The organism is Streptomyces sp. CB02923 (assembly GCF_001905005.1).
Lineage (GTDB): Bacteria > Actinomycetota > Actinomycetes > Streptomycetales > Streptomycetaceae > Streptomyces.
Genome location: NZ_LWKZ01000029.1, coordinates 1 through 112,362, shown reverse-complemented (window position 1 = coordinate 112,362; position 112,362 = coordinate 1). Strand labels below are relative to the sequence as shown.

Genomic DNA, 112,362 nt, shown 5'->3' with positions numbered 1-112,362 from the left:
AGGGCTTCGATGTCGCGGGCTGAGGCTATGGGGGGCGCGGAGCCCGGGACGGCGGGGACCGGACGCACGGGGACCGGACGCACGGAGCCCGGGAGTGCGGGGACCGGCGGCGCAGAGGTCGGGAGCGCGGAAGCCGGGAGGACGGGGATCGGGAGTACGGGGCGTGGAGGCGCGGGGGCCGGTGGTGCGGCCGTGTGCCGTGCGCCGCGGCCCCTGTGGACGCTCGGCCTGCTGCGCAACGAGATCGGTACGACCTTCCGGCGCTGGCGCACCCTCGCACTGCTCGCCGTCCTCGCGGCCGTACCGGTACTGATCGGGGTCGCCGTCAAGATCGAGACGGACGGCGGCGACGGCGGTGGCGGTGGCGGACCGGGCAGCGCGTTCGTCTCCCAGATCAGCAACAACGGCCTCTTCCTGGTCTTCTCCTCGCTGGCCGTCACCCTGCCGGTCTTCCTGCCGCTGGCGGTCGGCGTGATCGCGGGGGACGCGGTCGCCGGTGAGGCGCACGCCGGGACGCTGCGCTACCTGCTCGTCGCGCCGGCCGGGCGGACCCGAACGCTGCTGGTCAAGTACGCGACGACGGTGACGTTCTGCCTGACGGCCACGCTGGTCGTGGCCGTCTCGGCGCTGGTGACCGGCGCGCTGCTCTTCCCGGTCGGCGAGGTGACGCTGCTGTCCGGGACGACCGTGCCGTTCGGCGAGGGCCTGCTGCGGGCGCTGGCCGTCGCGCTCGTCGTGGCCCTGTCCCTCCTCGGTGTCGCGGCGATCGGCCTGTTCGTCTCGACGCTCACCAACAGCGGCATCGCGGCCATGGCCACCACCGTCGGCCTGCTGGTCATGATCCAGATCCTGGACGCCGTCCCGCAGCTGCACGCGATCCAGCCGTACCTCTTCTCGCACCACTGGCTGTCCTTCGCCGACGTGCTGCGCGACCCCGTCTACTGGGACCGGCTTCAGCAGAACTTCGGCCTCCAGGCGCTGTACGTGGCGGTCTTCGGCTCCGCCGCCTGGGCGCGCTTCACGACGCGGGACGTCACGGTCTGATGCCGTGACGTCCCGCGCCGTACGGTCCGGGGCCGCCGGTGCGGCCGGTGGTCAGAAGGTGAGCTTCCAGCTTCAGAAGGTGAGCTTCCAGCTGTCGATGTAGCCGGTGTCCTGCGGTCCGCTGTCCTGCACCCGCAGCTGCCAGGTGCCGTTGGCCGTCTCGCCGGACGCGTCGACCGTGTAGGTGGTGTTCACGTTCGCCGCCGAGTCCGAACCGCTGGAGTTCTTCAGCCGGTACGCCCGTCCGCTCGGCCCCACGAGGTCGATGATCAGGTCGCCGCGGTAGCTGTGCTTGATGTCCACCCCGGCCTTCAGGGTGGCCGGCGCGTTGCCCGTACGCCCGGAGACGGTCACCGAGGAGGTCACCGCGGCGCCCGCGTCCGGGATCTGCACGTCGTCGGTGTTCTCGAAGACGGCGCCGTCGGGCGGTGACGTCGTGCCGACGCCCAGCTCCCACACCGCGTGCGCGATGGCGTCGCTGTTGCGGTCCAGGGCGGTGTCGTTGATGTTCGACGACGTGTCGCAGGAGCGGTGGTAGCAGCGGTCGAAGGGCTGGCCGGACGTACCGCCCCACTTCTGCGCCTGGGCGGCCGTCTTGGTGTAGTCGGCGCCGGAGAACAGGCCGCCCACGGGGATGCCGACGTTCTTGAACGGCGCGTGGTCGCTGCGGCCGTCACCCTCGGTCTCGATCTCCGTGGGGATGTTCAGCGAGGCGTAGTACGCCTTGAAGACGGCCTCGATGGTGCGGTCGTCGTCGTAGACGAAATAGCCGGGGTTGGGCGAGCCGACCATGTCGAAGTTCAGATAGCCGCTGAACTTCGAGCGGTCCGCGGCGGCCAGCCGGCCCACGTAGTACTGCGAGCCGCGCATCCCCAGCTCCTCGGCGCCCCACCAGCCGAACCGCAGGTGCTTGGCGGGCTTGGCGCCGGAGCGGGCGACGGCCAGCGCGGTTTCGAGGATCGCGGCCGAGCCGGAGCCGTTGTCGTTGATGCCGGGGCCCGCGCTGACGGAGTCCAGGTGCGCGCCGGCCATCAGGATCTGGTTCGGGTCGCCGCCGGGCCAGTCGGCGATGAGGTTGTAGCCGGTGGCGCCGCTGGTGGTGAACTGCTGCAGGGCGGTGGTGAAGCCCGCGGCGTCCAGCTTGCCCTTGATGTAGTCGATCGAGGCCCGGTAGCCGGGCCGGCCGTGGGCCCGGTTGCCGCCGTTGGCGGTGGCGATCGACTGGAGCTGGCTCAGGTGCGCTTTGACGTTGGCCACCGGTATGTCGGGGGCGGCGACCGTGGGGGCGGGGGCGGTGGAGCGGGCGGCGGGTGCGGCGGTGGCCGCGCCGGCCGCCCCGGGTATCGCAACGATCAGGCCGAGTACGGCGCCGGCAGCGGTCAGGCGGAGGCCGCCGGGGCCGCTGCCGCCGCTCCTGCCCGATCTTCGAAAACGGCTGGTCGCACTGCGTCTTGCGGTATTCCATGACATGAGGGGTCTCCGGATTCCGAACGTGAAGTGAACGGACCGTGCATGGCGCGAAGCTGATGGTGCGTGCGCCACGCCCCGGTGACAAGGCGGAATCCGGACACCCCGACCCGCATATCGCTCGCGGCGGGTCAGGACGTGGCGGAACCCAGTTCCCTGGCGGCTTCCGGAGCCGCCGCGGGGCACTCCGTCGCTGCCGCGGCGCATTCCGGAGCCGCTCCGGGACCTTCCGGAACTGCCGCAGCGCTATGCGGATCTGCCGGAATGCTCTGCGGATCTGCCGGGATGTTTTCCGGGGCTGCCGAGGTCAGTGCCGCGGCGGTCTCCCCGGCCGCTTCCCGCGCCGCCTTCCGCGCCGTGGCCAGGGCCGTACGCGCGGAGCGGGCGGTGCGGATCGCGTCGTACGTCAGCACCACCAGCGCCAGCCAGACGAGGCCGAAGCCCGCCCAGCGCTCCACCGGCATCTCCTCGTGGAAGACCAGCAGGCCGAGGGCGAACTGGAAGGTCGGCGCCAGGTACTGGAGCATGCCGAGCACGGTCAGCGGCAGGCGCATCGCCGACGCCCCGAAGGCGATCAGCGGCAGCGCGGTGGCCACGCCGCAGCCCATGAGCAGCAGCATCTGCCCCGCCCCGCCGGTCAGGAACCCGGCCTCGCCGCGCACGCCGAGGTAGATCAGGATGCCGAGGGCGGGCAGGAACTGCATCACCGTCTCGGCGCTGAAGCCTTCGATGCCGTCCAGCTTCACGCCCTTCTTGACCAGGCCGTACGTGGCGAACGAGAACGCCAGCACCAGCGAGATCCAGGGCACCTGGCCGTACGCCACGGCCATCACGACCACTGCCGCCGTACCGACACCCACCGCCGTCCACTGCAGCGGCCGCAGCCGTTCGCGCAGCACCAGGACGCCGAAGGCGATGCTGACCAGCGGGTTGATGAAGTAGCCCAGGGACGCTTCGAGGACGTGCCCGCTGTTGACGGCCCAGATGTACAGGAACCAGTTGACGGAGATGACCGTGGCGCAGAGCAGGACCAGGGCGAGCCGCTTGGGCTGCCGCACCAGCCGCAGCGTCCAGGACCAGCGGCGCAGCACGGCCAGGATGATCACGGCCACCGGCAGTGACCACACCATCCGGTGGGCGAGGATCTCGGCGGGTGCCAGATCGCCCAGCAGGTGCCAGTACAGCGGGAGCAGCCCCCATATCACGTACGCGGCGGTGCCGTAGACGAGTCCTGTGCGCTGATCGGACTGGGGTGGCAAGGGGCCCTCCGGGGAATGCTGCTCCATCTGCGCCGGCGGTGGTGCGGGTCGCGCTCTGAAGGTAACGCCGGACGGCCCGGCTGTCATGCCCGTTTCGACATACGGTCATGACAGTCGGGCGGAGCCCGGCCGCGGTGGGGAGGGGAGGTCCGGGGGAAAGGCCCGGGGCGCACGGCCGGAAAACAGCGGTGCCCGTACGGGGCGTCGGAAGACACCTCGTACGGGCACGGAGGTCCGGTGGCCGGATGGCCGCCTCACGGGCGGGCGGCGCCCCGGGGCGGGGGCGCCGGGCGGTCGCTAGCCGACCACCGTCCAGGTGTCGTTGCCGGCGAGCAGGGAGGAGAGGTCGCCCTTGCCCTGGTGCTCGATGGCGGTGTCCAGCTGGTCGCTCATGAGGGTGTCGTACACCGGGCGGTCCACGTTGCGCAGTACGCCGATGGGGGTGTGGTGCAGTGTGTCCGGGTCGGCGAGGCGGGACAGGGCGAAGGCGGTGGTGGGTGAGGGGCTGTGCGCGTCGTGGACGAGTACCGCGTCCGCGCCCTCCGCCGTCACGTCGACGACCTTGAGGTCGCCGGTGGCCGGATCCCGTACCACGCCCTTGGAGCCGAGGCCGTCCTCGGCGAGCGCGCCGAAGCGGATGGGCCGGCCGTGCTCCAGGCGGATCACGGCCTCCTCGGCCTGCTGTTTGTCCTTGAGGACCTCGAACGCGCCGTCGTTGAAGATGTTGCAGTTCTGGTAGATCTCCACCAGTGCCGTGCCCGGGTGGGCGGCGGCCTCGCGCAGCACGCCGGTCAGGTGCTTGCGGTCGGAGTCGACCGTACGGGCGACGAAGGACGCCTCCGCGCCGATGGCCAGCGACACCGGGTTGAAGGGCGCGTCCAGCGAGCCCATCGGCGTCGACTTCGTGATCTTGCCGACCTCGGAGGTGGGGCTGTACTGGCCCTTGGTCAGGCCGTAGATCCGGTTGTTGAACAGCAGGATCTTGAGGTTGACGTTGCGGCGCAGCGCGTGGATGAGGTGGTTGCCGCCGATGGACAGCGCGTCGCCGTCGCCGGTGACGACCCATACCGACAGGTCGCGGCGCGAGGAGGCCAGACCGGAGGCGATGGCCGGGGCACGGCCGTGGATGGAGTGCATCCCGTAGGTGTTCATGTAGTACGGGAACCGGGACGAGCAGCCGATGCCCGAGACGAAGACGATGTTCTCCTTCGCCAGTCCGAGCTCGGGCATGAAGCCCTGCACGGCGGCGAGAACCGCGTAATCACCGCAGCCGGGGCACCAGCGCACTTCCTGATCGGACTTGAAGTCCTTCATGGACTGCTTGGCCTCGGCCTTGGGCACCAGGGAAAGCGCCTCGATCGTCGAGGTCCCCTCCGCGATCGTCTCAGTCATTGATGGCCTCCTTAAAGACCTCCGCAAGCTGCTCCGCCTTGAACGGCATCCCGCTGACCTGGGTGTACGAGCGGGCGTCGACGAGGTACTTCGCCCGCAGCAGGGTCGCGAGCTGGCCGAGGTTCATCTCCGGTACGACCACCTTGTCGTAACGTGCCAGCACCGCGCCGAGGTTCCGCGGGAAGGGGTTGAGGTGGCGCAGATGGGCCTGGGCCACGCGCCCCCCGTCGCGCCGTACGCGCCGTACGGCCGCGGTGATCGGCCCGTAGGTCGAGCCCCAGCCCAGGACGAGGGTGTCGGCGCCCTGCGCGGCGGCGGCACCCTGGCCGTCGCGGACGGCCGCGTCCACCGTCGGGTCGTCGACCTCCAGGTCCGGGACCTCGATGCCGTCGATCTTCGCCTGGCGGGTACGGACCATGAAGTCGTGGTTGGCCGGGTCGTAGGAGATGTTGCCCGTGCCGTCCTGCTTCTCGATGCCGCCGATCCGGTGCTCCAGACCGGGCGTGCCGGGCACCGCCCACGGCCGCGCGAGCGTCTGCTCGTCACGCTTGTACGGCCAGAACACCTCCGTGCCGTCCGCCAGCGTGTGGTTCGTGCCGGACGCGAACTGCACGCGCAGGTCGGGCAGCTGGTCGACCTCCGGGATGCGCCACGGCTCGGAGCCGTTGGCGAGGTAGCCGTCGGAGAGCAGGAAGACCGGCGTACGGTACGTCAGCGCGATGCGCGCCGCGTCCAGCGTCGCATCGAAGCAGTCGGCGGGCGTCTTGGGCGCCACGATCGGCACCGGCGCCTCGCCGTTGCGCCCGTACATCGCCTGCAGCAGGTCGGCCTGCTCGGTCTTGGTCGGCAGGCCGGTGGACGGGCCGCCGCGCTGGATGTCGACGATCAGCAGCGGCAGTTCCAGGGAGACCGCGAGCCCGATGGTCTCCGACTTCAGCGCCACGCCGGGGCCCGAGGTGGTGGTCACCGCGAGCGCCCCGCCGAAGGCCGCGCCCAGCGCCGCGCCGATTCCGGCGATCTCGTCCTCGGCCTGGAAGGTCCGTACGCCGAAGTTCTTGTGCCTGCTCAGCTCGTGCAGGATGTCCGAGGCCGGCGTGATCGGGTACGAGCCCAGGTACAGCGGCAGGTCGGCCTGCTGGCCGGCGGCGATCAGGCCGTACGACAGCGCCAGGTTGCCGGAGATGTTGCGGTACGTCCCCGTCGGGAACGCCGTGGTGGCCGGCGCGACCTCGTAGGAGACCGCGAAGTCCTCGGTGGTCTCGCCGAAGTTCCAGCCCGCGCGGAACGCGGCGACGTTCGCCTCGGCGATGTCCGGCTTCTTGGCGAACTTCTGCCGCAGGAACGCCTCGGTGCCCTCGGTCGGCCGGTGGTACATCCACGACAGCAGGCCCAGCGCGAACATGTTCTTGGAGCGCTCGGCCTCCTTGCGGGAGAGCCCGTACTCCTTGAGCGCCTCGATCGTCAGCGTCGTCAGCGGCACCGGATGGACGCTGTAGGCCTCCAGCGTCCCGTCCTCCAGCGGGCTCGCCTCGTAGCCCACCTTCGCCATCGGGCGCTTGGTGAACTCGTCCGTGTTGACGATGATCTCCGCGCCGCGCGGCACATCGGCCAGGTTCGCCTTCAGGGCGGCCGGGTTCATCGCCACCAGGACGTTGGGCGCGTCGCCGGGGGTGAGGATGTCGTGGTCCGCGAAGTGCAGCTGGAAGCTGGAGACACCCGGCAGGGTGCCGGCGGGGGCCCGGATCTCGGCGGGGAAGTTCGGCAGTGTGGAGAGGTCGTTGCCGAACGTCGCCGTCTCGGAGGTGAACCGGTCACCCGTGAGCTGCATACCGTCACCGGAGTCGCCCGCGAACCGGATGATCACCCGGTCCAGGCGACGTACCTCTTTACCGCCGTCGTTCCCGCCGTCGGCGCCGGTCCCGGGAGCCTGCGGCTCCCGGGTGAGCGCTCCGTCGGCCTGCTCGGCTTGGCTGCTGACCTGGCTGGTCACTGCTTCGGACCTCCCTCGGGGCGGTGGCTCGGGACTCGTCGTGCCGACCGGTCGTCCCACGAACATCGTACGTGGGTAAGGGTCGCCTTCCCTGGGCCGATCAGATGATGGACCTGGACATGAGACAACGTTCTGTCAGAATTTGTCATAAAACTAGCGCCCCCCGGCCCCCTTCTCCGAGACGCTCGCGCCTCGGCCTTTGGTTCTACTCCTCAAGTCCCGGTCGGCCCCCCGAGCCGCCCGCAACCTGCGTAACTGACAGCGTGTCGGTTTCTCAGGAGTTGAGATACGTGAGTACGGCCAGCACCCGGCGGTGATCCCCGTCACTCGGCGACAGGCCCAGCTTGAGGAAGATGTTGCTGACGTGCTTCTCCACCGCACCGTCGCTCACCACCAGCTGCCGTGCGATTGCGGAGTTCGTCCGCCCCTCGGCCATCAGCCCCAGGACCTCCCGCTCCCGTGGCGTGAGGTTCGCCAGCACGTCCTGCTTACGGCTGCGGCCGAGGAGCTGCGCGACCACTTCGGGGTCCAGCGCGGTGCCCCCCTCGGCGACCCGGACCACCGCGTCCACGAACTCCCGCACTTCGGCTACCCGGTCCTTGAGGAGATAGCCGACGCCGTGACTGGATCCCGCCAGCAATTCCGTCGCGTACTGCTCCTCCACGTACTGCGACAGCACCAGCACCCCCAGCCCCGGGTGATCCCGCCGTAGCCGCACCGCGGCCCGCACCCCTTCGTCCGTGTGCGTCGGCGGCATCCGTACGTCCGCCACGACCACGTCCGGCAGCTCGCCCTCGGCGGCCAGCTCCCCGATGACCTTGATCAACGCTTCGGCGTCGCCCACCCCGGCCACGACGTCGTGTCCACGGTCGGTCAGCAACCGGGTCAGGCCCTCCCGAAGCAGCACCGAGTCCTCGGCGATGACCACCCGCACCCTGTCCTCCACGACTCTTCCAGCCCCCACGTTCCGTTTCTTCCCCACCCCTGCGCCCCCAGCATCCCAGCATCCGATCCCGACCGCCCCCACCTGCCGATAATCGGCGGTCACCACTCCGGACACAGAGGGAGGGCGGGGTGGGGAGGGGGCGAGAGGTGGGGGGAGGTGGGGGGCGAGAGGCGGGGCGGTGAGGTGGGGGGATAGGTGGGGCGGTGAGGTGGGGTGGGGGTGAGAGCAGCGGGTGAGTGGGGGGAGGGAGCGCCCGGGGCGGAGGGGCGTTGGGCAGGGCGGGGTGGGGTGGGGTGGTGATCGGGGGGCATAGGGCCGCGGCCAGGCCGACCTCACCTGGTCGGTCCCGCCGCTGGGTCGGTCCCGCCGCCGGGTCGGTCCCGCCGCTGGGGCGGGCCTGCCGGGGTGGTCCGGCCTGGGCGGTTTCCGTCAGGTCGGTTCCCGTCAGGTCGGTCTCCGCCTGGGCGGCGTCGGTCCTGTCGGGTCGGCTCCGCCCGGGTGCGTCGGCCTTGCCTGGGCGGCGTCGGTCCTGTCGGGTCGGTCCCGCCCGGGTGCGTCGGCCCCGCCAGGCCAGCCCTGTTAGTCCAGCCTCGCCAGATCATCCCCGCCGACCCGACCCGACCCGACCCGACTCGGCCCGACCCGACCCGACCCGACCCGACTCGGCCCGCCCCGTCGGGTCAGCCCCGCCAGGGCAGGTCTGCCGTGATGGTGGTCGGGCCGCCCGGAGGGGAGTCGACGACGAGTAGACCGTCGACCGCGCTGAGGCGTTCGGCCAGGCCCGCCAGGCCGGTGCCCGCTTCCGTACTCGCGCCGCCCTGCCCGTTGTCCGCGACGAGCACCATGATCCGGTCGGCTATTCGCCACACGTCGACGGTGGCGCCGGTCGCCTGAGCGTGCTTGGAGACATTCTGCAGGAGTTCGGAGACGGTGAAGTAGGCGATGCCTTCGATGGCCGCGGCCGGGCGGTGGTCCAGGTCCACGGAGACCTTGACCGGGACCGTGCAGCGGGCGGCCAGCGCCGACAGGGCCGGGCCCAGCCCGCGGTCCGTGAGGATCGCCGGGTGGATGCCGCGCGCGAGGTCGCGCAGCTCCTGCAGGGCTATCTTCACCTCGCCGTGCGCCTCGTCCACCATCTTCGCGGCGGCTTCCGGGTCCTCCGCCAGCTTCTCCTTCGCCAGGCCCAGGTCCATCGCGAGCGACACGAGCCGAGCCTGCGCGCCGTCGTGCAGATCGCGCTCGATGCGCCGCAGGTCGGCGGCGGCGGTGTCCACGACCACCCCGCGGTCCGTCTCCAGCTCCGAGACGCGCGAGGCGAGCAGGGAGGGGCCCAGCAGTCCGTACACCAGGACCCGGTCCACGTGTGTCAGCCCGCGTATCACCCAGGGTCCGGCCAGGACCAGCAGCAGGCCGATCGCGCTGGACGCCGCGATGCCGAGAGAGGAGTCCAGGTAGAAGCCGTCGCCCCGGCCGCTGCCCCACAGCTGGATGCCCGGCTGGTCGAGGTAGGCGGGGAACGTCCACTGCCACAGCGGGTAGAGGAACAGGGTCCAGCCCACCGACCAGAACGTCACCGCGACGGTGAAGGCGGTCATCGCCCAAGGGAATTGCAGTATCGAGTACAGGAGGTGGCGCCAGGAGACACCGCTCTTGAGGACCGCGCCGACCCAGCTCATCATCCCCGGCTTGGGGGCGCGCACCGGCTCCGGGTCGGCCACGTCCAGGTCCAGCAGAGCGCGTGCGCGCACGCGCTCCAGGGTCCCGAACCCGCGGCAGCCGAGCAGCCCGCCCGCGAGCACCGGTATGCCGAGGAACGTGATCAGCAGACCCGCGCCGAGCGAGACCATGGTGACGGCGTAGCTGAACATCACGCAGGCCACCGGGAGGCTCAGGAAGAGGTAGAGGAACTCCCGCCAGGTGCGGCCCGAGAAGGGGGCGCGCAGCACGGTGGGTACCCGCGAGGCCGGTGGGTGGGTTCCGTAGGCGGTGTCCATGATCTCGTCGTCCGTTCTGCCAGGTCCGGGTCGGCTTGCCGACGGCGCCTTCGCACGCGCCTTCGGCAACGTCTAACTGCTGCTGCCGTCAGACCCGCTGCCTCCGGCTCTGCCGACTACCTCCAGACTCCGCTCCCGGCGCCGTCCGCACCATGAGGTAAAGCGCAGTCTTCACCCTGGGGTTTTCCCCACCCCCCCCGAGTGCTGCCTCTGCGCCGGACCTCTCGTGCCGCCCCCGTGCCGGCCCCCCCCCGTGCCGCGGCCGCGGCTGCGGGCGCGCTCAGCCGCCCGCGCCCGCACCCTTCCGCCGCGGCGTCCGCTCGTCCTTGTCCCGCCACGGCAGCTCGGCCGTCACCCGCGTCGGCCCGCCGGCCGGTGAATCGAGGACGAACACCCCGTCCACCGACCCCAGTCGCTCCGCGAGCCCGGCCATCCCGCTGCCGCCGTCCAGCCGCGCACCGCCCCGCCCGTCGTCCTGGACCTGGATCAGCAGCCGGTCCTGGGCGCGCCAGAGCTCCACCTGCGCCGCCCGCGCGCCACTGTGCTTGGAGACGTTCTGCAGCAGCTCCGAGACGGTGAAGTACGCGATGCCCTCGATCGCCGGGGCGGGCCGCTGCGCCATGTCCACCTCCACCGTGACCGGGACCGTGCAGCGGCCCGCCAGCGAGGTGAGGGCCGGGCCCAGCCCGCGGTCCGTGAGGATCGCCGGGTGGATGCCGCGCGCGAGGTCGCGCAGCTCCTGCAGGGCGAGTTTCACCTCGCCGTGCGCCTCGTCGACCATCTGCGCCGCCGCGTCCGGGTCCTCCAGCAGTTTCTCCTTCGCCAGGCCGAGGCCCATCGCCAGGGCGACGAGCCGGGCCTGTGCCCCGTCGTGCAGGTCCCGCTCGATACGGCGCAGGTCGGCGGTGGCCGTGTCGGAGAGCGTCGCACGGTCCGTCTTCAGCTCGGCGATCCGCCGCTCCAGCTCGTCGGAGGGCGACAGCAGGCCGCGCACCATCATCCGGTCGACGTTGGACAGCCCGCGCGCGATCCACGGCAGCGCCGGCCAGAGCAGGAGGAACGAGACGAGGGTCAGCGGGAAGGTGAGGATCGACCACGGCAGCCGGATGAAGGCGTACAGCGCGTGCCGCCATCCGACCGGGTCCTTGAGCCGCAGCCACAGCCAGGCGAAGAAACCGTTCCCCGCCGTGTGCAGCGGGCTGGGCTCGTCCACCCGTACGCCCAGCAGGCGCCGTGCGCGGGCGCGCTCCAGCTTCCCGTACTGACGGCACACCAGGAGCCCCACCGCGAGCAGCGGCAGCCCGATCACGATGACGGACAGCCCGATACCCGCCACCAGCCAGACCGTCAGCACGGCGAAGGCCAGGACGCCCAGCGGGAGATTGGTCAGGAGGTGGACGACCTCCCGCCAGGTGGCGGGGGCGAGCGCGGCCCGCGGCGACGGCAGGGGGGCACCGGCGCCGTGCCGGTCACCGTCGTGGTCGCCGAAGCCGTCGTGGTCACCGGGGCCGCTGCGGTCGCCGGGGCCGCTGCGGTCGCCGGGGCCGCCGCGGTCGCCGGGGCCGCCGCCGGTGGCGTACGGCGGCTGCGCGGCCGGTCCGGAGCGGCGGTCACGGCGTCGGTCGTGAGCGGAACGTGCGGTCATACGTACCAGCTTGCCGGTGACCGCCCGTAGTGACCATGGGGAGCGTCGGTGACCGGGGGGTGGGGTTTTCCTCACCCTGTCGCTTAGCACGGACCCGTGACTGTCGCGGGAGCGGCCCCCGCGGCGGGCGTGGCTTGTGCGGAGGCGGACCGGCCAGCTTGGATCTTCGGCATGAGTGAGTACCAGCAGGGTCCGTACGGCCAGCAGAACCCGTACGGACAGCAGCCGCCTTACGGGCAGCAAGCACCGTACGGGCAGCAACCGCCCTATGGACAGCAGCCGCCGCACGAGGCGTACGGAAACGGACAGTCGTCGGGATACGGGGCGCCGGGATACGGGGCGCCGGGACAGCAGGGGTATTACCCGTACGGAGCGCCGCAGATGGGCGGGCCGCCCACGGACATGCTGGCAAGTCAGGGAGCGCGGCTCGGGGCGCGTCTGCTGGACGGGCTCTTCCAGGTCGTCGCGGTCTTCGTGGTGATCTCGTTGATCGCCCTCGTCCAGGCCGTGCTGCCGCGCGGCGCCGGGGTGGGCATTGCGAGCGCCCTGATCGGGATCGTCCTGGTCATCGGGGTGTTTTTCTACGAGCCGTTCATGAACTGGAAGTACGGCGCCACGTTCGGCAAGCGGATCTGCGGGCTGCGGGTCGCCCGGCTGCGGGACGGGGCAAACCTGTCCTTCGGGCAGGCACTGGGGCGTTGGGCCGTGGTGATCCCGATGGGGTTCGTCCCGTTCCTGGGGCTGCTCAACGTGCTGTGGTGCTGCTGGGACGAACCGTTCCGCCAGTGCCTGCACGACAAGGTGGCCAGCACGGTGGTGGTCAAGCGCGTATAGATCCAGGTCGAAAACCTCCGTCTATTGGTCAGAAACGGTCGCCAGCCGGTCATGAGGCGACGGGGCGGCTGAGGGCGGGGGGTTCGAGGGCGGGGAGAGGCGGGCCGTATCGTGACGCGGTGCGGTGCGGTGCGGTGGGGTGGGTTCCGGTTCTAGTACGGGGGAAGAGTCGGCATGGTGAATGCTGAAGCCGGGCGGCGGGTGACGTTGCGACGGGTGGTGCTGGCGGGCGAACGGCGTCGGATCGACCTGGTGTTGCCCGCGCACGAGCCGGTCGGCGCGCTGCTGCCCGAGGTGCTGCGGGCGATCGGTGACCGGCCGGCGCACGAGCCGCTGTCGTGCCGACTGGTGACGGCGGGCGGCGCCGTACTCGCGCAAGGCGAGACGCTTGCTTCCGCAAACGTCGAAGACGGGTCCGTGCTCCGGCTGGTCCGCGAACACGGCGCGCCACAAGCCCCCGCCGCGCAGGGCTCGTCAGGAACCCCCACCGGGCACGGCGTGCCTGGAGCCCCCGCCGCGCACTACATGCCCGGAATCCCCGCCGGGCCCGGCGACACGGCCGGTGACCTGGACATCCACGCCTGGCGCTGGGACGAGCGGAGCCGGACAGGGACGGCGATCGTGGCCGGAGTGCTGCTGGCAGCCGTCACCGGACTCTTCGCCGGCAGCCGGTACGGGCTCGACCGCGCCGGACCGTGGCTCGGCCTGGCCGCCGCGGTCGCGGCCGGAGCCGGGGCGGCGGCCGGTTCGCTGCTCGCCAGGAGGACGCTCGGTACGGCGCTGCTCCTGGTGGGCGGGACGTTCGGCGTGCTCGCCTCCTGGGGCGTGGCGCCGGGCGGTGCCCCGCGCCTGGCCGCTGTCGGGCTGACGGTCGCGGCCGTGCTCGCGCTGCTCGGGCTCTGTACGGGCCTGGGGCGGGGCGGGCTCGTCGGGGCGGCGGCCGTCGCCGCCGCGGTCGGCGTATGGGAAGCGGGGCTGGCGGTCGCCGGTCCGGCGCGTACCGGCGTCGCGGTGGGCGTGATCTCGGTGCTGGTGCTGGGATACCTGCCGCGGCTCGCCCTGGCCTCGGCCGGGCTGACGCGGCTGGACGACCGCCACTCCGGCGGTACGCCGGTCAGCAGGCACCGGGCCGCGGCGGCGCTGGGCGCCACGCACCGCGGTCTCACCCTCGCCGCCGTCACGGCGGCCGTGTCGGCCGGTGCTGCCGCTGTGCTGGCCGTCGGCGGTACGCCGGACGCGTCCGGCGCGGTGGACGGCTGGGCGGTGGCGGCCGCGGTGCTGCTGTGCGTCGTGCTGTTCTCGCGGGCGCGGGCCTATCCGCTGGTCCTGGAGGTCGTGGCGCTGCTGGTGGCCGGTACGGCGGTCTGCGTACGGCTCGTCCTGTTGTGGGCCGCATACGGCAGCGATCCTGCGGGTGCGCTGACCGTGCTGTGCCTGCTGGTGGTGCTGCCGCTCGCGGTGCTCGCGGTGCGGCCGCCGGAGCGCGTACGGCCGGGGCTGCGGCACCTGATGAATCTGGCCGAGTCGGTGAGTGTGGTGGCGCTGGTTCCGGTCGCCGTCGGGGCGTTCGGGGTGTACGGCGCTCTGCTGGACATGTTCTGACCGGTGCATGCTCTGACCAGTGCATGTACTGAACGGTGCAGGTGCTGATCAGTCGGCCGACCGGAAGGGGCGGCCGAGTCGACGAAAATGATCGACCGTGACGGTCCGGCCGGAGCGATCAGACTGACCAGAAGGGGCGGCGGAGGGTTCATGTCGGTACAGCCGGGAGAGCCGGGAGAGCCGGGACAGTCAGGGCGGTCTGGGGATGTGGGGCGAGAGGTGGATACGGGACGTCAGGCGGGTTTGGTGCGGGCGGTGCCGCTGGTGCCGCCGATGCCCGGGTACGCGCCGGGAGGGGCGGCCGTGAGCGGGGTGGTGCCGGTGGTGCCTACGCCTACGCCTACGCCTACGCCTGCGCTGACGCCTACGCCGGTAGAGCCTCCGACGGCTCCGTCGGCTCCGTCGGCTTCGGTGACTCCGGCGGCTCCCGCCAACCAGGCCCCAACTGTGCACCCGCAAACGCAATCGTCATACCGTTCGGCAACGCAACAGCCGTACCCTTCGACCCCCGGAACCAGCCTCGCCCTCACCCCCACCCCCGTCTCCGTCCCCCTCCTCCCGCCCGAGCTCGACGGGGTGCAGGCCAAGCCCCGGCACGGAGAATCCGTCGCCCGGCGGGCGGGACGGGCGCTGCGGCGCGTGTTCGCCTCCTCCGCGGCGGCCGAGACCGAGGCCGTCACGCGCGCCGCGCAGGCCATCCAGCAGCCCGTGACCACCGGCCGCCAGCTGGCCGTTTCCAGCATCCGCGGGGGCGCGGGCAAGTCCACGGTCGCCGCGCTGCTGGCCCTCACGTACGCGCACTACCGCTCGGACCCGGTGCTGGCGGTGGAGGCCGACCCGGCGCTGGGCACGCTGCCGCACCGGTTGGGCGTGCGGGAGGTGCGCTGGTCGAGCACCGACCTGGCGCAGATCGTCGACCCGTCCATGCTGATCACCGACCTGACCGGCTATCTCCTGCCGTTCACGGGCGGCGGCTGGCTGCTGCCCGGCAGTCAGGGCTCGATCGGTACGCGTCTCGACATCGACACGTACCGCATCGTCATGACCTCCCTGCGCCGCCACTTCGCGACCACGGTCGTGGACTGCGAGACGCTGCCGGCCGAGGTGGCGCGTACCGCGCTGGTCACCACGCAGGCGCGGGTCCTGGTGACGCCGGCGACCGTGGAGGGCGTGCTGGCGACCAAGTCCGTACTGGAGTGGATGGGCGGCGTGCACCGCGGGCTGCTGCGGACCGCTGTCGTCGTGCTCAACCACACTTCGCCCGACGGCGGCATCGACGTACGGAAGGCCGCCGAGCACCTCGGGTCCGGCGGTGCCGCGGTGCTCGCGCTGCCGTACGACCGGCACCTGGCCGGCGGCGGTGCCGTCCGCGCGGAGCTGCTGGGCGAACGGACGCGGGAGGCGGCGGCGCGGCTCGCCGCCGAGGTGATGGACCGCGCGGTGTCGCGCGGACCGGGCACGCAGCGCGGAGGCGGAGACTGACGTCGCCGCACGCGGGCCCGTGGGGGCCGGTGGGGGACCCGTGGGAAGGGGGCCAGGTGGGGCGAAGTCGGGCCATAGCCGACCGTCCTGCGACGCGACTGCTCACCTGGGGCGGACCAGGGCCTAGACTCCCGTGCGTACAGATCGTCGAAGTCGTTGAACGAGAGCAGCCAGGGAGCGAGGGCGGACGTGCCGGACGCGACCGTACGCACCAGCATTGCCGCGGACTATTTCCAGGGGTACTCGGTCGTCGGCCTCATCGCCGTGGTCGGCGTGCTCTTCGTGGCCGTGGCCTTCGGTGCCGGGCGCCTGCTGCGGCCCGTGGTGCCCACCCCGGAGAAACTGCTCACCTACGAATGCGGCGTGGATCCGGTGGGCGAGGGCTGGGCACACACCCAGGTCCGCTACTACGTCTACGCCTTCCTGTACGTGATCTTCGCCGTCGACTCGATCTTCTTGTTCCCCTGGGCGACGGTCTTCGCCGCCCCCGGTTTCGGCGGCGCCACGCTCGTGGAGATGTTCATCTTCCTCGGCTTCCTCGCCGTCGGCCTGCTCTACGCATGGAAGAAGGGCGTCCTGGAATGGACGTGACGAACGCGAATCCGGCCACGGCGACGGGCACCGAGCTGCCCGTCGTGTCAGCAGGCGGTGCCGTCGAACGACGCCGGCTGGGCCCGCTCGCCCGCCTGGCTCCCGAACCCATGAAGGTGGTCCTCAACTGGGGCCGCCGCTACAGCCTGTGGGTCTTCAACTTCGGGCTCGCCTGCTGCGCGATCGAATTCATCGCCGCGTCGATGGCGCGGCACGACTTCATCCGGCTGGGCGTGATCCCGTTCGCGCCGGGCCCCCGGCAGGCGGACCTCATGATCGTCTCCGGCACGGTGACGGACAAGATGGCGCCCGCGGTCAAGCGTCTGTACGAGCAGATGCCGGAACCGAAGTACGTCATCTCCTTTGGCGCCTGCTCGAACTGCGGGGGCCCGTACTGGGACTCGTACGCGGTCACCAAGGGCGTCGACCAGATCATCCCCGTCGATGTGTACGTACCGGGCTGCCCGCCCCGGCCCGAGGCGCTGCTGCAGGGCATCCTCAAGCTCCAGGAGAAGATCGCCCGCGAGTCGTTGCGGGAGCGGTACGTGGACGGCGGCAACGGTGCGGCGCCTTCCGGCCCGTCGGCTGCCGCGCTGCGCAGTGGGCTGGTGACACCGCCGGTGCCGGGGGCGCCGGCTGAGCCCGCGCCCACGCCCGAGTCCGAGTCCAAGGCCGAGTCCGCCCCCGAGTCCAAGGCCGAATCCGAGTCGGCCGGTGGCGGGAAGCCGAAGGGAGCGGGGGAGCAGTGAGCGACGAACAGCCTCCCAATCCGGCCGGGACCGGCGATCCTGCCGGGGCCGCTGACACTGCCGGGACTGCTGACCCTGCCGGGACCGCCGCCGGGACCGCGGACCCCGCCGCTGCCGAGTCGGCCGATCCGGTCGAGGAGGTCGCGGCGCCGCCCGTCGGATGGCTGCCCGGTTCCGCCGCCGAGATCTTCGGTCCCGGCGCGACCGCCGAAGAGGCGTACGAACTTCTGACCGTCGACGTGCCCGCCGGCGCCTGGATCCCGGCGCTGACCGCCGCCCGCGACGACCTCGGGTGCAGCTACTTCGACTGGCTGAGCGCGGTCGACGAGCCCGGTACCGGCTTCCGTGTCTGCGCACACCTCGCCGACATCGCCCGGCCCGGCCCCGTACGACGCCTGGTGCTGCGCACCACCGTCCCGCACGAGGCGGCCGTCCTCCCCACCGCCATCGACGTGTACGCCGGGGCGGGCTGGCACGAGCGCGAGACGCACGAGATGTTCGGCGTGGACTTCACCGGCCACCCCTACCTTGAGCCCCTGCTGCTCCCCGAGAACTTCGAGGGCCATCCGCTGCGCAAGGACTTCGTGCTCGCCGCGCGGGTCGCCAAGGCGTGGCCGGGCGCGAAGGAGCCGGGCGAGTCCGAGCACGGCGGGCCCAAGCGCCGCCAGATGCTGCCGCCCGGTGTGCCCGACCCGAACGAGTGGGGCCCGCTGAAGGGCCAGCTGCCGCCTGCTCCGGCCCGGCCTGCCCGTGGCGCACGCGCCGCGGGCGGGGCCCGTGCGGCCGGTGGTGCCCGTGCGGCCGGTGGGGCGGCGGGGGAGCGGCCTGCCCGCCGTACGCGTACGGCGGATGCGGGTTCGGCGAGCCAGCAGAGCGCTGCGGACGGTACGCAGTCACCGGCCACGGAGGCGACGGGTTCCGCGACAGCTTCAGCGACGGGTCCAGCGACGGGCCCGGCCGAGGCGTCGGCACCCGCAGCCCGGCCGGAACGTCCCGCCCGCCGGACGCGCAGCGCGAGCCAGGGCTCGGCCAGCCAGGCCGCTGCCGATCAGAGCGCCGCCGATCAGAACGCCGCCGACCGCAGCGCCGCCGAACAGAGCACCGCCGAGCAGGCCACCGCTGAGCAGGCCACCGCCGGTTCTTCGGACGCGCCGTGGCATCACGCCCGCCCCGCGTTCGAGGACGTGCCGAAGGCCGGGAAGAAGACCGACGCCTCCGCCGCCCCGGCCCCGGGGGCCGCCGAAGACGCCCCAGCCGCCGAGGACAAACCCGAAGGCGAAGCCGATAACAACGGCAACTCCAGCGGCACGGGCAACGGCACTGGCAACACCACCGGCACTGGCAACGGCACCGGCAACACCAGCGGCACTGGCACGGGCACCGGCAACGCCAACGCAGCGGAAGAAGGCGGGACCAGACCATGAGCGACGCCCTCGACATCGCCCTGCGCCTGATCGCCGTCTTCGTCGCCTTCCTGGTCTTCCCCCTGGTCATCGGCCAGACCGAGCACAAGGTCATGGCTCATATGCAGGGCCGTCTCGGCCCCATGTACGCGGGTGGGTTCCACGGCTGGGCGCAGCTCGTCGCCGACGGTGTGAAGTTCGCGCAGAAGGAGGACGTCGTACCGGCCGGTGCCGACCGGCGCATCTTCCAGCTCGCGCCCGCCGTCGCGCTCCTGCCGTACCTGCTGGTGCTGGTCGCCATCCCGCTCGGCCCGGACAACGCGGTCGGGCAGTCGCTGGACGCGGGCATCTTCTTCGTCCTCGCCGTCATGGGCGTGGGCGTCCTGGGCTCGCTGATGGCGGGCTGGGCCTCGGCCAACAAGTTCTCGCTGCTCGGCGGGTTGCGTACCGCCGCCCAGCTCCTCGCGTACGAGCTGCCGATGCTGCTCGCCGCCGCTTCCGTCGCGATGGCCGCCGGAACGCTGTCGCTGCCCGGCATCCTGGACGCCTTCCACTGGTGGTGGGTGCCGTGGCAGATCGTCGGCGGCCTGGTCTTCTTCACGGCGGGGCTGGCCGAACTGCAGCGTCCGCCGTTCGACATGCCGGTCGCCGACTCCGAGATCATCTTCGGCGCGTACACCGAGTACACCGGGCTGCGCTTCGCGCTGTTCCTGCTCGCCGAGTACGCGGGCATCCTCGTCCTGTGCGCCCTGACCTCCGTACTCTTCCTCGGCGGCTGGCACGGACCGTTCGGCGCCGACGGCCTCGGCTGGCTGTGGACGCTCCTGAAGACCGCCGTCCTCGCCTTCGGCGTGATCTGGCTGCGCGTCAGCTACCCGCGGCTGCGTGAGGACCAGCTGCAGAAGCTGGCCTGGACGGTGCTGATCCCGCTGGCCCTCGCCCAGATCGCCCTCACCGGCGTCGTCAAGGTGGTGATCTCGTAATGGCCCCGGAGAAGAAGTCCGGATGGCCCGGCAGCGGCCTCGCCAAGGGCCTGGCCGTGACGCTTCGTACGATGACGAAGCGTTCCGTCACCGAGCAGTACCCGGAGGTCCAGCCCGAACTGGCATCGCGCACCCGCGGCGTGATCGGGCTGTTCGAGGAGAACTGCACGGTCTGCATGCTCTGTGCACGCGAATGCCCGGACTGGTGCATCTACATCGACTCCCACAAGGAGACGGTGCCGCCCGCCGCGCCCGGCGGCCGCGAGCGCAGCCGCAACGTCCTGGACCGCTTCGCCATCGACTTCTCCCTCTGCATGTACTGCGGTATCTGCATCGAGGTGTGTCCTTTTGACGCGCTGTTCTGGTCGCCGCAGTTCGAGTACGCCGAGACCGACATCCACAACCTGACCCACGAGCGGGACAAACTCCGCGAATGGATGTGGACGGTTCCGGAGCCGCCCGCCCTCGACCCCGCGGCCGAGGAGCCCAAGGAGATCGCCGCCGCCCGCAAGGCAGCCGACAAACTCGCCGCGCAGGAAGCAGCCCAGCAGCAAGCGGCTCAGGAAGCAGCCGAGCAGGCAGCCCGGGAAGCCGCCCGGGAACAGGAGGGGGAAGCGTGACGCTCGCCGCCGCAGGCCACGGTTTCCTCTCCCCGACCGGGGTCGAGATCGCCTTCCTCCTGGTCGGCCTCGTCACCCTCGGCGCGGCCGTGGTCACCGTCACCACCAAGCAGCTGGTGCACGCCGCCCTGTGGCTGGTGGTCACCCTCGGCGGCATCGCCGTCGAGTACCTCCTGCTGACCGCCGAATTCATCGCCTGGGTGCAGGTTCTGATCTATGTCGGGTCCGTCGTCGTCCTCCTCCTGTTCGGGCTGATGCTCACCAGGGCGCCCATCGGCCGCTCCCCGGACGCCGACTCGGGCAACCGCTGGGCCGCGCTCACCGTGGCCGTCGCCTCCGCCGCCGCGCTCGTCTGGGTCGTCACGGACGCGTTCCGTACGACCTGGATCGATCTGGACGGTGCGGTCCAGGGCTCCACCGAAGCCTCCGGGCGCAGCCTGTTCCAGTACTGGGTGCTGCCGTTCGAAGCGCTCTCCGTCCTCCTCCTCGCCGCCCTCGTCGGCGCGATCGTGCTCTCCCGCAAACACGGCGACCAGGAGCGCACCGGCGACCGCCCGCAGAGCGCCGACCGCGCACCGGCCGCGGACCGCGCACCGGCCGCCGGCCGCACGCAACCCGGCGACCGCGCACGTCTCAGAGAGGACCAAGGCTGATGCATCTCGCCTATCCCGCCGTCCTCGCCGTCCTCCTGTTCTGCGTCGGCCTGTACGGCGTGCTCGCCCGCCGCAACGCGATCCTCGTCCTGATGTCCGTCGAGCTGATGCTCAACGCCGTCAACCTCAACCTGGTGGCGTTCGACGTCTGGCTGCGCGACAAGCTGCACGCCGGCCAGGCGCTCACCCTCTTCACGATCGCCGTGGCCGCCGCCGAGATCGGCATCGGCCTGGCGATCGTCCTGCTCGTCTACCGCAACCGCGGCAGCTCCGACGTCGACCGGCTCCGCGACCTCGCCGAGCGCCCGGACGGCAGCGACCCGAACGATGACCTCACCGGCGGCACGGACGCCGCCGCCGGCCGGCCGCAGCCGGACCACCGGGCGGAGGCCGCCGCGTGACGACCACGACCACCGCCGTACTCGTACCTCTCCTCCCCTTCCTCGGCGCCCTCGCGGGCATCTTCCTCGGCCGCCGGGCGCCCGGCTTCGTGCGCCCGCTGGCCATCCTGCCGACCCTCGCCGCGGCCGCCCTGGCCGTCGTCGTGGCCGTCGGCCAGGGCGGTGGCGCCGGTGCGGGGAAGGCGCCGGTGGACGCCGCGACCCGGCTCACCCCCACCGGCTCGGTCCCCGTCGACCTCGCCCTGCACATCGACGGCTTCGCCGCCCTCGTCGCCGTACTCGTCGCGGTCGTCGCCTGCTGCGTGCAGATCTACTCGACCGGCTACCTGCGCGACGACCCGCGCTACCCCTCCTACGCCGCCCTCGTCTCCCTCTTCACCGCCGCGATGCTGCTGGTCGTCTACTCCGGCGACCTGATGGTGCTGCTGGTGGGCTGGGAGATCATGGGCATCTGCTCGTACTTCCTGGTCGGCCACTACTGGGAGACCGAAGCCGCCCGCTCCGCCTCCCTCAAGGCGTTCCTCGTCACCAAGCTGGGCGACGTCCCCTTCCTGTTCGGCATCTTCGCGCTCGCCGCGGACGCCGGTACGTTCCGCATCACCGGCATCCTCAAGACCGTGGCCGACGGCGGCCTGGACCACCCCACCCTCGTCGCGCTGCTCCTCCTGGCCGGTGTCGCGGGCAAGTCCGCCCAGTTCCCGCTGCACACCTGGCTGCCCGACGCGATGGCAGGACCGACCCCGGTCTCGGCCCTCATCCACGCGGCCACCATGGTCGCCGCCGGTGTCTACTTCGTCGCCCGTCTCCTCCCCGTCTTCGCGGCCTCCGCGACCGCGATGGTCGTACTCGCCGTCATGGCCGCGGTCACCATGGTCGGTTCCGGCCTCGCCGCCCTGGCGCAGGACGACATCAAACGCGTCCTGGCCTATTCGACGGTCGGCCAGCTCGGCTACATGACCGGCGCCCTGGCCGTCGGCGACCGCGGCGCCGCCGTCTTCCACCTCCTGTCGCACGGCGCGTTCAAGGCCCTGCTCTTCCTCACCGCCGGTGTGGTCATCCACGCCGCCGGCACCAACTCGCTGGCCGCCATGTCACGGATGCGCGGCCTGTCCCGGCGCATCCCCGACGCCTACTGGACGATGACGGTCGCGCTGCTCGCCCTCGCCGCCATCCCCCCGTTCGCCGGCTTCTTCTCCAAGGAAGCCGTCCTGGGCGCCGCCGAACACGCCGCCACCAGCCACGCGACGGCCGCCGGCAGCCTCGCCGCCGTCCCCGCCGCGGCCGGCTGGACCGTCCTGGTCGCCGGTCTGCTCACCGCCCTCCTCACCGCCGGGTACGCGACCCGGCTGTGGCTGCTGGCCTTCCACGGCAAGGGCCCGGAGACCGCCCCCGACCACGGCAAGCAGCCGCTCGTGATGAACACCGTGCTGTGGGTGCTGTTTATCCCCACCCTCGCGCTGGGCCTGGCCACCCCCGTCCTTCCCGACTGGTTCGACGGCCGTTCGCTGACCCCGACCCTGACCACCTCCGTCCTGGGCACCGGCGTCGCCCTCGTCGGCGCCCTGGTCATGTACGGGGCCTGGCGGCACACCACCGCTCTCGCGGCCCGCGTCCCGCTCGGCGCGGTCGCCGTGGCACCTGACGCCGCCCCCGCGGACTCCGAGGAGAGCGCCATCGCCACCCACGCCGCGGCCTACGGCGACAACGCCGGCGCCCCGGACCCCGCCGACCCCGGCCGGCTCCTCCTGGGACCGCTGCACCGCCCCGCCGCCGTCGGCTTCCACCTCGACGCCGTCTACACCGCCCTGTTCGTCCGGCCGGTGCGGGCCGGCGCCCGGGTCGTGCGCTTCCTCGACCGCGAGGTCGTCGACACGTACGTCCACGGCGCGGGCACCGCCTCCCGCTGGCTGGGAGCCGCCGTCCGCCGCGCACAGACCGGCAACGTGCAGACCTACCTGGGCGCGCTGCTGGCGGGCTCGTTCGTCCTGGCCGTCGCCGTCGTCCTCGTCGCTACGGGCACGGGAGCCTGACCGTGAATCACACCGCTATGCAGCTTCTCCTCGCGGGCGTCGTCGTCCTCCCCCTCCTGGGCGCGGTCGCCGCTCTGCTCCCGGCCCCGCCCGGTCTCCGGGGCCGCGGCCCCGACCAGGCCGTACTGCGCCACGGCGTGACCGTCACCGGCGTCGTCCTGGCCGCGGCCGTCGCGCTGGCCGTCGGCTTCGACCACGACCACCCGGCCCGGATGCAGGCCACCACCGACATCAGCTGGATCCAGGCGCTCGGCATCCGGATCCATCTCGGCATCGACGGCATCTCGCTCCCCCTCCTCGTCCTGACCGCGCTGCTGACCTTCCTGTGCGCGCTCTACAGCTACTTCCACATGCCCGCGGGCCCGTCACCCAAGGCATTCGTGGCCCTGCTCCTGGTCCTGGAGGCCGGCACCCTCGCCACCTTCGCCGTCCTGGACCTCGTGCTGTTCTTCCTCGCCTTCGAGATGGTCCTCATCCCGATGTACTTCCTCATCGCCCGCTGGGGCGGTGCCCGAAGGACGTACGCGGCGTGGAAGTTCATCCTCTACACCCTCCTCGGCTCGGTCGTGATGCTGCTGGGCCTCCTCCTCATCGGCCTGAAGTCCGGCACGTTCGACATGGTGGCACTCGCCACTGACAACGGCCCGAACTCCCAGCTCAGCCACACCGTTCAGCTCCTGGCGGTCCTCGCGATCGGCATCGGACTGGCCGTCAAGGCGCCGATGTGGCCCCTGCACAGCTGGCTTCCCGACGCGCACACCGCGGCCCCCACCGTCGGCTCCGTGCTGCTGGCCGGAGTGCTGCTGAAGATGGGTACGTACGGCTTCGTGCGCATCGCGCTGCCCATCGCCCCCGACGGCATGCACACCTTCGCGCCGTACCTCGCCGCCTTCGCCGCCGTCGGCATCGTCTACGGCTCGCTCGCCTGCCTGGCACTCGCCCAGCGCGGCGCCAAGGGCGACCTCAAGCGCCTGATCGCGTACAGCTCGGTCGGCCACATGGGCTTCGTCCTGCTCGGCATCGCGACCATGACACCGACCGGCGTCAACGGCGCGCTGTTCGCCAACATCGCGCACGGCCTGATCACCGGCCTCCTCTTCTTCCTGGTCGGCGCCCTCAAGGACCGGTACGGCACCACCGACCTCGACCGGCTCGCCGGCCGCACCGGCGCCGCCCTGTACGGGCGCGCCCCGCGCTTCGGCGGCCTGCTGGCGTTCGGCGCCGTCGCCTCCCTCGGCCTGCCCGGACTCGCCGGGTTCTGGGGCGAGATGCTCGCGATGTTCGGCGCGTTCGAGCCCGCCGCGGGCCTCAGCCGCCCCGCGTTCCTCACCTTCATGGCGCTGGCCGGCCTCGGCACGCTCCTCACCGCCGCGTACCTGCTGATCGTCGTACGGCGGGTGTGCATGGGCGGCAAGGAGGCCGGGACGGCCGCCTCCGAGAGCACCGACGGCTCCGAGGGAACCCCCGGAGCCCCCGGATCCACCGCAGCCCCCGGAAGCGGCGCCACACGAACCGCCCCCGCCATCCCCGACCTGGCCCGCTACGAGTACGCGGCCTGGTCACCCCTCGCCGTCCTCACCGTCCTCGCCGGCCTGTGGCCCGCGGCCCTCCTCGGCCTCACCGACCCGGCCGTCCAGCAGCTCCTCGGAGGCGGTAAGTGATGAGTTCCGTGACCTCCCTGGTCCAGTCCGTCGACTGGCTCGCCGTCGCACCGCCCACCATCACCGCCGTCGTCGCCTTGGCCGTCCTGGTCGCCGACCTCTTCGTCCCCCAGGAGCGCAAGCCACTCCTCGGCTGGTGCGCGATCGGCGGCCTCGCCCTGGCCGCGCTCTCCCTCGTCCCCCTCGTGGCGGGGGACCGCCGGACCTTCTGCCTGACCACGGACCCCGGCGTCTGCAGCTACGCCGCCGACCACTTCGCCCTCGTCATCCAGTTCCTGGTGCTCGGCGGGGCCCTGCTCACCGCCCTGCTGTCGGTCTCCGCCGTCGAGGACGACCGCCTGCCCGCCGGTGAGTTCTGGTTCCTGCTGCTGTCCTCCGCGGCGGGCGCGGCCCTGCTGCCCGCGTCCCGGGACCTGGCGACCCTCGTCATCGCTCTCGAAGTGGCCTCGCTGCCCGCCTTCGCCCTCGTAGGGCTCACGCGCGGAAACCGTCTCTCCTCCGAGGCGGCCCTGAAGTTCTTCCTGTCCTCGGTGGCGGCCACCGCGGTCATGCTCCTGGGCGTCAGCTTCGTCTACGCGGCGACCGGCAGCCTGCACCTGAACCGCGTCGCCACCGCCCTGATGGACCTGCCCGACCCCCAACTGGCCACCCTGGCCACCGCGGGCGTCGCCCTGACCCTCGTCGGCTTCGCCTTCAAGACCGCCGCCGTACCGTTCCACTTCTGGGTGCCCGACACCTACGTGGGCGCGCCGCTGCCGATCGCCGCGTACCTCTCCGTCATCGGCAAGGCCGTCGGCTTCTCGGGCCTCATCCTGGTCACCGTCGAGGGCTTCCCCTCGTACGCGGACGTCTGGGGCCCGGCCATCGCCGTGCTGGCCGCGCTGACCATGACCGTCGGCAACGTCGCCGCCCTGCGCCAGGCCCCGGAGCGCGCGCACAGCGCGGTCCGCCTGCTCGCCTGGTCCTCGGTGGGCCAGGCCGGCTACCTCCTGGTGCCGATCGCCGCCGCCGGGTACGTCGACGACGCGGCGCACGCCATCGGCTCGACCGTCGCGTACGCCCTGATGTACGCGGCCGTGAACCTCGGCGCCTTCGGGGTCGCCGCTCTCGTGGCCCGTACGAGCCCCGCCAACCGCATCAGCGACTACCGGGGCCTCGTCACGCGCCGCCCGCTGGCGGCACTCGCCCTCGGTTTCTTCCTGCTCTGTCTCGCGGGCCTGCCGCCCGGCATCATCGGCCTGTTCGCCAAGGTCACGGTCTTCTCGGCGGCCGTGGACGCGGGCCTGGCCTGGCTCGCGGTGGTCATGGCCGTCAATGTGGTGATCGCGCTCTACTACTACCTCCAGTGGACGGCGGTGCTCTTCCGGCCTGCGGGGGAGACGGCCGGAGCCGAGGCCGTGGCTGAGGCCGCCGCCGAGGTGAAGGCCGGAGCCCGGGTCGGTGCGGGGGCCGGGGCGGGGGACACGGGCGCCGAGGAGCCCCGTACGCGGGCTCCTGAGGGGGCCGGAGCCCCCGGGCTCCCCAAGGCGAAGATCCCGGCGCCGATCGCCGTCGCCATCGCCCTCGCCGCCGTCCTCGGCATCATCCTTTCCGGAGCGCCGCAGTTGGTCCTCCGGTTCGCCTCCGGCGCGCTCCTCTGAGCGTGCCGCACCGGTACACCCCGACCGCTGCCTGACCGCGCGTCGGCCCCTTCCCGTACCCGCGGCCGCGATCTCCGGCCGTTCCGTGACGGCCCGCCGTCCGCTCTTCTGGCCGGAATGCGCTCCCCCTTATCCGCCCCCGCGGGAGCGCCCGGGAAGCACCCGCGCGCGGGCTCACTCGCACGGCCGTACGCCGCCTCCGCATGCACAAGGGAACTAGCGCCCCTCATCTGGCGTTGACCAGACAGAAAGGGTCCACTGAAAAGTGGAGGAAACGTCAGCAAAGGGTTCCCCTGCCGCACCACCTGGAGGGCGTACCGTGCACCGCAGGCACAACGGGCTCAGGACCGCCGTACTCCTCGGGGGACTGTCCGCACTCATCATCGTCATCGGCAGTCTCTTCGGCCGTACTGGCCTGATCATCGCGGTCCTCGTGGCCCTGGGAACCAACGCCTACGCGTACTGGAACAGCGACAAGCTGGCCCTGCGCGCGATGCGCGCCCGCCCGGTCAGCGAGTTCGAGGCCCCGCAGCTCTACCGCATGGTCCGCGAGCTCTCCACGGCCGCGCGCCAGCCCATGCCCCGTCTGTACATCTCACCGACCCAGGCACCCAACGCCTTCGCCACCGGCCGCAACCCGCGCAACGCCGCCGTCTGCTGCACGGAAGGCATCCTGCACCTCCTGGACGAACGAGAGCTGCGCGGCGTCATCGGCCACGAGCTCAGCCACGTCTACAACCGCGACATCCTCATCTCCTCCGTGGCCGGAGCCCTGGCCTCGGTCGTGATGTTCCTGGTCAACTTCGCCTGGCTGATTCCCATAGGCCGCTCCGACGACGAAGAGGGCCCCGGCATCCTGGGCATGCTGCTGATCATGATCCTCGGGCCGGTGGCCGCCTCCCTCATCCAACTGGCCGTCAGCCGCTCCCGCGAGTACCAGGCCGACGCCTCCGGCGCCCAGCTCACCGGCGATCCGCTCGCCCTGGCCTCCGCGCTCCGCAAGCTGGAGTCGGGCACCCAGCAGCTCCCGCTGCCGGCCGAACCACGGCTGGAGACGGCGAGCCACATGATGATCGCCAACCCGTTCCGGGCCGGTGACGGCCTGACCAAGCTCTTCTCGACCCACCCGCCGATGCGCGAGCGCATCACCCGTCTGGAACAGATGGCGGGCCGCCACTCCTGAACCCCCGGCTCAAGCGCCGGTCTGACCGCAGCCCCGGGCCCGCTCCGGCCCGCCGTCCCAGCCCGCTACCCGAGCCGGCCCCGGCCCGCCGCCCGAGCCCGCCGCGCTTGCAACGATTCCGACCGCCACTGCGTCTACCTGGAGGTAAGACACAACCACCGCACGCTTAGGTGCATGGAAGGCTGCCTCGCATGAAGCTCATCCTCAACGTCATCTGGCTGATCCTGAGCGGCTTGTGGATGGCCATCGGCTATGTCGTCGCGGGCATCATCTGCTGCGTCCTGATCGTCACGATCCCCTTCGGCATAGCCTCGTTCCGTATCGCGGGGTACGCGCTGTGGCCCTTCGGCCGTACGACGGTGGAGCGGCGCGACGCGGGCGCCGGTTCGGTCATCGGCAACGTCATCTGGGTCATCTTCGCGGGCTGGTGGCTGGCGCTGGGCCACATCGTCACAGGGCTCCTCCAGTGCGTGACGATCATCGGCATCCCGTTCGGCATCGCGAACTTCAAGATGGTGCCGCTCTCCCTGCTCCCGCTCGGCCGCGAGATCGTCCCGACGGACCAGCCTTTCGCCGGGCGCTACTGAGCGGCTCCGGCGCGCGTACGCGTCCCCGCACCGGCACCGGCACTCGTACCCGCACCCGCACCCGCACCCACGTACGGCTTCGACCTCACCGCCGTACCAGTCCCCGAGGCGTCACGTACCGCTTGAAGCCGAGCGACGTGACGCCCGGGATGCTCGCGACGAGGCTCAGCACCGCACCGCCCTGCTGCAAGGAGGACTCGACCATGCGCTGGTGCGCGGCCTCGTCCGTCCACTCGCTGTAGTTGAAGACCCGGGTGCCGTCCTCGCTGATGTGGAAGTTCGAGGAGATCCCGCCGGACCCGGTCCGCGCGGTCTCGTCGGAGCCCGGCTGTACGCCGCCCATCATGTCCAGCAGGCCGTCGACGAGTTGCCGGGCGGCCTCGTGCCCCGTCGTCTCGAAGGAGACGGCCACGACGCACCCCGGCTCCGGCTGCTCGCCCTGCGGCAGCAGGCTGCGGTAGTAGCGGTAGCGCCGGGCGCCGCCCGCCTCGACGGCTGCCGGTGACGGTCCGGCCGGTCCGTCCTCCCACTGCCCGAAGCCGAGTACGGTGCGGCCGTCCGTACCGGTGAGGTAGACCTGCGAGACCAGGCCGTCCGGCAGCGGCGCCGCCCGCAACGCCCGCGCGGCGCCCTCGGCCATGGCCTGCTGCCGCGCGGGGCCGTCCGCGTCCCACTCGCTGATCAGCACGGTGCCGACGCCGGTCCGCCGTATGTCGGGCAGGGTGTCCGCCAGGAGCCGCACCGGTCCCTGGCCGCCACCCGAAGCGGTGGCAGTGACGCCGGCAGTGACAGCGGCAGCGGCAGTGGCCGAGGCCGACCCGAGGGGCTGTTCCGGTGCCGTGGCCCGGACGGTGTGTGCGGCCTGCGTGTTTTCCGTCTCCGAGGTCATGTGAACACCTTCGGACCTGAACCAAAGTTGAGGTCAAGCCTCCACCGGCGCACCCGTCTCCCGGGGCCGCGCGCCCGCCGGGCCGCGCCCCGCCGAGCCGTGCTCCCCCTCAGGCCGCGCCCCCGCCGAGCCGTACCCCCTCCGGTCGTGAACACACCGGCCGCGCCCCCTCCGGCCGTGAACGCACCGGTGGGGCGCTACGCACCCGCGTACCGCCCCACCAACAGCCCCCGGTCGGAGCCCGGAAACCGCTCCTACCGGTAGTTCACGAACTGCAGCGCGAAGTCCAGGTCCTTGCCCTTCAGCAGCTGCTGCACGGCCTGGAGGTCGTCCCGGCTCTTCGAGGTGACACGCAGCTCGTCGCCCTGCACCTGTGGCTTGACGCCCTTCGGGCCCTCATCGCGGATGATCTTGGCGACCTTCTTCGCGTTCTCCTGGGTGATGCCTTCCTGGAGGGTGGCGAAGATCTTGTGCTCCTTGCCGGAGGCCTGCGGCTCGCCCGCGTCCAGCGCCTTCAGCGAGATCCCGCGCTTGATCAGCTTGGACTGGAAGATGTCGAGGACGGCCTTCACCCGCTCCTCGGCGTTGGCCCGCATCTCGATCTTCTCGCCCGACCACTCGATCGACGCGCCCACGCCCTTGAAGTCGTAGCGCTGCGAGATCTCCTTGGCGGCCTGGTTGAGGGCGTTGTCGACCTCCTGCCGCTCGACCTTCGAGACGATGTCGAAACTGGAGTCGGCCATCTTGAGTTGGCTCCTCGTACGTAGATCCGTCAGGGGTACGGCCCATTCAAGGCCGCTCCGCAAGCCTAGTCACCCGGTGCATGATCGAGCCGGGAAGAACCGAGTGGCGGACCACCCCTGGCTATCGGGTAAGGTTTACGACGTTGCCACGGAGCGACGCCACACCGGCGGATCTCCCGGCAGCAAGCCCTGGCGGTGTGCCCGAGCGGCCAAAGGGAGCAGACTGTAAATCTGCCGGTTTTACCTTCCCAGGTTCGAATCCTGGCGCCGCCACAGGTCCGAAGAGGCCCTGATCCGTGAGAACGGATCAGGGCCTCTTTGCTGTGGTCGAACACCCGCTCCGGTCCCGCTCCGGTCCCGCTCCGGGGAGGAGCGGGACCGGACCGGCACGGTCAGCCGGCGGCCGAGCGGACGGCGTCCTCGACCGGAGTGTCGCCGCCGATCAGCTCCAGCGTGCGGCCGGCTGTGCGCGGCTCGTCCAGGAGGGCGGCGAGCACGGCTGCCACGTCGTCCCGGGTGATCTCGTCGCGGCCGGTCGACTCGGCCAGGCGGACCCGGCCGGTGCCCGGGTCGTCCGTCAGGCGGCCCGGCCGCAGAATCGTCCAGTCCAGGCCGGACCGGGCGCGTACGTCGGCGTCCGCGGCGCCCTTGGCGCGCAGATACGCGGCGAACACCTCGTCCGTGCCCTCCGGTGGCTCCTTGTCGGCGCCCATCGACGACACGACGAGGAAGCGCCGTACGCCGGCCGCCTCCGCCGCGTCCGCGAAGAGGGCCGCGGCACCGCGGTCCACCGACTCCTTGCGTCCGATGCCGCTGCCCGGCCCGGCGCCCGCCGCGAAGACCGCCGCGTCCGCCCCTTCGAGGTGCCGGGCGACGTCGCCGACGGCAGCCGTCTCCAGGTCGCAGACGACCGGCTCGGCGCCGGCGGACAGCAAGTCCCCGGCCTGTTCGGGCCGGCGGATGATGCCCGCGACCTCGTCCCCGCGCTCGTGGAGCAGCCGTTCCAGCCGCAGCGCGATCTGACCATGTCCACCTGCGATGACAATGCGCATGATCCCGACCGTACGCCTGTCACGCCGTCACGTCCCGGCACCCCGGCGCGCCACCCCTCGGCTCACCGCCCCCCACCGCTGCGACCGCCGCACTCACCGCTGCGACTGCCGCGGCAGCTCCAGCGCCACCGCGGCCGCCGAGTCGCAGTACTCGCGCACCGCGCTCGTCCGCGCCACCACGCGCCCCCGGTGCACCACGATCCGGCTGTACGCGAGCGACAGCACCCCGGCGAGGCTTTCGCCGCGTACGGCCAGCAGTTCCGCGGGGAAGCCCGCTTCGACGCGGACCTCCGGCAGGCCCAGCGTCGCGCGGGCGGCCGTACTGACCGTCCCGTAGGCGGCCGCGGGACCGGCCTCCCCCAAGGAGGCCAGCAGGTACGCGGCCTCCAGGGGGTCACCGCGGCCCACCGGGTTCGCCGCGTCGCGCAGCGCGCCGCTGCCGGCCGCCACACGCACCCCGGCCGCGCGCAGCAGCCGTACGGGCGCGGTACGGGCCGCCCGGCCGCCGGTGGCCCCGCAGCCCGGCAGCCGGGCGCCGTGCCGCTCCAGGGCCGCGCAGCCGCCCTGCGGCAGGCAGACGACCGTCACGCCGGCCGCCGCGAGCTGTTCGGCGGTACGGGCCGCGACCGCGGGCGGCAGCGCCGACAGGCCCGCGCACGGCCCGATGGCCACGCCGGGCCGCAGTCCGCCCGCCATCGCCGCGAGGCGGGCGAGGCGCGCGGGGTCGTCGCCGTCCGTGTGCAGGTCCACCGCGCAGCCGTGCTCGCCCGCGAGCTCCAGGACGGCTTCGGCGTACCCGGCCGGGTCGGGGTCGAGGTCCGGGCAGCCGCCGACGACCGCGGCGCCCATCTTGACGGCGTCGCGCAGCATCGCGAGCCCGTCCGCGCCGGCCGCCCCGGTGAGCATCCGGGGCACCGCGACCGCGGTCAGCTCGGCCAGCCCGCGCAGGGACCGGCCCGCCTGGAGGACGGCCTCCAGCGACCGCAGGCCCTGGACGTCGCCGATGCGTACGTGGGTGCGCAGCGCCGTGGCGCCGTGCCCGAGTTGCAGGAGGGCGGCTTCGGTGGTGCGGCGCTGGACGTCTTCGAGCGTGTCGGTGGCGGGTCCGGCGGCGTCCGCGGTCAGCGCGGTGTCGCAGTGCGCGTGCGGTTCGGCGGGGGCCGGGAGCAGCAGGTAGCCGCCGAGGTCGACGCGGGTGCCCTGGGGGGCGAGGCTGCCTGCCGTGCCGACCGCCTCGATGCGCCCGCCGCTGAGCCGTACGTCCACCACGCGGCCGTCGGCGAGCCGGGCGTCGCAGAGCACCAGGGTGCCCGCCGCGGCGCCCGCGCCGTCGCTGCCCGTCGCCTTGTCGGGTCCCGGCTGCGGCTGACTGCTGTCGGACATCGCGCTCCTCGAAGGACCGGGCGTGCAAGATCACGCAGCGTGGTCCGAGCCTAGGGGGCGCTCAGGGGAGCTTCACGGAGGCACGAAATAGTCGTACCGGTGTGGTGCGAGGGGCGGCCGAGGCGGTCCGCGGATACGGATTTCACCTTTGGCGGCAGGCCGTGTAATGTCTTCATCGCTCGCCCCAATAGCTCAGTCGGCAGAGCGTCTCCATGGTAAGGAGAAGGTCTACGGTTCGATTCCGTATTGGGGCTCTGATGTGTGAGGTATCCCGTCTTCGGGCGGGATCCACTCGCATCACAGCGGTGTAGCTCAGTCGGTAGAGCAAGCGGCTCATAATCGCTGTGTCACCGGTTCAAGTCCGGTCACCGCTACTGACAGTAGCCGATTGTGGGGTCGGTCTCCCGATCGGCTACTCTTGTATGCGTTCATCCGTCCGTCTGTCCGTCCAAGGAGCACTCACGTGGCTGCCACCGACGTCCGCCCGAAGATCACGCTGGCCTGCGTGGAGTGCAAGGAGCGGAACTACATCACCAAGAAGAACCGGCGTAACGACCCGGACCGTCTTGAGATGAAGAAGCACTGCCCGCGCTGCAACTCGCACACCGCGCACCGCGAGACGCGATAACACCAGGCTCGATCGCGAGGCCGTCCCCAGTTGATGGGGGCGGCCTCGCGGCGTTGTGGTGCGACCGGTGGCGGGTGGCGTGAATGTCCGTGCTGCGCGCCGACGTGCCCGTATGTCAAGGTCAGGTTCCCTTGCAGGGACCAGTTCAGGGAGGTTGCGAGCCCATGGCGCTCGACCAGTCCTTTGTCGGGCGGAGCTACCCGGCCACCGCTCCTTACGAGGTCGGCCGGGAGAAGATCCGCGAATTCGCCGAGGCGATCGGGGACCCCGCCCCGGCATACACCGACGCCGATGCCGCCAGGGCGCTCGGTCACCCCGATGTGATCGCCCCGCCGACCTTTGTGTTCTCCATCACCTTCCGGGCCGCCGGACAGGTCGTCGAAGACCCGCAGCTGGGACTCGATTACAGCCGGGTGGTGCACGGCGACCAGAAATTCGCCTACACCCGGCCGGTGCGCGCCGGTGACCGGCTGACGGTCACCTCGACCATCGAGGCGATCAAATCCATGGCGGGAAACGACATTCTCGATATCCGCGGTGAGGTGCACGACGAAGCGGGCGACCACGTGGTGACCGCTATCACCAAGCTGGTGGCGCGCGCCGCCGGGCAGGAGGGCTGACGCGATGGCGGCGAAGATCTCTTACGACGACGTCGAGGCCGGCACCGAACTCCCGGCGCAGACTTTTCCTGTGACACGTGCCACGCTCGTGCGCTATGCGGGCGCCTCCGGTGACTTCAACCCGATCCACTGGAACGAGAAGTTCGCCAAAGAGGTTGGCCTGCCCGACGTGATCGCGCACGGCATGTTCACCATGGCCGAGGCGGTCCGCGTGGTCACCGACTGGACCGGTGACCCGGGCGCCGTCGTCGAGTACGGCGTGCGCTTCACCAAGCCCGTCGTGGTGCCGAACGACGACGAGGGCGCGGTCATCGAGGTCAGCGCCAAGGTCGCGGCCAAGCTGGACGACCAGGCCCGTACGGTGCGCGTCGACCTGACCGCGAAGAGCGCCGGGCAGAAGGTGCTGGGGATGTCGCGCGCGGTGGTGCGGCTCGCCTGAGCCGAATGATCGTCACTTCACGGGGGCGGCCCGGCCCGCGCGGCCGGGCCGCCCCCGTACCCTTGGGCCCGTGCAGGAACTCACCGATGCCCCCCTCGCCCCGCTGACCACCTTCCGCCTCGGCGGACCGGCCACCCGGCTGCTCACCGCCACCACGGACGACGAGGTGGTCGCGGCCGTCCGCGAGGCCGACGCGTCGGGGACGCCGCTGCTCGTCATCGGCGGCGGCAGCAACCTGGTCATCGGCGACAAGGGCTTCGAGGGCACCGCGCTGCACATCGCCACCCGCGGTTTCGCGCTCGACGGCACGGACCTGACGCTGGCCGCGGGCGAGAACTGGTCGGACGCGGTGGCCCGCACCGTCGAGGCCGGGCTCGCGGGCATCGAGTGCCTGGCCGGCATCCCCGGCTCGGCGGGTGCCACGCCCATTCAGAACGTGGGGGCGTACGGGCAGGAAGTGTCCGCCACCATCACCGAAGTGGTCGCGTACGACCGCATAGCGGGCGAGACCGTGACCCTTTCGAACGCCGAGTGCGCGTTCTCGTACCGCCACAGCCGCTTCAAGGAGCACCCCGGCCGGTTCGTCGTGCTGCGCGTGCGCTTCGCCCTGGAGGACGCGGACGGGCTGTCCGCGCCGATCAAGTACCCGGAGACCGCACGCACCCTCGGCGTCGGCGCGGGCGACCGGGTACCGGCCGCCACCGCCCGCGAGACCGTACTGAAGCTGCGGGCCGGCAAGGGCATGGTCCTGGACCCGGAGGACCACGACACCTGGTCGGCGGGCTCCTTCTTCACCAACCCGGTCCTCACCGAGGCCCAGCACGCCGACTTCCTCGCCCGCGTCCGCGAACGCCTCGGCGCGGACGTCACCCCGCCCGCCTTCCCGGCGGAGGACGGCCGCGTGAAGACCTCGGCCGCCTGGCTCATCGACCGCGCGGGCTTCACCAAGGGCTACGGCGACGGCCCGGCCCGCATCTCCACCAAGCACACCCTCGCCCTCACCAACCGCGGCGAAGCCACCACCGAGGACCTGCTCGCGCTGGCCCGCGAGGTCCGCGAGGGCGTCCGCGCGGCCTTCGGCGTCACGCTGGTCAACGAGCCGGTGACGGTCGGCGTCACCCTTTAGGGAGCGGTACGGCCGGGCAGTTGTACGGCCGGGAGACGGACCGGCGCGAAACCGGCCGCCCGCTCCCCGCTCACTCCTCCCGCAGCCACGCGTCCACCCCCGCCAGCAGCTCGCGCCGCACGTTCTCCGGGGCCCGCGAGCCGCGCACCGACTGGCGTGCCAGTTCGGCCAGCTCGGCGTCCGTGAAGCCGTGCGCCGCGCGGGCGATCTCGTACTGCTCCGCCAGCCGGGAGCCGAACAGCAGCGGGTCGTCGGCGCCCAGCGCCATCGGGACGCCCGCGTCGTACAGGGTCCGCAGCGGTACGTCCTCCGGCTTCTCGTAGACGCCCAGGGCCACGTTCGACGCCGGGCAGACCTCGCAGGTCACCCCCCGCTCGGCCAGCCGCCGCAGCAGCGCCGGGTCCTCGGCCGCCCGCACCCCGTGCCCGACACGGGACGCGTGCAGGTCGTCCAGGCAGTCCCGCACGCTCGACGGCCCCGACAGCTCGCCGCCGTGCGGCGCCGCCAGCAGCCCGCCCTCGCGCGCGATGGCGAAGGCCCGGTCGAAATCGCGTGCGAAACCCCGCCGCTCGTCGTTGGAGAGCCCGAAACCGATCACGCCCTGGTCGGCGTAGCGGACCGCGAGCCGGGCGAGCGTACGGGCGTCCAGGGGGTGCTTCATGCGGTTCGCCGCCACCAGGACGCGTATCCCGAGCCCGGTGTCGCGGGAAGCGGCGCGCACCGCGTCCAGGATGATCTCCAGCGCCGGGATCAGCCCGCCCAGCCGGGGCGCGTACGAGGTCGGGTCGACCTGGATCTCCAGCCACCCCGAACCGTCCCGGACGTCCTCCTCGGCGGCCTCGCGGACCAGCCGCCGGATGTCGTCGGGAGAGCGCAGACAGGAGCGCGCGATGTCGTACAGGCGCTGGAAGCGGAACCAGCCGCGCTCGTCCGTGGCCCGCAGCCTGGGCGGCTCGCCGCCCTTCAGGGCCTCCGGCAGGTGCACGCCGTACTTGTCGGCGAGCTCCAGCAGGGTCGAGGGCCGCATCGACCCCGTGAAGTGCAGGTGGAGGTGGGCCTTCGGCAGCCCTCGGACATCGCGTACACGTTCCATCCCAGGATCTTGCCGTACGGGGCCGACGCGCCGGTAGGCCCTTTCCCGAACGAGCTCCCGCCCGAAAGCAGATGCGGGCCCCGGGAAAGCCCCGGGGCCCGTACATCGTGCCGGTGCGCGCTACTTCGCCTCGGCCAGCAGCTTCTGGACCCGCGAGATGCCCTCGACCAGGTCCTCGTCGCCGAGCGCGTACGACAGACGCAGGTAGCCCGGCGTACCGAAGGCCTCGCCCGGCACCACCGCGACCTCGGCCTCCTCCAGGATCAGTCCGGCCAGCTCCACGCTGGTCTGCGGGCGCTTGCCCCGGATCTCCTTGCCGAGCAGGCCCTTGACCGACGGGTACGCGTAGAACGCGCCCTCCGGCTCGGGGCACAGCACGCCCTCGATCTCGTTGAGCATCCGCACCATCGTCTTGCGGCGCCGGTCGAAGGCGACCTTCATCTCCTCGACGGCGTCCAGGTTGCCGGAGACCGCGGCGATGGCCGCCGCCTGCGCGACGTTGGAGACGTTGGAGGTGGCGTGCGACTGGAGGTTCGCCGCGGCCTTGATCACGTCCTTCGGGCCGATGGCCCAGCCCACCCGCCAGCCGGTCATCGCGTACGTCTTCGCCACACCGTTGACGATGATGCACTTCTCGCGCAGCTCCGGCACCACCACCGGCAGCGAGGAGAACTCGGCGTCGCCGTAGACCAGGTGCTCGTAGATCTCGTCCGTCAGGACCCACAGGCCGTGCTCGGCGGCCCACCGGCCCACCGCCTCGACCTGCTCGCGGGTGTAGACCGCGCCCGTCGGGTTGGACGGCGAGACGAACAGCAGCACCTTCGTACGGTCCGTACGGGCCGCCTCCAGCTGCTCCACGGACACCCGGTAACCGGTGGTCTCGTCGGCCACCACGTCCACCGGAACGCCGCCCGCCAGCCGGATCGACTCCGGGTAGGTGGTCCAGTACGGGGCCGGCACGATGACCTCGTCGCCCGGGTCCAGGATCGCCGCGAACGCCTCGTAGATCGCCTGCTTGCCACCGTTGGTGACCAGCACGTTCGCCGCCTCGACCTCGTATCCCGAGTCGCGCAGCGTCTTCGCGGCGATGGCTGCCTTCAGCTCGGGCAGGCCGCCGGCCGGGGTGTAGCGGTGGTACTTCGGGTTGCGGCAGGCCTCGACGGCGGCCTCGACGATGTAGCCGGGCGTGGGGAAGTCGGGCTCACCGGCGCCGAAGCCGATCACCGGGCGCCCGGCGGCCTTGAGGGCCTTGGCCTTGGCGTCCACGGCGAGGGTCGCGGACTCGGAGATCGCCCCGACGCGGGCCGACACCCGACGGTCGGTGGGGGACTGTGCGGGAGGAGTAGCGCTCATGTACTGCATGTTCCCAGACCGCCGACGGGGCGGGCACACGGGTTTGAAGGCACCACCGCGGGGCTTTCTGTTCGACGCCCGGCCGCGAAGCACGTACACTCGCTGACCGTTGGCCCCCAACAGGGCGCAAGCGTCCACGCACCTGGTGCAGTGGTCGGGATGCGGTAGGTTGGGGAAACCACAAAGGGTCGTAGCTCAATTGGTAGAGCACTGGTCTCCAAAACCAGCGGTTGGGGGTTCAAGTCCCTCCGGCCCTGCTACACGCACTTCTTCACCGAGGCGCGTGCACGCGTACGTACTGAAATGCACCGCCGTGCGGCTCTACCGGGCGCGGCACGGCCAACGACCCGGATTCAGGTGAGGACGAGTGACGGACGCCCTGGGCTCCATCGACATGCCTGAGCGCGGTCGTTCCGAGGACGAGACCACGGACTCCAAGAAGCCCCGCCGCGGCGGCAAGCGCGGAAAGAAGGGCCCGTTCGCCCGTCTCGCGCTCTTCTACCGGCAGATCATCGCCGAGCTCCGCAAGGTCGTGTGGCCCACACGAGGCCAGCTTTCGACGTACACCACCGTGGTGATCGTCTTCGTCGTCATCGTCATCGGTCTCGTAACCGTGATTGACTTGGGATTCAACGAGGTCGTCAAGTACGTCTTCGGCTGATCCCGCGAAGGGCGCCTTTGCGGGCGCCCCTTTGCATGTTCAACCCCTTGAAGCCAGGAAGAAGCAGCCACCGTGTCTGACCCGAACCTGAACGACGCCGCCGACTCCGTCGAGACGGCAGCGGCCGACGTTGACGCGGCTGCCTCGGCCGAGGTCGAGGGCGACGCTGCGGCGATTGCCGACGAAGAGGGCGCTCGCGAGATCGTCGAGGCCGCCGACGAGAAGGACGAGCTCGACGCCGAGGACGCCGAGGCGGGCGAGCCCGCCGAAGAGGCCGCGGTGACCGTCGAGGCCGAGGACGAGCCCGCCGCCGTGGCCGAGACCGCCGAGGACGCCGAGGCGCAGGACGAGGCCGAGGCGCAGGACGAAGCCGAGGACGCGGAGCCGGTCGAGGACGCCGAGCCGGTCGACCCGATCGCCGCGCTCCGCGAGGAGCTGCGCACCCTGCCGGGCGAGTGGTACGTCATCCACACCTACGCGGGCTACGAGAAGCGCGTGAAGGCCAACCTGGAGCAGCGCGCCGTCTCGCTCAACGTCGAGGACTTCATCTACCAGGCCGAGGTCCCCGAAGAAGAGATCGTCCAGATCAAGAACGGCGAGCGCAAGAACGTCCGCCAGAACAAGCTCCCGGGCTACGTGCTCGTGCGCATGGACCTGACGAACGAGTCCTGGGGCGTCGTGCGCAACACGCCCGGTGTGACCGGCTTCGTGGGCAACGCCTACGACCCGTACCCGCTCACGCTGGACGAGATCGTCAAGATGCTCGCCCCGGAGGCCGAGGAGAAGGCCGCCAAGGAGGCCGCCGAGGCCGAGGGCAAGCCGGCGCCGTCCCGCAAGGTCGAGGTCCAGGTGCTGGACTTCGAGGTGGGCGACGCGGTCACCGTCACCGACGGCCCGTTCGCGACGCTGCAGGCCACGATCAACGAGATCAACGCCGACTCGAAGAAGGTCAAGGGCCTCGTCGAGATCTTCGGCCGCGAGACCCCGGTCGAGCTGAGCTTCGACCAGATCCAGAAGAACTGACACCTTCTGGAACCACTGCTTCCGAACAGGTCAGGCGAGCCCCGCGGGGACCGTCTGACCTGCTCGGTTTTTGGCCGCACCTCTATACCCGTTATCGTTGTGCGGTATGCCTCCATCCGGATGACCGGATGGTCAGGCGAAAAACCTCTCACTAGGACCCGGAGAGAGCATGCCTCCCAAGAAGAAGAAGGTCACGGGGCTCATCAAGCTCCAGATCCAGGCCGGTGCCGCGAACCCGGCTCCGCCGGTCGGCCCCGCGCTGGGCCAGCACGGCGTCAACATCATGGAGTTCTGCAAGGCCTACAACGCGGCGACCGAGTCGCAGCGTGGCTGGGTGATCCCGGTGGAGATCACGGTCTACGAAGACCGTTCCTTCACCTTCATCACCAAGACTCCGCCGGCCTCCAAGATGATCCTGAAGGCCGCGGGCGTGGAGAAGGGCTCCGGCGAGCCGCACAAGACCAAGGTCGCCAAGATCACGGCCGACCAGGTCCGCGAGATCGCCACCACCAAGATGCCCGACCTGAACGCCAACGACCTGGACGCCGCGTCGAAGATCATCGCCGGCACCGCCCGTTCCATGGGCATCACGGTCGAGGGCTGACAGCCACCCCGCATCCGCCCCGCGGCACCCGCCGCATCCCGGGGCACGTGGCAGGGCCAGGCGCTGGCCCGCACCACGACTCCACCGCCACCATTCAGGAGCAGCAGTGAAGCGCAGCAAGAATCTTCGCAACGCGGACGCGAAGATCGACCGGGAGCGTCTGTACGCCCCGCTCGAGGCCGTCCGCCTGGCCAAGGAGACCTCTCCGGCCAAGTTCGACGCGACCGTCGAGATCGCCATGCGCCTGGGTGTCGACCCGCGCAAGGCCGACCAGATGGTCCGCGGCACCGTGAACCTCCCGCACGGCACCGGTAAGACCGCCCGGGTCCTGGTCTTCGCGACCGGCGACCGTGCTGCGGCCGCGGAAGCCGCCGGCGCCGACATCGTCGGCTCCGACGAACTGATCGACGAGGTCTCCAAGGGCCGTCTGGACTTCGACGCCGTCGTCGCCACGCCGGACCTCATGGGCAAGGTCGGCCGCCTCGGCCGCGTGCTCGGTCCCCGTGGTCTGATGCCGAACCCGAAGACCGGCACCGTCACCCCCGATGTCGCCAAGGCTGTCACCGACATCAAGGGCGGCAAGATCGAGTTCCGCGTGGACAAGCACGCGAACCTCCACTTCATCATCGGCAAGGTGTCCTTCGACGACGCCAAGCTGGTGGAGAACTACGCCGCGGCGCTCGAGGAGATCAACCGCCTCAAGCCGTCCGCCGCCAAGGGCCGCTACATCAAGAAGGCCACCATCAGCACCACGATGGGCCCCGGCGTCCCGGTCGACTCCAACCGCACCCGCAACCTCCTCGTCGAGGAGGACGTGCTCGCCGTCTGAGTCTGACGGCAGGCGCGCGCGTACGCGTACGTCGGGCCCCGCACCTCGCCGAGGTGCGGGGCCCGACGCGTTGTCCGGCACAGGGCCGTACGGGGCGGCCCGAGGCCCGGCGCGGGCGCTGTCACCCCTCTGCACTACGCTCACCCGCAGTCGAAAAGCTGATCTACAACGGGGAGAGACACGTGCGTACTGCTCGGATCACCGCGGTCGCGGCCGGAGTCGTCATGATGGCCGGACTGACCGCGTGCGGCGGCAAGGACGGCGGGAACAAGGCGGCCGGCGGCGACGCGGGCGGCAACGGCTCGCCCGCCCAGGCCGCCATGGCCGCCCTGCGGACCGCCTCCGAGAAGACCGGCGCGGAGAAGTCGGCCAAGGTCGAGTCCACGACCAGGTCCGGCGCGGCGGCGCGGACCATGAAGGGCGAGATGGACTGGGCCCAGGGCGTGCGGATGAACGCCGAGATGGCCGCGCAGGGCGGCCTGGGCGGGGGCAAGCCCATGAAGGTGATCACCACGCCGGAGGCGATGTTCCTCAACCTCAACCTCGGCGGCAAGCCCTGGATGAAGTACGACTTCGACGCGCTGGCGAAGCAGAACCCGACCTTCGCGCTGGTCAAGGACCAGATGCAGAACAACAACCCGTCGCGGTCGGTGGGACTGGTCATCGCGTCGGGCAAGGCCAAGAAGGTCGGTACGGAGGACGTGCGCGGCGTCCAGGCGACCCACTACACCGCCACCTTCGACGTGGCCGAGCTGACCCGTATGCAGGCGTCCAAGGACTTCAGCGAGAAGGACATGAAGGCGCTGGAGGAGTCGCTCAAGAAGAGCGGCACCAAGAACGAGACCATCGACCTGTGGATCGGCCCCGACGACCTGCTCGTCAAGAAGACCGAGAAGGCCCAGAACAACATGGGCGGCGCGGAGAGCACGGTCTACTACTCCGACTACGGCACCAAGGTCACCGTTCAGGAGCCCCCGGCCTCGCAGGTCACCGACACCGGCAAGCTCGGCGCCGGCGCCGGTGCCGCAGGCGGCGGGCTGACGGCCTGACGCCGTCCGGCCGCACCGCTCCGGGCCCGGCGCGCCGCCGGGTCCGGAACGGATTTGCCTGCGCCGTGGCCGGTCGCGTACCGTAGCGAAGAAGCCAAAGACCGCTGGTTGTCTCTGTGCGCCTGAATGGCGTACGGGGCCGAAGGATCCGCTAGCTGCGGACGGCCTGCGCAGGTATCGAGGAAGAACTCCCGGAAGAACTCCGTTTCGTCCGGTTGAGCCATGCCCCGTGCGCCTGCGCCGGGGCGTTTGTTTTGCCCAGCCCCTTCTGCGCGGTCCTCATCACCCGGAAGGAGGCCGAGGCTCATGGCGAGGCCCGACAAGGTCGCAGCCGTCGAGGAGATCACGGAGAAGCTCCGTAACTCCAACGCAGCTGTTGTGACCGCGTACACCGGACTGTCCGTCGCGCAGCTCAAGCAGCTGCGCCGTTCGCTCGGTGACAACGCTCAGTACCGTGTGGTGAAGAACACGCTGACCAAGATTGCGGCCAATGAGGCCGGGATCACGCTGGACGAGCACCTCAAGGGCTCGACGGCCGTCGCCTTCGTGACCGGTGACCCGGTCGAGGCGGCAAAGGGTCTTCGTGACTTCGCCAAGGAGAACCCCTCTCTCGTCATCAAGGGCGGTGTCCTTGACGGTAGGGCGCTGTCCGCCGACGAGATCAAGAAGCTTGCGGACCTCGAGTCCCGCGAGGTTCTGCTCGCCAAGCTGGCGGGTGGCATGAAGGCGTCCATGGCCAAGGCCGCGGCGACCTTCCAGGCCCCGCTCACGAAGATGGTCCGCACCGCGGACGCTCTTCGCAGCAAGGTCGAGCAGGGCGGTGCCGGTGAGCCGGCTCCCGCCGAGGCTGCGGAGTAACCACTCCTCAGTCCAGCGGGCATCTGCTCAGCACGCCCGCCGCAATGTACATCCGGCACCAGCCGAATTAGTGGAAGGACCGCCACCATGGCGAAGCTCACCCAGGACGAACTGCTCGCCCAGTTCGAGGAGATGACCCTGCTCGAGCTCTCCGACTTCGTGAAGAAGTTCGAGGAGAAGTTCGACGTCGAGGCTGCCGCCCCGGCCGCCGTCGTTGCCGCTGCCCCGGGTGCCCCGGCCGCCGAGGCCGCCGAGGAGCAGGACGAGTTCGACGTCATCCTCACCGGCGCCGGCGACAAGAAGATCCAGGTCATCAAGGTCGTGCGTGAGCTGACCTCGCTGGGTCTGAAGGAGGCCAAGGACCTCGTCGACGGCACCCCGAAGCCGGTCCTCGAGAAGGTCGCCAAGGACGCCGCCGAGAAGGCCGCCGAGTCCCTCAAGGGCGCCGGCGCCTCCGTCGAGGTCAAGTGACCTTGCGAGTCTGCTGACTCTTCGCAAACCTGAAGGCGATCACCCATGCGGGTGGTCGCCTTCGGGCGTTCGGGCCGCGGCTGCGTCGCCCCGCCCTTCCGTGCGAGTATGGTGATCTTCGTTGCCCGGCCCGTGCACCCCGTGACGATCTTCCAGTGGGTGGGGGGCCTTGACGAACCGCACGCAGCGCGCAATTCTCAGGACGCGACGACAGAAGCGATCCGGGTTCGAGGCATGGATCGCCGGCGAAGAGGGAAGCATCGAGGTGCGCCTGTTGGCGCACGGCTTGCGGCAGGCATAAGACGTTGGGCGTTGAGAAGGACAAAGAGGGGTACCTCCGTCACGGAGGGTGCCGCCTCCCGGAGGGAGAAGATCGGTATCACGGTGCTGAACCGGTCTCCGGAAACTCGCTCTGGACATCAGTGTGCCGAGTGGCTACACTGACCCTTTGCGCTGCCTGTTAGCTGCTCCCTGCCCGTCACCAGGGGCATACCCGAGCCCGAGCAATGCCGACTGATCCGCCCTGACCTGGGCCTTTCCTCCGGCTGTGTTCGGTCCGGGACCGGTACGCGCGTAGTGAGTCCGAGCCCTCGGAAGGACCCCCTCTTGGCCGCCTCGCGCAACGCCTCGACTGCCAATACGAACAACGGCGACAGCACCGCCCCGCTGCGCATCTCTTTTGCGAAGATCAAGGAGCCCCTCGGGGTTCCGAACCTCCTTGCGCTGCAGACCGAAAGCTTCGACTGGCTGCTCGGCAATGCCGCATGGAAGGGTCGCGTCGAGGCTGCGCTGGACAGTGGTCAGGACGTCCCCACCAAGTCCGGTCTGGAGGAGATCTTCGAAGAGATCTCCCCGATCGAGGACTTCTCCGGGTCGATGTCGCTGACGTTCCGCGACCACCGATTCGAGCCCCCGAAGAACTCCATCGACGAGTGCAAGGAGCGCGACTTCACGTACGCGGCTCCGCTCTTCGTCACCGCCGAGTTCACCAACAACGAGACCGGCGAGATCAAGTCCCAGACGGTCTTCATGGGCGACTTCCCGCTCATGACCAACAAGGGCACCTTCTGCATCAACGGCACCGAGCGTGTCGTCGTCTCGCAGCTGGTCCGCTCGCCGGGCGTCTACTTCGACAGCCAGATCGACAAGACGTCCGACAAGGACATCTTCACGGCCAAGATCATCCCGTCCCGGGGTGCCTGGCTCGAGATGGAGATCGACAAGCGCGACATGGTCGGTGTGCGCATCGACCGCAAGCGCAAGCAGTCCGTGACCGTCCTCCTCAAGGCCCTCGGTTGGACGACCGAGCAGATCCTGGAGGAGTTCGGCGAGTACGAGTCGATGCGCGCCACCCTGGAGAAGGACCACACCCAGGGCCAGGACGACGCACTGCTCGACATCTACCGCAAGCTGCGTCCGGGCGAGCCGCCGACGCGCGAGGCCGCGCAGACGCTGCTGGAGAACCTCTACTTCAACCCGAAGCGCTACGACCTCGCGAAGGTCGGCCGCTACAAGGTCAACAAGAAGCTGGGCGGCGACGAGCCGCTGGACGCCGGTGTGCTGACCACCGATGACGTCATCGCCACCATCAAGTACCTGGTCAAGCTGCACGCCGGCGAGACCGAGACGCTGGGCGAGAACGGCACGGAGATCGTCGTCGAGACCGACGACATCGACCACTTCGGCAACCGCCGCCTGCGCAACGTCGGCGAGCTGATCCAGAACCAGGTCCGTACGGGTCTCGCCCGTATGGAGCGCGTCGTGCGCGAGCGCATGACCACCCAGGACGTCGAGGCGATCACGCCGCAGACCCTGATCAACATCCGGCCGGTCGTCGCCTCCATCAAGGAGTTCTTCGGCACCAGCCAGCTGTCCCAGTTCATGGACCAGACGAACCCGCTGTCGGGCCTGACCCACAAGCGCCGTCTGTCCGCGCTGGGCCCCGGTGGTCTGTCCCGTGAGCGGGCCGGCCTGGACGTCCGTGACGTGCACCCCTCGCACTACGGCCGCATGTGCCCGATCGAGACCCCCGAAGGCCCGAACATCGGCCTGATCGGTTCGCTCGCCTCGTACGGCCGCGTCAACGTCTTCGGCTTCATCGAGACGCCGTACCGCAAGGTCGTCGAGGGCCGGGTCACCGAGCAGGTCGACTACCTGACCGCCGACGAGGAGGACCGCTTCCTCATCGCGCAGGCCAACGCGCCGCTCACCGAGGAAATGCTGTTCGCAGAAGCGCGCGTCATGTGCCGTCGCCGCGGTGGTGAGGTCGACCTCGCCGCCAGCGAGGACGTGGACTACATGGACGTCTCGCCGCGCCAGATGGTGTCGGCCGCGACCGCCATGATCCCCTTCCTGGAGCACGACGACGCCAACCGCGCGCTCATGGGATCGAACATGATGCGCCAGGCCGTGCCGCTGATCAAGGCGGAGTCGCCGCTGGTCGGCACCGGCATGGAGTACCGCTGCGCGGTCGACGCCGGTGACGTCATCAAGGCCGAGAAGGACGGTGTGGTCCAGGAGGTCTCCGCGGACTACATCACCGTCGCCAACGACGACGGCACGTACACCACGTACCGCGTCGCCAAGTTCACCCGCTCCAACCAGGGCACCTCCTTCAACCAGAAGGTCGTCGTGGACGAGGGCGCGCGCGTCGTCGTGGGCCAGGTGCTCGCCGACGGTCCCTCCACGGAGGAGGGCGAGATGGCGCTGGGCAAGAACCTGCTCGTCGCCTTCATGCCCTGGGAGGGCCACAACTACGAGGACGCGATCATCCTGTCGCAGCGCCTCGTGCAGGACGACGTCCTGTCCTCGATCCACATCGAGGAGCACGAGGTCGACGCCCGGGACACCAAGCTGGGCCCGGAGGAGATCACCCGGGACATCCCGAACGTCTCCGAGGAGGTCCTCTCGGACCTCGACGAGCGCGGCATCATCCGGATCGGTGCCGAGGTCGTCGCCGGCGACATCCTCGTCGGCAAGGTCACGCCCAAGGGCGAGACCGAGCTGACCCCCGAGGAGCGCCTGCTGCGCGCCATCTTCGGTGAGAAGGCCCGTGAGGTCCGTGACACCTCGCTGAAGGTCCCGCACGGCGAGATCGGCAAGGTCATCGGCGTCCGCGTCTTCGACCGTGAAGAGGGCGACGAGCTGCCCCCGGGCGTGAACCAGCTGGTCCGCGTCTACGTGGCGCAGAAGCGCAAGATCACCGACGGTGACAAGCTCGCCGGCCGACACGGCAACAAGGGCGTCATCTCGAAGATCCTGCCGGTCGAGGACATGCCGTTCCTGGAGGACGGCACCCCGGTCGACATCATCCTCAACCCGCTGGGTGTCCCGTCCCGAATGAACCCGGGTCAGGTCCTGGAGATCCACCTCGGCTGGCTCGCCAGCCAGGGCTGGAAGGTCGAGGGCGACGCCGACTGGCAGAAGCGCCTCCAGGCGATCGGCGCCGACGAGGTCGCGCCCCGCACCAACGTCGCGACCCCGGTCTTCGACGGTGCGCGCGAGGACGAGCTCGCTGGTCTGTTCGACTCCACGCTGCCGAACCGCGACGGCGAGCGGATGGTCAAGGACACCGGCAAGGCCCGGATGTTCGACGGCCGTTCCGGTGAGCCGTTCCCGGACCCGATCTCGGTCGGGTACATGTACATCCTGAAGCTCCACCACCTGGTCGACGACAAGCTGCACGCCCGTTCGACCGGTCCGTACTCGATGATCACCCAGCAGCCGCTCGGTGGTAAGGCCCAGTTCGGTGGCCAGCGCTTCGGTGAGATGGAGGTGTGGGCGCTGGAGGCTTACGGCGCCGCGTACGCCCTCCAGGAACTGCTGACCATCAAGTCCGACGACGTGACCGGCCGCGTGAAGGTCTACGAGGCGATCGTCAAGGGCGAGAACATCCCCGAGCCCGGCATTCCCGAGTCCTTCAAGGTGCTCATCAAGGAAATGCAGTCGCTCTGCCTGAACGTGGAGGTGCTGTCCTCGGACGGCATGTCCATCGAGATGCGCGACACGGACGAGGATGTCTTCCGCGCCGCGGAGGAGCTCGGTATCGACCTGTCCCGGCGCGAGCCGAGCAGCGTCGAAGAGGTCTGACGGGCCTGGCCGGGGCTCCTTACCCCCCAAGGAGCCCCGGTCGCCCCGGACCCGTACAGACCATGATGTAGAGCCCATTTTTTCGCTTACGCGAAGGGCACGACCCTGAAAGAGGGATTGACGACAGTGCTCGACGTCAACTTCTTCGACGAGCTGCGGATCGGCCTGGCGACCGCGGACGACATCCGACAGTGGTCCCACGGTGAGGTCAAGAAGCCGGAGACCATCAACTACCGCACCCTCAAGCCGGAAAAGGACGGGCTCTTCTGCGAGAAGATCTTCGGCCCCACCCGGGACTGGGAGTGCTACTGCGGTAAGTACAAGCGTGTCCGCTTCAAGGGCATCATCTGCGAGCGCTGCGGCGTCGAGGTCACTCGCGCCAAGGTGCGCCGTGAGCGGATGGGCCACATCGAGCTGGCCGCCCCTGTCACGCACATCTGGTACTTCAAGGGCGTTCCGTCGCGGCTGGGCTACCTGCTCGACCTCGCCCCGAAGGACCTGGAAAAGGTCATCTACTTCGCCGCCTACATGATCACGTGGGTGGACGAGGAGCGCCGTACGCGCGACCTGCCCTCGCTGGAGGCCCACGTCTCCGTCGAGCGCCAGCAGATCGAGCAGCGCCGCGACGCCGACCTGGAAGCCCGCGCCAAGAAGCTCGAGACCGACCTGGCCGAGCTGGAGGCCGAGGGCGCCAAGGCGGACGTGCGCCGCAAGGTGCGCGAAGGTGCCGAGCGCGAGATGAAGCAGCTGCGCGACCGCGCGCAGCGCGAGATCGACCGCCTCGACGAGGTGTGGAGCCGCTTCAAGAACCTCAAGGTCCAGGACCTGGAGGGCGACGAGCTGCTCTACCGCGAGCTGCGTGACCGCTTCGGCACGTACTTCATGGGCGGCATGGGCGCGGCCGCGCTGCAGAAGCGCCTGGAGTCCTTCGACCTCGACGAAGAGGCCGAGAAGCTCCGCGAGATCATCCGCACCGGCAAGGGCCAGAAGAAGACCCGTGCGCTCAAGCGCCTGAAGGTCGTCTCCGCGTTCCTTCAGACCCGCAACAGCCCCAACGGCATGGTGCTGGACTGCATCCCGGTCATCCCGCCGGACCTGCGTCCGATGGTGCAGCTGGACGGTGGCCGTTTCGCGACCTCCGACCTGAACGACCTGTACCGCCGCGTGATCAACCGCAACAACCGCCTGAAGCGGCTTCTCGACCTCGGCGCGCCCGAGATCATCGTGAACAACGAGAAGCGGATGCTCCAGGAGGCCGTGGACGCCCTCTTCGACAACGGTCGTCGCGGTCGCCCGGTCACCGGTCCCGGCAACCGCCCGCTGAAGTCCCTGAGCGACATGCTCAAGGGCAAGCAGGGCCGTTTCCGTCAGAACCTGCTCGGCAAGCGTGTGGACTACTCCGCGCGTTCCGTGATCGTCGTCGGTCCGCAGCTGAAGCTGCACCAGTGCGGTCTGCCGAAGGCCATGGCGCTGGAGCTCTTCAAGCCGTTCGTGATGAAGCGCCTGGTCGACCTGAACCACGCGCAGAACATCAAGAGCGCCAAGCGGATGGTCGAGCGCGGCCGCACGGTCGTCTACGACGTCCTCGAAGAGGTCATCGCGGAGCACCCGGTTCTGCTGAACCGTGCGCCCACCCTGCACCGCCTCGGCATCCAGGCCTTCGAGCCGCAGCTGGTCGAGGGCAAGGCCATTCAGATTCACCCGCTCGTGTGCACCGCGTTCAACGCGGACTTCGACGGTGACCAGATGGCCGTGCACCTGCCGCTGTCCGCGGAGGCGCAGGCCGAGGCCCGCATCCTGATGCTGTCCTCGAACAACATCCTCAAGCCGGCCGACGGCCGTCCGGTCACCATGCCGACCCAGGACATGGTGCTGGGCCTGTTCTTCCTCACCACCGACGAGGCGGAGCGCAAGGTCATCGGCGAGGGCCGGTCCTTCGGCTCGGTCGCCGAGGCGATCATGGCCTTCGACAACCGGGAGCTCTCGCTCCAGGCGAAGGTCGACATCCGCTTCCCGATCGGCACCGTCCCGCCGCGTGGCTGGACCCCGCCGGTGCAGGAAGAGGGCGAGCCGGAGTGGCAGCAGGGTGACAGCTTCCGGCTGCGTACGACCCTGGGCCGCGCGCTCTTCAACGAGCTGCTGCCCGAGGACTACCCGTTCGTCGACTACTCGGTGGGCAAGAAGCAGCTCTCCGCGATCGTCAACGACCTGGCCGAGCGCTACCCGAAGGTCATCGTGGCGGCGACGCTCGACAACCTGAAGGCGGCCGGTTTCCACTGGGCGACCCGCTCGGGTGTCACCGTCGCGGTCTCGGACATCGTCGTGCCGGAGGCCAAGAAGGCCATCGTCGCGGGCTACGAGGCCCAGGACGAGAAGGTCCAGAAGCAGTACGAGCGCGGTCTGATCACCAAGGACGAGCGCACTCAGGAACTGATCAACATCTGGACCAAGGCGACCAATGAGGTCTCCGAGGCGATGAACGCGAACTTCCCCAAGACGAACCCCATCTTCATGATGGTTGACTCGGGTGCCCGAGGAAACATGATGCAGATGCGGCAGATCGCCGGTATGCGTGGTCTGGTGTCGAACGCGAAGAACGAGACCATCCCGCGACCCATCAAGGCGTCGTTCCGCGAGGGTCTGTCCGTGCTGGAGTACTTCATCTCCACCCACGGTGCCCGTAAGGGTCTCGCGGACACCGCCCTGCGTACCGCCGACTCGGGTTACCTGACCCGTCGTCTCGTGGACGTCTCGCAGGACGTCATCATCCGCGAGGAGGACTGCGGCACCGAGCGCGGTCTGAAGCTGCGGATCGCCAGCAAGGGCGCCGACGGTGTCCTGCGCAAGGCGGACGACGTCGAGTCCTCCGTGTACGCGCGGATGCTGGCCGAGGACGTCGTCGTCGACGGCAAGGTCATCGGCCCCGCCAACGTCGACCTGGGCGATGTCCTCATCGACCAGCTCGTCGCGCACGGCGTCGAGGAGGTCAAGACCCGCTCGGTCCTGACCTGCGAGTCCGCCGTCGGCACCTGCGCCTTCTGCTACGGCCGCTCGCTGGCCACCGGCAAGCTGGTCGACATCGGTGAGGCGGTCGGCATCATCGCCGCCCAGTCCATCGGTGAGCCCGGCACCCAGCTGACGATGCGTACCTTCCACACCGGTGGTGTGGCCGGTGACGACATCACCCTGGGTCTGCCGCGTGTCGTCGAGCTCTTCGAGGCCCGTACGCCCAAGGGTGTCGCCCCGATCTCGGAGGCGGCCGGCCGCGTCCGCATCGAGGAGACCGAGAAGACCAAGAAGGTCGTCGTCACGCCGGACGACGGCAGTGACGAGACGGCCTACGGCGTCTCGAAGCGTGCCCGTCTGCTGGTGGGCGAGGGTGACCACGTCGAGGTCGGCCAGGCGCTGACCGTGGGTGCCGTCAACCCGCACGACGTGCTGCGCATTCTGGGCCAACGTGCCGTCCAGGTTCACCTGGTCGGCGAGGTCCAGAAGGTCTACAACAACCAGGGCGTGGCGATCCACGACAAGCACATCGAGATCATCATCCGGCAGATGCTGCGCCGTGTGACGATCATCGAGTCCGGCGACGCGGAGCTGCTGCCGGGCGAGCTGGTGGAGCGTACGAAGTTCGAGGGCGAGAACCGTCGCGTGGTCCAGGAGGGCGGTCACCCCGCCTCCGGCCGTCCGCAGCTGATGGGTATCACCAAGGCTTCGCTGGCCACCGAGTCCTGGCTGTCGGCGGCGTCCTTCCAGGAGACGACCCGGGTGCTGACCGACGCGGCGATCAACGCCAAGTCGGACTCCCTGATCGGCCTCAAGGAGAACGTCATCATCGGTAAGCTCATCCCGGCCGGTACGGGCCTGTCCCGCTACCGCAACATCCGGGTGGAGCCCACCGAGGAGGCCAAGGCCGCGATGTACTCGGCCGTCGGTTACGACGACATCGACTACTCGCCCTTCGGCACCGGCTCCGGCCAGGCGGTCCCGCTGGAGGACTACGACTACGGTCCGTACAACCAGTAAGGGCCCGGACGGCCTGACGGGCCGTACTGGACACGCACTGTGAGCCGCAGGGCGGCCACCCCCCGGGGTGGCCGCCCTGCGGCGTTTCCGGCCGGGCCGCACCATGGGCCGGTCGCCGGTCCCGCTTGCGGTGGCCGGGACGGTGTGGTGGCGCGCCGCGGATTCGTTGCGGGGGGAACCGTGCGATCTCCTGGCGCGTACTGAATGATGGGGTGTACTGCCTAATGTGGGGGAGGTGCTGAGAGTGGCGTACCAGCCGTGGCAGGGTGGTCAGCCGGCGCCGTGGCAAGGCGGACAGCCGACGCAGGGGTCGTCCGGTCAGGTCCCGGCGATGCGTGCCTCGCACGCCGATCGCGAGCGTGCGGTGGACGTGCTGAAGGCCGGCTTCGCCGAGGGACGGCTTCCGCAGCAGGAGTACGAGCAGCGCATCGGCCATGCCTACCAGGCGCAGACCCATGCCGAGCTGCAGTTGCTGGTGGCGGACCTGCCGCAGGGCCCGGTGCCGCAGTCGCAGTTCGGGCCTCCGCCCGCGGTGCCCCCGGCGTTCATGCCGGTGCGGCCGATGCCGGTGCCCACCAACGGGTCGGCGACCGGCGCGCTGATCTGCGGCGTCCTCACCCCGGTGACGTGGGGGCTGACGTCCATACCGGCGGTCATCCTGGGGCACAAGGCGCGGGCCGAGATCCGCCGCACCGGGGAGCGCGGGGACGGGCAGGCGGTCGCCGGGATGATCCTGGGCTGGCTGGGGATCAGCGGCTGGGTGCTGTTCTTCATCTTCCTGCTGTTGGTGGGGGTAGCGCACGCCTGAGGGCCGTCCGGAGGTACGTCTGAGGTACGCCTGAGAGCCGTCTGGAGCTCCGCAGGCCCGGTCGGTGCCGTACGGTCCGGGGGAGCCCGGGGAGGGGCCAGGGGTCCCGCGCAGCCGCTGTCACAGCCCGCCCGGCGATGGTGGAGCCTTCTTCCGTACGGCCCCTGATCGCACTACGGTGGCCGCAGCGCCGGGGGAGTCCGGCGTGTCCTTCGCGTGTGCATTTGTTTTGACCGCAGCCCATGCGGTAGGTACGCTCTGACCTTGTGCCTGGGGTGTCCTCGGCCTGCCGTGCGTGCACTCGTCCGTACGGAAGCCCGGGTCTCGACACCGCAATCTGCAGCCGTCCTCGTTCCAGCGAGGGGCTCGCAGTATTCGACACACCCGACCGCGTGGGTCGGGAGCTGTTCCAGGTTAGCTTTACCGAGACTGGCACACAGAAACCGGAGAAACGGTGCCTACGATCCAGCAGCTGGTCCGCAAGGGCCGGCAGGACAAGGTCGAGAAGAACAAGACGCCCGCACTGGAGGGTTCGCCCCAGCGCCGCGGCGTCTGCACGCGTGTTTTCACGACCACCCCGAAGAAGCCGAACTCGGCCCTGCGTAAGGTCGCGCGTGTGCGTCTGACCAGCGGGATCGAGGTCACCGCTTACATTCCGGGTGAGGGCCACAACCTGCAGGAGCACTCGATCGTGCTCGTGCGTGGCGGCCGTGTGAAGGACCTGCCGGGTGTTCGGTACAAGATCATCCGCGGCTCCCTCGACACGCAGGGCGTCAAGAACCGCAAGCAGGCTCGCAGCCGCTACGGCGCCAAGAAGGAGAAGTAAGAATGCCTCGTAAGGGCCCCGCCCCGAAGCGCCCGGTCATCATTGACCCGGTCTACAGCTCTCCTCTGGTGACCTCCCTCATCAACAAGGTCCTGCTGAACGGAAAGCGCTCCACCGCCGAGCGCATCGTTTACGGCGCCATGGAGGGTCTGCGTGAGAAGACCGGCAACGACCCGGTCATCACGCTGAAGCGCGCGCTGGAGAACATCAAGCCGACCCTCGAGGTCAAGTCCCGCCGTGTCGGTGGCGCGACCTACCAGGTCCCGGTCGAGGTCAAGCCCGGCCGTGCCGCCACGCTCTCGCTGCGCTGGCTCGTGGGCTACTCCCGCGCCCGTCGCGAGAAGACCATGACCGAGCGCCTCATGAACGAGCTGCTGGACGCCTCCAACGGCCTCGGCGCTTCGGTCAAGAAGCGTGAGGACACCCACAAGATGGCCGAGTCCAACAAGGCCTTCGCGCACTACCGCTGGTAGTCGCTACCCACATCGAGACCGAGAGAAGATTGAGCCACTATGGCCACCACTTCGCTTGACCTGGCCAAGGTCCGCAACATTGGGATCATGGCCCACATCGACGCGGGCAAGACGACCACCACCGAGCGGATCCTGTTCTACACCGGTGTTTCGTACAAGATCGGTGAGGTCCACGACGGCGCTGCCACGATGGACTGGATGGAGCAGGAGCAGGAGCGCGGCATCACGATCACGTCTGCCGCGACGACCTGCCACTGGCCGCTGAACAACGTCGACCACACCATCAACATCATCGACACCCCGGGCCACGTCGACTTCACCGTCGAGGTGGAGCGTTCGCTGCGCGTGCTCGACGGTGCGGTGACGGTGTTCGACGGCGTTGCCGGTGTTGAGCCGCAGTCCGAGACCGTCTGGCGCCAGGCGGACCGCTACGGCGTGCCGCGTATCTGCTTCGTCAACAAGCTCGACCGCACCGGTGCGGAGTTCCACCGCTGCGTCGACATGATCGTGGACCGCCTGGGCGCGACCCCGATCGTGATGCAGCTGCCGATCGGCACCGAGGCGGACTTCAAGGGCGTCATCGACCTCGTCTCCATGAAGGCGCTGGTCTGGTCCGCCGAGGCCGCCAAGGGCGAGATGTACGACACCGTCGACATCCCGGCCACGCACACCGAGGCCGCCGACGAGTGGCGCGGCAAGCTGCTCGAGGCCGTCGCGGAGAACGACGAAGAGATGATGGAGCTGTACCTGGAGGGCCAGGAGCCCACCGTGGACCAGCTGCACGAGGCGATCCGTCGCATCACCATCAACTCGGGCAAGGGCGGCGACACCACCGTCACCCCCGTTTTCTGCGGTACCGCGTTCAAGAACAAGGGCGTGCAGCCCCTGCTCGACGCGGTCGTGCGCTACCTGCCGTCGCCGCTGGACGTCGAGGGCATCGACGGCCACGCCGTGAACGACGCCGAGCAGGTCATCACGCGTCGCCCCTCCGAGGAGGAGCCGCTGGCCGCTCTTGCGTTCAAGATTGCGAGCGACCCCCACCTGGGCAAGCTCACCTTCATCCGGGTGTACTCGGGCCGCCTCGTGGCGGGTACCCAGGTCACCAACTCGGTGAAGGGCAAGAAGGAGCGCATCGGCAAGATCTACCGGATGCACGCGAACAAGCGTGAGGAGATCGAGTCGGTGGGTGCCGGTGACATCGTCGCCGTCATGGGTCTGAAGCAGACCACCACCGGTGAGACCCTCTGCGACCCGTCGAACCAGGTCATCCTGGAGTCGATGGAGTTCCCGGCCCCGGTCATCCAGGTCGCGATCGAGCCCAAGTCCAAGGGCGACCAGGAGAAGCTGGGTGTCGCCATCCAGCGTCTCGCCGAGGAGGACCCGTCCTTCCAGGTCCACACGGACGAGGAGACCGGTCAGACCATCATCGCGGGTATGGGCGAGCTGCACCTCGACGTGCTGGTCGACCGTATGAAGCGCGAGTTCCGGGTCGAGGCCAACGTCGGCAAGCCGCAGGTCGCGTACCGCGAGACGCTGCGTAAGGCCGTCGAGCGCCTGGACTACACGCACAAGAAGCAGACTGGTGGTTCCGGCCAGTTCGCGAAGGTGCAGATCGCGCTTGAGCCGCTTGAGGGCGACGGGTACGAGTTCGAGAACAAGGTCACCGGTGGCCGTATCCCGCGGGAGTACATCCCGTCCGTGGACGCGGGCTGCCAGGAGGCCATGGAGTTCGGCGTGCTCGCCGGCTACCCGCTGACCGGCGTGAAGATCACGCTCCTCGACGGTGCGTTCCACGAGGTCGACTCCTCGGAGATGGCCTTCAAGATCGCCGGCTCGATGGCCTTCAAGGAGGCCGCCCGCAAGGCCAGCCCGGCCCTGCTGGAGCCGATGATGAAGGTCGAGGTGACGACGCCCGAGGACTACATGGGTGACGTCATCGGCGACATCAACTCGCGTCGCGGTCAGATCCAGTCCATGGAGGACCGCCACGGCGCCAAGCTCGTCACGGGCCTGGTTCCGCTCTCGGAGATGTTCGGCTACGTCGGAGACCTCCGCAGCAAGACCTCGGGTCGCGCAAGCTACTCGATGCAGTTCGACTCCTACGCCGAGGTTCCCCGGAACGTCGCCGAGGAGATCATCGCGAAGGCCAAGGGCGAGTAGTACCGGCTCGCACGAGTCGCAAGACGCTTTAGGCTTGACACCGTCTGCCGGGGCCCGTCCCCGCCACCCGCGAGGGGGCCCCGGCGGCCGGCATCCCAGCAAAGATCACCTGGCGCCGATGAGTAAGGCGTACAGAACCACTTCAGGAGGACCCAGTGGCGAAGGCGAAGTTCGAGCGGACTAAGCCGCACGTCAACATCGGCACCATCGGTCACATCGACCACGGTAAGACGACCCTCACGGCCGCCATTACCAAGGTGCTGCACGACGCGTTCCCGGACCTGAACGAGGCCTCGGCCTTCGACATGATCGACAAGGCGCCCGAGGAGCGCCAGCGCGGTATCACCATCTCGATCGCGCACGTCGAGTACCAGACGGAGAACCGTCACTACGCCCACGTTGACTGCCCCGGTCACGCGGACTACATCAAGAACATGATCACCGGTGCCGCCCAGATGGACGGCGCGATCCTCGTGGTCGCGGCGACCGACGGCCCGATGCCGCAGACCAAGGAGCACGTGCTCCTGGCCCGCCAGGTCGGCGTGCCCTACATCGTTGTCGCCCTGAACAAGGCCGACATGGTGGACGACGAGGAGATCCTGGAGCTCGTCGAGCTCGAGGTCCGTGAGCTCCTCTCGGAGTACGAGTTCCCGGGCGACGACGTTCCGGTCGTCAAGGTCTCGGCGCTCAAGGCGCTCGAGGGCGACAAGGAGTGGGGCGACTCCGTCCTCAAGCTCATGGCCGCCGTCGACGAGTCGATCCCGCAGCCCGAGCGTGACGTCGACAAGCCGTTCCTGATGCCGATCGAGGACGTCTTCACGATCACCGGCCGTGGCACCGTTGTCACCGGTCGTATCGAGCGTGGTGTCCTCAAGGTCAACGAGACCGTCGACATCATCGGCATCAAGCAGGACAAGACCACGACCACGGTCACCGGCATCGAGATGTTCCGGAAGCTGCTGGACGAGGGTCAGGCCGGTGAGAACGTCGGTCTGCTGCTCCGCGGCATCAAGCGCGAGGACGTCGAGCGCGGCCAGGTCATCATCAAGCCGGGCTCGGTCACCCCGCACACCGAGTTCGAGGCGCAGGCGTACATCCTGTCGAAGGACGAGGGTGGCCGCCACACCCCGTTCTTCAACAACTACCGCCCGCAGTTCTACTTCCGTACCACCGACGTGACCGGCGTCGTGACCCTCCCCGAGGGCACCGAGATGGTCATGCCGGGTGACAACACCGAGATGTCGGTGTCGCTCATCCAGCCCGTCGCCATGGAAGAGGGCCTGAAGTTCGCCATCCGTGAGGGTGGCCGGACCGTCGGCGCCGGCCAGGTCACCAAGATCGTCAAGTAAGTCCTTGACGGTCGGGGAGACCCGGCAGCTCTTGTGAGCGCTCTGAGGAGCCCCGCACACCTTCGGGTGGGCGGGGCTTCTCGCTGTTCGGGGCCGGTCGCGCTTCCGGTGGCGGGCCCTTCTGCTTCTTCCGCCGGCTGCCTAGCATGTGCGGGTCGGCGCGTACCCCGTCGGGACGCGACCCTTCTGCCGGAAGTCACACCATGCTGCGCACCCTGTTCAAGTCCAAGATCCACCGAGCCACCGTCACCCAGGCGGACCTGCACTACGTCGGCTCGGTGACGGTCGACGCCGACCTCCTGGACGCCGCCGACCTGCTGCCCGGCGAGCTGGTCCACATCGTCGACATCACCAACGGCGCCCGCCTGGAGACGTACATCATCGAGGGCGAACGCGGCTCCGGCGTCCTCGGCATCAACGGCGCCGCCGCGCATCTCGTCCACCCCGGTGACCTGGTCATCCTCATCAGCTACGCCCAGGTGGACGACGCCGAGGCCCGCACGCTGCGCCCCCGCGTCGTCCACGTGGACGCGGCCAACCGCATCGTCGCCGTCGGCGCGGACGCCTCGGAGCCGGTCCCGGGCAGCTCCACCGAACGGAGCCCGCAGGCGGTTGTGCGGGGGGTGTGAGGGGCGGCGGACGGCGCCTGCCCGGGGGCTCTAGTTGAGGGCGTGTGTGTCTCGTGAGCACGGGTTGCAGAGGGTGAGGTGTTCGGAGCGGAAGGCCCGGTCGCAACCCGGGCAGTTCTGAAGGGGCAGTACGCGGGATGGTGCGGGGGGTTCGGGGAGCGGGGGTGGCAGTAGCTCCCTAAGTCGGTGGGCGAGGAAGGCCGCAGGGTTGTGGAGGTCGCTCGGCAGGTCGTCGCTCAGGCAGCGGCGTACGGATTCGGGGGAGACCCCGCGTTCCAGCCAGCGGGCTGCGTCCGGGGCGAGACGGCGTACGTCGCGCTGGGAGAGCAGCAGGCGGGGATCGTCCCTGCGGAGGTATGCGAGGAGGTCGAGGGCGGCCTGAGGGGGCTTGGGCGGCTGGGCGGGAGCAGCGGGGGGCGTGGCCGGGGGAGGGCCTGGCGTGGGGGCGGGCACGGGGCCGGGGGCGCTTTGCGGCTCCCGGGTGAAGGCTGGGGGCAGAGGCGGAGCGGTCGCGGGGGCCGGAGCCGGAGCAGGAGCCGGGGACGGGGCTGTACGGGGTTCCGGGGCCGGGGCTGAAGCCGGTTCCGAAGCCGGGGCTGTACGGGATTCCGGGACGGGTTCCGGGGCCGGAGCTGGGGCGGGTTCCGGGGCCGGTGTGGCGGTGCGGCGTGGGGCCGGGCGGCGGGGCGGGCGCTTTGGAGTGGAGGCGGTGGCGCAGGTCGGCGGGGAGCCTGCGGGGGCCTCTCCGGCGGGCTCCGGATTCGCGTACGAGTACGTGACGGTGATGAACGTGCCCCTCGCGGTGCGCTCCTTGACGCGCGCGATGTAGCCGTAGTGCTCCAGCTCGCGCAGGGCGCCGGAGATCCGGGTGCGCCCGTCCTTCTTGAAGTGGTCGGTCAGGGACTTGATGTCGACCCGGGCGCCTTCCGGCAGCGACTGGATGTACGTCGCGACGCCGAGTGCCGCCGCGGAGAGGTCGTGGTGCTGGGCGAGTTTGTTGCAGATGATCACGTACCGCTCGGGGCGGCGGCCGCAGATCTTGCGCAATCCGGTGGTGTATCGGCGAACTACGCCACGGAGGCGGTCGCGGCCACTAACCTGGGTGTTGTCCATCGGGGAGGTAAGTCCTTGGTGGTCGGGTCCATCGGGAAGTTGGTGCTTCCCAGGTGGGCAGGCCCTCGCTCGGGTGTCAGGTCGAGTCGGGGGCCATTTGCATATGTCAGCGGGCCTTGCGGCGGTGGTGCTGTGGCTGAGAGTGCACCCTGCCGCGCAGCGGAAGCCACCATTCCGCCTCCGGATCACCCAAGCGGGTGACAACGCGGACGCCAGGGGACGGTAGGGGAGGGTTGGGTAATTTCCCCCCGGTTCTTTGGTCTTTTGGGGGCGGGCTCACCGGCGGCCGGTTTCCTGTACATCGGTTACCGCGGTGCCGGCCGGCCACCGGAGGGGCCCGGCAGCCGGGTGTTTTCGGCCGTATGCCGTGTCGTGGCCGGGGCGGCCGCACCCGTCGCACCGGCCGGTCGGCGGGCGTCACGGCCGGGCCGGGGCCGCGGGGAAGCCGAAGGCCATACGGGCGCAGGTCGGTCCGGTGGCGTCGAAGTTGAGGCGGCGCATCACGCGGGGGACCCCGGCGGGGATGGGCGTCCTGCCGTGGACGACGGCCGAGTTGTCGGCGATCAGCACGTCCCCCTTGGCGAGCTTGAAGCGCAGCCGGTTGGCGGGGGCGGCGAAGAAACGGCACAGCTCGGCGTACTGGTCGCGGACGTCCGGGCGCGGTACGACCCGGGACACCCCGTCCGCCATCCGGAACCGCAGCGTGAGCACGCCGCCGCGCCGCCGGAAGAGCGGCTGGGTGCTGGACTGGTCCGTACGCGTGATCGTCAGCGCGTCGGGCTCGGCCAGCGCGTCCCGGCGGCCGGGGAAGTGCCGCGCCAGGTGCAGGTAGGCGGCCTGGGCGCTGGCCAGGACGGACAGGCCGCCGCGGACGGCCGGACGTACGCACTGGAGCGTGATCAGGGCCTCGGGGCGGTCGCGGAACGCGCCGTCCGTGTGCAGCAGGTGCTCCGCGCGGCTGGAGCCGAGGAAGCCGGTCACCGGCTCGGCGGGGCTGATCGGCACGATCCCGTCGCCGTCCGCCCGCGGGTGCGGCGCCGGGACTCCGAAGCGCCGCCGCAGGCCGAGCAGGTCCTGCCGGCTCCCGCCGTGTTCCGCGCAGCGCAGGATCGCGAAGCCGTACCGGTTGAACGCGGTGAGCATCTCGTGCTCCTGCGCCACCGACATGTAGCTCAGCGAGGGGACCCGGACGGTCTGCGCCGCCACGGACAGGCCGGCGCCGAACGGGCGGCGGAGGTCAGGCGCCGCCATGGCCGGTGGCTTCCGGGGTGGTGGGCCGGGGGACGGGGATCTCCGGCGCGCCGGGCTCCGGTACGCCGGTCTCCGCGTTACGGATCTCCGCCGCACCGGTCTCCGCCGCACCGGTCTTCAGGAAACCGGCGCCCGGTGCGGGCGCCTGCGCGGCGTCGAGCGTGGCCAGCCAGCCGCGCAGCACGGCACCGGCCATCCGTTCGGCCCCGGCGCGGTCGTGGCGTACGTCGCCGGGCGCGTCGCCGAGGCCGTCCGGCTGCCGCCGGTGGAAGGCCGCGATGGCCTGGTCGTCGGCCGGGTACTCGGCCCCGCTCTCCATCCGCAGCATGATCTTCGCGAGCAGGGCGGTGGCCTTGAAGAGCACCCGCAGGTCCGGTTCGCCGAGCAGGAGCTGTTTGCGGAGCGTGACGGCCGCCTGGACGCCGTCCCGCACACTGACGTCCGCGTACGTCACGGCATCCGGTACGGGCAGCGCGAGGCCGGGGGCGCACCACAGAGGCGCGATGGCGCCCGCTCCGCTCAAGGTGAGGACGTGCAGCAGCCGCGGGGGCAGGGCGCCCGCGCGGAACTCGTCCTCGGTCAGGACGGTCATGGTCATCCGGACCCCGCCCAGCACCGGTTCCAGCTCCGCGCGGACACGCCGGAGCCGGGGGATGTCGTCCTGCGGCGCCAGCACGAGTACGTCCAGGTCGCTCCAGCCGTGCCGGTACGTCCCCCGGGCCGCGCTGCCGGTGACGGCGAGCAGGTCCACGGCCGGCCAGGTCCCGGTGAGCCGCTCGCGCAGGCCGCGCAGGTAGGACCCGAGGCTCGGCGGGAGCCCCAGGCTGCGGACGGAGACGGGCTTGAGCGGGCGGAACGTCCAGGCCGCGTCGAAGGCCAGGCGGTCCAGCCGCCGCTGGAGACTCAGCCGGGCCCAGGGGGCGGCGGGACCCTGGCCGGCCGCTTCGGGGCCGGTGCCGGGCACGGAATCGGGCCGTGCGGCATCGTGGCGTACGGGATCGGGCCGTACCGCGCGCAGCCGGTCGCCGAAGAGCTTGCGCAGTTCCCCGACTGTGGCGCGGTCGCGTACGGGCTCGATGCTCACGCGGTCCAGGAAGGGGTGCGCGGCGCAGTAGCGGTCGAGGCCGTCGGCGATGCGTTCGGCCCGGACGGTGGCGTCTTCGTCGGCGTCCGTACCGGCCGGGCCGTGCGCCGTGGCGCCGACGAGGTGTGCGGTGTCCAGCCGGGCGTAGCCACGGCGGGTGCGCAGGTATTCACCGGCGGCGTCGCGTGCGTGATCGCAGTCGCCGCCCAGGGCCACCACGCGGACGCGGGAGAGCGCACACTCCGGCACCGCGGGGTACAGCCGGTGCAGGCTCTGGCGCAGCTCGTGCTGGATGTCGACCGCCGGCCGGTCGCCGACGACGACGGCCATGTCGAACCGTCCCTCGTCGACGAGACGGTGGATCTGCTCGTGGAGCCGTCGCTGGTAGTTCCCCACAAGCGTGTCGAGGGCCGGGAGCCGGGCCAGGCCGCGTGCGGCGCCGCACGCGGGGTCCTCGTCGTGCAGCAGGACGACGCCGTATTCGGTCTCCTCGGCGGCCTGCAAGGCGGTGCTGTACGGCGCCAGCGCCGCGCGCGCGTCGTGGGCGGCGCGCCCCGTACCGCACCGCTCGCGCAACGCGACGACCGCGGCGAGCATCGCCTCCACCATGGGCAGGCCCTGCCGTACGCAGCGCAGGTCGTTTGCCCGGGGCCGGCGGGCGCGGGCCAGGAAGGAAGCGGCGAGTACGTCCGCCAGCTGCTGGTAGGAAGCGTCTTCGAGCCACCATCCGGTCCGCTCCGTGCCGGTGAGGGCGGGCCACCGGGGGGCGTGCTGCTCCGCGCGGGCGGAGATCCGGATCTGCGGGGTGCGGCGGGTCAGCATCCGGAGCTGGGTGTCCTTCCCCGCGTGAGCCGGTCCGCTCAGGGCGATGACCCGGTGTGACACCGGCGGGCGCTCTTCGATGGGTGGGTACAGGAGCATGGTGTTTTTTCCTCCGGTGGTGCACGGCCGTTTCCGGTGCGGAATTTCGGCACGGGTGGTGCGATGAATTGCCATGCGGAGTGGGTGGCGCCATGTTTTCGGGTGCTGCTTTTCGGGTGCTGCTTTTCGGGTCGTGCCGGTGAAACGGGGGCCGGTGGCCGGTCGTCGGTAATTCATGGGGCGCCGGCCGGGCCCGGCCGCTACGCGGGAGAACAGCCGCCGCGAGGAAATCCGCCTGCGCTGCCGGGGCTCACGTCCGTACGGCTGTGCCCGTGTCCCCGTCCGTATCCGGTTCCGGGGCCGTATCCGGTTCCGGCGCCGTACGGGACAGTGCGAAGCCGACGGCGGCGGCCGCCGCGAGGGAGGTCAGACCGCCGGTGAGGAATCCGGCGCGGGGTCCGCAGACCTCGGTGACCCAGCCGACGGCCGGTGCGGCCACCGGTGTGCCGCCCATGAACGCGATCTTGAAGAGGCTCATCACCCTGCCCCGCGCCGCGGCGTCGGCCGTCAGCTGGACGTGCGCGTTGGCGGTGACGGTGACGACCAGGCCGGACATGCCGGTCAGGACCAGCAGGGCCGCGAAGGCCCACAGGGAGGGGGTGAGGGCGGCGGCCGTCTCCAGGGCCCCGAACAGCAGCGCCGCGGTGGTCAGCACCCGCCGCGGCGGCGCGGGACTGCGCGCCGCCCACAGCGCGCCCGCCACCGCGCCCGCCGCCAGCAGGGAGTTGAGCAGCCCGTACACGCCGGAGCCCGTATGGAAGACCTGCACGGTGAACGCGGTCAGCCAGACGGGGAAGTTGAAGCCGAACGTGCCGATGAAGGCGACCAGCACGATCGGCCACAGCAGGTCGGGATCGCGGCGGACCTGGCGCAGCGCCGCCCTGACCTGGCCGCCGCCGCGCGGGGCGCGCTCGGCCGGGTGCATCTCGCCGGGGCGTATGAGCAGCAGGGCAGTGAGGGGCGCGAGGTAGGAGAGGCCGTTGAGGAGGAAGGCCCAGCCGCTGCCCACCACCGTGATCACGACGCCGGCGGCGGCCGGCCCGGCCAGGCGGGCGGCCTGGAAGGTGGCCGAGTTCAGGCTCACCGCGTTGCGCAGCTGCTCCGGCCCGACCAGCTCGGCGACGAACGCCTGCCGGGCGGGGGCGTCCGCGACGGAGACCAGGCCCAGCACGGCCGCCATGACGTACACGTGCCAGGGCCGGACCTCACCGGACAGCACCAGCGCGGCCAGGGCCAGGCCCGTCGCGCCCAGTGCGGTCTGGGTCCGCAGCAGCAGCCCGCGCATGGGCAGCCGGTCGGCGATCAGGCCGCCGTGCAGGCCGAGGAGCAGCATGGGCGCGTACTGGAGCCCGACGGTGATCCCGACGGCGGCGGGGGAGCCGGTCAGCTCGACGACCAGCCAGTCCTGGGCGATGCGCTGCATCCACGTACCGGTGTGGGACACGGCCTGCCCGGCGGCGAACAGCCGGTAGTTGCGGACGCGGAGCGAGCCGAACGTCGCCGCGGCCCGGGAGGCCGGGCCGCGCTCGCGGCGGGGCGGCGGCAGGGGCGCGGAGGCGGGGCCCGGTGTGCCGGTCACTCCCTTCGCCCTTTCGCGGCGCGCGGGACCGGATTCCGTCCGTGCGCAGGGGCGGGAATTCCTTTTCCATACCGGAAACACTGCACGGAAACCCCTTTCCCGCTCGCCCGGTCGATACGGTTCAGGATTCCCCCGGAGGCGGTGCGTAGTCGCCCGGCTCCCAGCTTCATTCGGAAGGCTTCCATTTATTGTGAGCTGTAGGATTTTGGCAGCAGTGCAATACGGCGCGTATCGCGCGGGCCGGTATTGCTTTTTACGCCCGGCGCTCGCGGGGCGCGCCGAGGTGCGCGGTCGTGAGCCGGAGCGGGGAGCGGGGACGGGTGCACCGTCGTGCCGCGCGGCGCGGAAGTCCGGGGCGCGGGGTGCGGCGCGCACGGAATTGCGAGGGGCCTTCCGTCATTTGGAGTAACGTACTGGTATCGGAGCGTCACCGTCTTGGGAGGGGCGGCTCGCGCCGAGGGGGTCAGGCGTCGCCTCACGAAGTCCAGTCGGCACCAGAGGAGTCAACCTCTCGTGGTACTTGCCCACCCCGTCGCCCGTGCCGTGCGGAACGCCGGCTCTGCATCCGCCCCGAAGCCGCGCGTGCGCCGCGGGCCGTCGGCGCTGTCTGTGCCGTCCGTGCTGCCCGTGCCGTCCGTATGCGCCGACGGGCGGTGAGCGGGTGGTCGGCAGCGAGATCAAGCCCGGCGACCACTCCAAGAAGGACGTGCGGCGGGTCCTGGAGAAGTGGACGGCCCGGGGGTGGGTGCTGCGCAAGGACGGGCACTGGGGGCGGCTCTACTGCCCGTGCCAGGGGCGGTGCACCGTCATTCCGGTGTCGGGTACGCCGCGCAGCCCCACGGCGCACGCGCGCGTGATCGACCGGCTGGCGGCCCGGTGCCCGCTGCCGGGCGACGCGGCGAACCGCAGTCTCACGGGGATGCCGCGTGGCGAAGCGTGACCATGGCGTCAACTGAGGTGAGCCGTCGGAGAGTGCTCGTTTTACGACAGTTGCCTGTGCGGGGTGCGGCAGGGTTTGTCATGCTTTGTCTGTTGACGAACGACAACAGAACTGCGACCCTGCCCAAGGACTAGGGGGACGCCGCCATGGACTACGACTTCACCTTCGTCGTCACGGGTGCGACCGTCGACGACCAGGACGCCGTCGATGCGCTGCGCGAGACCTGTGACGCCCTTCTGGCGCGGGCCGGCGGCACCGACCTGCTCAGCATCACCTGGCCCGGAGACTGCGCGGTCCGGGCCGCGCTCGAAGCGGCCTCGGCGGCGCGCGCCGCGGCGCCGCGCCTGCGGGTGCTCCGCCTCGACCGCGACCTGGTCGGCATACACGAGATCGCCGAGCGCACGGGACGCTCCCGGCAGAACGTCGCGCAGTGGGTCGCCGGAGTGCGCAAGGTCCGGGGCGCGCCGTTCCCGGCCGCCGAGGGGACCGTAGGGCGCTCCCAGGCGTGGCTGTGGGCGGAGGTCGACCGCTGGCTCGCCGCGCACGGCCTCGGCGACGGGGCCGCCCACCCCACGCGCGAGGAGATGGCGGAGATCGACGTGGCGCTGGCCGGACGGGTCTCGCTGACGTTCCGCTTCGCCGCGACCACGGGCTTCCAGGAGGGGCGCCAGCGCGTCATCGACGAGCTGCGCAACCGCCACATAAACCGGTTCCTGGGCATACTGGCGGGGTTCGGGGGGACCACGGACGAGCACGGCGACCACGTCCTGGTCGTGGCCGACGGGCGGGAGCCGGCGCGCGGGGTGATGGAGCGCGTGGCGCAGATCCCGCACGACGTGGTGCTGGTGACCGAGACCGACCAGTTCACGGTCACGGTCCTGTCCAGCCGCGGCCCGGACCGCTCCGGCCGTGTCGTCCCCGTGTCCGGGACGGCGACGGTCGGCGAGTGGCTCCGCCAGGCCCGCGACTTCCCGCACGCCGCCTTCGCCGTGGAGAGTGACGACCGTCTCACCGAGGAGTCCGCCCGCGTCCAGTGGCAGCTGGCCATCGCCGCGTGACAGCGGGGCCGCGGGCGTCCGGCGGGCGGCCCGGCCCGGCACGCCGCAGGCGGGTCCGTGCATCCGGACGGTGTGACGCGGTGTACGATCTCCCGCCCGATTGGCAGCGTTCGCCGCTGGTGTGGCACACTGTCCAGGTTGCTCGGTTGAGTGCCGATGCTGCGCGCCTCCCGCCGGGGGGACTGGAAGCGAGTCCTAGGTATTCGTCGCCTCTTATCAGGGGCGGAAGTACGGGAATCTTCCGGGAAGTGCAGCGGGGTGCCTCAGCCAGGCGCCCGGTGGGTGTTCATCCCCCACGTTTTCCTTCTCGAAGGATCGCCCTTGCGGGGATCTGCGGGAAGGAGCGCGACACGCCCGACCGCGTGGGTCGGTGGATGAACGGCAACGTGCCGGGTCCCAGAGCGTTACGAGAGACAGGACTACGAAGTAGCCATGGCGGGACAGAAGATCCGCATCCGGCTCAAGGCCTACGACCACGAGGTCATCGACACGTCGGCGAAGAAGATCGTCGAGACGGTGACCCGTACTGGTGCGTCGGTCGCGGGCCCGGTGCCGCTCCCCACCGAGAAGAACGTGTACTGCGTCATCAAGTCGCCGCACAAGTACAAGGACTCGCGCGAGCACTTCGAGATGCGCACGCACAAGCGCCTGATCGACATTCTCGACCCGACGCCCAAGACCGTTGACTCGCTGATGCGCCTGGACCTTCCGGCCGGCGTTGACATCGAGATCAAGCTCTGAGAGGCGCAGTAGAGATGGCTAAGCAGATCAAGGGCATCCTGGGCGAGAAGCTCGGCATGACCCAGGTCTGGGACGAGAACAACCGTGTCGTCCCGGTCACTGTGGTCAAGGCCGGCCCCTGCGTCGTTACCCAGGTGCGCACCAATGACCAGGACGGCTACGACTCCGTCCAGATCGCCTTCGGCGAGATCGACCCGCGCAAGGTGAACAAGCCCCTCAAGGGCCACTTCGCGAAGGCCGACGTCACCCCCCGCCGTCACCTCGTCGAGGTCCGTACCACTGACGCCAGTGAGTACACCCTCGGCCAGGAGCTGACCGCCGAGACCTTCGAGTCCGGCGTCAAGGTGGACGTGACCGGCAAGAGCAAGGGCAAGGGCTTCGCCGGTGTCATGAAGCGTCACGGCTTCCACGGCGGCAAGGCTTCGCACGGTGCCCACCGCGTGCACCGCAAGCCGGGCTCCATCGGTGGCTGCGCCACCCCGGGCCGCGTGTTCAAGGGCATGCGGATGGCCGGCCGTATGGGCAACGAGCGGGTCACCACCCAGAACCTGACCGTCCATGCCGTTGACGCGGAGAAGGGTCTGCTGCTCATCAAGGGCGCAGTTCCTGGTCCGAACGGCGGCCTCGTCCTGGTCCGTACCGCGGCCAAGGGGGCCTGAGGTAACCGATGAGCACCATTGACATCCTTTCGCCGGCAGGCGACAAGGCCGGGACCGTCGAACTCCCCACGGAGATCTTCGACGCGAAGGTCAGCGTTCCGCTGATCCACCAGGTCGTCGTCGCGCAGCTGGCCGCGGCCCGTCAGGGCACGCACAAGACCAAGACTCGCGGAGAGGTCCGCGGCGGTGGCAAGAAGCCGTACCGCCAGAAGGGCACCGGCCGCGCGCGCCAGGGTTCGACCCGTGCGCCGCAGTTCGCCGGCGGTGGCGTCGTGCACGGTCCCGTGCCGCGTGACTACTCGCAGCGGACCCCCAAGAAGATGAAGGCCGCCGCCCTGCGCGGTGCCCTCACCGACCGGGCCCGCAACAGCCGCGTCCACGTCGTCTCCGGCGTGGTCGAGGGCGAGGTCTCCACCAAGGCCGCCAAGGTTCTCCTCGGCAAGATCAGCGAGCGCAAGCACGTGCTGCTGGTCGCCGAGCGCGCCGACGAGGCCGCGTGGCTCTCCGCCCGCAACCTGCCCCAGGTCCACATCCTGGAGCCGGGCCAGCTGAACACGTACGACGTGCTCGTCTCCGACGACGTGGTCTTCACCAAGGCCGCCTTCGAGTCCTTCGTGGCTGGTCCCAAGGCCGCTGAGCTCGAAGGGAGCGCCGCCTGATGACTGAGGCGACCGTTACCAGCAAGTCCTTCTCGGACCCGCGCGACCTTCTGGTCAAGCCGGTCGTCTCCGAGAAGAGCTACGCGCTGCTGGACGAGAACAAGTACACGTTCATCGTCGACCCGCGTGCGAACAAGACCCAGATCAAGCAGGCCGTCGAGGCGGTCTTCTCGGTCAAGGTCACCGGGGTCAACACGATCAACCGCCAGGGCAAGCGCAAGCGCACCCGCACCGGTTTCGGCAAGCGCGCCAACACCAAGCGCGCCATCGTGACCCTTGCCGAGGGCGACCGTATCGACATCTTCGGCGGCCCGGTCTCCTAACGGAGTCCGAGTCGTCCGGAATCGGACGAGGACTGAGAAATGGGTATCCGCAAGTACAAGCCGACGACCCCGGGCCGTCGTGGCTCCAGCGTCGCCGACTTTGTCGAGATCACGCGGTCCACGCCGGAGAAGTCGCTGGTCCGCCCGCTGCACAGCAAGGGCGGCCGTAACAACGCCGGTCGTGTGACCGTTCGCCACCAGGGCGGTGGCCACAAGCGCGCCTACCGAGTGATCGACTTCCGTCGTCACGACAAGGACGGCGTGCCGGCCAAGGTCGCGCACATCGAGTACGACCCCAACCGCACCGCTCGCATCGCGCTGCTGCACTACGCAGACGGCGAGAAGCGCTACATCATCGCGCCGCGTGGCCTGGTGCAGGGTGCTCGGATTGAGAACGGCCAGGGCGCCGACATCAAGCCGGGCAACAACCTGCCGCTGCGCCACATCCCGGTCGGTACGACGATCCACGCCATCGAGCTTCGGCCCGGCGGCGGCGCGAAGTTCGCCCGGTCCGCCGGTGCCTCCGTGCAGCTGCTGGCGAAGGAGGGCACCATGGCCCACCTTCGTATGCCGTCCGGTGAGATCCGTCTGGTCGACGTGCGCTGCCGCGCCACCGTCGGCGAGGTCGGCAACGCCGAGCAGTCGAACATCAACTGGGGCAAGGCCGGCCGTATGCGCTGGAAGGGCGTCCGCCCGACCGTGCGTGGTGTCGTGATGAACCCGGTCGACCACCCGCACGGTGGTGGTGAGGGCAAGACCTCCGGTGGTCGCCACCCGGTCTCGCCGTGGGGCCAGAAGGAGGGTCGTACGCGTTCGCCGAAGAAGGCTTCGAACAAGTACATCGTCCGCCGCCGCAAGACGAACAAGAAGCGCTAGGAGCGGGTTTAGATGCCGCGTAGTCTCAAGAAGGGGCCCTTCGTCGACGACCACCTTTCCAAGAAGGTGGATGTTCAGAACGAAGCCGGCACCAAGAACGTCATCAAGACCTGGTCCCGCCGCTCCATGATCGTCCCGGCCATGCTCGGCCACACGATCGCGGTGCACGACGGCCGTAAGCACGTCCCGGTGTTCGTCACCGAGTCGATGGTCGGCCACAAGCTCGGCGAGTTTGCGCCGACCCGCACCTTCCGCGGCCACGAGAAGGACGACCGCAAGTCGCGTCGTCGCTGATCGACCGGAGTGCGAAGACTATGACTGACACCGAAGGGACAACCATGGAAGCCAGGGCCCAGGCGCGGTACATCCGCGTCACGCCCATGAAGGCCCGCCGCGTGGTGGACCTTATCCGTGGCATGGATGCCACGGAGGCTCAGGCGGTCCTGCGTTTTGCCCCGCAGGCCGCGAGCGTGCCCGTTGGCAAGGTGCTGGACAGCGCCATTGCCAACGCGGCGCACAACTACGACCACACCGACGCCGGCAGCCTCGTCATTTCCGAGGCGTACGTCGACGAGGGCCCGACCCTGAAGCGGTTCCGTCCGCGTGCCCAGGGCCGTGCCTACCGGATCCGCAAGCGGACCAGCCACATCACCGTGGTCGTCAGCAGCAAGGAAGGAACCCGGTAATGGGCCAGAAGGTTAACCCGCACGGGTTCCGGCTCGGCATCACCACCGACTTCAAGTCGCGTTGGTACGCCGACAAGCTGTACAAGGACTACGTCAAGGAAGACGTCGCCATTCGTCGCATGATGACGAAGGGCATGGAGCGCGCCGGCATCTCGAAGGTGGAGATCGAGCGCACCCGTGAGCGCGTCCGCGTCGACATCCACACCGCTCGTCCGGGCATCGTCATCGGCCGCCGCGGCGCCGAGGCCGACCGCATCCGCGGCGAACTGGAGAAGCTGACCGGCAAGCAGGTCCAGCTGAACATCCTCGAGGTCAAGAACCCCGAGACCGATGCTCAGCTCGTGGCCCAGGCCGTCGCCGAGCAGCTGTCCTCCCGCGTCTCCTTCCGTCGCGCCATGCGCAAGAGCATGCAGTCGACGATGAAGGCCGGCGCCAAGGGCATCAAGATCCAGTGTGGTGGCCGTCTCGGCGGCGCCGAGATGTCGCGCTCGGAGTTCTACCGCGAGGGCCGCGTGCCCCTGCACACGCTCCGCGCCAACGTCGACTACGGCTTCTTCGAGGCCAAGACCACCTTCGGCCGTATCGGTGTGAAGGTCTGGATCTACAAGGGCGACGTCAAGAACATCGCCGAGGTCCGCGCCGAGAACGCTGCCGCCCGTGCGGGTAACCGCCCGGCCCGTGGTGGAGGCGGCAACGACCGTCCGCGCCGCGGTGGCGAGCGTGGCGGCCGTGGCGGCCGCAAGCCGCAGCAGAACGCCGCTGCCGAGGCCCCCAAGGCCGAAGCCGCTGCCGCTGCTCCGGCTGCTGAGAGCACCGGAACGGAGGGCTGACCGACATGCTGATCCCTCGCAGGGTCAAGCACCGCAAGCAGCACCACCCGAAGCGCAACGGTATGGCCAAGGGTGGCACCGAGCTTGCCTTCGGTGAGTACGGCATTCAGGCCGTGACCCCCGCCTACGTGACGAACCGGCAGATCGAGTCCGCTCGTATCGCCATGACCCGTCACATCAAGCGTGGCGGCAAGGTCTGGATCAACATTTACCCGGACCGCCCGCTGACGAAGAAGCCGGCCGAAACCCGCATGGGTTCCGGTAAGGGTTCTCCGGAGTGGTGGGTCGCGAACGTCAAGCCCGGTCGGGTGATGTTCGAGCTGTCCTTCCCGAACGAAAAGGTTGCCAAGGAGGCGCTGACCCGCGCCGCCCACAAGCTTCCGATGAAGTGCCGCATCGTGCGGCGCGAGGCAGGTGAGTCGTGATGGCGGCCGGTACCAAGGCGACCGAGCTGCGCGAGCTGAATGGCGAGGACCTCGTCGCGAAGCTTCGTGAGGCCAAGGAGGAGCTGTTCAACCTCCGCTTCCAGGCGGCGACGGGACAGCTCGAAAACCACGGCCGGCTGAAGGCCGTCCGCAAGGACATCGCCCGGATCTACACCCTGATGCGTGAGCGCGAGCTGGGCATCGAGACGGTGGAGAGCGCCTGATGAGCGAGAAGAATGTGACTGAGACGAACGACCGCGGCTTCCGCAAGACCCGCGAGGGTCTCGTCGTCAGCGACAAGATGGACAAGACCGTCGTCGTCGCCGTCGAGGACCGTGTCAAGCACGCGCTGTACGGCAAGGTCATCCGCCGTACGAACAAGCTCAAGGCGCACGACGAGCAGAACGCTGCCGGTGTCGGCGACCGCGTCCTCCTGATGGAGACGCGTCCGCTGTCGGCGAGCAAGCGCTGGCGCATCGTCGAGATCCTCGAGAAGGCCAAGTAAGGAATTTCCCGTTCGGGAATTCCGCTAGATACCGCCTGGGGGGTTTCCCCCAGGTCAGTTCCGCCAGGCTCGGCGGCGGGCCTCAGCAATGAGGCCCCCGCCGGGAACCGGCAGACGATCAGGAGATAGACGTGATCCAGCAGGAGTCGCGGCTTCGGATCGCCGACAACACGGGTGCGAAGGAAATTCTCACCATCCGTGTTCTCGGTGGCTCGGGCCGCCGCTACGCGGGCATCGGTGACGTCATCGTCGCCACCGTCAAGGACGCGATCCCCGGTGGCAACGTGAAGAAGGGTGACGTCGTCAAGGCGGTCATCGTTCGCACCGTCAAGGAGCGCCGCCGTCCGGACGGCTCGTACATCCGCTTCGACGAGAACGCGGCCGTCATCCTCAAGAACGATGGCGACCCCCGCGGCACCCGTATCTTCGGCCCGGTGGGCCGGGAGCTGCGCGAGAAGAAGTTCATGAAGATCATCTCGCTCGCGCCGGAGGTGCTGTAACCGATGAAGATCAAGAAGGGCGACCTGGTCCAGATCATCACCGGCAAGGACAAGGGCAAGCAGGGCAAGGTCATCGCGGCCTTCCCCCGCGAGGACCGTGTCCTGGTCGAGGGTGTCAACCGGGTCAAGAAGCACACCAAGGCCGGTCAGACCGCTCGTGGCTCCAAGACCGGCGGCATTGTGACGACCGAGGCCCCCATCCACGTCAGCAACGTTCAGCTGATCGTGGAGAAGGACGGCAACAAGGTCGTCACCCGCGTCGGGTACCGCTTCGACGATGAGGGCAACAAGATCCGCGTTGCCAAGCGGACCGGTGAGGACATCTGATGACTGCCACCACCAACGCGCCGCGCCTCAAGCAGCGCTACCGCGAAGAGATCGCCGGGAAGCTGAAGGACGAGTTCTCGTACGAGAACGTCATGCAGATCCCCGGTCTGACCAAGATCGTGGTCAACATGGGTGTGGGCGACGCCGCCCGCGACTCCAAGCTGATCGACGGTGCCATCAAGGACCTCACCACGATCACCGGTCAGAAGCCGGCCGTCACCAAGGCCCGTAAGTCCATCGCGCAGTTCAAGCTGCGCGAGGGCCAGCCGATCGGTGCCCACGTCACCCTCCGTGGTGACCGTATGTGGGAGTTCCTGGACCGCCTGCTGTCGCTCGCGCTGCCGCGCATCCGCGACTTCCGTGGTCTGTCCCCGAAGCAGTTCGACGGTCGGGGCAACTACACCTTCGGTCTCACGGAGCAGGTCATGTTCCACGAGATCGACCAGGACAAGATCGACCGGCAGCGGGGCATGGACATCACCGTGGTCACCACGGCGTCCAACGACGATGAGGGCCGCGCCCTGCTTCGTCACCTCGGCTTCCCGTTCAAGGAGAACTGACCGTGGCGAAGAAGGCTCTGATCGCTAAGGCGGCCCGCAAGCCGAAGTTCGCTGTGCGCGCGTACACGCGTTGCCAGCGCTGCGGCCGTCCGCACTCCGTGTACCGCAAGTTCGGCCTGTGCCGCGTGTGCCTCCGTGAGATGGCTCACCGTGGCGAGCTGCCGGGCGTGACCAAGAGCTCCTGGTAACACCCCCTCCCGTCGCCCAACCAGCGCTGCCCCAGGGCAGCCTGGCGGGCGTCAGGAATCATGTGGGTGGTTCCGGAGTCTCTCGGTAAGCATCTGTTCGGCGGGGCCCCGCCCTTCGATCCCGTAGGGTAGAAGGGTTGGGCGCCCCGTCGCCCAGGAACGACTTACTACGCCGAAGGTCCCCGCGCCGCACCCGTCCCGACCCAGCTCGGGGAGAGGGATGGCGCATACAGGAAACCCCGGCGAGAGAGGCCGAAGGCCAATTCATGACCATGACTGACCCCATCGCAGACATGCTCACGCGTCTGCGTAACGCGAACTCGGCGTACCACGACACCGTCGTGATGCCGCACAGCAAGATCAAGTCGCACATCGCGGAGATCCTCCAGCAGGAGGGCTACATCACCGGCTGGAAGGTCGAGGACGCCGAGGTCGGCAAGAACCTCACCCTCGAGCTGAAGTTCGGCCCGAACCGCGAGCGCTCGATCGCCGGCATCAAGCGCATCTCGAAGCCGGGCCTGCGGGTCTACGCAAAGTCCACCAACCTGCCGAAGGTGCTCGGCGGCCTGGGCGTGGCGATCATCTCCACGTCGTACGGGCTCCTCACCGGTCAGCAGGCCAGCAAGAAGGGCGTAGGCGGAGAAGTTCTCGCCTACGTCTGGTAATTCGGGAACGGAGGAATAGCTAATGTCGCGTATTGGCAAGCTGCCCATCCAGGTTCCCGCTGGTGTGGACGTCACCATCGACGGCCGCACGGTTTCGGTGAAGGGTCCCAAGGGCTCCCTGCAGCACACCGTCGCCGCGCCCATCGAGGTCGCCAAGGGTGAGGACGGCTTCATCGCTGTCACCCGCCCGAACGACGAGCGTCAGAACAAGGCCCTGCACGGCCTGTCCCGCACGCTGGTGGCGAACATGATCACCGGCGTGACCCAGGGATTCACCAAGGCGCTCGAGATCAGCGGTGTCGGTTACCGCGTCCAGGCGAAGGGCTCCAACCTGGAGTTCTCGCTCGGCTACAGCCACCCGATCCTGGTCGAGGCGCCCGAGGGCATCTCGTTCAAGGTCGAGTCCCCGACCAAGCTGAGCGTCGAGGGCATCGACAAGCAGAAGGTCGGCGAGGTCGCCGCGAACATCCGCAAGCTGCGCAAGCCCGACCCGTACAAGGCCAAGGGCGTCAAGTACGCCGGCGAGGTCATCCGCCGCAAGGTCGGAAAGGCTGGTAAGTAAGCCATGGCATACGGTGTGAAGGTCGCGAAGGGTGACGCCTACAAGCGCGCCGCCGCGAAGCGTCGCCACATCCGCATCCGTAAGCGGATTTCGGGTACGCCGGAGCGTCCGCGTCTGGTCGTGACGCGTACCAACCGCGGTATCACCGCCCAGGTCATCGACGACATCCAGGGGCACACCCTGGCGTCGGCGTCGACCCTGGACGCGTCGATCCGTGGCGGCGAGGGCAACAAGACGGACTCGGCCAAGCAGGTCGGCTCCCTGGTCGCCGAGCGCGCCAAGGCCGCCGGTGTCGAGGCCGTCGTGTTCGACCGTGGTGGCAAGCAGTACGCCGGGCGGATTGCCGCTCTGGCCGACGCCGCCCGCGAAGCCGGGCTGAAGTTCTAAGCCCCGGTTCCGTAGCTAGCGGACGTAACAGAGAGAGGTAATTCCAATGGCTGGACCCCAGCGCCGCGGGAGCGGTGCCGGTGGCGGCGAGCGGCGGGACCGTAAGGACCGGCGGGACGGCGGCGCAGCTGCCGAGAAGACCGCCTACGTCGAGCGTGTTGTCGCAATCAACCGCGTCGCCAAGGTTGTGAAGGGTGGTCGTCGCTTCAGCTTCACCGCGCTGGTCGTGGTGGGCGATGGTGACGGCACCGTGGGTGTCGGTTACGGCAAGGCCAAGGAGGTGCCGGCCGCCATCGCCAAGGGCGTTGAGGAGGCCAAGAAGAACTTCTTCAAGGTCCCCCGTATCGGCGGCACCATCCCGCACCCGATCCAGGGCGAAGAGGCTGCGGGCGTCGTCCTGCTCAAGCCGGCTTCCCCCGGTACCGGTGTGATCGCCGGTGGCCCGGTGCGCGCCGTTCTGGAGTGCGCGGGCATTCACGACGTGCTGAGCAAGTCGCTCGGTTCGTCGAACCCGATCAACATCGTGCACGCCACGCGCGCAGCGCTCCAGGGCCTTCAGCGGCCCGAGGAGATCGCCGCCCGCCGTGGCCTGCCGCTGGAGGACGTTGCTCCCGCCGCTCTGCTGCGGGCGCGTGCCGGGGTGAACGCGTAATGGCGCGCATCAAGGTCACCCAGAGCAAGTCCATCATCGGCAGCAAGCAGAACCACCGCGACACCCTTCGTTCGCTGGGCCTCAAGGGCATCAACGACGTGGTTGTCAAGGAGGACCGCCCCGAGTTCCGCGGCATGGTGCACACCGTCCGCCACCTCGTGACGGTCGAGGAGGTCGACTGACATGGCGGAGAACAACCCGCTGAAGGTCCACAACCTCCGTCCTGCCCCGGGCGCCAAGACCGCCAAGACCCGTGTGGGTCGTGGTGAGGCGTCCAAGGGTAAGACCGCGGGTCGTGGTACCAAGGGCACGAAGGCCCGCTACCAGGTTCCGGAGCGCTTCGAGGGCGGGCAGATGCCCCTCCACATGCGCCTCCCGAAGCTGAAGGGCTTCAAGAACCCCGCCCACAAGCAGTTCCAGGTCGTGAACCTGGACAAGCTGGCCGCGCTGTACCCGCAGGGTGGCGAGGTCACGGTGGCCGACCTGGTCGCCAAGGGCGCGGTGCGCAAGAACGAGCTCGTCAAGGTCCTGGGCCAGGGCGAGATCTCCGTGGCGCTGACGGTGACGGTGGACTCCGTCTCCGGCTCCGCCAAGGAGAAGATTGACGCTGCCGGCGGCAGCGTCACCGAGCTCATCTGAGTTCAGTGGATCAACTGACCGGGGATGCCCACGTATTGGGGCATCCCCGGTTGGTCGTTCCAAGGGGGGCATGGTCGCCGGTAAGGTGGCGTGCACTGTTGCTGTATTTTCCGGGGGTTCTTCCCTCGGACCCCCACCGCGTGGGCTAATGTCTGCGCGGTTTTGGCCGCTTTGTATTCGTCGATCCTCAAGACCGTCACCTCTCGCTCCAGAGGCGGGAGGCGCAGGAGGCACCGTGCTCACCGCGTTCGCCCGAGCGTTCAAGACGCCCGACCTGCGCAAGAAGCTGCTGTTCACATTGGGCATCGTGCTCGTCTACCGGCTCGGAGCGCACGTTCCGGTACCCGGGGTGAACTACTCCAATGTCGACACCTGCATGAAGCAGGCCGGCGCCAACGGCGGTCTCTTCGGCCTGGTGAACATGTTCAGCGGTGGTGCGCTGCTCCAGATCACGATCTTCGCGCTGGGGATCATGCCGTACATCACGGCAAGCATCATCCTCCAGCTCCTGACCGTGGTGATCCCCCGTCTGGAGGCCCTCAAGAAAGAGGGCCAGTCCGGACAGGCGAAGATCACCCAGTACACCCGGTACCTGACCGTCGCGCTGGCGATCCTCCAGGGCACCGGCCTGGTCGCCACCGCCAAGAGCGGTGCGCTGTTCCAGGGCTGCCCCGTCGCCAGCGAGATCGTGCCGAGCGACTCCATCTTCACGACGATCACGATGGTCATCACGATGACCGCCGGTACGGCGATGGTCATGTGGCTCGGTGAGCTGGTGACCGACCGCGGCATCGGCAACGGCATGTCGATCCTGATGTTCGTCGGCATCGCGGCCGGGTTCCCCGGCTCGCTGTGGCAGATCAAGATGTCCGGCAAGCTGGCCGACGGCTGGATCGAGTTCTTCGCCGTCATCCTGGTGGGCCTGGCGATGGTCGCCCTGGTCGTCTTCGTCGAACAGGCCCAGCGGCGGATCCCCGTGCAGTACGCCAAGCGGATGATCGGACGCCGCTCGTACGGCGGTACGTCCACCTACATCCCGCTCAAGGTGAACCAGGCGGGTGTGATCCCCGTCATCTTCGCTTCGTCGCTGCTCTACATCCCGGCCCTGGTGGCACAGTTCAGCGGGTCGAAGGCCGGCTGGGCGACCTGGATCGAAACCAACTTCACCAAGGGCAACCACCCGGTTTACATCGTCACGTACTTCCTGCTGATCGTCTTCTTCGCGTTCTTCTACGTCGCCATCTCCTTCAACCCCGAAGAAGTTGCCGACAACATGAAGAAGTATGGTGGCTTCATCCCGGGGATCCGGGCCGGTCGCCCCACGGCCGAGTACCTCAGCTACGTGCTCAACCGGATCACGTGGCCGGGCTCGCTGTACCTGGGTCTGATCGCGCTGGTGCCCACCGTGGCGTTGGTGCTGTTCAAGGCCAACCAGAACTTCCCGTTCGGCGGGACGAGCATCCTGATCATCGTGGGTGTGGGTCTGGAGACCGTGAAGCAGATCGAGAGCCAGCTCCAGCAGCGCAACTACGAAGGGTTCCTCCGCTGATGCGAATCGTCCTCGTCGGGCCTCCTGGGGCAGGCAAGGGTACGCAGGCCGCGTACCTGGCCAAGAACCTCTCGATCCCGCACATCTCCACGGGCGACCTCTTCCGCGCCAACATCAGCCAGGGCACCGACCTCGGCAAAGAGGCGAAGTCCTACATGGACGCGGGCAACCTGGTCCCCGACTCGGTGACGATCGCGATGGCCGAGGACCGGCTGGACCAGGAGGACGCCGGGCACGGCTTCCTGCTGGACGGCTTCCCGCGCAACCTCGGCCAGGCCGAGGCGCTGGACGCGTACCTCAAGGGCAAGGGCGTGAAGCTGGACGCCGTCCTGGACCTGGAGGTCCCGGAGGACGAGGTCGTCAAGCGGATCGCGGGCCGCCGGATCTGCCGCAACGACGGCAGCCATGTCTTCCACGTGGACTACCACAAGCCGAAGACCGAGGGCGTCTGCGACCTCTGCGGCGGTGACCTCTACCAGCGCGAGGACGACCGCGAGGAGACCGTCCGCAAGCGGCTGGAGGTCTACCACACGGAGACCGAGCCGATCATCGACCACTACAAGGCGCAGGACCTGGTCGTCACGATCCCGGCCCTGGGCAAGGTCGACGAGGTCACCCAGCGCGCGATGGGCGCGCTCGGCAAGGCCTGACAAGCAGCGAGAACCGCGCATACGGCCGCGGTGCCCGGGCCCGGGCACCGCGGCCGTATCGTGTATGGAGGCGGCCGGTGCCGCCGCAGCAGCGTCGTAGTAGTCGGTTCAGGAAGGCGTAAGCCCCCATGGTGGAGATCAAGACCCCCGAGCAGATCGCGAAGATGCGCGAGGCGGGGCTGGTGGTCGCCGCCATCCACGCGGCCACCCGGGAGGTGGCGGTGCCCGGCGCCACCACCAAGGATCTGGACGACGCCGCGCGCAAGGTGCTGGCCGAGCACGGCGCCAAGTCGAACTTCCTCGGTTACGGCGGCTTCCCCGCGACGATCTGCACGTCGGTCAACGACGTCGTCGTCCACGGCATCCCCGACACCGACACCGTCCTGACCGACGGCGACATCATCTCCATCGACTGCGGCGCGATCATCGACGGCTGGCACGGCGACGCGGCCTACACCGCCTTCGTGGGCTCCGGTCACGCTCCGGAGCTGGTCGAGCTGAGCCGGGTGACCGAGGAGTCCATGTGGGCCGGCATCGCGGCCGTCCGCAAGGGCAACCGCCTGGTCGACATCTCCAAGGCGATCGAGGGCTACATCCGCCGCCAGCCGCGCCCCTCCAACGGCAAGTACGGCATCGTCGAGGACTACGGCGGCCACGGCATCGGCTCGCAGATGCACATGGACCCGCACCTGCTGAACTACGTCGACCGCAAGCGCGGCCGCGGCCCGAAGCTGGTCCCCGGCTTCTGCATCGCCATCGAGCCCATGGTCAACCTGGGCACGGCCAAGACCCACGTCCTGGAAGACGACTGGACGGTCAAGTCGAACGACGGCAGCTGGTCCTCGCACTGGGAGCACTCGGTCGCGATGACCGAGCAGGGCCCGCTGGTGCTGACCGCCCCCGACGGCGGCAAGGCGAAGCTGGCGGAGCTGGGCGTCGAGGCCGCACCCGACCCGCTGGCCTGACCGCGACGACGTTCCGGCGCGTCACCGGCCCCGAGGCGTAACGATCACTGTCCGTGGGCAATAATCGTGGATTCGTCTTTTCGGGAACCCTGACGTAGACTGACGCGTCGGCTGTCGTGCATCCGTGTGCCTGTTTGTCGGGTAAATGGCGGTACGAAGTCGATCAAGGTAGCCGATTCGAAGGGCGAAGCGTGGCCAAGAAGCAAGGTGCCATCGAGATCGAGGGCACCGTGATCGAGTCCCTGCCGAACGCAATGTTCAAGGTGGAGCTCCAGAACGGTCACAAGGTCCTCGCGCACATCAGCGGAAAGATGCGGATGCACTACATCCGTATCCTCCCGGATGACCGGGTCGTCGTGGAGCTTTCTCCCTACGACCTGACGCGTGGCCGGATCGTCTACCGCTACAAGTAGATCTTGTCGACGCCCCCTCCCGTGGGGTGGCGGCACTGACCCGGAGAACCTCACATCCCATGAAGGTCAAGCCGAGCGTCAAGAAGATCTGCGACAAGTGCAAGGTGATCCGCCGCCACGGCCGGGTCATGGTGATCTGCGACAACCTGCGCCACAAGCAGCGCCAGGGCTGACGCACGCCGACCTCTCTGCATTTCGCAGTATCTTCGCGCGACGCATACGCACGCAATACGTACATACGCAGTCACCCGACCCCTCGTGCACGCGCACGTGGGACGACACCCCCGGCTCGGAGGCCGGGGACCCGGCTCGTAATGCTCAAGAGTCTTACGGGAACGGTGCTGCGGAAGACCTCCGAATACATCAGGAGCCACATCAATGGCACGCCTCGCAGGCGTTGATCTCCCGCGCGAAAAGCGCGTGGAGGTCGCCCTCACCTACGTCTTCGGCATCGGGCGCACCCTGTCGCAGCAGACCCTCGCCGCCACCGGCGTGAACCCGGACACCCGCGTTCGCGACCTGGCCGAGGAAGACCTGGTCAAGATCCGCGAGTACGTGGACAACAACCTCAAGACCGAGGGTGACCTCCGTCGCGAGATCCAGGCCGACATCCGCCGCAAGGTCGAGATCGGCTGCTACCAGGGTCTGCGTCACCGCCGCGGCCTGCCGGTGCACGGTCAGCGCACCAGCACGAACGCCCGTACCCGCAAGGGTCCGCGTCGCGCGATCGCCGGCAAGAAGAAGCCGGGCAAGAAGTAGTCCTCAGCGGACGCTCATCAGCGGTCTTCGCTGTAGGACCGACCACCTCCACCGGGAGTAACACATGCCTCCGAAGGGCCGTACGGCCGGCGCCAAGAAGGTGCGCCGCAAGGAGAAGAAGAACGTTGCCCACGGGCACGCTCACATCAAGAGCACGTTCAACAACACCATCGTTTCGATCACCGACCCCACGGGCAACGTGATCTCCTGGGCCTCGGCGGGCCACGTGGGCTTCAAGGGCTCGCGCAAGTCCACGCCGTTCGCCGCGCAGATGGCTGCCGAGTCGGCCGCCCGCCGCGCGCAGGAGCACGGCATGCGCAAGGTCGACGTCTTCGTCAAGGGTCCCGGCTCCGGCCGTGAGACCGCGATCCGCTCGCTCCAGGCCACCGGCCTGGAGGTCGGCTCGATCCAGGACGTCACCCCCACGCCGCACAACGGCTGCCGTCCCCCCAAGCGCCGTCGCGTCTGACGTCGCGCGGCCGCTCGACGGCCGCAGCCTGTCGGTCCGCGCTCCGGCGCGGGCCGTCACCGGGCACTTTTCGGGCGGTACGCCGCGACTCCTGGGAGCCGCGCCGTGCCGCCCGTACCCTTGTAGGAACCGCCGGGCCACCGTCCGGCGCAGCTGGCATCAAATAGCGGGTGCCAAGACTGGAAGGCGAAACACCTCATGCTGATCGCTCAGCGCCCCTCGCTGACCGAAGAGGTCGTCGACGAATACCGCTCCCGGTTCGTGATCGAGCCGCTGGAGCCGGGCTTCGGCTACACCCTCGGCAACTCCCTGCGTCGTACGCTCCTCTCCTCGATCCCGGGTGCGGCGGTCACGTCCATCCGCATCGACGGTGTCCTGCACGAGTTCACCACCGTGCCGGGCGTCAAGGAGGACGTCACCGACCTCATCCTCAACATCAAGCAGCTGGTCGTCTCCTCGGAGCACGACGAGCCCGTCGTGATGTACCTGCGCAAGCAGGGCCCCGGCCTGGTCACCGCCGCGGACATCGCCCCGCCGGCCGGTGTCGAGGTGCACAACCCCGACCTGGTCCTCGCCACGCTCAACGGCAAGGGCAAGCTGGAGATGGAGCTGACCGTCGAGCGCGGCCGCGGCTACGTCTCCGCCGTGCAGAACAAGCAGGTGGGCCAGGAGATCGGCCGTATCCCGGTCGACTCCATCTACAGCCCCGTGCTGAAGGTCACCTACAAGGTCGAGGCGACCCGTGTCGAGCAGCGCACCGACTTCGACAAGCTGATCGTCGACGTCGAGACCAAGCAGGCCATGCGTCCCCGTGACGCCATGGCGTCGGCCGGCAAGACCCTGGTCGAGCTGTTCGGTCTGGCCCGCGAGCTCAACATCGACGCCGAGGGCATCGACATGGGCCCGTCCCCGACGGACGCCGCCCTGGCCGCCGATCTGGCGCTGCCGATCGAGGAGCTGGAGCTCACCGTTCGGTCGTACAACTGCCTCAAGCGCGAGGGCATCCACTCCGTGGGTGAGCTCGTCGCCCGCTCCGAGGCGGACCTGCTCGACATCCGCAACTTCGGTGCGAAGTCGATCGACGAGGTCAAGGCGAAGCTGGCCGGCATGGGCCTGGCCCTGAAGGACTCGCCCCCCGGGTTCGACCCGACCGCTGCGGCTGACGCGTTTGGCGCCGATGACGACGCGGATGCCGGGTTCGTGGAGACCGAGCAGTACTGAGCCGCCGTACGGCGGGTTGGCCGGGAACGGCGGCCCGCCGTACTTGGGTGCAGGCTTGATCGGCCCTGAGGCCTCGTCCTCAAGTGCCGGACGGGCTTGAAATGAAAAAACTTCCGCGGGGCGGCCGCCTCGTGGGAACTGACACCGGTACCTGATACGGCCGGTGCAGCAATGAAGGAGAAATACCATGCCGAAGCCCGCCAAGGGTGCCCGTCTGGGCGGCAGCGCAGCGCACGAGCGTCTCATGCTGCGCAACCTGGCCACCGCGCTGTTCGAGCACGGCCGCATCACGACGACCGAGGCCAAGGCCCGTCGTCTGCGTCCGTACGCCGAGCGTCTGGTGACCAAGGCGAAGAAGGGTGACCTTCACAACCGCCGTCAGGTCATGCAGCTGATCTCGGACAAGAGCGTCGTGCACACGCTCTTCACGGAGATCGCGCCGCGCTTCGAGGAGCGCCCGGGTGGCTACACCCGCGTGACCAAGATCGGCAACCGTCGTGGCGACAACGCCCCGATGGCCGTCATCGAGCTGGTCGAGGGCGAGATCGCCAAGAAGGCCACCGTCGACGAGGCCGAGGCCGCGACCAAGCGCGCGGTGAAGGAGTCCAACGAGGCCGCCAAGGCCGAGGACACCAAGGGCGAGGCCGCCGAGGCCCCGGCCGAGGAGTCGAAGGACGCCTGAGCCTGACACAGGCCACCGGACGGGCCCGCTCCCCTCAGGGGGGCGGGCCCGTTCCGCTTGAGAGGATGCACGCGTGAGCGATGAAGTGGAGCCCGGCTTCGTACGGGTGCGGCTGGACCTTTCGTACGACGGGAAGGACTTCTCGGGCTGGGCCAAGCAGCGGGCGCGGCGCACGGTCCAGGAGGAGCTGGAGACCGCGCTGCGGACGGTGACGCGGTCGGCCGAGACGTACGAGCTGACCGTGGCGGGGCGCACGGACGCCGGGGTGCACGCGCGCGGACAGGTGGCGCACGTGGACCTGCCGGCGGAGCTGTGGGCCGAGCACGCGGACAAGCTGCGGCGGCGGCTGGCCGGGCGGCTGCCGAAGGACGTACGGGTGTGGCGGGCGGAAGAGGCGCCGTACGGGTTCAACGCGCGGTTCTCGGCCGTCTGGCGGCGGTACGCCTACCGGGTGACCGACCACCCGGGCGGTGTGGACCCGCTGCTGCGCGGCCACGTGCTGTGGCACGACTGGGACCTGGACGTCGACGCGATGAACGAGGCGTCGCAGGCCCTGCTGGGGGAGCACGACTTCGCGGCGTACTGCAAGCGGCGCGAGGGCGCCACGACGATCCGTACCCTCCAGACGCTGAGCTGGGTGCGGGACGCGGACGGGATCGTGACCGCGACGGTGAAGGCGGACGCCTTCTGCCACAACATGGTGCGCTCACTGGTGGGCGCGCTGCTGTTCGTGGGGGACGGGCACCGGCCGGTGGAGTGGCCGGGGAAGGTGCTGGCGGCCGGGGTGCGGGACTCGGCGGTGCACGTCGTACGGCCGCACGGGCTGACCCTGGAGGAGGTCGGCTACCCGGCGGACGACCAGCTCATGGCCCGTAACAAGGAGGCCCGCAACAAGCGGACCCTGCCGGGGGCCGGCTGCTGCTGAGCCGTCCCCGGGCGGGGGTCAGGACTGGGCGCGGGCGGCCTTCGCCGCCTGGTCCGTGCCGCGCTGCCAGATGCGGTTGTACGCGTACTTGCCGCCGTCGCGAGCTATCTGGAGGGCCTTGGCGGAGGCCTTGGTGACGGCCGAGCCGTCGAGGTTGCCGGCGATGGTGAAGTAGGCGTAGCGGCCGGTGGCGTTGGTGTACATGGTGCAGGGCGCGCCCTGGCAGAAGGAGCCGACGCCGCCGCCCGCCAGCGGCGCGAGGCTGGCCTTGTTGGCGGCCTTGACCTTGAAGGCGGCGTCCTTGGAGCCGAAGACCGCGACGCCGACGGTGACCGCCACGCCGTCCTTGGAGTACGTCGCGCGCAGCAGCTGCTTGCAGCCGTTGTGCTGGAGCACCGAGCCGAGGGGGCCGTGGGTGCCGGCCGTGCAGTCGCCGGTGGTGGCGGTGCTCATCCGGGGGTAGCTGTTCTTGCCGAGCACCATGTCCTTCTCGGGGAAGAGGGTGGCCGGGGTGAGCGCCGCGGTGTCCTTCTTGGGGTCGGTGATGTAGTCCCGCGGGTTGGGCGGCGGCGGGACGGTGACGTCGGAGAAGGACGGCTTGGGGGCGTCGGGCTCGTCGGGCAGTTTCTGGGCCTGCGGCAGGTTGGTGTCGTCCTTGTTGCTGGTGATCACGGCGGTGGCGACGATGCCGGCCACGGCCGCGGTCGCCAGCGCCCCGCCGCCGATGATCAGCCAGCGGCGGCGTTTGCCGCGCGCTTCGCTCTCGTCGGCGAGTGCGTCCCAGTCAGGAGTCGAGGAGTCAGGTCCCCCGGGCCCGAACGGCCCACCATGCCCAAAGCTCATGCCGCGCATCCTAAACCGGTTGGTGGAACGCGGGGCGGCCGGAGACAATCCGGGGCTATGGGACACGTGGAAGCCGGGCATCTGGAGTACTACCTGCCGGACGGGCGGGTGCTGTTGGGCGACGTGTCCTTCAGGGCCGGCGAGGGCGCCTCGGTCGCCCTGGTCGGCGCCAACGGGGCGGGCAAGACGACGCTGCTGCGGCTGATCGCGGGGGAGCTCCAGCCGCACGGCGGCGCGGTGACCGTCAGCGGCGGGCTGGGCGTGATGCCGCAGTTCGTAGGGTCGGTGCGGGACGAGCGGACCGTGCGGGACCTACTGGTGTCGGTGGCGCAGCCGCGGCTCAGGGAGGCCGCCGCGGCGGTGGACGCGGCCGAGCACGCCGTGATGACGGTGGACGACGAGGCCGCGCAGATGGCGTACGCGCAGGCGCTCAGCGACTGGGCCGAGGCGCGGGGGTACGAGGCCGAGACGGTCTGGGACATGTGCACCATGGCCGCGCTGGGCGTCCCGTACGAGAAGGCGCAGTGGCGGCAGGTGCGCACGCTCAGCGGCGGCGAGCAGAAGCGGCTGGTGCTGGAGTCCCTGCTGCGCGGCACCGACGAGGTGCTGCTGCTGGACGAGCCGGACAACTACCTCGACGTGCCGGGCAAGCGCTGGCTGGAGGAGCGGCTGCGCGAGACGAAGAAGACGGTGCTGTTCGTCAGCCACGACCGGGAGCTGCTGGCCCGCTCCGCCGAGAAGATCATCAGCGTCGAGCCGGGCCCGGCCGGGTCGGACGTGTGGGTGCACGGCGGGGGCTTCGGCACGTACCACGAGGCCCGCAAGGAGCGCTTCGCCCGCTTCGAGGAGCTGCGGCGGCGCTGGGACGAGAAGCACGAGCAGCTGAAGAAGCTGGTGCGCAATCTGCGGCAGGCCGCGGAGAACAGCCACGAGCTGGCCTCGCGGTACCACGCCGCGCAGACCCGGCTGCGCAAGTTCGAGGAGGCCGGCCCGCCGCCGGAGCCGCCGCGCGAGCAGGACATCACCATGCGGCTCCAGGGCGGCCGTACCGGCGTACGGGCTGTGACCTGCGAGAACCTTGAGCTGACCGGGCTGATGCAGCCGTTCGACCTGGAGGTCTTCTACGGGGAGCGGGTCGCGGTGCTGGGGTCGAACGGCTCCGGCAAGTCGCACTTCCTGCGGCTGCTGGCGGGTGACTCCGGGAACCCGGTGGCGCACACGGGTGCCTGGAAGCTGGGCGCGCGGGTCGTGCCGGGTCACTTCGCGCAGACCCACGCCCATCCGGAGCTGGAGGGGCGCACGCTTCTGGACATCCTGTGGACGGAACACGCCAAGGACCGGGGCAAGGCGATGAGCGCGCTGCGCCGGTACGAGCTGGAGCGTCAGGCCGAGCAGCGCTTCGAGCGGCTGTCGGGCGGCCAGCAGGCGCGCTTCCAGATCCTGCTGCTGGAGCTGGAGGGGACGACCGCCCTGCTGCTGGACGAGCCGACCGACAACCTCGACCTGGAGAGCGCCGAGGCGCTCCAGGAGGGGCTGGAGGCGTACGAGGGGACGGTTCTGGCGGTGACGCACGACCGCTGGTTCGCGCGCTCCTTCGACCGGTACCTGGTCTTCGGCGCGGACGGCCGGGTGCGGGAGACGGCCGGGCCGGTGTGGGACGAGCGCAGGGTGGAGCGGAAGCGGTAGCCCCGGGTCACCGCTTGGACGCGTGCGGTGGTGGGCCTGTCGGGGCGGCTCTTAGATGGACGCATGAGCGCGGAGAAGACCGGCACGGCGGGCGCTGGTGAGGTCCGGGACGCGGTGCGGCCCGGGGACTCGCCGGTTGTCGGGTGGCTGCTCAGGCGGGCCCCGTGGCCCCTGTGGGCGGTGGCCGCCGTCCTGATGGGGGCGGTGGTCTTCCACATCCACCGGCACAGCCCCACTGTCGGCATGGACAACGACTTCGTGGTCAAGGCGGCGCGGGCGCTGCTGGACGGCGAGGCCCCGTACGCCGACAAGCGGTTCCTGTATCTGCCGAGCGCGGTGCTGGCCGCGGTGCCCGAAGCGCTGCTGTCCACGGGGGAGCTGCGGCTGCTGGTGCCGGTGGCGGGCGTGGTGCTGGTGGTGCTGGGCTGGCTGGTCTCGCTGCGGATCTTCCGGATTCCCGTACGGAGCCGGCTGGCGGTGCTCGGTGTGGCGGCCCTGGCGTTCTTCGAGCCGTTCCGCAACGTGGTGAACATCGGGAACTGGACGCTGGCCTCCGTGGCCGCGCTGCCCCTGGTGCTGCTGCTGGCGCTGCGCAGCCGGTGGGTGGCCGCGGGGGCGGTCCTCGGGCTCGCGCTGGCCCTCAAGCCGCTGCTGGCGCCGCTGCTCCTGCTGCTGGTGCTGGCGCGGCGGTGGCGGGCCCTCGCGGTGGCGGTGGCGGTGCCCGTCGCGGCGTCCGCGCTGGCGGCGCCGGTGATGCCGCGGCCGGGCATGTTCTTCACCCGGACGCTGCCGTTCCTGCTGCACGGCCAGGACAGCTTCGCGCGGCCCTTCGACGCCTCGCTCGGCATGATCCTCACCCGGCTGGGCGTGCCGGAGACCGCGGCGTACGGGGTGGCGGCGGTGGCGGCGGTGGCCGGGCTCTGGTGCGCCCGGGTGCGGTGGCGGCGCGGTGACGCGGGGGCGCTGCGGCTCGTGGAGACCGCCGCGATGCTGATGCTCGCGGCCTTCCTGGTGTCCCGGCCGTCCTTCGACCACTACCTGCTGGTGGTGCTGCCGCCGCTGGTGGCCTCGGTGGTCCTGCCGGGCTCGGTGCCCCGTGCGGTGTGGTTCTGGGCCGCGCTCGTGCCGCAGGTCACCGGGCTGGTCTGGCCCCACCTGGAGGGGTTGCACCGGCGGGCCTTCAAGGACGCGGCGATGCTGTGGGCCGTCGCTGCCGTACTGGCATGGACATGTATACGGCCGCGGGTGCTGCGGGCGGTGGCCGCGCTGCCCGCGGGGCCCGAGAGCCCGGATCGCACGCCGGTTCGGGACGTGTTTTGACCCGGCTGGGGGCGGCCCGGTATTCTGCCAGTTCGTTATGCGTATTGGCTTGCTCTATCTCACGTGAGGGGCCCTTACGCCGGTCTGCCGGGCCGATGACCAGCGGCAGGAACCCGGGTTGCGTCACCCGTGGGGCCGCCAGTGCTGGAGATCGACCGAGGTGGCCAGTACAGGACCCTATTCACTGAAGAAGCGAAGGCTAACCGTGCGTACGTTCAGCCCCAAGCCCGGCGATGTCCAGCGCCAGTGGCACATCATTGACGCGCAGGACGTTGTCCTGGGCCGTCTGGCCTCCCAGGCCGCGTCCCTCCTGAGGGGCAAGCACAAGCCGGTGTACGCGCCGCACGTCGACACCGGTGACTTCGTCATCATCGTCAACGCCGACAAGGTGCACCTGTCCGGCAACAAGCGCAGCCAGAAGATGGCCTACCGCCACTCCGGCTTCCCGGGCGGTCTGCGCTCGGTGCGCTACGACGAGCTCCTCGACAAGAACCCCGAGAAGGCCGTCGAGAAGGCCATCAAGGGCATGCTCCCCAAGAACACCCTGGGCCGTCAGATGCTCTCGAAGCTGAAGGTCTACGCGGGCGCCGAGCACCCGCACGCTGCCCAGCAGCCGGTCCCGTTCGAGATCACCCAGGTCGCGCAGTAAGTCCGGCCACCCCCTAAGACGAAGAGAATCTGAGGAGCATCGTGGCTGAGACCACCCCCGAGACCCCGCTGGACGAGGTCGAGGAGTACACCACCGAGACCGAGATTCCGCTGGAGGGTGAGTACACCTCCGAGTCGCTCGCGTCGCGCTTCGGCGACCCGCAGCCGGCTGCCGGCCTCGGCCGTCGCAAGAACGCCATCGCGCGCGTGCGGATCATCCCGGGCACCGGCCAGTGGAAGATCAACGGCCGCACCCTTGAGGGTTACTTCCCGAACAAGGTGCACCAGCAGGAAGTCAACGAGCCCTTCAAGGTGCTCGAACTCGACAACCGCTACGACGTGGTCGCCCGCATCTCCGGCGGCGGCATCTCCGGCCAGGCCGGCGCGCTGCGCCTGGGCGTGGCCCGTGCGCTGAACGAGGCGGACGAGGACAACAACCGCGGCGCCCTGAAGAAGGCCGGGTTCCTCAAGCGCGACGACCGTGCGGTCGAGCGCAAGAAGGCCGGTCTGAAGAAGGCCCGCAAGGCGCCGCAGTACAGCAAGCGCTAATTGCCGCTTGGCTGCTCGCGCAGCTCTTGGCGAACGCCCCGGTGGCACCATCCGTGCTGCCGGGGCGTTCGGCTATCCGGGACCAGCGGCGTATACCTGGACGCAATGCTCTGGTCCACGTACATCAACTCGGAGGACACCAGTGGGACGACTCTTCGGCACGGACGGTGTGCGCGGTGTCGCCAACGCGGATCTCACGGCGGAGCTGGCGCTCGGTCTGTCGGTCGCGGCGGCGCATGTGCTCGCGGAGGCCGGCACCTTTGAGGGCCACCGGCCGGTGGCCGTGGTCGGACGCGATCCGAGGGCGTCGGGGGAGTTCCTGGAGGCCGCCGTCGTCGCGGGCCTGGCCAGCGCGGGCGTGGACGTCCTGCGGGTCGGTGTGCTGCCGACCCCGGCCGTGGCGTACCTGACCGGGTCCCTCGGCGCGGACCTGGGCGTGATGCTCTCCGCCAGCCACAACCCGATGCCCGACAACGGCATCAAGTTCTTCGCCCGCGGCGGCCACAAGCTGGCCGACGAGCTGGAGGACCGCATCGAGCGCACGTACCGGTCGCACAGCTCCGGTGAGCCGTGGGAGCGGCCGACCGGCGCCGGCGTGGGCCGGGTCAAGGACTACGACCAGGGCTTCGACAACTACGTCGCCCATCTGGTGGGCGTGCTGCCCAACCGCCTGGACGGCCTGAAGGTCGTCATCGACGGCGCGCACGGCGCGGCGTCCCGCGTCTCCCCGGAGGCGTTCGCGCGGGCCGGCGCCGAGGTCGTCACCATCGGCACCGACCCCGACGGCCTGAACATCAACGACGACTGCGGCTCCACGCACCTCTCCGGCCTGCGCACCGCGGTCGTCGAGCACGGCGCGGACCTCGGCGTCGCGCACGACGGTGACGCGGACCGCTGCCTGGCGGTGGACCGCGACGGCAACGAGATCGACGGCGACCAGATCCTGGCCGTCCTCGCCCTCGGCATGCGCGAAGCAGGCACGCTGCGCAAGGACGCCGTCGTGGCGACCGTGATGTCCAACCTGGGCTTCAAGCTGGCGATGGAGCGCGAGGGCCTGACCTTCGTCCAGACGGCGGTCGGCGACCGCTACGTCCTGGAGGAGATGAAGGCCCAGGGCTACGCGCTCGGCGGCGAGCAGTCCGGCCACGTCATCGTGCTGGACCACGCGACGACCGGCGACGGCACGCTCACCGGCCTGATGCTGGCCGCCCGCGTCGCCGTGACCGGCCGCCCGCTGGGCGAGCTGGTGCGCGTCATGGAGCGCCTGCCGCAGGTCCTGGTGAACGTCCCGGACGTGGACAAGACCCGGGTCCGTACGTCGCCGGAGGTCACCTCGGCCGTCGCGGAGGCGGAGCGCGAGCTGGGCGCCACCGGGCGCGTACTGCTGCGCCCCTCGGGGACGGAGCCGCTGGTGCGGGTCATGGTCGAGGCCGCGGACATCGAGCAGGCGGGGGCCGTGGCCGGCCGTCTGGCGGATGCCGTGAAGTCGGCGCTGGGGTAGCAGGGACCAGGGGCGCCCCGGGGACGATCCCCGGGCGCGCCCTCAGGGGCGGACCCCGCTGACGGCCGGGGCAGGTCTCGTCGGCGTCGGGCCCGGAGCGTCTCCTCGCCGAGGGCGCGCCTCAGAGTTTGCGCAGTGACAGCCGCTGCACCTTGTGGTCGGGGCCCTTGCGCAGGACGAGGTTGGCGCGGCCGCGGTTCGGGGCGACGTTCTGTTCCAGGTTGGGCTTGTTGACGGTGCGCCAGATCATCCGCGCGTAGTCGAGGGCCTCGTCCTCGGACACCTGGGTGTACTTGCGGAAGTACGAGAACGGGTTCTGGAAGGCGGTCTCGCGCAGCTTGCGGAACCGGCCCAGGTACCAGCGCTCGATGTCCTCCGTCCGGGCGTCCACGTACACCGAGAAGTCGAAGAAGTCGGCGAGGCCGAGCCGGGTGCGGCCGTCCTTGCCGGGCAGGGCGGGCTGCAGGACGTTCAGGCCCTCGACGATCAGGATGTCGGGGCGGTGCACGGTCAGCCGCTCGCCCGGCACGATGTCGTAGATCAGGTGGGAGTAGACCGGCGCGCTGACCTCGGACTTGCCGGACTTCACGTCGGCGACGAAGCGGGTCAGCGCCCGGCGGTCGTACGACTCGGGGAAGCCCTTGCGCGACATCAGGCCGCGGCGGTGCAGTTCGGCGTTGGGGAACAGGAAGCCGTCGGTGGTGACCAGTTCGACGCGCGGGTGCTCCGGCCAGCGGGCCAGCAGCGCCTGGAGGAGCCGGGCGGTGGTGGACTTGCCGACCGCCACGCTGCCCGCGACCCCTATGACGAACGGGGTGCCGGGCTGCGCGCCGTGGCCGCCGCCCGCGTCGCCGAGGAAGGTGTTCAGGGCGCCGCGCAGGTTGCTGGACGCGCCGACGTACAGGTTGAGCAGGCGGGACAGCGGGAGGTAGACGTCGCGTACCTCGTCCAGGTCGATCACGTCGCCCAGGCCGCGCAGCCGCTCGACCTCCTCGGCGGTCAGCGGCAGCGGTGTCTTCTCCCGCAGGGCGCTCCACTCGGCGCGCGTCAGGTCGACGTACGGCGTGCGCTCGGCGCGGCGGCGGTGCTGCGACTCGGTCGGCTCTGTGGTGAGGGGCACGCGCCCATTGTCCGCAGGTCCGGCGGGCGGTTCACCTCGGGGTGGGGTTGTGGCCGCCCGGCGCGCGTGTCGGCGGGGCCCGCATCCGGTGCGCGTCGCCGTTGACCGGATGGAGCGCCGGTACGGGCCGGGTGGCCCCGTAGGCTGCCCTCATGTGCGGAATCGTGGGGTATGCGGGCGGCCGGTCCGCCCTGGACGTCGTGCTCACCGGGCTGAAGCGGCTGGAGTACCGCGGCTACGACTCGGCCGGGGTGGCCGTGCCCGCCGACGGCGGGCTGGCCGCGGCCAAGAAGGCGGGCAAACTCGCCAACCTGGAGAAGGAACTGGCGGACCGTCCGCTGCCCGCCGGGCCGACCGGGATCGGGCACACGCGGTGGGCCACGCACGGCGCGCCGACCGACGTCAACGCCCATCCGCACCTGGACAACGCCGGGCGCGTCGCCGTCGTCCACAACGGCATCATCGAGAACTTCGCGGCCCTGCGCGCCGAACTGGCCGGGCGCGGCCACACGCTGGCCTCCGAGACGGACACCGAAGTGGTCGGGCACCTCCTGGCGGAGAACTTCTCCTCCTGCGGTGACCTGGCCGAGGCGATGCGCCAGGTGTGCCGGCGGCTGGAGGGCGCGTTCACGCTGGTGGCGGTGCACGCGGACGCGCCGGACGTGGTGGTGGGCGCACGCCGCAACTCACCGCTGGTGGTGGGCATCGGCGAGGACGAGGCGTTCCTCGCGTCGGACGTGGCGGCGTTCATCTCGTACACCCGCGAGGCCGTCGAACTGGGCCAGGACCAGGTCGTGGAACTGCGCCGGGACGGGGTGACGGTCACCGGCTTCGACGGCGCGCCCGGGGAGGTGCGCAACTACCACGTGGACTGGGACGCGTCGGCCGCCGAGAAGGGCGGCTACGACTACTTCATGCTCAAGGAGATCGCCGAGCAGCCGAAGGCGGTCGCCGACACGCTGCTGGGCCGGGTGGACGAGTCCGGGGTGCTCTCGCTGGACGAGGTCCGCATCGACGACACGGTGCTGCGCGAGGCCACCAAGGTGGTGATAGTGGCCTGCGGTACGGCCTTCCACGCCGGGATGATCGCCAAGTACGCGATCGAGCACTGGACGCGTATCCCCTGCGAGGTGGAGCTGGCCAGCGAGTTCCGCTACCGCGACCCGATCCTGGACCCGCGCACCCTGGTCGTCGCCATCTCGCAGTCCGGCGAGACGATGGACACCCTGATGGCGGTACGGCACGCCCGTGAGCAGGGCGCGAAGGTGCTCGCGGTGTGCAACACCAACGGCTCGACGATCCCCCGCGAGTCGGACGCGGTGCTCTACACGCACGCGGGCCCCGAGGTCGCGGTCGCCTCGACCAAGGCGTTCCTGACGCAGCTGGTGGCCTGTTACCTCCTCGCCCTGTACCTGGGCCAGGTGCGCGGCACGCAGTGGGGCGACGAGATCCGGGCGGTGGTGCGCGAGCTGGCCGCGATCGGCACGCAGGTCGACGAGGTCCTGGGGACGATGGAGCCGGTACGGGAGCTGGCGCGCAGCCTCGCGGACAAGAACACGGTGCTGTTCCTGGGGCGGCACGTGGGCTATCCCGTCGCCCTGGAGGGCGCGCTGAAGCTGAAGGAACTCGCGTACATGCACGCGGAGGGCTTCGCGGCGGGCGAGCTGAAGCACGGGCCGATCGCGCTGATCGAGGAGGGCGTGCCGGTCGTCGTGGTCGTGCCGTCGCCGCGTGGGCGGTCCGTCCTGCACGACAAGATCGTCTCCAATATCCAGGAGATCCGGGCCCGGGGCGCGCTCACCATCGTGATCGCCGAGGAGGGCGACGAGACGGTCGTCCCGTACGCGGACCACCTCGTCCGCATCCCGCGCACGCCCACCCTGCTCCAGCCGATGGTCTCCACGGTGCCGCTCCAGGTCTTCGCCTGCGAACTGGCCACCGCGCGCGGCAACGAGGTCGACCAGCCGCGCAACCTCGCCAAGTCGGTGACCGTCGAATGATCATCGGGGTGGGGATCGACGTCGCCGAGATCGACCGGTTCGCGGCCGCGCTGGAGCGCACCCCGGACATGGCGACACGGCTGTTCGTCGAACGCGAGCTGACGCTGCCCAGCGGCGAGCGCCGCGGTATCGCCTCGCTCGCCGCGCGGTTCGCCGCCAAGGAGGCGGTGGCCAAGGCACTCGGCGCGCCCGCCGGGCTGCGGTGGACGGACGCGGAGGTGGCGGTGCTGGAGACCGGGCAGCCGATACTCAAGATCCGGGGCACGGTCGCCGAGCGGGCCGCGGAACTCGGCGTGCGCTCCTGGCACGTGTCGCTCAGTCACGACGCGGGCGTGGCCTCCGCGGTGGTCGTGGCCGAGGGCTGAGCGGCGCCCGCGCGGGCGGTCCGTACCCGGCCGGGCGAGCCGGGAGGAATGCCCGCGCCGGCCGGGGTGAGACTGGGGGCATGAGGACTGCGTTCAGCGTGGATGTCGTACGGGCGGCCGAGCGGGACCTGATGGCGCGGCTGCCCGAAGGAGCCCTGATGCAGCGGGCCGCCGCCGGGCTCGCGGTGGCCTGTGCGGAGCTGCTGGGGAGGGTGTACGGGTCCCGGGTCGTGCTGCTCGTGGGCAGCGGGGACAACGGCGGCGACGCGCTGTACGCGGGCGCCCGGCTGGCCCGGCGCGGCGCGGGCGTACGCGCCGTCCTGCTGTCACCGGACCGGGCCCACGCGGGCGGCCTGGCGGCACTGCGCGCGGCGGGCGGCCGGGTCTCCGGCGACGCCCTGGCCGACATCGCGCGGGCCGACCTCGTCGTGGACGGCATCGTCGGCATCGGCGGCAAGGGCGGGCTGCGGCCTGAGGCGGCCCGGCTGGCCGAAGCCGCCCGGCAGACCGTGGTGGCCTCCGTCGACCTGCCGAGCGGCGTGGACGCGGACACCGGGGAGGTGCGGGGGGACGCCGTACGGGCCGATGTGACGGTGACGTTCGGCGCGTACAAGCCGGGGCTGCTCATCGACCCCGCGCGCGAGTACGCGGGCGCGCTGCGGCTGGTGGACATCGGCCTGGACCTGCCCGGGGACGCCACGGCCGAGGCGCTCCAGTACGCGGACGTGGCGGAGCTGCTGCCCCGCCCCACGGCGGAGAGCGACAAGTACCGGCGCGGCGTGGTGGGCGTCGTCGCGGGCTCGGCGCGCTATCCGGGCGCGGCCGTCCTGGCGGTCTCCGGAGCGCTGCGGGGCGGCGCCGGGGCCGTACGGTACGTCGGCCCGGCGGCCGACGCCGTCCTCGCGCAGTTCCCGGAGACCCTGGTGCACGCCGGGCCCCCCTCGAAGGCGGGCCGGGTCCAGGCCTGGGTGATCGGCCCCGGCATCGGCGACGACGGCGACGCGATGGGGGACGTCCTCGACTCCGGCGTACCCGTCCTCGTGGACGCCGACGGGCTGCGCTTCCTGGACGCCGCACGGGTACGGGACCGCGGCGCGCCGACCCTGCTCACCCCGCACGCCGGAGAGGCCGCCGCCCTGCTCGGCACCGACCGGGCGGACGTCGAGGCGGCCCGCCTGCACTCCGTACGGGAACTGGCCGCACGGTACGGCGCCACCGCCCTCCTCAAGGGCTCCACGACCCTCGTCGCCGACGCGGCGGGCGGCCCCGTACGCGCCAACCCCACCGGCACGGGATGGCTGGCCACCGCCGGGAGCGGCGACGTGCTGTCCGGACTGACCGGCTCACTGCTGGCCGCCGGCCTGCCCGCGCGCGACGCGGCCGCCGCCGGCGCGTACCTGCACGGCCTGGCCGCCCGCCTGGCGGCCACCCCGGACGGCGCGCCGATCCTGGCGACGGACGTGGCCGGCGCGCTGGGCGCGGCCTGGCGCGACATCAGCCGCTTCTGAGGGCGCCGGGCGGACGGCCGTGGTCTTGCGGGGCGTACGGCCGTGGTCCGCGCCCGGCGCACGGCCGCGTACCGCGGGGCGCCGCCCGGAGCGCCCGGCGGCCCGTACCCCGTGCCCCGTACCCGGGCGCGCCCGCCTCTCCCGGCCCCAACACCCCGTTCTGCGACACTGGGTGGATGAACCACACAGCCATGCGGGCCCGTGCGGCCGTCGACCTCGCCGCTGTGCGCTCCAACGTGCGGGCGCTGCGGGCCCGTGCGCCGCGGGCCGAGCTGATGGCCGTGGTGAAGTCCGACGGGTACGGCCACGGCGCGGTGCGGTGCGCGCGGGCCGCCCGCGAGGCCGGGGCCTCATGGCTGGGCACCGCGCTCCCCGAGGAGGCGTTCGCGCTGCGCGCCGCGGGCGACACGGGGCGGCTGATGTGCTGGCTGTGGACGCCCGGCGGGCCCTGGCGGGAGGCGGTCGAGCAGGACATCGACGTGTCGGTCAGCGGGATGTGGGCGCTGCACGAGGTGACCGCGGCGGCGCGGGCGTGCGGCCGTACCGCCCGCGTCCAGCTGAAGATCGACACGGGACTGGGGCGCAGCGGCTGCCAGCCCGCCGACTGGCCCGAGCTGGTCACCGCCGCGCGCGCCGCCGAGGCCGAGGGCGCGATACGGGTCACCGGCGTCTGGTCGCACTTCGCCTGCGCCGACGAGCCCGGACACCCCTCCATCGACGCGCAGCTCGCGGTCTTCGCCGAGGCCGACGCGGTGGTCCGCCGGGCCGGCCTGGACCCCGAGGTGCGCCACCACGCCAACACCCCGGCGCTGCTCAGCCTCCCGCAGGCGCACTTCGACCTGGTGCGCGCCGGGATCGGCATCTACGGCATCTCGCCCAGCCCGGAGATGGGCGTGCCGCAGGACCACGGGCTGCGTCCGGCGATGACGCTGGAGGCGTCGCTGGCGTCGGTCAAGCACGTACCCGGCGGCCACGGCGTCTCGTACGGGCACCGCTACACGACGTCCGGTGAGACCACGCTCGCCCTCGTCCCGCTCGGCTACGCCGACGGCATCCCCCGCCATGCCTCGAACAGCGGACCGGTGCTGGTCGCGGGCAAATGGCGGACGGTCGCCGGGACCATCGCGATGGATCAGTTCGTGGTCGATCTCGGCGGGGACCCGGCCCAGGTGGGAGACGTGGCCGTGCTGTTCGGCCCGGGGGACCGGGGCGAGCCGACCGCCGAGGACTGGGCGCGTGCGACGGGCACCATCGGGTATGAGATCGTCACGCGGATCGGTACCCGGGTGCCACGCGTCTATGTTGACGAGCGCGCGGACACGGGGAGCGGGACATGAGCGACAGGACGGGGGCGGCCTCCGACGCCGCGATCGACGCGGCGGAAGCGGCGGCCGGAGCGGCCACGGCGGTCGGCAACTGGACGCGGGCGGGACGCCACGCGGGCATCGCGGGCGCCGCGATCGGTGTGGTCGCGGCCGGTGCGGCGGCGGGCGTGGCCATCGAACGGCTGACGGTCGGCCGGGGCGTACGGCGCAAGGCGCGGCTCGCGCTGGACGCGGCGGGCCCGTACGGGACGCTGCGCGGCACACCGGGCACGGCGGTGGCCGAGGACGGCACGGAGCTGTATTACGAGATCGACGAGCCGGGCGACGGGCCTGCCGGGCGGGCGGGCCACGGCGGCCAGGACGGCAAGGGCGGTAAAGGCGGTAAGGGCGGCAAGACCGGTGCCGCGCGCCGCAAGCGGCTGCTGGGGCTGCTGGGGCGCCGCTCCGAAGCGCCCACGGTCGTCTTCAGCCACGGCTACTGCCTGAGCCAGGACTCCTGGCACTTCCAGCGCGCGGCCCTGCGCGGCGCCGTGCGCAGCGTCCACTGGGACCAGCGCAGCCACGGCCGCTCGGAGCGCGGCAGGTCCCAGCGCGAGGGCACCGAGCCGCTCACCATCGACCTGCTCGGCCGGGACCTGAAGGCGGTGCTGGACGCCACCGTGCCCGAGGGGCCGATCGTGCTGGTCGGGCACTCCATGGGCGGCATGACGATGATGGCGCTGGCCGACCAGTACCCGGAGTTCGTCGCGGAGCGGGTCGTCGGCGTGGCGCTGATCGGCACCTCGGCGGGCCGGCTCAGCGAGGTCGCCTTCGGGCTGCCGTCGCTGGGCGTCAAGGCGTTCCACCGCCTGGCGCCGGGCGTGCTCAGGGCGCTGGGCGCACAGAGCGAGCTGGTCGAGAAGGGCCGGCGGGCGACCGCCGACCTCTTCGCCGGGCTGATCAAGCGCTATTCGTTCGGTACGCCGAAGGAGGTGGACCCGGGGGTGGCGCGGTTCGCCGAGCGGCTGATCGAGGCCACGCCGATCGATGTCGTCGCCGAGTTCTTCCCGGCCTTCGCCGTGCACGACAAGACCGAGGCGCTGGTGGCGTTCGACCCCGTACCGGCGCTGGTGCTGGCCGGTGACCGGGACCTGATCACCCCGTCCGACCACAGCGAGACCATCGCCGGGCTGCTGCCCGGCGCGGATTCGGTGTGCGAGGCGGGGGCGGGACACATGGTGATGCTGGAGCGCCCCGAGGTGGTCACCGGCCATCTGGAGACGCTGATCGAGCGGGCTGCGGCGACAGCGGCGGCGGCGCGGTCGGCGCGCGCGTAGAGCGCATACCCCTGAAGACGCACCGTAACCAGCCGTGACCCGCCGCCTCGCGGGGTGGTACGACCGGTCCGCTGTCCATGCCGCGGGTCGGTACGGCCGGTCCACCGTCCATGCCGCGGGTCGGTACGGCCGGTCCACCGTCCATGCCGCGGGGCGGTACGGCCGGCCCGCCGTCCACGCCCCCCGGCGGTGTCGTCGCGCGTCTCCGCAGGCGTACCCCTGACGCCACCATCCCCCAACTACCCCTGTAGCCCCGCCTGTTGACGTGTTGGTCCAGACCTTTTATGGTGCGACTGCCATCCGGCACCCGGCGGCACCACACCCGCCACCCTGGCGCGCGGCCGGGTATGCGCACTTCGGTTCTCACTCCCTGTACCACCCACACTCACAGGGGTGCCCATGAAAGACCGGCGCAGATTCCGCAGCAGAGCCGCGGCCCTGCTCACCGCATTGATCTTGTCCGTGGCCGCCGTGCTGACCGGCCCGGCGGCCCCCGCCCAGGCGGCGGGAACCCTCACCGCGGCCTTCTCCGCCCAGGAAAACGGCTCCTGGTGGAAAGGCACCTATGTCGTCCGCAACGGCGGTTCCGCCGCCGTCACCGGCTGGACACTGGAGTTCGACCTGCCGGCCGGTGTCACCATCAGCGGGCACTACAACGGCGACGCCACCGTCACCGGCCGCCACGTGACGGTCAAGAACGCCCACTACAACGCGAACGTCCCGGCCGGCGGCAGCACCGAACCGTTCAGCTACTGGTTCATCGCCAGCGGCCCCGTCGGCACCCCCGCGACCTGCACCGTCAACGGGGACAAGTGCGACGGCACCCCGGACGTACCGCCGTCCGCGCCCGGCACACCCGCGGTCACCGCCACCACGGCGCGCAGCGTCTCGCTGAGCTGGCCGGCCGCCACCCAGGGCGACTACCCGGTCACCTCCTACGAGGTGCTCAGCGAGGGCCGTCCGGTCGCCACCTCCGCGGGCACGACCGCGACCGTGAGTGGCCTGACCCCGGCCACCCGCTACACGTTCACCGTCCGGGCGAAGGACCGGCGCGGCAACACCGGGCCGTTGAGCGCGCCCGTGACCGCGAACACCGTGGACCCGGCGAGCGACCCGGTGCCGCCGACCGCGCCCGGCGGCCTGCGCCGTACCGCGACGACTTCCTCCAGCGTCTCCCTGGCCTGGGACAAGGCCACCGACAATGTCGGCGTGGTCGCGTACGACGTCTACCGGGGCGCCGATCTGGCCACCACCGTTTCCGGCGGCACCACGGCCGCCACGGTCGACGGCCTGACGCCCGCCACCTCGTACACCTTCACCGTCAAGGCACGCGACGCGGCCGAGAACGCCTCGCCCGCCTCCAACGCCCTGACCGTCACCACGGACGACGTGGCCGGGCCCGGCAAGTATCTGAAGGTCGGGTACTTCGCGCAGTGGGGCATCTACGGACGCCAGTACTTCGTCAAGAACCTCGACACCTCGGGCGCCGCCGCCAGACTCGACGTCATCAACTACGCCTTCGCCAACATCGACCCCAAGAACCTCACCTGCCTGGCCGGCGTGACCAAGGGCGTCTCGGGCAATCCGCAGGACCCGGACGAGGGCACCGGCGCGGGTGACGCGGACGCCGACTACGGGCGCGCGTTCCCCGCCGCGCAGTCGGTCGACGGGGTGGCCGACGACGGCTGGGGCAAGCTGCGCGGCAACTTCAACCAGCTCAAGAAGCTCAAGGCCAAGCACCCGCACCTGAAGGTGGTGATGTCGCTCGGCGGCTGGACGTACTCGAAGTTCTTCTCCGACGCGGCGGCCACCGACGCCTCCCGCAAGAAGTTCGCCGCCTCCTGCGTCGACGTGTGGATCAAGGGCAACCTGCCCGCCTACAACGGCGCGGGCGGCCCCGGAACGGGCGCGGGCATCTTCGACGGCATCGACCTGGACTGGGAGTGGCCGGGCGCCGAAGGCCATCCGGGCAACCACTACAGCCCGGCCGACAAGGCCAACCTCGCGCTGCTGATCAAGGAGTTCCGCCGGCAGCTCGACGCGCTGGGCGGCGAGCACAAGCTGCTGACCGCCTTCACGCCCGCCGACCCCGTCAAGATCCAGCAGGGCTGGGACCTGTCCACGATCTTCGAGTCGCTGGACTACGCCAACGTCCAGGGCTACGACTTCCACGGCTCGGGCAGCGACAACTCCTGGGAGCCCAAGCGCACCGGCCACCAGGCCAACCTCTACCGCGACACGCAGGACCCGTACGACTTCCACTTCAGCGTCGAGAACGCCGTCAAGGTGTACCTGGACGCGGGAATCAGCCCGCGCAAACTGACCATCGGCTTCCCGTTCTACGGCCGTGGCTGGAAGACCGTCGCGGAAGGCGGCGTACACGGCGAATGGCAGGCGGCGGACGGCGCGGCCCCGGGCCAGTTCCCGGAGGAGGCGGGCATCCGGGGTTACCAGAACCTCCTGGTCAACGTCCCCAACATGACCGTCCACCACGACGAGCAGTCCATCTCCACGTACGGCTACACCGGCGCGAACGGCCAGTGGTGGTCGTTCGACGACACCTGGTCGATCGGGAAGAAGACGGACTGGCTCAAGTCCAAGGGACTGCTGGGGGCCATGATCTGGGAAATGTCCGGTGACACCCCGACGGGCACGCTGATGAGGGCCGTCGACAGCGGGCTGCCCTAACCGAGGCCCGCACGGCCGCAGGGCGGGGCCCGGACCCGGGCCCCGCCCCATGACGCGGCGGTCCGGCCCCCGCCCGCCGCGGACGGGTTCGGAATGCCGGTTGTGTGCCCCGTACCATCGGCGCATGAGCGCCACCGAGACGACCGTGCACGTAACCGTCAAGTCACCGCACCGGATGCAGGAGTTGGGCCGCGGGCTGGCCGGGCTGCTGCGCCCCGGGGACCTGGTGCTGCTGACCGGGGAGCTGGGAGCGGGCAAGACGACGCTGACCCGCGGGCTGGGCGAGGGCCTCGGCGTGCGCGGCGCGGTCACCTCCCCGACATTCGTGATCGCGCGGGTGCACCCGCCGCTGACCGGGGGACCGGCCCTGGTGCACGTGGACGCGTACCGGCTCGGCGGCGGGCTGGACGAGATGGAGGACCTGGACCTCGACGTGTCGCTGCCGGAGTCGGTGGTGGTCGTGGAGTGGGGCGACGGCAAGGTCGAGGAGCTGTCCGAGGACCGGCTGCACGTGGTCATCGAGCGTGCCGTGGGTGCCGACGCGCCGGCCCCGGACCTGGGCGGCGGGGCGGTGGACGGGGCCGGAGCGGACGAGGCGGACGAGGCGGACGACGTGCGCGAGGTCACGGTCCGCGGTGTCGGGCCGCGCTGGGCGGCCGTGGATCTGACGGTGCTCGCCGGCGCGTAGGCGGCGCCCGTGCGGTAGTTTCCGACAAGCCGTCGGGAAGATGTTGCGCGCGCGGCGCCGGACGTGGTCACATGGGTGAAGAGAGAGCCGGTTAGGTCTGCCTAACTATGCCCGCTTGCCCAGGAGCCACGGGAGGCATCCATGTCGGCCCACCAGCCCGTCACCGCAGCGGTCCGCAACGGCGCGGCCGAGCCTTCGCCCACCATGAACCAGCTGCTGGCGGCGTGCGCCGCGGCCAGCGCCGTGTCCACGCCCCCCGAGCCGCCGGCCCGCGCCGAGGCGGAGGAGGACGCGGAGGACAGCGGTCCGCAGGGCGGCAGCGCGCGCAGCGCCGCGTAGCCTGCGCGTTTCGCGGCGGGCGTCTTCCACGGCGGGCGTCTTCGGCCGGTCAGCGGCCGCCGGGATCACCGGCCGCCGGAGTCAGCGGCCGCCGGGATCACCGATCGCCGGGGCCGCCGGTTGTCGCAGTCACCGGCCGCAGCTCAGGGAACGACGACGATCTTCGTGTCGCGCAGCGCGAAGTCCCACATCGCCGTGCCGTCCGCACGCGACTCCCGGATACCGCCGGTCTTCTTCGTCGCGTTCGGGTCCGGCATCGAGCCGTCCACCGCCGCGCTGAACCCGATCACCACGCCGTCGGCAACCGTGAAGAGCACCACGTGTTCGATCGGTACCCCGTCCGAGCCCGGGATCTTCAGCGAACGCCCGTTGACCTTGTACGTGCCCGGCGCCGGGCTGACGGTGCTCGGCGTGACCTCGTACGTCCGCTTCACCTTGCCGTCCGCCGTGACCAGCCACACCCGCTTCGCGCCCAGCGCGTAGACGACCCGCTCGCCGTCGCCCGAGCCCGCCGGGACCGGCACCTGCGGCTTCGGCTTGGGCGTACCGTCCTTGCCCTTGTCCGGGGCCGGGCTCGCGGTGGACGACGGGGACTTGCCCGCGGTGGTGTGATCGGGGGCCGAGGCGGACGCCTGGTAGGCCAGGAAACCGACGGCGGCGAGCGCAACCGTGGTCAAAGCGGTGACGATCGAGCTGCTTCTTGCGGACACCGCCGTGCCACCTTTCGTACGCGCGTGACTACGGGTGACGGTAGCACCCGGCGAGGCACCCGCGGCCGCGCCGTAGTCTTGAAGGCGTGCTGCTGCTTGCTCTGGACACCGCAACCCCCGCCGTCACCGTCGCCGTCCACGACGGCTCCCGCGTCCTCGCCGAGGAACGCCAGGTCGACGCCCGCCGGCACGGCGAACTGCTGCTGCCCGCCGTCGACCGGGTCCTCGCCGAAGCCGGGGTGAAACTCGACGCGGTCAGCGACATCGTCGTCGGGGTCGGCCCCGGCCCGTACACCGGCCTGCGGGTCGGGCTCGTCACGGCCGCGACGTTCGGCGCCGCGCTCGACGTGCCGGTGCACGGCCTGTGCACGCTGGACGGCATCGCGTACGCCTCCGGGCTCGACGAGCCGTTCCTGGTGGCGACCGACGCCCGCCGCAAGGAGGTCTACTGGGCGCGCTACGCCGACGCCCGTACGCGCCTCACCGAGCCCGCCGTGGACCGCCCCGCCGACATCGCCGACGAGGCCGGCGCGCTGCCGTCGGTGGGCGCGGGCGCGCTGCTGTACGCGGACACGTTCACCGGCGTACGGGACGGCGGCCCGGAGCACCAGTCCGCGGGCGCGCTCGCCGCGCTGGCCGCCGAGAAGCTGGCGCGCGGCGAAGAACTCCTGCCGCCGCGGCCGCTGTACCTGCGCCGCCCCGATGCGCAGGTGCCCGCCAACTACAAGGTGGTCACCCCGAAGTGACCACACGGGTGGCTGCCGCGGAGGGCACACGGGACGGGGCCGTGCTCCGCGAGATGCGCTGGTGGGACATCGCCCCCGTACTGGAGCTGGAACGCGAACTGTTCCCCGAGGACGCCTGGTCGGCGGGCATGTTCTGGTCCGAGCTGGCGCACGCGCGCGGCCCGGCCGCCAACCGCCGCTACCTCGTCGCCGAACACGGCGGACGCCTGGTCGGCTACGGCGGCCTCGCCGCCGTCGACGGCACCGGCGACATCCAGACCATCGCCACCGCCCGCGACCAGTGGGGCACCGGCCTCGGCTCCCGGCTGCTGACCGAGCTGCTGTCCGCGGCCACCGCCTTCGAATGCGCCGAGGTGCTGCTCGAAGTGCGCGTCGACAACTCCCGGGCCCAGCGCCTGTACGAACGCTTCGGCTTCGAGCCGATCGGCTTCCGGCGCGGCTACTACCAGCCGGGCAACGTGGACGCCCTCGTCATGCGCCGTACCACCGAATCCCCCTCCGAATCCCCGGACGATTCCGCCCCGGAACCGGCCGACGCCCCCGCGGCTCCCCCCTCCGCACAAGGAACGCAGACCCATGGCTGACGAACCGCTCGTCCTCGGCATCGAGACCTCCTGCGACGAAACCGGCGTCGGCATCGTGCGCGGCCACACGCTCCTCGCGGACGCCATCGCCTCCAGCGTCGACGAGCACGCCCGCTTCGGCGGCGTCGTACCGGAAGTGGCCTCGCGCGCGCATCTGGAGGCGATGGTCCCCACCATCCAGCGCGCCCTGAAGGAGGCCGGCGTCGCGGCGTCCGACCTCGACGGCATCGCGGTCACCGCCGGCCCCGGCCTGGCGGGCGCCCTGCTCGTCGGCGTCTCGGCCGCCAAGGCGTACGCCTACGCCCTCGGCAAGCCGCTCTACGGCGTCAACCACCTCGCCTCGCACATCTGCGTCGACCAGCTCGAACACGGCGCCCTGCCCGAACCGACCATGGCCCTCCTGGTCTCCGGCGGCCACTCCTCCCTGCTGCTCGCCCCCGACATCACCTCCGACGTACGCCCCCTCGGCTCGACCATCGACGACGCGGCGGGCGAGGCGTTCGACAAGGTCGCGCGCGTCCTGCACCTGGGCTTCCCGGGCGGCCCGGTCATCGACCGCTACGCGCGCGAAGGCGACCCCGAAGCGATCAGGTTTCCGCGCGGCCTGACCGGCCCCCGCGACCCGGCCTACGACTTCTCCTTCTCCGGCCTCAAGACGGCCGTCGCCCGCTGGATCGAGGCCAAGCGCGCGGCGGGCGAGGAGGTCCCGGTCGCGGACGTCGCGGCGTCCTTCCAGGAGGCCGTCGTCGACGTCCTGACCCGCAAGGCGGTACGCGCCTGCAAGGACAACGGCGTCGACCACCTGATGATCGGCGGCGGCGTCGCCGCCAACTCCCGCCTCCGCGCGCTGGCCCGGCACCGCTGCGAGAAGGCGGGCATCACCCTCCGCGTCCCCCGCCCCAAACTCTGCACCGACAACGGCGCCATGGTCGCCGCCCTCGGCGCCGAAATGGTCGCCCGCAACCGCCCCACCTCCGCCTGGAACCTCCCCGCCGACTCCTCCCTCCCGGTAACGGAACCCCACGTACCGAACCCGGACCACGCCCACGGCCACACACACGGCCACGGCCATGGCCACGATCACGACCACTTCCATGAGCTGAGCAAGGGCAACTTGTACGCGTAGACGGCGGGCCGGAGGCGGGGCGGCCCCGGGCACGAGCCGCGCCACTCGTTCGCATGAAGCGTCCCGGTTCCCGCTGGCTACCCTGGGCCCACGGCCCAGAATCCCGCCCATGGGAGAACCGATGACCGCCAGTGCCTCCGAGCGCCCCCTCATCCCGCAGCCTCCGGCGTCGATCACGCTGCTGCGCGATGCCGTGGCGCAGATCGCCCCCGCTGCGCTGCCCGCCTTCGCCCAAGAGCTCTCCCGGGCCGCCGATCAGGCTCGGCAGGGCTCCGACCTCCAGCCTCTGCGGCGTTTCACGACCCAGTGGGCCGCCTACGTACACATCCAGCGTCACCCCAAGATCGCTGCCAGGTTCCGGGAACTGGAGGACCTGGCCGTGGCCACCGACAACGCTGACGAGGCCCGGAGCGCGGCGGCCGAACTCGGCAGCATCCTGGAAGCCGCCCATGCCGCCGTGGCGCAGGAAGCGTCTTGAAGGAACCCTGGAAGTGGGAGTACGTCCCCGACTCCCGGCATGTGGCCGGAGGCGTGCCGGCCGAAGTGGTGGCCGAGGTCGAGCACCTGGTCGGCCAACTCGTCGAACTGGCCGATGTGGGTGTGGACATCTCCGACATGGGCGTCGGACCTCGCCCCGGTGGGATGCGCCGTATGGACGCGGCAGGCGGATTCTTCTTCTTCCTCCCCCCTTCCCAGGAGCAAGCTGGTGGCGATCACGCGCATCGTTCCGCCGTTCGCGGCCCTCTGAAGGAACGCCCTGCCGCCCCCGCCCCCTGACGGCAGGTCATACCCTGGTCATGACTGGCGTATGTGCTTACGGGGAGGGGGCAGGCTGTGAACTGGTTCTGGTGGGTGTTCGCGTTCTTCATGGCGGGGGGTTTCGCCAAGGTCGCCGATGTCGGGCGGAAGGCGATGAGTACGCGGCACGCGCGGAAGATGGAGCGGCTGGAGAGTGCGCAGCGGGAGCGGCTGGAGCTGGAGGCGGCGCAGCGGCCGCCGGAGGCGGTCTGCGGGTGTACGCACCATCTCGCCAAGCACGACAAGCAGGGCCGGTGCCATGAGGTGACGCAGGTTCCGACGGCCTGGGACGCGGAGAAGAAGCCGGTCAGGTACGAGCCGGGGCAGTGCACCTGCCAGCAGTACGTCGGCCCGCAGCCCCTGTCGCAGGTGTTCGCGGAGGAGCTGACGGACCGGGCGTAGGCGGCGCGGTGGCGGGGCGCCGCGTCAGGCCGTGGGGGCTTCCCGGCCGAGGAGCATCGTGGGGGCGCCCGCCACCCGGGTCAGGAAGACGACGCAGGAGTCCGGGCCGGAGAGCTTCAGTTTCTTGCGCAGCTCGTCGGGTTCGACGGCGGAACCGCGCTTCTTGATCACGGCGACGCCGATGCCGCGTTCGCGCAGCAGTGCCCTGAGCTTCTTGACGTTGAACGGCAGCGTGTCGGTGATCTCGTACGCGGTGGCGTACGGGGTCGGACGGTGCTCGTCCGCCGTGACGTAGGCGATGGTCGGGTCGATCAGGCGGCCGTCCACCCGCTGGGCGACCTCCGCGACCATGTGCGCGCGGATGACGGCGCCGTCCGGTTCGTACAGCCAGCGGCCGACCGGGCCGGGCTCGGGGTCGGGCAGGCCGGTGTCCAGGAGGGAGTCACCGGCCGGGAGCAGGGTGGCGCGGCGCGCGCCGGGCGCGGTGCCGAACCACAGGACCGCCTCCTTCACGTCCCCGCCGTCGGAGATCCACTCCGCTTCGGCCTCGTCCGGGACGATCTCGTGCGGGATGCCCGGCGCGATCTTGAGGGCCGCGTGCGGCGCCGTACGGGCGGCCTGCACGGCCCAGGACAGCGGCGGCGAGTACGCCTCGGGGTCGAAGATCCGGCCGCCGCGCCCGCCCCGGCCGCCCCGCCGCGCCGGGTCGACGAACACCGCGTCGTACGCCGAGGTGTCCACCTCGGTGACGTCGGCGCAGCGCACCTCGATGCGGTCGGCCAGCCCCAGCGCCTCCGCGTTGGCGCGGGCCGCCGCGCAGGCCAGCGGGTCGCGGTCGACGGCCAGGACGTGGATGCCGGCGCGGGCCAGGGCGATGGCGTCACCGCCGATGCCGGAGCACAGGTCGGCGAGCGAGCGGACGCCGAGGGCGGCGAGGCGGGCCGCCCGGTGGGCGGCGACCGTGCTGCGGGTGGACTGCTCGACGCCGTTGGGCGTGAAGTACATCCGCGCGGCGTCCGCCCCGAACTTGGCCGCGGCGCGCTGGCGCAGCCGCGCCTGGCCCAGCGCGGCGGAGACCAGCGGCGCCGGATGGTCGCGCCGCAGCCTGGTCGCGGTCGCCAGTTCGTCGGCGGGGTCGTGGTCGCGCAGTTCGGCCAGCAGCGCCTGCCCTTCGGGCGTGTGCAGCGCGGAGAAGGAGTCGAGGTCGTTCGCCTGGTTCACCCGGTCCATTGTGGGCCAGCGCGCGCGTACGGGAGCGGCGGGGCCGTGCGGGGGAGGGACCTGCGAGGGCGGGTGCGGGTGCTGTGCAGCCTCCGGCGGCGGCAGGGGCCGCCGCTATCCCCGCGTACGGCGGGCGCGGCGCCCGTGGCCCGTGGGGCGGCCGCCCGGCTGCGGTGTGGCGGGGGCGGGCAGCGCCGCAGCCACGCGGGGCGTGGCCTGTGTCGCGTCCAGGTCCGTCGCGGCGCGGGCGCGGCGCCCGCGCCGTCCGCCGCGCCCGCCCGGTGCTCCTACCGGCTCCCGGCGGCGCTGCGCGCTGTCGCTGATCCGGACGAGCAGCGCGACCATCACCCAGTTCGCGACGAGCGAGGAGCCGCCCTTGGCCAGGAACGGCAGCGCCTTGCCGGTGAGGGGTATCAGCCCGGTGACGCCGCCTGCGACGACGAAGACCTGGAGCAGCAGCGCGCTGGCCAGGCCGACCGCCAGCAGTTTGCCGAAGGGGTCGCGGGCGGTGAGGCCGACGCGCAGGCCGCGCTGGGCGAGCAGCACGTACAGGAGCAGGACGACCATCACGCCGGACAGGCCCAGTTCCTCGCCGACGGTGGTGAGGATGAAGTCGCTGTTGCCCGCGAAGCCGATCAGTTCGGGGTGGCCCTGGCCCAGGCCGGTACCGCTGATGCCGCCGCTGCCGAAGCTGAACAGCGCCTGGGCGGCCTGCTCGGAGATCAGGCCCGGCGGCCGCTGCTGCTGGGGCAGGAAGATGTCCATCGGGTGCAGCCAGGCCACGACCCGGCCCTTGACGTGTGGCTCGGTCGTGCCGACGACGGCGGCGCCGATCACGGCCATGGCCAGGCCGCACAGCACCCAGCTGGTGCGTTCGGTGGCCAGGTAGAGCGTGATCACGAAGAGGCCGAAGAAGATCAGCGACGTACCGAGGTCGCGTTCGAAGACCAGCACCAGGAGGCTGATGATCCAGATGGTGAAGATCGGTCCGAGCTGGCGGCCGGGCGGCAGCTGGACGCCCATGACGCGGCGCCCGGAGAGGGCGAGCGCGTCGCGGTTCAGGGTGAGATAGCCCGCGAAGAAGACCGCGATCATTATCTTCACGAACTCGCCGGGCTGCAGCGACAGCGGCCCCACGAATATCCAGCGCTTCGCGCCGTACGTGTCACCGGGGAAGAACGCCGGGGCCATCAGCAGCACCAGCGCGACGGCCATCGTCAGGTAGATGTAGCGCTGGAGGAAACGGTGGTCGCGCAGCAGCATCAGCGTGGCCGTGCAGACCGCTACGCCGATCACCGTCCACACCAGCTGCCCGCCGGCCGCCGGGGCCATGTGCAGGCTGGGCTTGGCCACGTACGTGATGTCGAGGCGGTTCAGCAGCACCAGGCCGATGCCGGACAGCAGCGTGGCGAGCGGCAGGATCAGCGGGTCGGCGCGCGGCGCGAAGCGGCGGACCACCAGGTGCGGGACGAGCGACATGAAGAACATGGCGGCGGCGAAACCCGGCAGCCCGTCGGGCAGCCGGCCGGTCATCGACAGGCCGGTGTACGAGTAGCCGAAGACCGTGATGAGCAGGGTGAAGCCGAGCAGCCACATCTCCGTACGCCGCCGGTTCGGGGCCTGGGAGAGGGCGGCGAACGTCATCGTGCGCTCGGCATCGCTCTCCGGCCCCTCTGGGGGCCGCAGCGAGCTCGTCAGTCCACGCACGGGATGCCTCCGCCATCAATCATGTGAGCCGTCTGCCCGGAACTTCCCGCCCCGGAACCGGACTCCACCGTCGATGAGGAAGACGAGGGCGGAGGTTGCAGGGTTCCCGCAGGTGAATGAGGTGTGTCAGGTCCGTCTCCGGGGGCGTCGGTGCTGGTGGGAGCGCCGGAGCGGTCGGCTCCAGGCCCGATCTGCCGGGCCACCAGCCGCCGTATCTTGTCCGGATCCACCCGGTTCACATCCTCGCCGCGATGCTTGGCGAACCCCTCCACGGGCAGCGTACTGAATCGTACATTCCCGCCCGAAAGGTTCTTGGCCTGCTTGATGAACGACAGCAGGTCCCAGCCCTCGTCGGTCACCAGGTCCTGCTTGGCGACGTCCATCAGCCTCAGCAGCCGCAGCGGGTCGGTGAACGTTCCGGCCGAGTTCAGCTTGTGCGTGGCGGACGCGAGGAACGCCTGCTGGCGGCGCGTACGGTCCAGGTCGCCCGCGGGCAGGCCGTGCCGCTGCCGTACGAAGGCCAGCGACTGCGGCCCGTCGAGCGTCTGCCGCCCGGCCGGGAAATCGGCGCCCGAATACCGGTCCTTGACGGCGTGTTTCAGACACACCGGTACGCCGTCGAGCGCGTCCGCGATGTGCAGGAAGCCCGCCAGGTTCACCTCGGCGAAGTGGTCGACCGGCACGCCGAGGAAGTTCCGTACCGTCTCGATCTGCGCCCGGCGGCCCGCCTCCCGCCCCTCGTGCTCCAGCCGGTCGTGGCCGGTGACGCCCTGCCGCGCGAGCCGGTCCTCGGTCTCGGCCTTGGCCAGCCCGTACGCCTTCTTGATCTTGTCTTTGCCGTGGCCCGGGATGTCCACCAGGTCGTCGCGCGGGATCGAGAACGCGGTGGCGCGGCCGCCGTCGGCGGGCACGTGCAGCAGGATCAGCGTGTTGGTGTTGTAGCCGCCGATGTCGGACGAGGCGCCCGCGTGCAGCTTCTCCAGCACGTCCTTCGGCAGGTCGTCGCCGTTCTGGTCCTTGCGGCTGTCCAGCCCCATCAGCAGGATGTTGGCCGCCCCGCCGGACGATCTCGGCGCCCCGTCGCCGAGCGCCCGCGACGAGCCGATCTTCGCGGCGAGATCCCGGTAGAAGTACCAGCCCGCCCCCGCGGTGCACAGCAGGAGCACGGCGACGCACAGGGCCAGCCTGCGCAGCAGAACACTGCGCCGGGACCTGCGCCCGCGCCGCGACCGGCGCCGTTGCGGGCGGACCGCGTCCGGAGTGGTGAGCCTGCGACGGTGCTTCATCCGGACAGGCTGGCCGGGCGGCGCTGAAGGAAGTCTGAAGGTTCTGAAGGAAGATTCAGGAGCGGCCGGGACGGTGGCCGTGCGGAGTCTTGGCGTGTACGGGCAGAACGGCCACGAAGCGCGCGCCGGACCGCCCGTCCTCCCGGCCCCGGACGGTCAGGCCGCCGCCGTGCGCGCGGGCGATACCCCGGGCGATGGCCAGGCCCAGCCCCGTACCGCCGGTCTCGCGGTCACGCGCGGCGTCGAGCCGGGCGAACCGTTCGAAAACCTGCTCCCGGGCGGCCTCCGGAATACCCGGACCGTCGTCCGTAACGTCCAGTACGGCGACCGCGCCGCCCTCGCCCTCCTCGGCCCGCGCGGTGACACGGACCTCGGAGGCCGCATACCGCAGGGCGTTGTCGACCAGGTTGGTCAGCAGCCGCTCCAACTGCGCCGGATCACCCCGTACGGGAACGGGCTCGCCGGCCTCGACAACCAGCCGCGCCCCGCCGCCCGCCGGACGTCGCGCGGCCTCCTCCGCCGCCAGCAGAGCCAGGTCCACCGGCTCCGCGGCGCGCGGGGCGTGCGCGTCGAGCCGGGCGAGGAGGAGCAGGTCGGCGGCGATGCGCTGGAGGCGCTCGGTGTCGCGGAGAGCGGCGCGTACGGAGTGGTGGAGGGCGGGCGAGGCGGAGGCGGCGGCCGGGCCGACGGGCCCGTGGCTCCCCGCGCGGGCTCCGTCCGCGAGCGCCACCTCCAGCCGGGAGCGCACCGCCGCGATCGGATTGCGCAGCTCGTGGGACGCGTCCGCGACGAACTGGCGCTGCCGGGTGACGGCCTGTTCCAGCCGGTCCAGAGTGGCGTTGACCGTACGGGCCATCAGCGCGATCTCGTCACCGCCCGCCGGATCCGGCACCCGCCGGTCCAGCTCGCTCTCGCTGACGGCGGCCAGCTCCGTCCTGATCGCGGTGACCGGCCGCAGCGCCAGCCCGGTCACCGCCCAGGCGATGGCGGCGGCCAGCGCGATCAGCGGCGGGGCGCTGGCGAGCAGGGCGACGCCGATGGCGTGGGTCGCGTCGTCCACGTCCGAGAGCACGGTCACGGCGTACACGTACCGCTCCTGCCCGCCGCCGCCGGGCGGCGTGGCGCGGACCACCACCACGTCCGCGCGGACACCGCCCGCCGCCGCGGCGGGGGAACCGCTGATGACGCGGTCGGCGGAGTCCTGGCCCGGCTTCGGACGGAAGCCCCGCAACTCGGCCGCGAGCGGGTCGGCGGTCCGCAGGCTCGTGGCGACGACCCGGCCCGTCGCGTCCAGAGCCAGCACCAGGTCGACGCCGTCGGCGGGCGAGGACAGCACCGCCGGGAGCGCGCCGGTGTCCGCCTGCGCGGCGACCTTGCGGGCGGCGACTTCGGTACGGCTGGTCGTGTTGTCCAGCAGGTTGGCGCGCAGCAGCACGTAGAGCCAGCCGCCGCCGACAGCCAGCACGAGGCCCATGGCCAGGGCGGCCGCCGCGGCGGTACGGCCGCGCATGGACGCGGGCCGCGTCCGGAACCGGCCGGCCCGCACCCGGCCGCTCCCGCCCCTGTCCGGCACCGGCGGCCGGTGCTCAGCCGTCATCGGGCGCCATCCGGTAGCCCGTGCCGTGCACGGTACGGATCGAATGGCGGCCGAACGGCACGTCGACCTTCTTGCGGAGCGACGAGACGTACACCTCGACGATGTTGGGGTCCACGTCGGCCGGCGAGTCCCAGACCTCGTCGAGGATGTCCCGCTTGGCGACCGCCTGGCCCTCGCCCGCCATGAGACAGCGCAGCACGCCCAGTTCGCGGGCGGTCAGCTCGATGTCGGCGTCGCCGCGACGACAACGCCGGGCATCGGCATCCAGCGTGAGGTCACCGCTCTGCAAGGTGCGCGGACGCTCGGCAGCCCGGCCGCGCCGGGTGAGCGCACGCAACCGGGCGAGCAGCACGACGAACGAGAACGGCTTGGTCAGGTAGTCGTCCGCGCCCGCGTCCAGCCCTTCGGCCACGTCGTACTCGCCGTCCTTGGCGGTCAGCATCAGCACAGGCGTCCAGTCGTCCCCCCGCCGCAGCCGCCCGCAGATCTCGTACCCGCTGGGCCCCGGCAGCATCACGTCCAGCACGATCGCGTCATACGAGCCGGTCAGCGCCAGCTCCAGCCCCCGGTGGCCGTCCCGCGCGACATCCACCCAGTGCCCCTCGGCGGCAAGCCCCCGCCGCAAGGAGTCGGCCAGGCCTTCTTCGTCCTCCACGACCAGTATGTGCATGGGGCCATTGTTGCGGTTCGGCCCATTTTCTCGCTGTCGCGGCTTGCCCGGTGGGGGTGGGCGTTGTGCGCTTGGGGTCCGGTGGTGGGGGGCTCGGGCCCACGCAGGGGCCTCTCCTCGACACCGTGTACGTCAACGGTGACTACATAGTGAACCCAGATACCCGGCTGCTCTGCGGGGAGACCCCTGCGTGGACCCGAGCCCGGCCGGATTGCGGCTCTCCCGCCATCGTGGTTGCAATACCCCTGCGCGCAGCGCAGGGGCAGCGTCCACCGCGCTGCGCGCGGTGGACTGGGCCCGCCGCGCGGAGCGTGGCGGCTGGGTCAGCACGCCGTGGGTGCGCACCTGCCGCCGGGTGACGCCATGGCCGCCTCCCGCCTCCACCCCGTGAGCCTCACCACGCGGTGGGCGGGCACGGGGGTGATCGAAAAACTCCCCCCAGCTGGCCGCAGTCGCCAAACAACGTGAGGGGGTGCGTAGGGGGCCATCCCCGCAGAGCAGCCGGGTATCTGGGTTCAC

113 protein-coding genes and 4 tRNA genes (1 of these 117 only partly in view) are annotated in these 112,362 nt (G+C 70.6%); 92 read left to right on the top strand and 25 right to left on the bottom strand.

What is annotated here, in order from left to right; translation table 11 throughout:
- Nucleotides 1-23, top strand: the 3' end of a protein-coding gene (locus tag A6A06_RS40045) for an ABC transporter ATP-binding protein (RefSeq protein WP_242441192.1). The gene continues 955 nt to the left of window position 1, outside the view; 23 of the gene's 978 nt are visible here — the last part of the coding sequence; the start codon falls outside the window, past its left edge; it ends in the stop codon at nt 21-23.
- A 4-nt stretch (nt 24-27) separates the two neighbouring features.
- Nucleotides 28-1,044: an ABC transporter permease gene (locus tag A6A06_RS40040; protein ID WP_079194669.1), complete on the top strand. Its 1,017-nt coding sequence runs from the start codon at nt 28-30 to the stop codon at nt 1,042-1,044.
- A 72-nt stretch (nt 1,045-1,116) separates the two neighbouring features.
- Here A6A06_RS40040 and A6A06_RS40035 read toward each other — a convergent pair whose 3' ends face one another.
- The 7 genes from A6A06_RS40035 to A6A06_RS40005 form a co-directional block, all read right to left on the bottom strand.
- On the bottom strand, nt 1,117-2,514 hold the full coding sequence (locus A6A06_RS40035) for a M28 family metallopeptidase (protein ID WP_242441190.1): 1,398 nt from the start codon (nt 2,512-2,514) through the stop codon (nt 1,117-1,119).
- A 128-nt stretch (nt 2,515-2,642) separates the two neighbouring features.
- Nucleotides 2,643-3,770: an EamA family transporter RarD gene (rarD, locus tag A6A06_RS40030; protein ID WP_242441189.1), complete on the bottom strand. Its 1,128-nt coding sequence runs from the start codon at nt 3,768-3,770 to the stop codon at nt 2,643-2,645.
- Nucleotides 3,771-4,067: 297 nt separating this feature from the next.
- Nucleotides 4,068-5,162 carry a 2-oxoacid:ferredoxin oxidoreductase subunit beta gene (locus A6A06_RS40025; RefSeq protein ID WP_073769058.1) on the bottom strand — a complete coding sequence of 365 codons (1,095 nt, stop codon included), beginning with the start codon at nt 5,160-5,162 and terminating at the stop codon, nt 4,068-4,070.
- Entirely contained in the window at nt 5,155-7,152 is a 1,998-nt protein-coding gene (locus A6A06_RS40020; protein WP_073769056.1) for a 2-oxoacid:acceptor oxidoreductase subunit alpha, read from the bottom strand. The genes A6A06_RS40025 and A6A06_RS40020 overlap by 8 nt, the downstream gene beginning before the upstream one ends.
- 274 nt (nt 7,153-7,426) lie before the next feature.
- On the bottom strand, nt 7,427-8,086 hold the full coding sequence (locus tag A6A06_RS40015; RefSeq protein WP_338015990.1) for a response regulator transcription factor: 660 nt from the start codon (nt 8,084-8,086) through the stop codon (nt 7,427-7,429).
- 692 nt (nt 8,087-8,778) lie between these two features.
- On the bottom strand, nt 8,779-10,092 hold the full coding sequence (locus tag A6A06_RS40010; protein WP_073769052.1) for a sensor histidine kinase: 1,314 nt from the start codon (nt 10,090-10,092) through the stop codon (nt 8,779-8,781).
- A gap of 280 nt (nt 10,093-10,372) precedes the next feature.
- Nucleotides 10,373-11,737 carry a sensor histidine kinase gene (locus tag A6A06_RS40005; protein ID WP_079194668.1) on the bottom strand — a complete coding sequence of 455 codons (1,365 nt, stop codon included), beginning with the start codon at nt 11,735-11,737 and terminating at the stop codon, nt 10,373-10,375.
- Nucleotides 11,738-11,908: 171 nt separating this feature from the next.
- On the opposite strand from A6A06_RS40005, the gene A6A06_RS40000 reads away from it, so the two are divergent.
- The 15 genes from A6A06_RS40000 to A6A06_RS39930 all read left to right on the top strand — a co-directional run bounded on the left by A6A06_RS40000 (nt 11,909) and on the right by A6A06_RS39930 (nt 28,156).
- The gene (locus A6A06_RS40000; protein ID WP_073769050.1) at nt 11,909-12,571 is read left to right on the top strand and encodes an RDD family protein; all 663 of its coding nucleotides are present in this window, start codon (nt 11,909-11,911) and stop codon (nt 12,569-12,571) included.
- Nucleotides 12,572-12,745: 174 nt separating this feature from the next.
- On the top strand, nt 12,746-14,173 hold the full coding sequence (locus tag A6A06_RS39995) for an EsaB/YukD family protein (protein WP_073769048.1): 1,428 nt from the start codon (nt 12,746-12,748) through the stop codon (nt 14,171-14,173).
- Between the two features lie 576 nt (nt 14,174-14,749).
- Nucleotides 14,750-15,655, top strand: a complete 906-nt coding sequence (locus A6A06_RS39990; protein ID WP_242441188.1) for a nucleotide-binding protein — start codon at nt 14,750-14,752, stop codon at nt 15,653-15,655.
- 189 nt (nt 15,656-15,844) lie between these two features.
- Nucleotides 15,845-16,246 carry an NADH-quinone oxidoreductase subunit A gene (locus tag A6A06_RS39985; protein ID WP_073769046.1) on the top strand — a complete coding sequence of 134 codons (402 nt, stop codon included), beginning with the start codon at nt 15,845-15,847 and terminating at the stop codon, nt 16,244-16,246.
- Nucleotides 16,237-16,995 (top strand): NADH-quinone oxidoreductase subunit B, encoded by a 759-nt coding sequence (locus tag A6A06_RS39980; RefSeq protein ID WP_079194667.1) that lies wholly within the window; start codon nt 16,237-16,239, stop codon nt 16,993-16,995. The genes A6A06_RS39985 and A6A06_RS39980 overlap by 10 nt, the downstream gene beginning before the upstream one ends.
- Nucleotides 16,992-18,419, top strand: a complete 1,428-nt coding sequence (locus A6A06_RS39975; protein ID WP_199931439.1) for an NADH-quinone oxidoreductase subunit C — start codon at nt 16,992-16,994, stop codon at nt 18,417-18,419. Before A6A06_RS39980 ends, A6A06_RS39975 begins: the two co-directional genes overlap by 4 nt.
- Nucleotides 18,416-19,381 carry a complex I subunit 1/NuoH family protein gene (locus tag A6A06_RS39970; protein ID WP_031002976.1) on the top strand — a complete coding sequence of 322 codons (966 nt, stop codon included), beginning with the start codon at nt 18,416-18,418 and terminating at the stop codon, nt 19,379-19,381. Before A6A06_RS39975 ends, A6A06_RS39970 begins: the two co-directional genes overlap by 4 nt.
- A complete protein-coding gene (locus A6A06_RS39965) occupies nt 19,381-20,001 on the top strand; it encodes a NuoI/complex I 23 kDa subunit family protein (RefSeq protein ID WP_073769044.1) in 621 nt (206 codons plus the stop codon). The genes A6A06_RS39970 and A6A06_RS39965 overlap by 1 nt, the downstream gene beginning before the upstream one ends.
- Entirely contained in the window at nt 19,998-20,654 is a 657-nt protein-coding gene (locus tag A6A06_RS39960) for an NADH-quinone oxidoreductase subunit J family protein (RefSeq protein WP_073769042.1), read from the top strand. The genes A6A06_RS39965 and A6A06_RS39960 overlap by 4 nt, the downstream gene beginning before the upstream one ends.
- Nucleotides 20,654-21,055, top strand: a complete 402-nt coding sequence (nuoK, locus tag A6A06_RS39955) for an NADH-quinone oxidoreductase subunit NuoK (protein WP_073769040.1) — start codon at nt 20,654-20,656, stop codon at nt 21,053-21,055. Before A6A06_RS39960 ends, nuoK begins: the two co-directional genes overlap by 1 nt.
- Entirely contained in the window at nt 21,052-23,085 is a 2,034-nt protein-coding gene (locus tag A6A06_RS39950; RefSeq protein WP_073769038.1) for an NADH-quinone oxidoreductase subunit 5 family protein, read from the top strand. Before nuoK ends, A6A06_RS39950 begins: the two co-directional genes overlap by 4 nt.
- A gap of 17 nt (nt 23,086-23,102) precedes the next feature.
- Nucleotides 23,103-24,746 (top strand): complex I subunit 4 family protein, encoded by a 1,644-nt coding sequence (locus A6A06_RS39945; RefSeq protein ID WP_073769036.1) that lies wholly within the window; start codon nt 23,103-23,105, stop codon nt 24,744-24,746.
- A complete protein-coding gene (locus tag A6A06_RS39940; protein ID WP_073769034.1) occupies nt 24,746-26,386 on the top strand; it encodes an NADH-quinone oxidoreductase subunit N in 1,641 nt (546 codons plus the stop codon). Before A6A06_RS39945 ends, A6A06_RS39940 begins: the two co-directional genes overlap by 1 nt.
- Nucleotides 26,387-26,705: 319 nt before the next feature.
- Nucleotides 26,706-27,569 (top strand): zinc metalloprotease HtpX, encoded by an 864-nt coding sequence (gene htpX, locus A6A06_RS39935; protein ID WP_073769033.1) that lies wholly within the window; start codon nt 26,706-26,708, stop codon nt 27,567-27,569.
- A 191-nt stretch (nt 27,570-27,760) separates the two neighbouring features.
- Nucleotides 27,761-28,156 (top strand): YccF domain-containing protein, encoded by a 396-nt coding sequence (locus A6A06_RS39930; RefSeq protein WP_073769031.1) that lies wholly within the window; start codon nt 27,761-27,763, stop codon nt 28,154-28,156.
- 85 nt (nt 28,157-28,241) lie between these two features.
- On the opposite strand, the gene A6A06_RS39925 is transcribed toward A6A06_RS39930, so the two are convergent.
- A complete protein-coding gene (locus A6A06_RS39925; protein WP_079194666.1) occupies nt 28,242-29,045 on the bottom strand; it encodes an antibiotic biosynthesis monooxygenase in 804 nt (267 codons plus the stop codon).
- A 254-nt stretch (nt 29,046-29,299) separates the two neighbouring features.
- Entirely contained in the window at nt 29,300-29,788 is a 489-nt protein-coding gene (locus A6A06_RS39920; RefSeq protein WP_073769029.1) for a YajQ family cyclic di-GMP-binding protein, read from the bottom strand.
- 191 nt (nt 29,789-29,979) lie between these two features.
- Here A6A06_RS39920 and A6A06_RS39915 point away from each other — a divergent pair.
- Nucleotides 29,980-30,061: transfer RNA gene (locus A6A06_RS39915), tRNA-Tyr, on the top strand.
- Nucleotides 30,062-30,180: 119 nt separating this feature from the next.
- Here the strand turns inward: A6A06_RS39915 and A6A06_RS39910 are convergent.
- A complete protein-coding gene (locus A6A06_RS39910) occupies nt 30,181-30,840 on the bottom strand; it encodes an NAD(P)H-binding protein (RefSeq protein ID WP_073769027.1) in 660 nt (219 codons plus the stop codon).
- 93 nt (nt 30,841-30,933) lie between these two features.
- The gene (locus tag A6A06_RS39905; RefSeq protein ID WP_073769025.1) at nt 30,934-32,223 is read right to left on the bottom strand and encodes a hydrolase; all 1,290 of its coding nucleotides are present in this window, start codon (nt 32,221-32,223) and stop codon (nt 30,934-30,936) included.
- A 181-nt stretch (nt 32,224-32,404) separates the two neighbouring features.
- On the opposite strand from A6A06_RS39905, the gene A6A06_RS39900 reads away from it, so the two are divergent.
- From A6A06_RS39900 to A6A06_RS39875, 6 genes are all read left to right on the top strand, one after another.
- Nucleotides 32,405-32,477 (top strand) — tRNA-Thr (locus A6A06_RS39900).
- Between the two features lie 47 nt (nt 32,478-32,524).
- Nucleotides 32,525-32,597 (top strand) — tRNA-Met (locus A6A06_RS39895).
- 89 nt (nt 32,598-32,686) lie between these two features.
- Nucleotides 32,687-32,851, top strand: coding sequence for a 50S ribosomal protein L33 (rpmG, locus tag A6A06_RS39890; RefSeq protein WP_006604855.1), 165 nt, complete (start codon nt 32,687-32,689; stop codon nt 32,849-32,851).
- Nucleotides 32,852-33,015: 164 nt separating this feature from the next.
- Nucleotides 33,016-33,471: a MaoC family dehydratase N-terminal domain-containing protein gene (locus A6A06_RS39885; RefSeq protein ID WP_073769023.1), complete on the top strand. Its 456-nt coding sequence runs from the start codon at nt 33,016-33,018 to the stop codon at nt 33,469-33,471.
- 4 nt (nt 33,472-33,475) lie between these two features.
- The gene (locus A6A06_RS39880; RefSeq protein ID WP_073769021.1) at nt 33,476-33,910 is read left to right on the top strand and encodes a MaoC family dehydratase; all 435 of its coding nucleotides are present in this window, start codon (nt 33,476-33,478) and stop codon (nt 33,908-33,910) included.
- A 70-nt stretch (nt 33,911-33,980) separates the two neighbouring features.
- Nucleotides 33,981-35,036, top strand: a complete 1,056-nt coding sequence (locus tag A6A06_RS39875; RefSeq protein ID WP_073769019.1) for a UDP-N-acetylmuramate dehydrogenase — start codon at nt 33,981-33,983, stop codon at nt 35,034-35,036.
- A gap of 70 nt (nt 35,037-35,106) precedes the next feature.
- On the opposite strand, the gene A6A06_RS39870 is transcribed toward A6A06_RS39875, so the two are convergent.
- Nucleotides 35,107-36,129 (bottom strand): adenosine deaminase, encoded by a 1,023-nt coding sequence (locus tag A6A06_RS39870; RefSeq protein ID WP_073769017.1) that lies wholly within the window; start codon nt 36,127-36,129, stop codon nt 35,107-35,109.
- A 120-nt stretch (nt 36,130-36,249) separates the two neighbouring features.
- The gene (locus tag A6A06_RS39865; RefSeq protein WP_443333832.1) at nt 36,250-37,491 is read right to left on the bottom strand and encodes a pyridoxal phosphate-dependent aminotransferase; all 1,242 of its coding nucleotides are present in this window, start codon (nt 37,489-37,491) and stop codon (nt 36,250-36,252) included.
- Nucleotides 37,492-37,666: 175 nt separating this feature from the next.
- On the opposite strand from A6A06_RS39865, the gene A6A06_RS39860 reads away from it, so the two are divergent.
- From A6A06_RS39860 to panD, 16 genes are all read left to right on the top strand, one after another.
- Nucleotides 37,667-37,739: transfer RNA gene (locus tag A6A06_RS39860), tRNA-Trp, on the top strand.
- A gap of 110 nt (nt 37,740-37,849) precedes the next feature.
- Nucleotides 37,850-38,143 carry a preprotein translocase subunit SecE gene (gene secE / locus A6A06_RS39855; RefSeq protein ID WP_073769015.1) on the top strand — a complete coding sequence of 98 codons (294 nt, stop codon included), beginning with the start codon at nt 37,850-37,852 and terminating at the stop codon, nt 38,141-38,143.
- Nucleotides 38,144-38,317: 174 nt separating this feature from the next.
- A complete protein-coding gene (nusG, locus tag A6A06_RS39850) occupies nt 38,318-39,166 on the top strand; it encodes a transcription termination/antitermination protein NusG (RefSeq protein WP_242441194.1) in 849 nt (282 codons plus the stop codon).
- Between the two features lie 169 nt (nt 39,167-39,335).
- On the top strand, nt 39,336-39,770 hold the full coding sequence (gene rplK / locus A6A06_RS39845) for a 50S ribosomal protein L11 (protein WP_030262765.1): 435 nt from the start codon (nt 39,336-39,338) through the stop codon (nt 39,768-39,770).
- Between the two features lie 106 nt (nt 39,771-39,876).
- Nucleotides 39,877-40,599 (top strand): 50S ribosomal protein L1, encoded by a 723-nt coding sequence (gene rplA / locus A6A06_RS39840; protein ID WP_073769011.1) that lies wholly within the window; start codon nt 39,877-39,879, stop codon nt 40,597-40,599.
- A gap of 182 nt (nt 40,600-40,781) precedes the next feature.
- Nucleotides 40,782-41,648 carry a hypothetical protein gene (locus tag A6A06_RS39835; RefSeq protein WP_079194664.1) on the top strand — a complete coding sequence of 289 codons (867 nt, stop codon included), beginning with the start codon at nt 40,782-40,784 and terminating at the stop codon, nt 41,646-41,648.
- A gap of 306 nt (nt 41,649-41,954) precedes the next feature.
- The gene (rplJ, locus tag A6A06_RS39830; RefSeq protein ID WP_073769007.1) at nt 41,955-42,506 is read left to right on the top strand and encodes a 50S ribosomal protein L10; all 552 of its coding nucleotides are present in this window, start codon (nt 41,955-41,957) and stop codon (nt 42,504-42,506) included.
- 87 nt (nt 42,507-42,593) lie between these two features.
- Nucleotides 42,594-42,977, top strand: coding sequence for a 50S ribosomal protein L7/L12 (rplL, locus tag A6A06_RS39825; RefSeq protein WP_073769005.1), 384 nt, complete (start codon nt 42,594-42,596; stop codon nt 42,975-42,977).
- A gap of 606 nt (nt 42,978-43,583) precedes the next feature.
- A complete protein-coding gene (gene rpoB / locus A6A06_RS39815) occupies nt 43,584-47,066 on the top strand; it encodes a DNA-directed RNA polymerase subunit beta (protein ID WP_073769003.1) in 3,483 nt (1,160 codons plus the stop codon).
- A gap of 126 nt (nt 47,067-47,192) precedes the next feature.
- The gene (locus A6A06_RS39810; protein ID WP_073769001.1) at nt 47,193-51,092 is read left to right on the top strand and encodes a DNA-directed RNA polymerase subunit beta'; all 3,900 of its coding nucleotides are present in this window, start codon (nt 47,193-47,195) and stop codon (nt 51,090-51,092) included.
- Between the two features lie 331 nt (nt 51,093-51,423).
- On the top strand, nt 51,424-51,900 hold the full coding sequence (locus A6A06_RS39805) for a DUF1707 and DUF4190 domain-containing protein (RefSeq protein ID WP_073768999.1): 477 nt from the start codon (nt 51,424-51,426) through the stop codon (nt 51,898-51,900).
- Nucleotides 51,901-52,354: 454 nt separating this feature from the next.
- Nucleotides 52,355-52,726 (top strand): 30S ribosomal protein S12, encoded by a 372-nt coding sequence (rpsL, locus tag A6A06_RS39800; RefSeq protein ID WP_003948652.1) that lies wholly within the window; start codon nt 52,355-52,357, stop codon nt 52,724-52,726.
- A gap of 2 nt (nt 52,727-52,728) precedes the next feature.
- Complete coding sequence (gene rpsG, locus A6A06_RS39795) at nt 52,729-53,199, top strand: 30S ribosomal protein S7 (protein ID WP_030017001.1); 471 nt, start codon at nt 52,729-52,731, stop codon at nt 53,197-53,199.
- Between the two features lie 39 nt (nt 53,200-53,238).
- Nucleotides 53,239-55,359: an elongation factor G gene (fusA, locus tag A6A06_RS39790; protein WP_073768997.1), complete on the top strand. Its 2,121-nt coding sequence runs from the start codon at nt 53,239-53,241 to the stop codon at nt 55,357-55,359.
- Between the two features lie 155 nt (nt 55,360-55,514).
- Nucleotides 55,515-56,708, top strand: coding sequence for an elongation factor Tu (gene tuf / locus A6A06_RS39785; protein WP_073768995.1), 1,194 nt, complete (start codon nt 55,515-55,517; stop codon nt 56,706-56,708).
- A gap of 203 nt (nt 56,709-56,911) precedes the next feature.
- Entirely contained in the window at nt 56,912-57,337 is a 426-nt protein-coding gene (panD, locus tag A6A06_RS39780; protein ID WP_073768993.1) for an aspartate 1-decarboxylase, read from the top strand.
- 1,530 nt (nt 57,338-58,867) lie between these two features.
- On the opposite strand, the gene A6A06_RS39770 is transcribed toward panD, so the two are convergent.
- From A6A06_RS39770 to A6A06_RS39760, 3 genes are all read right to left on the bottom strand, one after another.
- Complete coding sequence (locus A6A06_RS39770; RefSeq protein WP_073768991.1) at nt 58,868-59,701, bottom strand: TauD/TfdA family dioxygenase; 834 nt, start codon at nt 59,699-59,701, stop codon at nt 58,868-58,870.
- On the bottom strand, nt 59,688-61,706 hold the full coding sequence (locus A6A06_RS39765) for a nucleotidyltransferase domain-containing protein (RefSeq protein ID WP_073768989.1): 2,019 nt from the start codon (nt 61,704-61,706) through the stop codon (nt 59,688-59,690). The genes A6A06_RS39770 and A6A06_RS39765 overlap by 14 nt, the downstream gene beginning before the upstream one ends.
- Before the next feature lie 250 nt (nt 61,707-61,956).
- Nucleotides 61,957-63,285 carry an MFS transporter gene (locus A6A06_RS39760; RefSeq protein ID WP_073768987.1) on the bottom strand — a complete coding sequence of 443 codons (1,329 nt, stop codon included), beginning with the start codon at nt 63,283-63,285 and terminating at the stop codon, nt 61,957-61,959.
- A gap of 661 nt (nt 63,286-63,946) precedes the next feature.
- Between A6A06_RS39760 and A6A06_RS39755 the strand changes: the two genes are divergently transcribed.
- The 33 genes from A6A06_RS39755 to truA all read left to right on the top strand — a co-directional run bounded on the left by A6A06_RS39755 (nt 63,947) and on the right by truA (nt 83,100).
- A complete protein-coding gene (locus tag A6A06_RS39755) occupies nt 63,947-64,225 on the top strand; it encodes a hypothetical protein (RefSeq protein ID WP_073768985.1) in 279 nt (92 codons plus the stop codon).
- A gap of 146 nt (nt 64,226-64,371) precedes the next feature.
- Entirely contained in the window at nt 64,372-65,283 is a 912-nt protein-coding gene (locus A6A06_RS39750; protein ID WP_073768983.1) for a helix-turn-helix transcriptional regulator, read from the top strand.
- Between the two features lie 432 nt (nt 65,284-65,715).
- Nucleotides 65,716-66,024 (top strand): 30S ribosomal protein S10, encoded by a 309-nt coding sequence (gene rpsJ, locus A6A06_RS39745; protein WP_004571821.1) that lies wholly within the window; start codon nt 65,716-65,718, stop codon nt 66,022-66,024.
- A gap of 14 nt (nt 66,025-66,038) precedes the next feature.
- Entirely contained in the window at nt 66,039-66,683 is a 645-nt protein-coding gene (rplC, locus tag A6A06_RS39740; protein ID WP_030016992.1) for a 50S ribosomal protein L3, read from the top strand.
- A gap of 8 nt (nt 66,684-66,691) precedes the next feature.
- Nucleotides 66,692-67,342 (top strand): 50S ribosomal protein L4, encoded by a 651-nt coding sequence (gene rplD / locus A6A06_RS39735; protein WP_073768981.1) that lies wholly within the window; start codon nt 66,692-66,694, stop codon nt 67,340-67,342.
- Nucleotides 67,342-67,665, top strand: a complete 324-nt coding sequence (gene rplW / locus A6A06_RS39730) for a 50S ribosomal protein L23 (RefSeq protein ID WP_030016990.1) — start codon at nt 67,342-67,344, stop codon at nt 67,663-67,665. Before rplD ends, rplW begins: the two co-directional genes overlap by 1 nt.
- A 39-nt stretch (nt 67,666-67,704) precedes the next feature.
- Nucleotides 67,705-68,541: a 50S ribosomal protein L2 gene (gene rplB, locus A6A06_RS39725; protein WP_073768979.1), complete on the top strand. Its 837-nt coding sequence runs from the start codon at nt 67,705-67,707 to the stop codon at nt 68,539-68,541.
- A gap of 12 nt (nt 68,542-68,553) precedes the next feature.
- Entirely contained in the window at nt 68,554-68,835 is a 282-nt protein-coding gene (gene rpsS / locus A6A06_RS39720) for a 30S ribosomal protein S19 (protein WP_014054167.1), read from the top strand.
- A gap of 44 nt (nt 68,836-68,879) precedes the next feature.
- A complete protein-coding gene (rplV, locus tag A6A06_RS39715) occupies nt 68,880-69,227 on the top strand; it encodes a 50S ribosomal protein L22 (RefSeq protein WP_006604878.1) in 348 nt (115 codons plus the stop codon).
- Nucleotides 69,227-70,057 carry a 30S ribosomal protein S3 gene (gene rpsC / locus A6A06_RS39710; protein WP_030016987.1) on the top strand — a complete coding sequence of 277 codons (831 nt, stop codon included), beginning with the start codon at nt 69,227-69,229 and terminating at the stop codon, nt 70,055-70,057. Before rplV ends, rpsC begins: the two co-directional genes overlap by 1 nt.
- Before the next feature lie 5 nt (nt 70,058-70,062).
- Nucleotides 70,063-70,482: a 50S ribosomal protein L16 gene (rplP, locus tag A6A06_RS39705; RefSeq protein WP_004571829.1), complete on the top strand. Its 420-nt coding sequence runs from the start codon at nt 70,063-70,065 to the stop codon at nt 70,480-70,482.
- Nucleotides 70,482-70,706: a 50S ribosomal protein L29 gene (gene rpmC, locus A6A06_RS39700; protein ID WP_073768977.1), complete on the top strand. Its 225-nt coding sequence runs from the start codon at nt 70,482-70,484 to the stop codon at nt 70,704-70,706. The genes rplP and rpmC overlap by 1 nt, the downstream gene beginning before the upstream one ends.
- Nucleotides 70,706-70,987, top strand: a complete 282-nt coding sequence (gene rpsQ / locus A6A06_RS39695) for a 30S ribosomal protein S17 (RefSeq protein WP_030283447.1) — start codon at nt 70,706-70,708, stop codon at nt 70,985-70,987. The genes rpmC and rpsQ overlap by 1 nt, the downstream gene beginning before the upstream one ends.
- 131 nt (nt 70,988-71,118) lie before the next feature.
- On the top strand, nt 71,119-71,487 hold the full coding sequence (rplN, locus tag A6A06_RS39690; RefSeq protein ID WP_073768975.1) for a 50S ribosomal protein L14: 369 nt from the start codon (nt 71,119-71,121) through the stop codon (nt 71,485-71,487).
- 3 nt (nt 71,488-71,490) lie between these two features.
- Nucleotides 71,491-71,814, top strand: a complete 324-nt coding sequence (gene rplX / locus A6A06_RS39685) for a 50S ribosomal protein L24 (protein WP_073768973.1) — start codon at nt 71,491-71,493, stop codon at nt 71,812-71,814.
- Nucleotides 71,814-72,374, top strand: coding sequence for a 50S ribosomal protein L5 (rplE, locus tag A6A06_RS39680; RefSeq protein ID WP_073768971.1), 561 nt, complete (start codon nt 71,814-71,816; stop codon nt 72,372-72,374). The genes rplX and rplE overlap by 1 nt, the downstream gene beginning before the upstream one ends.
- Before the next feature lie 2 nt (nt 72,375-72,376).
- Nucleotides 72,377-72,562 (top strand): type Z 30S ribosomal protein S14, encoded by a 186-nt coding sequence (locus A6A06_RS39675; RefSeq protein WP_004571834.1) that lies wholly within the window; start codon nt 72,377-72,379, stop codon nt 72,560-72,562.
- A 266-nt stretch (nt 72,563-72,828) separates the two neighbouring features.
- Nucleotides 72,829-73,227 (top strand): 30S ribosomal protein S8, encoded by a 399-nt coding sequence (rpsH, locus tag A6A06_RS39665; protein ID WP_073768967.1) that lies wholly within the window; start codon nt 72,829-72,831, stop codon nt 73,225-73,227.
- Between the two features lie 22 nt (nt 73,228-73,249).
- Entirely contained in the window at nt 73,250-73,789 is a 540-nt protein-coding gene (gene rplF, locus A6A06_RS39660; protein WP_073768965.1) for a 50S ribosomal protein L6, read from the top strand.
- A gap of 3 nt (nt 73,790-73,792) precedes the next feature.
- On the top strand, nt 73,793-74,176 hold the full coding sequence (gene rplR / locus A6A06_RS39655; protein WP_073768963.1) for a 50S ribosomal protein L18: 384 nt from the start codon (nt 73,793-73,795) through the stop codon (nt 74,174-74,176).
- Between the two features lie 46 nt (nt 74,177-74,222).
- A complete protein-coding gene (rpsE, locus tag A6A06_RS39650; RefSeq protein WP_073768961.1) occupies nt 74,223-74,828 on the top strand; it encodes a 30S ribosomal protein S5 in 606 nt (201 codons plus the stop codon).
- On the top strand, nt 74,828-75,010 hold the full coding sequence (rpmD, locus tag A6A06_RS39645; protein ID WP_073768959.1) for a 50S ribosomal protein L30: 183 nt from the start codon (nt 74,828-74,830) through the stop codon (nt 75,008-75,010). The genes rpsE and rpmD overlap by 1 nt, the downstream gene beginning before the upstream one ends.
- A 1-nt stretch (nt 75,011) precedes the next feature.
- Nucleotides 75,012-75,467, top strand: a complete 456-nt coding sequence (gene rplO, locus A6A06_RS39640) for a 50S ribosomal protein L15 (RefSeq protein ID WP_073768957.1) — start codon at nt 75,012-75,014, stop codon at nt 75,465-75,467.
- A gap of 235 nt (nt 75,468-75,702) precedes the next feature.
- Complete coding sequence (secY, locus tag A6A06_RS39635) at nt 75,703-77,016, top strand: preprotein translocase subunit SecY (RefSeq protein WP_073768955.1); 1,314 nt, start codon at nt 75,703-75,705, stop codon at nt 77,014-77,016.
- Nucleotides 77,016-77,666, top strand: coding sequence for an adenylate kinase (locus tag A6A06_RS39630; RefSeq protein ID WP_073768953.1), 651 nt, complete (start codon nt 77,016-77,018; stop codon nt 77,664-77,666). The genes secY and A6A06_RS39630 overlap by 1 nt, the downstream gene beginning before the upstream one ends.
- Nucleotides 77,667-77,794: 128 nt before the next feature.
- Complete coding sequence (map, locus tag A6A06_RS39625; RefSeq protein ID WP_073768951.1) at nt 77,795-78,631, top strand: type I methionyl aminopeptidase; 837 nt, start codon at nt 77,795-77,797, stop codon at nt 78,629-78,631.
- A 191-nt stretch (nt 78,632-78,822) separates the two neighbouring features.
- A complete protein-coding gene (gene infA, locus A6A06_RS39620) occupies nt 78,823-79,044 on the top strand; it encodes a translation initiation factor IF-1 (RefSeq protein ID WP_003956442.1) in 222 nt (73 codons plus the stop codon).
- Nucleotides 79,045-79,103: 59 nt separating this feature from the next.
- Nucleotides 79,104-79,217, top strand: coding sequence for a 50S ribosomal protein L36 (rpmJ, locus tag A6A06_RS39615; RefSeq protein ID WP_003956441.1), 114 nt, complete (start codon nt 79,104-79,106; stop codon nt 79,215-79,217).
- 205 nt (nt 79,218-79,422) lie between these two features.
- On the top strand, nt 79,423-79,803 hold the full coding sequence (gene rpsM, locus A6A06_RS39610; protein ID WP_006604894.1) for a 30S ribosomal protein S13: 381 nt from the start codon (nt 79,423-79,425) through the stop codon (nt 79,801-79,803).
- Between the two features lie 64 nt (nt 79,804-79,867).
- Entirely contained in the window at nt 79,868-80,272 is a 405-nt protein-coding gene (gene rpsK, locus A6A06_RS39605; protein WP_004571845.1) for a 30S ribosomal protein S11, read from the top strand.
- Nucleotides 80,273-80,470: 198 nt separating this feature from the next.
- On the top strand, nt 80,471-81,493 hold the full coding sequence (locus A6A06_RS39600; protein ID WP_003956430.1) for a DNA-directed RNA polymerase subunit alpha: 1,023 nt from the start codon (nt 80,471-80,473) through the stop codon (nt 81,491-81,493).
- Between the two features lie 187 nt (nt 81,494-81,680).
- Nucleotides 81,681-82,175, top strand: coding sequence for a 50S ribosomal protein L17 (gene rplQ / locus A6A06_RS39595; RefSeq protein ID WP_073768949.1), 495 nt, complete (start codon nt 81,681-81,683; stop codon nt 82,173-82,175).
- A 73-nt stretch (nt 82,176-82,248) separates the two neighbouring features.
- Nucleotides 82,249-83,100 (top strand): tRNA pseudouridine(38-40) synthase TruA, encoded by an 852-nt coding sequence (gene truA / locus A6A06_RS39590; RefSeq protein ID WP_073768947.1) that lies wholly within the window; start codon nt 82,249-82,251, stop codon nt 83,098-83,100.
- Between the two features lie 18 nt (nt 83,101-83,118).
- On the opposite strand, the gene A6A06_RS39585 is transcribed toward truA, so the two are convergent.
- A complete protein-coding gene (locus A6A06_RS39585; protein ID WP_073768945.1) occupies nt 83,119-83,943 on the bottom strand; it encodes a hypothetical protein in 825 nt (274 codons plus the stop codon).
- Between the two features lie 57 nt (nt 83,944-84,000).
- On the opposite strand from A6A06_RS39585, the gene A6A06_RS39580 reads away from it, so the two are divergent.
- The 5 genes from A6A06_RS39580 to glmM all read left to right on the top strand — a co-directional run bounded on the left by A6A06_RS39580 (nt 84,001) and on the right by glmM (nt 89,647).
- Nucleotides 84,001-85,629, top strand: coding sequence for an ABC-F family ATP-binding cassette domain-containing protein (locus A6A06_RS39580; protein WP_073768943.1), 1,629 nt, complete (start codon nt 84,001-84,003; stop codon nt 85,627-85,629).
- 63 nt (nt 85,630-85,692) lie between these two features.
- Nucleotides 85,693-86,949, top strand: coding sequence for a glycosyltransferase 87 family protein (locus tag A6A06_RS39575; RefSeq protein ID WP_073768942.1), 1,257 nt, complete (start codon nt 85,693-85,695; stop codon nt 86,947-86,949).
- Nucleotides 86,950-87,154: 205 nt separating this feature from the next.
- On the top strand, nt 87,155-87,598 hold the full coding sequence (gene rplM / locus A6A06_RS39570; protein WP_073768941.1) for a 50S ribosomal protein L13: 444 nt from the start codon (nt 87,155-87,157) through the stop codon (nt 87,596-87,598).
- Nucleotides 87,599-87,639: 41 nt separating this feature from the next.
- Nucleotides 87,640-88,146 (top strand): 30S ribosomal protein S9, encoded by a 507-nt coding sequence (gene rpsI / locus A6A06_RS39565; protein ID WP_073768940.1) that lies wholly within the window; start codon nt 87,640-87,642, stop codon nt 88,144-88,146.
- A 142-nt stretch (nt 88,147-88,288) separates the two neighbouring features.
- Entirely contained in the window at nt 88,289-89,647 is a 1,359-nt protein-coding gene (gene glmM, locus A6A06_RS39560) for a phosphoglucosamine mutase (RefSeq protein WP_073768939.1), read from the top strand.
- 121 nt (nt 89,648-89,768) lie between these two features.
- Here the strand turns inward: glmM and coaA are convergent, their stop codons facing one another.
- Both coaA and A6A06_RS43680 read right to left on the bottom strand, forming a co-directional pair.
- Entirely contained in the window at nt 89,769-90,767 is a 999-nt protein-coding gene (gene coaA / locus A6A06_RS39555; RefSeq protein WP_073768937.1) for a type I pantothenate kinase, read from the bottom strand.
- A 31-nt stretch (nt 90,768-90,798) separates the two neighbouring features.
- Nucleotides 90,799-90,921 carry a hypothetical protein gene (locus A6A06_RS43680; protein ID WP_274535915.1) on the bottom strand — a complete coding sequence of 41 codons (123 nt, stop codon included), beginning with the start codon at nt 90,919-90,921 and terminating at the stop codon, nt 90,799-90,801.
- On the opposite strand from A6A06_RS43680, the gene glmS reads away from it, so the two are divergent.
- The 8 genes from glmS (at nt 90,920) to A6A06_RS39515 (ending at nt 100,996) form a co-directional block, all read left to right on the top strand.
- Nucleotides 90,920-92,767 carry a glutamine--fructose-6-phosphate transaminase (isomerizing) gene (glmS, locus tag A6A06_RS39550; RefSeq protein ID WP_073768935.1) on the top strand — a complete coding sequence of 616 codons (1,848 nt, stop codon included), beginning with the start codon at nt 90,920-90,922 and terminating at the stop codon, nt 92,765-92,767. The genes A6A06_RS43680 and glmS overlap by 2 nt on opposite strands.
- On the top strand, nt 92,764-93,132 hold the full coding sequence (locus A6A06_RS39545; protein WP_073768933.1) for a holo-ACP synthase: 369 nt from the start codon (nt 92,764-92,766) through the stop codon (nt 93,130-93,132). The genes glmS and A6A06_RS39545 overlap by 4 nt, the downstream gene beginning before the upstream one ends.
- A gap of 80 nt (nt 93,133-93,212) precedes the next feature.
- On the top strand, nt 93,213-94,640 hold the full coding sequence (locus A6A06_RS39540) for a bifunctional ADP-dependent NAD(P)H-hydrate dehydratase/NAD(P)H-hydrate epimerase (RefSeq protein ID WP_073768931.1): 1,428 nt from the start codon (nt 93,213-93,215) through the stop codon (nt 94,638-94,640).
- Nucleotides 94,641-94,816: 176 nt separating this feature from the next.
- Nucleotides 94,817-95,977, top strand: coding sequence for an alanine racemase (gene alr / locus A6A06_RS39535; protein WP_073768929.1), 1,161 nt, complete (start codon nt 94,817-94,819; stop codon nt 95,975-95,977).
- Entirely contained in the window at nt 95,974-97,281 is a 1,308-nt protein-coding gene (locus A6A06_RS39530; protein ID WP_073768927.1) for an alpha/beta fold hydrolase, read from the top strand. Before alr ends, A6A06_RS39530 begins: the two co-directional genes overlap by 4 nt.
- A gap of 399 nt (nt 97,282-97,680) precedes the next feature.
- Nucleotides 97,681-99,969, top strand: a complete 2,289-nt coding sequence (locus A6A06_RS39525; protein ID WP_073768925.1) for a glycosyl hydrolase family 18 protein — start codon at nt 97,681-97,683, stop codon at nt 99,967-99,969.
- Nucleotides 99,970-100,093: 124 nt separating this feature from the next.
- Nucleotides 100,094-100,657: a tRNA (adenosine(37)-N6)-threonylcarbamoyltransferase complex ATPase subunit type 1 TsaE gene (gene tsaE, locus A6A06_RS39520; RefSeq protein WP_073768923.1), complete on the top strand. Its 564-nt coding sequence runs from the start codon at nt 100,094-100,096 to the stop codon at nt 100,655-100,657.
- Between the two features lie 141 nt (nt 100,658-100,798).
- On the top strand, nt 100,799-100,996 hold the full coding sequence (locus A6A06_RS39515) for a hypothetical protein (protein ID WP_073768921.1): 198 nt from the start codon (nt 100,799-100,801) through the stop codon (nt 100,994-100,996).
- A gap of 143 nt (nt 100,997-101,139) precedes the next feature.
- Here A6A06_RS39515 and A6A06_RS39510 read toward each other — a convergent pair whose 3' ends face one another.
- Nucleotides 101,140-101,706, bottom strand: a complete 567-nt coding sequence (locus A6A06_RS39510) for a hypothetical protein (RefSeq protein WP_073768919.1) — start codon at nt 101,704-101,706, stop codon at nt 101,140-101,142.
- A gap of 86 nt (nt 101,707-101,792) precedes the next feature.
- On the opposite strand from A6A06_RS39510, the gene tsaB reads away from it, so the two are divergent.
- From tsaB to A6A06_RS39480, 6 genes are all read left to right on the top strand, one after another.
- Entirely contained in the window at nt 101,793-102,452 is a 660-nt protein-coding gene (gene tsaB, locus A6A06_RS39505) for a tRNA (adenosine(37)-N6)-threonylcarbamoyltransferase complex dimerization subunit type 1 TsaB (RefSeq protein ID WP_073768917.1), read from the top strand.
- Between the two features lie 53 nt (nt 102,453-102,505).
- Complete coding sequence (gene rimI, locus A6A06_RS39500) at nt 102,506-103,036, top strand: ribosomal protein S18-alanine N-acetyltransferase (protein ID WP_079194684.1); 531 nt, start codon at nt 102,506-102,508, stop codon at nt 103,034-103,036.
- Nucleotides 103,029-104,162: a tRNA (adenosine(37)-N6)-threonylcarbamoyltransferase complex transferase subunit TsaD gene (tsaD, locus tag A6A06_RS39495; RefSeq protein WP_073768915.1), complete on the top strand. Its 1,134-nt coding sequence runs from the start codon at nt 103,029-103,031 to the stop codon at nt 104,160-104,162. The genes rimI and tsaD overlap by 8 nt, the downstream gene beginning before the upstream one ends.
- Nucleotides 104,163-104,283: 121 nt before the next feature.
- Nucleotides 104,284-104,640, top strand: coding sequence for a hypothetical protein (locus tag A6A06_RS39490; protein ID WP_073768913.1), 357 nt, complete (start codon nt 104,284-104,286; stop codon nt 104,638-104,640).
- Entirely contained in the window at nt 104,637-104,939 is a 303-nt protein-coding gene (locus A6A06_RS39485; protein WP_338015988.1) for a hypothetical protein, read from the top strand. The genes A6A06_RS39490 and A6A06_RS39485 overlap by 4 nt, the downstream gene beginning before the upstream one ends.
- A gap of 57 nt (nt 104,940-104,996) precedes the next feature.
- Entirely contained in the window at nt 104,997-105,362 is a 366-nt protein-coding gene (locus A6A06_RS39480; RefSeq protein WP_073768911.1) for a hypothetical protein, read from the top strand.
- A gap of 24 nt (nt 105,363-105,386) precedes the next feature.
- Here the strand turns inward: A6A06_RS39480 and A6A06_RS39475 are convergent, their stop codons facing one another.
- The 5 genes from A6A06_RS39475 to A6A06_RS39455 all read right to left on the bottom strand — a co-directional run bounded on the left by A6A06_RS39475 (nt 105,387) and on the right by A6A06_RS39455 (nt 111,843).
- On the bottom strand, nt 105,387-106,592 hold the full coding sequence (locus A6A06_RS39475) for a class I SAM-dependent methyltransferase (RefSeq protein WP_073768909.1): 1,206 nt from the start codon (nt 106,590-106,592) through the stop codon (nt 105,387-105,389).
- 105 nt (nt 106,593-106,697) lie between these two features.
- Nucleotides 106,698-108,227: an FtsW/RodA/SpoVE family cell cycle protein gene (locus A6A06_RS39470; RefSeq protein ID WP_079194662.1), complete on the bottom strand. Its 1,530-nt coding sequence runs from the start codon at nt 108,225-108,227 to the stop codon at nt 106,698-106,700.
- Between the two features lie 50 nt (nt 108,228-108,277).
- Nucleotides 108,278-109,576 carry an LCP family protein gene (locus A6A06_RS39465; RefSeq protein ID WP_242441187.1) on the bottom strand — a complete coding sequence of 433 codons (1,299 nt, stop codon included), beginning with the start codon at nt 109,574-109,576 and terminating at the stop codon, nt 108,278-108,280.
- Between the two features lie 55 nt (nt 109,577-109,631).
- Nucleotides 109,632-111,173 (bottom strand): sensor histidine kinase, encoded by a 1,542-nt coding sequence (locus tag A6A06_RS39460; RefSeq protein WP_079194661.1) that lies wholly within the window; start codon nt 111,171-111,173, stop codon nt 109,632-109,634.
- Nucleotides 111,163-111,843: a response regulator transcription factor gene (locus tag A6A06_RS39455; RefSeq protein ID WP_073768907.1), complete on the bottom strand. Its 681-nt coding sequence runs from the start codon at nt 111,841-111,843 to the stop codon at nt 111,163-111,165. The genes A6A06_RS39460 and A6A06_RS39455 overlap by 11 nt, the downstream gene beginning before the upstream one ends.
- Nucleotides 111,844-112,362: the final 519 nt, after the last annotated feature.

What these genes read in the sequence shown, in the direction of transcription:
- rplC (WP_030016992.1), top strand. Translation starts at nt 66,039, where the DNA reads ATGGCTAAGCAGATCAAGGGCATCCTGGGCGAGAAGCTCGGCATGACC.
- A6A06_RS39920 (WP_073769029.1), bottom strand. Translation starts at nt 29,788, where the DNA reads ATGGCCGACTCCAGTTTCGACATCGTCTCGAAGGTCGAGCGGCAGGAG.
- A6A06_RS39765 (WP_073768989.1), bottom strand. Translation starts at nt 61,706, where the DNA reads ATGCTCCTGTACCCACCCATCGAAGAGCGCCCGCCGGTGTCACACCGG.
- rplQ (WP_073768949.1), top strand. Translation starts at nt 81,681, where the DNA reads ATGCCGAAGCCCGCCAAGGGTGCCCGTCTGGGCGGCAGCGCAGCGCAC.
- rpmD (WP_073768959.1), top strand. Translation starts at nt 74,828, where the DNA reads ATGGCGCGCATCAAGGTCACCCAGAGCAAGTCCATCATCGGCAGCAAG.
- A6A06_RS39540 (WP_073768931.1), top strand. Translation starts at nt 93,213, where the DNA reads ATGAGGACTGCGTTCAGCGTGGATGTCGTACGGGCGGCCGAGCGGGAC.
- A6A06_RS39870 (WP_073769017.1), bottom strand. Translation starts at nt 36,129, where the DNA reads ATGGAACGTGTACGCGATGTCCGAGGGCTGCCGAAGGCCCACCTCCAC.
- A6A06_RS39525 (WP_073768925.1), top strand. Translation starts at nt 97,681, where the DNA reads ATGAAAGACCGGCGCAGATTCCGCAGCAGAGCCGCGGCCCTGCTCACC.
- A6A06_RS39600 (WP_003956430.1), top strand. Translation starts at nt 80,471, where the DNA reads ATGCTGATCGCTCAGCGCCCCTCGCTGACCGAAGAGGTCGTCGACGAA.
- panD (WP_073768993.1), top strand. Translation starts at nt 56,912, where the DNA reads ATGCTGCGCACCCTGTTCAAGTCCAAGATCCACCGAGCCACCGTCACC.
- A6A06_RS39585 (WP_073768945.1), bottom strand. Translation starts at nt 83,943, where the DNA reads ATGAGCTTTGGGCATGGTGGGCCGTTCGGGCCCGGGGGACCTGACTCC.
- A6A06_RS39970 (WP_031002976.1), top strand. Translation starts at nt 18,416, where the DNA reads ATGAGCGACGCCCTCGACATCGCCCTGCGCCTGATCGCCGTCTTCGTC.
- rplP (WP_004571829.1), top strand. Translation starts at nt 70,063, where the DNA reads ATGCTGATCCCTCGCAGGGTCAAGCACCGCAAGCAGCACCACCCGAAG.
- A6A06_RS39545 (WP_073768933.1), top strand. Translation starts at nt 92,764, where the DNA reads ATGATCATCGGGGTGGGGATCGACGTCGCCGAGATCGACCGGTTCGCG.
- A6A06_RS39945 (WP_073769036.1), top strand. Translation starts at nt 23,103, where the DNA reads ATGCAGCTTCTCCTCGCGGGCGTCGTCGTCCTCCCCCTCCTGGGCGCG.
- rpmJ (WP_003956441.1), top strand. Translation starts at nt 79,104, where the DNA reads ATGAAGGTCAAGCCGAGCGTCAAGAAGATCTGCGACAAGTGCAAGGTG.
- rpsC (WP_030016987.1), top strand. Translation starts at nt 69,227, where the DNA reads ATGGGCCAGAAGGTTAACCCGCACGGGTTCCGGCTCGGCATCACCACC.
- rplL (WP_073769005.1), top strand. Translation starts at nt 42,594, where the DNA reads ATGGCGAAGCTCACCCAGGACGAACTGCTCGCCCAGTTCGAGGAGATG.
- map (WP_073768951.1), top strand. Translation starts at nt 77,795, where the DNA reads ATGGTGGAGATCAAGACCCCCGAGCAGATCGCGAAGATGCGCGAGGCG.
- A6A06_RS39455 (WP_073768907.1), bottom strand. Translation starts at nt 111,843, where the DNA reads ATGCACATACTGGTCGTGGAGGACGAAGAAGGCCTGGCCGACTCCTTG.
- tsaD (WP_073768915.1), top strand. Translation starts at nt 103,029, where the DNA reads ATGGCTGACGAACCGCTCGTCCTCGGCATCGAGACCTCCTGCGACGAA.
- rplX (WP_073768973.1), top strand. Translation starts at nt 71,491, where the DNA reads ATGAAGATCAAGAAGGGCGACCTGGTCCAGATCATCACCGGCAAGGAC.
- A6A06_RS40025 (WP_073769058.1), bottom strand. Translation starts at nt 5,162, where the DNA reads ATGACTGAGACGATCGCGGAGGGGACCTCGACGATCGAGGCGCTTTCC.
- A6A06_RS39575 (WP_073768942.1), top strand. Translation starts at nt 85,693, where the DNA reads ATGAGCGCGGAGAAGACCGGCACGGCGGGCGCTGGTGAGGTCCGGGAC.
- A6A06_RS39460 (WP_079194661.1), bottom strand. Translation starts at nt 111,173, where the DNA reads ATGACGGCTGAGCACCGGCCGCCGGTGCCGGACAGGGGCGGGAGCGGC.
- A6A06_RS39940 (WP_073769034.1), top strand. Translation starts at nt 24,746, where the DNA reads ATGAGTTCCGTGACCTCCCTGGTCCAGTCCGTCGACTGGCTCGCCGTC.
- A6A06_RS39965 (WP_073769044.1), top strand. Translation starts at nt 19,381, where the DNA reads ATGGCCCCGGAGAAGAAGTCCGGATGGCCCGGCAGCGGCCTCGCCAAG.
- rpsG (WP_030017001.1), top strand. Translation starts at nt 52,729, where the DNA reads ATGCCTCGTAAGGGCCCCGCCCCGAAGCGCCCGGTCATCATTGACCCG.
- A6A06_RS39910 (WP_073769027.1), bottom strand. Translation starts at nt 30,840, where the DNA reads ATGCGCATTGTCATCGCAGGTGGACATGGTCAGATCGCGCTGCGGCTG.
- rplF (WP_073768965.1), top strand. Translation starts at nt 73,250, where the DNA reads ATGTCGCGTATTGGCAAGCTGCCCATCCAGGTTCCCGCTGGTGTGGAC.
- rpsS (WP_014054167.1), top strand. Translation starts at nt 68,554, where the DNA reads ATGCCGCGTAGTCTCAAGAAGGGGCCCTTCGTCGACGACCACCTTTCC.
- A6A06_RS40040 (WP_079194669.1), top strand. Translation starts at nt 28, where the DNA reads ATGGGGGGCGCGGAGCCCGGGACGGCGGGGACCGGACGCACGGGGACC.
- A6A06_RS39980 (WP_079194667.1), top strand. Translation starts at nt 16,237, where the DNA reads ATGGACGTGACGAACGCGAATCCGGCCACGGCGACGGGCACCGAGCTG.
- A6A06_RS40010 (WP_073769052.1), bottom strand. Translation starts at nt 10,092, where the DNA reads ATGGACACCGCCTACGGAACCCACCCACCGGCCTCGCGGGTACCCACC.
- A6A06_RS40000 (WP_073769050.1), top strand. Translation starts at nt 11,909, where the DNA reads ATGAGTGAGTACCAGCAGGGTCCGTACGGCCAGCAGAACCCGTACGGA.
- A6A06_RS39475 (WP_073768909.1), bottom strand. Translation starts at nt 106,592, where the DNA reads ATGGACCGGGTGAACCAGGCGAACGACCTCGACTCCTTCTCCGCGCTG.
- rplV (WP_006604878.1), top strand. Translation starts at nt 68,880, where the DNA reads ATGGAAGCCAGGGCCCAGGCGCGGTACATCCGCGTCACGCCCATGAAG.
- A6A06_RS40005 (WP_079194668.1), bottom strand. Translation starts at nt 11,737, where the DNA reads ATGACCGCACGTTCCGCTCACGACCGACGCCGTGACCGCCGCTCCGGA.
- rplO (WP_073768957.1), top strand. Translation starts at nt 75,012, where the DNA reads ATGGCGGAGAACAACCCGCTGAAGGTCCACAACCTCCGTCCTGCCCCG.
- rpmC (WP_073768977.1), top strand. Translation starts at nt 70,482, where the DNA reads ATGGCGGCCGGTACCAAGGCGACCGAGCTGCGCGAGCTGAATGGCGAG.
- A6A06_RS39865 (WP_443333832.1), bottom strand. Translation starts at nt 37,491, where the DNA reads ATGCAGTACATGAGCGCTACTCCTCCCGCACAGTCCCCCACCGACCGT.
- fusA (WP_073768997.1), top strand. Translation starts at nt 53,239, where the DNA reads ATGGCCACCACTTCGCTTGACCTGGCCAAGGTCCGCAACATTGGGATC.
- rpsE (WP_073768961.1), top strand. Translation starts at nt 74,223, where the DNA reads ATGGCTGGACCCCAGCGCCGCGGGAGCGGTGCCGGTGGCGGCGAGCGG.
- glmS (WP_073768935.1), top strand. Translation starts at nt 90,920, where the DNA reads ATGTGCGGAATCGTGGGGTATGCGGGCGGCCGGTCCGCCCTGGACGTC.
- tsaE (WP_073768923.1), top strand. Translation starts at nt 100,094, where the DNA reads ATGAGCGCCACCGAGACGACCGTGCACGTAACCGTCAAGTCACCGCAC.
- rplB (WP_073768979.1), top strand. Translation starts at nt 67,705, where the DNA reads ATGGGTATCCGCAAGTACAAGCCGACGACCCCGGGCCGTCGTGGCTCC.
- A6A06_RS39490 (WP_073768913.1), top strand. Translation starts at nt 104,284, where the DNA reads ATGACCGCCAGTGCCTCCGAGCGCCCCCTCATCCCGCAGCCTCCGGCG.
- A6A06_RS39880 (WP_073769021.1), top strand. Translation starts at nt 33,476, where the DNA reads ATGGCGGCGAAGATCTCTTACGACGACGTCGAGGCCGGCACCGAACTC.
- rplK (WP_030262765.1), top strand. Translation starts at nt 39,336, where the DNA reads ATGCCTCCCAAGAAGAAGAAGGTCACGGGGCTCATCAAGCTCCAGATC.
- A6A06_RS39465 (WP_242441187.1), bottom strand. Translation starts at nt 109,576, where the DNA reads ATGAAGCACCGTCGCAGGCTCACCACTCCGGACGCGGTCCGCCCGCAA.
- rimI (WP_079194684.1), top strand. Translation starts at nt 102,506, where the DNA reads ATGCGCTGGTGGGACATCGCCCCCGTACTGGAGCTGGAACGCGAACTG.
- A6A06_RS43680 (WP_274535915.1), bottom strand. Translation starts at nt 90,921, where the DNA reads ATGAGGGCAGCCTACGGGGCCACCCGGCCCGTACCGGCGCTCCATCCG.
- A6A06_RS39805 (WP_073768999.1), top strand. Translation starts at nt 51,424, where the DNA reads ATGCGTGCCTCGCACGCCGATCGCGAGCGTGCGGTGGACGTGCTGAAG.
- A6A06_RS39925 (WP_079194666.1), bottom strand. Translation starts at nt 29,045, where the DNA reads ATGACCTCGGAGACGGAAAACACGCAGGCCGCACACACCGTCCGGGCC.
- A6A06_RS39995 (WP_073769048.1), top strand. Translation starts at nt 12,746, where the DNA reads ATGGTGAATGCTGAAGCCGGGCGGCGGGTGACGTTGCGACGGGTGGTG.
- nuoK (WP_073769040.1), top strand. Translation starts at nt 20,654, where the DNA reads ATGCATCTCGCCTATCCCGCCGTCCTCGCCGTCCTCCTGTTCTGCGTC.
- A6A06_RS39630 (WP_073768953.1), top strand. Translation starts at nt 77,016, where the DNA reads ATGCGAATCGTCCTCGTCGGGCCTCCTGGGGCAGGCAAGGGTACGCAG.
- A6A06_RS39905 (WP_073769025.1), bottom strand. Translation starts at nt 32,223, where the DNA reads ATGTCCGACAGCAGTCAGCCGCAGCCGGGACCCGACAAGGCGACGGGC.
- A6A06_RS39930 (WP_073769031.1), top strand. Translation starts at nt 27,761, where the DNA reads ATGAAGCTCATCCTCAACGTCATCTGGCTGATCCTGAGCGGCTTGTGG.
- A6A06_RS39885 (WP_073769023.1), top strand. Translation starts at nt 33,016, where the DNA reads ATGGCGCTCGACCAGTCCTTTGTCGGGCGGAGCTACCCGGCCACCGCT.
- rpsQ (WP_030283447.1), top strand. Translation starts at nt 70,706, where the DNA reads ATGAGCGAGAAGAATGTGACTGAGACGAACGACCGCGGCTTCCGCAAG.
- A6A06_RS39750 (WP_073768983.1), top strand. Translation starts at nt 64,372, where the DNA reads ATGGACTACGACTTCACCTTCGTCGTCACGGGTGCGACCGTCGACGAC.
- rpsJ (WP_004571821.1), top strand. Translation starts at nt 65,716, where the DNA reads ATGGCGGGACAGAAGATCCGCATCCGGCTCAAGGCCTACGACCACGAG.
- alr (WP_073768929.1), top strand. Translation starts at nt 94,817, where the DNA reads ATGAACCACACAGCCATGCGGGCCCGTGCGGCCGTCGACCTCGCCGCT.
- rplE (WP_073768971.1), top strand. Translation starts at nt 71,814, where the DNA reads ATGACTGCCACCACCAACGCGCCGCGCCTCAAGCAGCGCTACCGCGAA.
- rplJ (WP_073769007.1), top strand. Translation starts at nt 41,955, where the DNA reads ATGGCGAGGCCCGACAAGGTCGCAGCCGTCGAGGAGATCACGGAGAAG.
- rplW (WP_030016990.1), top strand. Translation starts at nt 67,342, where the DNA reads ATGACTGAGGCGACCGTTACCAGCAAGTCCTTCTCGGACCCGCGCGAC.
- rpsK (WP_004571845.1), top strand. Translation starts at nt 79,868, where the DNA reads ATGCCTCCGAAGGGCCGTACGGCCGGCGCCAAGAAGGTGCGCCGCAAG.
- A6A06_RS39530 (WP_073768927.1), top strand. Translation starts at nt 95,974, where the DNA reads ATGAGCGACAGGACGGGGGCGGCCTCCGACGCCGCGATCGACGCGGCG.
- A6A06_RS39470 (WP_079194662.1), bottom strand. Translation starts at nt 108,227, where the DNA reads ATGACGTTCGCCGCCCTCTCCCAGGCCCCGAACCGGCGGCGTACGGAG.
- rplR (WP_073768963.1), top strand. Translation starts at nt 73,793, where the DNA reads ATGGCATACGGTGTGAAGGTCGCGAAGGGTGACGCCTACAAGCGCGCC.
- A6A06_RS40035 (WP_242441190.1), bottom strand. Translation starts at nt 2,514, where the DNA reads ATGTCATGGAATACCGCAAGACGCAGTGCGACCAGCCGTTTTCGAAGA.
- rpsH (WP_073768967.1), top strand. Translation starts at nt 72,829, where the DNA reads ATGACCATGACTGACCCCATCGCAGACATGCTCACGCGTCTGCGTAAC.
- A6A06_RS39580 (WP_073768943.1), top strand. Translation starts at nt 84,001, where the DNA reads ATGGGACACGTGGAAGCCGGGCATCTGGAGTACTACCTGCCGGACGGG.
- rpsM (WP_006604894.1), top strand. Translation starts at nt 79,423, where the DNA reads ATGGCACGCCTCGCAGGCGTTGATCTCCCGCGCGAAAAGCGCGTGGAG.
- A6A06_RS39770 (WP_073768991.1), bottom strand. Translation starts at nt 59,701, where the DNA reads ATGGCGGCGCCTGACCTCCGCCGCCCGTTCGGCGCCGGCCTGTCCGTG.
- rplD (WP_073768981.1), top strand. Translation starts at nt 66,692, where the DNA reads ATGAGCACCATTGACATCCTTTCGCCGGCAGGCGACAAGGCCGGGACC.
- A6A06_RS39515 (WP_073768921.1), top strand. Translation starts at nt 100,799, where the DNA reads ATGTCGGCCCACCAGCCCGTCACCGCAGCGGTCCGCAACGGCGCGGCC.